Source organism: Bradyrhizobium sp. AZCC 2262, from assembly GCF_036924535.1.
In the GTDB taxonomy this organism is placed as follows: Bacteria; Pseudomonadota; Alphaproteobacteria; order Rhizobiales; family Xanthobacteraceae; genus Bradyrhizobium.
The window spans coordinates 8,565,700-8,681,042 of the sequence record NZ_JAZHRT010000001.1 but is presented as its reverse complement, the minus strand read 5'-3'; the positions used below and the strand labels follow the sequence as shown (position 1 = coordinate 8,681,042).

The window sequence follows — 115,343 nt, the reverse complement described above, 5'->3', positions numbered from 1 at the left end:
GCTCGTCAATGGTGGCTTCGTGATCGCGGACTTCAGCCATTGGCCGCTGGTCTCGCTGGCGCTCGGGTTTGCGGGAGCGTGCGCCATCATCGTGATGGGCACGCTGCTGGCGCGGATGCAGTGGATGAACTTCCTGCGCTATTGCGGCGAGCATTCCATCGTCATCTACCTCGCCTTCTTCCTGCCGATGGCGGTGACCCGAACGGTGCTGCTGAAGACCGGCCTGATCACCGATATCGGGACGATTTCCCTGATCGTCACCGTCGCCGGCGTAGCTGGCGCAGTGGTGATCTGGCGGCTGGCGCTGGCGCTGCGCGCCGACTTCCTGTTCGAGCGCCCGGCCGCCTTCTGGATCGCGCCGAAAAAGGCCGCGCCGGCGTTGCAGCCGGCGGAGTAGATCGCTGAACACATCCCGGCTGTCATCGCCCGGCCTTGTGCGCAATTGCGCACTGGGACCGGGCGACCCAGTGCGCCGGGCTCCCTCAGTTGAACACGACCGCCTCGGCGTACTGGATCACCCGCTTTCGCGGGTGATGACGGGTGTGTGTGCAGGTGACGACGGGGGTGTGTATTGGGCTCAAAATCCACCTTCCAAGGCTGTCAATCCGCGCAAAAATCCTTAAATTTCGGCCATGCCGAAATCAGCCCCCAAAGCCACCGCGAAGCCCGTTCCCGCCAAAACCCCTGCCAAGGCGCCCGCCAAGCAATCAGGCAAGGGCGACCATGTGTTCCTGGTCGACGGTTCCTCCTACATTTTCCGCGCCTATCACGCGCTGCCGCCGCTGAACCGCAAATCCGACGGGCTGCAGGTCAACGCCGTACTCGGTTTCTGCAACATGCTGTGGAAGCTGCTGCGCGACATGCCGGAGGATGACCGGCCGACGCATCTGGCGATCATCTTCGACAAATCCGAGATCACCTTCCGCAACAAGCTGTACCCGGATTACAAGGCGCACCGGCCGCCGGCGCCTGATGACCTGATCCCGCAATTCGCGCTGATCCGCGAGGCGGTGCGCGCGTTCGACCTGCCCTGCCTGGAACAGATCGGCTTCGAGGCCGATGATCTGATCGCGACCTATGCGCGGCTGGCCGGCGAGCGCGGCGCGACCACCACCATCGTCTCCTCCGACAAGGATTTGATGCAGCTCGTGACCGACAAGGTAATGATGTACGACACCATGAAGGATCGCCGTATCGGCATTCCCGAAGTGATCGAGAAATTCGGCGTGCCGCCGGAGAAGGTGGTCGAGGTGCAGGCGCTGGCGGGCGACTCCACCGACAATGTGCCGGGCGTGCCCGGCATCGGCGTCAAGACCGCCGCGCAATTGATCATCGAATATGGCGATTTGGAACAGTTGCTGTTCCGCGCCGGCGAGATCAAGCAGCCGAAGCGGCGCGAGGCCCTGATCGAGAACGCCGAGAAAGCGCGGATATCGCGGCAGCTCGTCTTACTCGATGACAAGGTCGATCTCGAAGTGCCGCTCGACGACCTCGCGGTGCACGAGCCCGATGCGCGCAAGCTGATCGCCTTCCTCAAGGCGATGGAGTTCTCCACCCTCACCCGCCGCGTCGCCGAATATTCGCAACTAGACCCGGCCGACGTGGAGGCCGATGCCGGCAACAAGAGCGGCGCCAGTGTTTTCGCGGTGCCGCCGTCCGGCAAGAAGCCGGAAGGCTATGCCGAGGGGGCGACGTTGTTCGATGCCCCCGGCTCCTCTTCCACCGCGCCCTCGAGCAAGGGTGGAGCGGCGCAGGGCAAAGGCGCCGACAAGCAGGACAAGGCCGCGAGTCCCAAGGGAACGCCGATCTCGCTTGCTGCGGCACGCGAGGAAGCCACGCGAAAACTGCCGGTCGACCGCAGCAAGTATCAGACCATCCGCAACGTCGCCGAACTCAAGGCCTGGATCGCGCGCGCCTACGACGCCGGCACTTTCGCGATCGATGCCATGGCGAACTCCGACGATCCGATGCAGGCCGACATCTGCGGCATTGCGCTGGCGCTGGCGCCGAACGACGCCTGCTACGTTCCCCTCGCCCACCGGCAGTCCGGCGACGGCGCAGGCCTGTTCGACGCCGGGCTCGCGCCCGACCAGATCAAGGCCGGTGACGCGCTGGCGGCATTGAAGCCGCTCCTGGAATCGTCAGGCATTCTCAAGATCGGCTTCAACATCAAGTTCAACGCCGTGATGCTGGCGCAGCACGGCGTCACCGTGCGCAATCTCGACGACGCCCAGTTGATGTCGTATGCGCTCGACGCCGGGCGCAACTCGCATGCGCTGGAATCGCTCGCCGAACGCTGGTTCGCCCACGCTGTGGTCAACTATGGCGAGCTGATCGGCAGCGGCAAGAACAAGCTCACCTTCGATCAGGTCCCGATTGACAAGGCGACCGCCTATTCGGCCGAAAGCGCCGACGTGATCTTGAGGCTGCACCGCGTGCTGAAGCCGCGGCTCGCTAGCGAACACATGACAACGGTTTACGAGACCCTGGAGCGGCCGCTGGTCAGCGTGCTGGCGCGGATGGAACGGCGCGGCATCTCGATCGACCGGCAAGTGCTGTCGCGGCTGTCGGGCGATTTCGCTCAGACCGCGGCGCGCGTCGAGGCCGAGCTTCAGGAGATCGCGGGTGAGCCGATCAATGTCGGCAGCCCCAAGCAGATCGGCGACATCATCTTCGGCAAGATGGGCATATCCGGCGGCACCAAGACCAAGACGGGGGCATGGTCGACCTCGGCGCAGATCCTCGACGAACTCGCCGAACAGGGCCATGAATTCCCGAAGAAGATTCTGGAATGGCGGCAGGTGTCGAAACTGAAATCGACCTATACCGACGCGCTGCCGAATTACGTGCATCCGCAGACCCACCGCGTGCACACCACCTACGCGCTGGCGGCGACCACCACGGGACGGCTGTCGTCCAACGAGCCGAACCTGCAGAACATTCCGGTGCGCACCGAAGACGGCCGAAAAATCCGCCGCGCCTTTATCGCGACGCCCGGCCACAAGCTGGTGTCGGCGGACTATTCACAGATCGAGTTACGGCTGCTGGCCGAGATCGCCGACATCCCCGTGCTGAAGCAGGCGTTCCGCGACGGGCTCGACATTCACGCCATGACGGCATCCGAAATGTTCGGCGTGCCGATCAAGGACATGCCGGGCGAGGTGCGCCGCCGGGCGAAGGCGATCAACTTCGGCATCATCTACGGCATCTCGGCGTTCGGCCTCGCCAACCAGCTCGGCATCGCCCGCGAAGAAGCCTCCGCCTACATCAAGAAATACTTCGAACGCTTTCCGGGTATCCGCGCCTATATGGACGAGACGCGGGACTCATGCCGCAGGAACGGCTATGTCACCACGCTGTTCGGCCGCAAGATGTACTATCCCGACATCAAGGCCTCCAACGCCTCGGTTCGCGCTTTCAACGAGCGCGCATCGATCAACGCGCGCCTGCAAGGCACCGCCGCCGACATCATCCGCCGCGCCATGATCCGCATGGAAGACGCGCTGGCCGAAAAGAAGCTCTCGGCGCAGATGCTGTTGCAGGTGCACGACGAACTGATTTTCGAGGTGCCCGACAACGAAGTGGCGGCGACGCTGCCGGTGGTGCAGCACGTGATGCAGGACGCGCCGTTCCCGGCGGTCGTGCTGTCGCTGCCGTTGCAGGTCGACGCGCGGGCGGCGAATAATTGGGACGAGGCGCATTAAAGATACTGTCACCGCCAGCAGAAATGTCCTCGGAGCAATATACGAAATGACATCGCGGGCTGGTGCGCGTTAGAAAATGCGCATCTCTCCCCGCGAGTCTCCCATGCCTCACATTGCAACGCTGCTCGGTTTCGCCCTGGTCTCGCTCGGCGTGGTGCTAACGCCGGGGCCGAACATGATTTACTTGATTTCGCGCTCGCTGACGCAAGGGCCCACGGCCGGGATCGTGTCGCTCGGCGGTGTCGCGCTGGGCTTCGTGTTCTACATGCTGTGCGCGGCGTTCGGCATCACGGCGCTGCTGTTCGCCGTGCCCTATGCTTACGACGCGCTGCGGTTCGCGGGCGCGGCCTACCTGCTCTGGCTGGCGTGGCAGGCGCTCAAGCCGAACGGACGCTCGCCGTTTCAGGTAAAGAAGCTGCAAGTCGACGGCCCGCGCAAATTGTTCGCGATGGGGTTCGTCACCAATCTGCTCAATCCGAAGATCGCGATGCTGTATCTGGCGTTGCTGCCGCAGTTCATCGATCCCGCTGTCGGCAGTGTGCTGACGCAATCGCTGGTGCTGGGTGCGATCCAGACCGTGATCAGCGTCAGCGTCAACGCAGGAATCGCGCTCGCCGCCGGATCGATCGCGCGCTTTCTCGGCACACGGCCGAGCTGGCTATTGGTCCAGCGCTGGCTGATGGGCACCGTGCTGGCGGGGCTTGCGGTGAAGATGGCATTCGAGGCGAAGCGGGGGTGATGCCCTTCCCCTCTCCCCTTGTGGGAGAGGGTGGATCAATCGCGCGAAGTGCGATTGAGACGGGTGAGGGGTTTGTCTCCGCGGAGAGAACCCCTCATCCGGCGTGGACTGCGTCCACGCCACCTTCTCCCACAAGGGGAGAAGGAAGAGAGCAAGGCGCGTCCGTTAATCCAGCTTGGCTTCCATGCCGCGCTTTGTCGCCGGGCGGGCCATCAGCGCGTTGTACCAGCGCTCGACGTTCGGAAAATCCTTCAGCTCCACCTTGTGGCGCGGGTGGCGCCAGGCCCAGCCGAGCATGGCGAAGTCCGCAACCGATAACGCGTCGGCGACGAATTCGCGGTCCGCAAGCCGCCTGTCCAGCACGCCATACAGCCGGCGCGTCTCGGCCATGTAGCGCTTCAGGCCGTAGACGCGCTCGGTTTCGTTCTCCAGCGCGATGAAGTGGTGCACCTGGCCCGGCATCGGCCCAAAACCGCCCATCTGCCACATCAGCCATTCATAGACCGGAATACGCTCGGCAAGCGGTTTTGGCAGGAACTTGCCGGTCTTCTCCCCGAGATAGAGCAGGATCGCGCCGGATTCGAAGATGCCGACCGGCTTGCCGCCGGGGCCGTCGGGATCGACGATCGCGGGAATCTTGTTGTTCGGGCTGATCTTGAGGAAGGCGGGCGCCATCTGCTCGCCCTTGGTGATGTTTACCGGGATCGCCTTGTAGGGCAGCCCCATTTCCTCCAGCGCGACCGAGATCTTGCGGCCGTTCGGCGTGTTCCAGGTGTGCAGTTCGATCGTCATTCGGTTTCCCCCACAAAGGCTTGGGTCTCCGTACCCCGGAACCTCCGGGCCTTACAACCCGCGCTTTCCACGGGGCGCCCCCGCGAAAGCAGGGCGCATGCGCCACTGTTGACGGCACGAGATCGGCGCTGGAATGTCGGGGAAAGCGTCGATAGATTGCGCCCCGCCTGAAACCCCGGGGAAATCGCCTTGTCCAAATCCGCCTCCCGTGCCCGCCTCGCCGAGATCATCCGCAAGCGTTCGTTCGGCCGCGGCGAGATCACGCTGGCCTCGGGCCGCAAGAGCGACTTCTATTTCAACCTCAAGCCGACCATGCTCGACCCCGAAGGCGCAGCGCTGCTGGCCGAGTTGACCTACGAGGCGCTGAAGGACGACAACCTCGATTTCGTCGGCGGGCTGGAGATGGGCGCAGTCCCACTGGCGGGCGCAATCGCGCAGCTCTCCTGGATCAAGGGTCACCCGATCGCCGCCTTCTTCGTGCGCAAGAAGCCGAAGGAGCACGGCGCCCGCCTCGCCGTGGAGGGGCTCGCCAAGGGCGAGACCTTGCAGGGCAAGCGCATCGTCATCGTCGAGGACGTCACCACGACCGGCGGCTCGGCGCTGAAAGCCGTTGAAACCGTGCGCGACGCCGGCGGCGAGATCGTGCTCGTGCTCACCATGGTCGACCGCGAGGAAGGCGCGACCGAAACCTTCGCCGAGGCAGGACTGGAGTTTCGTTCGCTCTACAAGGCCGCTGAATTTTTGAAGGGGTGATTCTTGAGCTCTTTCGCATATGTCACGGTCAGGCCCGGCTATGACGGAGAGAGCATTTCTTTTCGGCCTTCTCGCCCCCGGTAAAAGCTCATTTACCATCCCCCGTTAGGGTTACCCGAACTGAAGCCTATCGGGCTTCAGCGCGTTGGTTGCGTGGGGTGGAGTTAGCGTTGCGTACAGAGTTGGCTTTTTCGCGCAGGCGGCGCCGCGCGGCATTTGTGACCGCCGCCACCCTTGCGGGCTCGCTTGTGCTGGTACCCGGCCGTGTTTCGGCCGAGGGCCTGTTCGATTTCCTGTTCGGCGGCCTTCAGAAGCAGGTGCGGGAAGCCCCCGCGCAGGGGAATTTCTTCACCGATCCGTTCGGCACCAATCAGCCGGCCCATCCCGCGCCGGCGCCGCGCGTCGCGGGCTCCGGACCTGCCTTCTGCGTGCGAAGCTGCGACGGTAAATATTTTCCGCTGACCATGCGTGGCAACGCCTCGCCGGTTCAGACCTGCCAGGCGTTCTGCCCGGCAAGCGTCACCAAGGTGTTCTACGGCAGCAATATCGATAGCGCTGCCGCGGGCAATGGCGAGCGCTATGCCGACAGCGAAAACGCCTACGCCTACCGCAAGGCGCTGCGCGCCGACTGCACCTGCAACGGCCGAAGCCCGTCCGGGCTGGCGCCGGTCGATCTCACGCTCGACACCTCGCTGCGCTCCGGCGACGTCGTCGCCACCACCGACGGCCTGGTGGCCTATACCGGCGTTCGCTTAGGCGCAGACCAGACCGCGGAGTTCACGCCCGTCGCCTCCTATCCCGGCCTCACGGCAGATGTCCGCGCCCGGCTCGGCGAGATGAAGGTGGCGCCGGTCAGCGCCGAGACGGTCGCGGCCAACGCGCCGCTTCCCGAGACCAGACGCGACGTCGAGTTGCCGACCGCCTCGATCCCGAAGGCGGCTACGCCAAAGCCGGCGAAACGCGCGGAAGTGAACTAGAGCGAACCGAACACAAAATTGCGAAAACAACCCCATGCAAAGTAGAAATGGGGCCAGGCTCGCAGCACTCACGCGGCTGACGCCAGCGCTTAACGCCCGACGATGACACCAATCACGTTTGGCGCCGACAGATATTTTTCCTCGATCGCCGCACGCGCCGCGGCGCGGTTTTCCGGCGTCAGCAAACCGCGCTTTTCGGCCAGGATCATCCAGCAATAACCCCACCAGTCGGTCAGCATGCCCTGATCGTCGACGAGGTCGTAGCCCGCCTGGGCTGCAAAGATTCGCGCCTGCGCTTCATCCAGCGCGTCGAGAAAGGCGTGGTCCTCGACCGAAAACAGCTCGTCGCTGAAATCGTCGGTGGTGTAGCCCCACACCGACATGCAGACCGCGTTGAATTCGCGGTCGATCGCGTCGTCGTCGACGAGCCGGCGGCGCGAGGCCTGGTGCAGACGCGACAGCGAGCGCGCGAAATCGGCGACACGGGTGAGAGCAAACTGATCGAAGGCGATAGTGGACATGTAGTCCTCACAAACTCGGATAGACCATAGATGTTGTGTCGGCGGCGTGCCGAATCACAATGATATATCAAACACTTGCTAAAGTGTTCTTAATTTGTTCTGATGGTACGATGAAATACCTCCTATCACAGGTTGTCTTCCGGCAATTGGAGGCAAAGACTTGAAGACGATGGACGGAACACAGGCCACCCAGATCCGATCGCTGTTGCTGGAAGCGGCCGACGCGATCGATCGCGCCAATGCGATCGTGTCCACGCTCGACAGCGACGACCGCGCCTTTCTTTCCACGCCGCTCGACGAAGTATCCTCCGCCCTGCATTTCGAGCTGCTGCAAAAGCTCTATCTCCGCTACCCCGGGCTTGCTGAGGAAGGCGAAGGCTGGGACGGCACCGTGACATGAACCCGTCTGGAGCTCAGTCCCTCACATCGCCGACAACAGCTTGTCGCCGCAGTAATTGGCGTAGAATTTTCCGCCACACTGCCGCTTGATCGCCGCGCAGCGCGCCGCGGGCGAAGCGCCTTGCGGGACGCTGAAGGAACAGCTCACGCCATCGGCGCTCTTGCCGGCGGCAAAGGCTGCGCTGGTCGCACTGATGCAGACGACCAGCAACGCAGCGGCGACGATCTCGATCGTCAATCTCATGGCAAGCCTCCCGTTCTGGCGGCACGCGCTTCCATGGCGCGCAACTCGCACCCGGTTACTAATCCCACGGGCTTTCCTCTGATTATAGCACCAAAGCCGGACACCGGTGCCGCGAAATCGGCCCGGTCCTTGCATAAAAACACGCCAGCGCAGTGCACAAGATAGTCAGGCGTTTCGATTACAGGGCAACGCGCGTATCTTCGTGGTGAGTCTCAATCGCAGGGATCGACGTGTTGCAGGAACAAGTCCCAGGAAATGATCCGACAAACTATCCGGCGCTGGGCCAGCCGATCGACGAACTGGCGCTGGCCGAGATCAAGGGTGCAATCCTCGCCAAGCTCCGGCTTGCGATCGGCAAGGACGCCGGCATGGCGACAAGGCGCGACTGGTACAAGGCCGCCGCGCTGGCGCTGCGCGACCGCATCGTGCACCGCTGGCTGACGGCCGAAAAGCAGAGCTACGATGCCGGCAGCAAGCGGGTCTATTATCTCTCGCTCGAATTCCTGATCGGCCGCCTGTTCACCGACGCGCTGAACAATATGGGCCTGCTGCCGTTGTTCGAGGCCGCACTAGGCGATCTCGGCGTCGGGCTTGACGACCTGCGCAAATGCGAACCGGACGCGGCGCTCGGCAATGGCGGCCTCGGGCGGCTCGCGGCCTGCTTCATGGAGAGCATGGCGACGCTGGCCATTCCCGCGATCGGCTACGGCATTCGCTACGACTTCGGCCTGTTCCGCCAGATCATCGCGCAGGGCTGGCAGCACGAATACCCGGACGAATGGCTGAGTTTCGGCAATCCCTGGGAATTCCAGCGGGCCGAGGTGGTCTACCACATCCATTTCGGCGGCCACGTCGACCATGTCGATGACCGCGGCCGCGACCGCGCGACATGGCGTCCGGCGGAAACCGTGCAGGCTGTCGCCTACGACACGCCGATCGTGGGCTGGCGCGGCCAGCACGTCAACGCGCTGCGGCTGTGGTCGGCGCGCTCGCCCGACCCGCTGCGGCTCGACGTCTTCAACAGCGGCGATTACCTCGGCGCTGTCGCCGAGGAGGCGCGCGCGGAATCGATCTGCAAATTCCTATACCCGAACGACGAGAGCCCTGCGGGGCGCGAGCTGCGGCTGCGGCAGGAATATTTCTTCGTCTCCGCCTCGCTGCAGGACCTGGTCAAGCGGCACCTTGCTTCCGACGGGCAGTTGCGCAACCTCCCTTCCAAGGTCGCGGTGCAGCTCAACGACACCCATCCGAGCCTCGCCGTCACCGAACTGATGCGCATCCTGGTCGACCTCCACAATTTCCGCTGGGACGAAGCGTGGAAGCTCACGGTGGCGACGCTGTCCTACACCAATCACACGCTGCTGCCGGAAGCGCTGGAAACATGGCCGGTCGAACTGTTCGAGCGGCTGCTGCCGCGGCATCTCGAAATCATCTACCGCATCAATGCCGCGCATCTGGCGATGGCCGATCAGCGTTGTCCCGGCGACGTCGATTTCCGCGCCTCGGTGTCGCTGATCGACGAGAAGAGTGGCCGAAGGGTGCGGATGGGGCAACTCGCTTTCGTCGGCTCGCACCGCATCAACGGCGTCTCGGCGATGCACTCCGACCTGATGAAGGAGACCGTGTTCCACGATCTCAACCATCTCTATCCCGGCCGCATCACCAACAAGACAAACGGCATCACCTTCCGCCGCTGGCTGATGCTCGCCAACCGGAAGCTGACCGACCTGATGCGCGAGGTTTGCGGCGAGGCCGTGCTTGACGATTTCTCCCTGTTCGAGCGCCTCGAGGCTCGCGCCAGCGACAACGCGTTCCAGCAGCGTTTTCGCGAGGTCAAGCATCACAACAAGCTGGCGCTGGCGCGGCTGGTCGGCGAACGCACCGGCATCCAGGTCGATCCGTCGGCGCTGTTCGACATCCAGATCAAGCGGATCCACGAATACAAGCGGCAATTGCTCAACATCGTCGAGACCGCCGCGCTATACCAGGCAATCAAGGACGAGCCGCAGCGCGACTGGGTGCCGCGGGTGAAAATCTTCGCCGGCAAGGCGGCGGCGAGCTATCGCTACGCCAAGCTGATCATCAAGCTGATCAACGATGTCGCCGAAGTCGTCAACGACGACCCCGATATCGCAGGAAGGCTGAAGGTCGTCTTCCTCGCCGACTATAATGTCAGCCTCGCCGAGGTGATCATTCCGGCCGCCGATCTCTCCGAGCAGATCTCCACTGCCGGCATGGAGGCCTCCGGCACCGGCAACATGAAGCTGGCGCTCAACGGCGCGCTGACCATCGGCACGCTCGACGGCGCCAATATCGAGATCCGCGACCAGGTCGGCGCGGAGAATATCGCGATCTTCGGCCTGGAGGCCGGCGACGTCATGATCCGCCGCAAGCAGGGGCTGGATGCGACCGACGTGATCAGCCGCTCGCCCCGGCTGGCGCGCGCCATCACCGCGATCGAGAGCGGCGCGTTCTCGCCCGACGATCCCGCCCGCTTTGCCTCGATCGGCCACGCGCTGCGCTATCTCGACCACTACATGGTGTCGGCCGATTTCGATTCTTACTATGAGGCGCAGCGCGGCATCGACGCGCGCTGGCAGGTGGTACCGGCCTGGACCCGCGCCTCGATCCTCAACGTGGCGCGGATGCCGTGGTTCTCCTCCGACCGCACCATCCGGGAATATGCCGAGGATATCTGGCATGTGCCGGTGCGCGCGGCCGCGCCGGTACCGGAAGCCGGTGCCCAGCGCGGGGCGACGCGGTAAATCCCGGTCAGCGGGAATCCATTACCTCTGGCGTCATTGAATTCGGCGAAGTGGCCGTGATACTGCATCCGCGTTCACCACGTCATTGCGAGCGAAGCGAAGCAATCCATCTCGCCACGCAAAACAGGGATGGATTGCTTCGTCGCTACGCTCCTCGCAATGACGGGAAAATCTGCAGATGCTGACCAAAGCCCCGCACCTGTTCGACGACGCCACGCGGGTCACCGCCGGCGATAGCTGCTGGCAGGGCAGGACCAGCCCGGATTACTGGGCCTTTGTCGGGCCGTTCGGCGGCTGCACGGCCGCCACCATCCTGCGCGCGCTGATCGAGCATCCGCAGCGGGCGGGCGATCCGCTGTCGCTTACGGTGAATTTCTGCGCGCCGGTGGCCGAAGGCGCCTTCGATCTCGACGTCCGCCTGGTCAAGGCCAACCGCTCGAGCCAGCACTGGTCTGTGGAGATGACGCAGGGCGGCGGCGACGTCGCAACGCTGGCGACCGCCGTGTTCGCCGAGCGCCGCCCATCCTGGTCGCACCAGCAGGCCAAATTTCCCGGTGCTGCGCCGTTCGAGCAGGCGCGCAGATTTCCGAACACGCCGATGACGTGGACGCACCAGTATGATTTCCGCTTTGTCGAGGGTGAGCCGAGTTTCTACGGCTCGCCGGCGCCCTCGCCGCTCGACGCGTACTCAAAGCAGTGGATCGGCGATCACGTGCCGCGAAAGATCGACATGCTGTCGCTGATGTCGATGTCGGATGCGTTTTTCGGCCGGGTGTTTCTGGCGCGCCGCGAGCTGATCCCGTTCGGCACGGTTTCGATCACGACTTACTTCCACACCTCCTCGGACGAACTCGCCGCCGAGGACATCACGCGGGTGTTGGCGGTGGCGGATGCCAAAATCTTCCACAGGAGCTACGGCGACCAGAACGGCGAATTGTGGTCGCCGTCGGGACGCCTGCTCGCGACAACGACGCAGATCGCCTATTTCAAGGCGTAGCGGCGCAGGGTGGGCAAAGGCGCATTTGCGCCGTGCCCACCATCCATCCAAAGCGTTGCCTTGGATGGTGGGCACGCTTACGCTTTGCCCACCCTACGATTCTCGAAAAGGCCCGCATGTCCGACGCCAATGCACCTCGCATCGCCCTGCTCGGCGTCCCCATCGAGATCGGGGCTTCGCAACTCGGAACCTTGATGGGGCCGGACGCGCTGCGCACCGCGGGCATCGGCCGCATTCTCGATCAGCTCGGCTTTGCCGTCGAGGACCACGGCAACATGGCGAGACCCGGCGTTGCTGCCGCCGAAGGCCCGCCGCCGGCGAATGCGAAATATTACGACACGATCAAGGGTTGGATCCGCGAGCTCAGCGAGCGTTCCTATTCGCTGGCAAGCTCCGGCGCCGTTCCGATCTTCATGGGCGGCGATCATTCGCTCTCGATGGGATCGGTGAACGGCGTTGCGCGCTACTGGCAGGAGCAAGGCCGGCCGCTGTTCGTGCTGTGGCTCGACGCCCATGCCGACTACAACACGCCGCAGACGACGGAGACCGGCAATATGCACGGCATGTCGGCTGCCTTTCTATGCGGCGAAGGCGGCCTAGACGGGCTGCTCGGCAACCATCCCCGCGCCTCGATCGGTCCCGACCAGCTCGACCTGTTCGGCATTCGCTCGATCGATCCGCTGGAGAAGCAACTGGTGTTCGAGCGACGCGTCGCGATCGCCGACATGCGCGTCATCGACGAATTCGGCGTCGGCGTATTGATACGAAAGATCATCGAGCGTGTGCGGGCGCGGAACGGCGTGCTGCATGTCAGCTTCGATGTCGATTTTCTCGATCCCGCCGTCGCGCCCGGCGTCGGCACCACGGTGCCGGGCGGCGCGACCTATCGCGAGGCGCATCTGATCATGGAGCTGCTGCACGATTCGGATCTGGTGCGCTCGGTCGATATCGTCGAGCTCAACCCGTTCCTCGACGAACGCGGCCGCACCGCGCGCACCGCGGTCGAGCTGGTCGGCAGCCTGTTCGGCCTGCAGATCACCGACCGCCGCACGCCGAGCAACGCGGTGTTGCCGGGCAACCCCTGGAGCCGAGACTAGAGTGGGATGCTCTAATGCTGGTCGAGGCTCATGATGACGTGCACGAGGCAGCCGTTCACGGTGCGCCCCGGCGGATGCGAGGATGACGGCGTCGCGACGTGGAAGTCGCCGGCCTTCAGGTTGAGATCGCCGAACGAGAGATCGCCCTCGAGCACCAGCGACTGCTGCTGGAGCTGCGCGCAGAACGAAAAAGGGCGGCCTTGCGGCCGCCCTCGTCGTTTAGAATGGCGCGTAGCTTGACCGTGGCGATTATTCCGCCGCGAGCTTCAGGTCCGGTGCGGCGGCGCGGACTTCGGCATCGACCTGGGCTTCGAACTTGGCAAAGTTCTTCTGGAACATGCCGATCAGGCTACGCGCGGTCTTGTCGAACTCGGCCTTGTCCTTCCAGGTGTTGACGGGATTGAGGATCTCGCTCGGCACGCCCGGCAGCGCCGTCGGCACGGAGAAGCCGAAGTACCTGTCGGTGCGGAATTCGACGTTGCGCAGGCTGCCGTCGAGCGCCGCGGTGAGCAGTGCACGCGTCACCTTGATCGGCATCCGGCTGCCGGTGCCGAACTTGCCGCCGGTCCAGCCGGTGTTGACCAGCCAGCAATCGACATTGTGCTTGGCGATCAGCTCGCGCAGCATGTTGCCGTAGACGGAGGGGTCGAGCGGCAGGAACGGCGAACCGAAGCAGGTGGAGAATTCCGGCTGCGGCTCGTTGCCGAGACCGCGCTCGGTGCCGGCGACCTTGGCGGTGTAGCCGGACAGGAAATGATACATCGCCTGCGCCGGCGAGAGCTTTGCAATCGGCGGCAACACGCCGAAGGCGTCGGCCGCCAGCATCACGACATTCTTCGGCTGACCGGCGCGACCGGTGCGCGAGGCGTTCGGGATGAAGTCGAGCGGATAGGCCGAACGGGTGTTTTCGGTTTTCGAGCCGTCGTCAAAATCCGGCACGCGGGTGCGCTCGTCGAGCACCACGTTCTCGAGCACGGCGCCGAAGCGGCTGCTGGCGGCGAAGATCTGCGGCTCGGCTTCGGGCGAGAGCTTGATGCACTTGGCGTAGCAGCCGCCCTCGAAATTGAAGACGCCGTCGCTGCCCCAGCCATGCTCGTCGTCACCGATCAGCGTGCGGTTGGGATCGGCCGACAGCGTGGTCTTGCCGGTGCCGGACAGGCCGAAGAAGACCGCGGTGTCGCCCTTAGGTCCCACATTGGCCGAGCAGTGCATCGGCAGCACGCCCTTCGCGGGCAGATAATAGTTCAGCGTCGTGAACACCGACTTCTTCATCTCGCCGGCATAATAAGACCCGCCGATCAGGACAATCTTGCGGGCGAAATCGATCGCGACGACGTTCTCCGAGCGCACGCCGTGGCGTTTCGGATCGGCGCGGAAGCTCGGCAGGTCGATGATGGTGAGCTCAGGCACGAAATCGCGCAGCACCGAGGCCTCGGGGCGGATCAAGAGCGTGCGGATGAACAGCGAGTGCCAGGCGAGCTCGGTGAAGACGCGGGTCTTGATCTGGAAGCTCGGATCGGCGCCGCCATAGAGATCCTGCGCGAACAGCGTCATGCCTTCGGCATGCTTGAGGAAGTCGGCATAGAGCGCGGAAAACTGATCCGCTGTGATCGACTGGTTGCCGGCCCACCACATGTTCTTGTCGGTGGTCGCATCGCGCACCGTGAACTTGTCCTTGGGGCTGCGGCCGGTGAACTCACCGGTGTCCGCGCACAGCGCGCCGTCGGCCGACAGCACCGCCTCGCCCGCCGCGAGGGAGTATTGATAGAGCTGCGGCGCGCCGAGATTCCAGTGCACCGTCTTGAGATTCTTTAAGCCGAATTTGTCGGCGCCGAAGGCACCGTTGCGTAGACCCGTCTCTTGCACGAAGACTCCTCCTCGAACCCGCGTTACTCGAATCGCGCGCCTGTCGCTTGACGCGTTCTGTCGCGGTGACCCCTGAATATAGCCTTCCGGCCCCGGTCCGGCGACCTAATACTGATGAACGCCCTGCTTGCCAAGCCGATCCACGCGATTTGGTTTATTCAGCCAAGCACGGTTGATCTGCATCAATCGCTTGCTGCGGCGCTTTTCGCTGGTTTGCCGTCGTGGTTGCGCGACCATCCGTCGCTGCCTGGCTTGAGCCAAATTGCTGCGACGCACAATCAGAATAATTCAACGCGCGGCGCCCTCTCCGACCTTGAGCGCGGCGGCATCGCCCTTTTGCGCCAGCGACGCCATGGAGAGGCACGTGCCCGCCAACAGCGCGAGACACACTGAAAATAGCAATCGATGGCGGGATTTCATGCAGGCTTTCGCTGGTCACTTGCGCGGGCTTGCAATAGGTCGCGCAAACGTCCGCGCCCGTTCAAATCCGCGCTCGGTAACGGCAGCGTTAACCCTACCCTTGTCAGCCTTTGGCCCGCGCCTCGCCCGCCAGCCGCACCAGCATCTTGCGCAACGCCATGGCGCTGGTGACCCGTTCCGGGAAATCGAGCCGCAGCGTCGCGGTCCCGGCCTGCATGTCCATGCCGTCGGGGTCGCAGCCGGTGCAGCGCCAATCGGCGGATTCGGCATCCAGCAGTTTGGTCGCATAGAGGTTCATCGCCTCGCGGTGATCATCGTTCATATGCTCGACCGCGCCCTGTTCGGCTTCCAGCAAATCGGCAGCATCGCCGACATCGGTCAGAAACTGCTCGGGCTTGAGGTCGATGATACGGCCAAAACCGGCGACCAGATGCAGGCCTGACGGGACGATCCGAAAGAACGAAAAGTCCTTGAAGTCCACAAAGGCTTCCGCGGATGGATGGGCGTGGAGGTAGCGCCGGCGCAGGATTTTCGCAGCCTCCCCTGTGGCCTCCTCGGCCCGGCCCGCCAGCATGATTCGCGCACCCTCCAGGGGATCGCCGGCGGCGCGCTCGTCCAGCATCAGCGATACGCGGCTGTCGCCGAGAATATTTTTCGTATGCATCGCGAGCCGCGAAATCAGCAGAACCGGGGATGCGTCGACATGGCTGGCGACGTTAACCAGGGAGCAATACGGATCGCCGCTTTCGGGCCTGAGGGTGGCGAGCGCGCCCTGCCGGCTGCGCCGCAGCAGCGAACGGGCTAGTTTGGAAGCATCAAAATCTGCGGTGGGCTGCATGGTTCTTTTCCGGCCATCTTATTGCAAAAAAGGGCCTTTTCTCGGCCCGAGAGGGTGCTATATGGGGGGCAGCGCATCACCGCAGGAGCGTTTTGCGGAACTCGGTCACACTTCAGCCCAGCTTGCATTGCTCGTTGACCGTGTACGAAGCCCATTTATGCGGCGTCTGGCTGGATTGCCCGCCGTTTAAGCCACTCTCTTATTCGAAAGCAGGCTCATGCCCACAATCGCCCTGGTCGATGATGACCGCAACATTCTCACTTCCGTGTCGATCGCGCTCGAAGCCGAAGGCTATCGCATCATGACCTACACGGATGGTGCCTCGGCGCTGGACGGCTTCCGCACCTCGCCACCGGATCTAGCCATACTCGACATCAAGATGCCGCGCATGGACGGCATGGAAACGTTACGCCGGCTGCGGCAGAAGTCCGATCTGCCGGTGATCTTCCTGACCTCCAAGGATGAAGAGATCGACGAATTGTTCGGCCTCAAGATGGGCGCCGACGATTTCATCCGCAAGCCGTTCTCGCAGCGGCTTTTGGTCGAGCGCGTCAAGGCGGTGCTCCGCCGCGGCCAGCCCAAGGATCCGACCGCCGTGCCGAAGGAGCCGGATGCGCGCGCCCTCGACCGCGGCCTCCTGCGGATGGATCCGGAACGTCACACCTGCACCTGGAAGAACGAGCCGGTGACGCTGACGGTAACGGAATTCTTGATCCTGCAGGCGCTGGCGACGCGGCCCGGCGTGGTGAAAAGCCGCAACGCGCTGATGGACGCGGCCTATGACGACCAGGTCTATGTCGACGACCGTACCATCGACAGCCACATCAAGCGGCTGCGCAAGAAGTTCAAGGTGGTCGACGACGATTTCGAGATGATCGAGACGCTGTACGGCGTCGGCTATCGCTTCAAGGAAGCCTGATCTGCGTTGTGCGGGCGGAAGTGCCGACTGACACGTCCGCCCGTTCGGCGTAGAAAGCGTAGAACTACAAAAGCGACGCATCACAACCGGCAGCTCGGCCATTGCTAGATCGAACGCAGCTCGACTCCAGCCTGAACCACGAGGATGCTTCGGAGCTCCCCGAACGGGATCGCGTCGCCGACGATAATGCGGGCGAGACGGGCTGGCGGCGGCCGCTCGGCTGGTTGCGCCGGGCCGGGCAATTCTTCTTCGCGCTGTCCTTCTCCAGCCTCACGCGCCGGATCGTCTCGCTCAATCTGGCCGGCCTCGTAGCCCTGGTCGCGAGCATTCTCTATCTCTCGCAGTTCCGAGCCGGCCTGATCGACGCGCGCGCGCAGAGCCTTCTGGTGCAGGCGGAAATCATCGCCGGCGCGATTGCCGCCTCCGCCACCGTCGAAACCAACACCATCACCATCGATCCGGACCGCCTGCTCGATCTGAAGCCTGGCGAAAGCTACGGCGCGCCGGACGAATCCTCAGGCCTGGATTTTCCGATCAATCCGGAGCGCGTCGCGCCGGTGCTGCGGCGGCTGATCTCACCGACCAAGACCCGCGCGCGCATCTATGGCGGCGACGGCGGCATGATCCTCGACAGCCGCAGTCTTTACGGCCGCGGCGACGTGCTGCGTTTCGAACTGCCGCCGCCTTCGACGGAGAAGCCGGGCTTCGTCGAGCGCGCCACGATCTCGATCCGCACCTGGCTCAACCGCGGCGACCTGCCGCTGTATCGCGAGCTGGGTCCGGAAAACGGCAAGGGCTACCAGGAAATCGTGCAGGCGCTCGACGGCGTCAAGAGCAGCGTGGTGCGCGTCAACGACCGCGGCGAGGTGATCGTCTCGGTCGCAGTCCCCGTGCAGCGTTTCCGCGCCGTGCATGGCGCGCTGATGCTCTCGACGCAGGGCGACGACATCGACCAGATGGTGACCGCCGAACGGCTGGCGATTCTCAAGGTCGGCGGCGTCGCCTCCGCGGTCATGATCGTGCTGTCGCTCCTGCTGGCGAGCACGATCGCTGGTCCGGTGCGGCGGCTGGCCGACGGCGCCGAGCGCGTCCGCCGGCGCATCCAGACCCGTGTCGAGATTCCCGATTTCACCCGCCGCCGCGACGAGATCGGCCATCTGTCCGGCGCGCTGCGCGACATGACGAATGCGCTGTATAGCCGCATCGAGGCGATCGAGATGTTCGCCGCCGACGTCGCCCATGAATTGAAGAACCCGCTGACCTCGCTGCGGTCGGCGGTGGAAACGCTGCCGCTGGCGCGCAACGACACCAGCCGCGCGCGCCTGCTCGAGGTGATCGAGCACGACGTCAGGCGGCTCGACCGGCTGATCTCGGATATTTCCGACGCCAGCCGCCTCGATGCCGAATTGCAGCGCCAGGACATGGCGCCGGTCGATGTGCGGCGGCTGCTGACGACACTGACCTCGGTCGCCAACGAGACCCGGCTGGGTCATGACGTCGCAGTCGAGGCGCGCTTCGAAGGCCGCGGCGCGACCGACACGTTCTCGGTGCCGGGCCATGATTCCCGGCTCGGGCAGGTGGTCTCCAACCTGCTGTCCAACGCGCAATCCTTCTCCACCCCCGGCGGCAAGGTGCGCGTCACCTGCCGCCGCGCACGCTCGGAAATCGAAATCGTCGTCGATGACGACGGACCGGGCATTGGCGAGGATGCGCTGGAGCGCATCTTCGAGCGCTTCTACACCGACCGGCCGCATCAGGGCTTTGGCCAGAACTCGGGTCTCGGACTGTCGATCTCCAAGCAGATCATCGAAGCGCATAACGGGCGGATCTGGGCGGAAAATCGCCACGGCTCGGCCGATGCCGACGGCAGGCCGACGGTGCTCGGCGCGCGCTTCGTGGTCCGGCTGCCAGCGCCATGATGACGCAGGGCGCGAGCGTGCACGCCTCCGCCGTGCTGGTGGGCGATCGCGCCGTGCTGATCCGGGGGCCGTCAGGCGCCGGCAAGTCGCGGCTGGCCTTCGATCTGATTCTCGCCGGACGCGCCGGACAGCTTCCGCCGGCCATTCTGGTCGGCGATGACCGTGTCCATCTAGACACAGTCGCCGAACAATTGTGGGTCCGCCCGGCGCGGGAACTGGCCGGCCTGATCGAGGTCCGGGGCCTCGGCATTCGCAATTGCGACTTCGCCAGCGAGGCGATGGTCGGCCTGATCGTCGATCTCGCGGCCAGCGATGCGGAGCGGCTGCCACCGCCAGAAGCGCTCTCCATCCGCCTAAACGGTGTTTTGCTACCGCGAATCCCCATTGGAATCGGTTATGAGCCACTGCCGCTGATTGCAGCTGCCCTGATGACAACCGCCGGTTCAGTTTCTGTTCAACCTTCGCATGATTGCCTGAAGGGAATTGGTAACCATATAAGCCCCAATATCGCCACTGATTAAACCGGCACAGGCCTCACTGTTTACCGCCAAGTACTGGAACAATAGCCAAGATGCCCTCTTGCGCGGGGCCTCTGGATGGTCAAAGTGGCGCGTTCGTGCGGTGCACCAAAAAGCACCCGCGAGGAGTTTCCGATGATTGGTCTAGTGCTTGTGACCCATGGGCGCCTTGCCGACGAGTTCAAGGCGGCGCTCGAACATGTCATGGGTCCGCAAAAACAAATTGAAGCCATCACGATTGGAGCCGAGGACGACTCCGATCTGTGTCGAAGCGATATCATCGAAGCGGTGAATCGCGTCGACAGTGGCGATGGTGTCGCGATCCTCACCGACATGTTCGGCGGCACGCCTTCCAACCTCGCGATTTCGTGTATGAGCCGTCCCAAGGTGGAAGTCCTCGCAGGCATCAATCTTCCCATGCTGGTCAAGCTTGCCAAGGTGCGCGAAGAGCGCTCGCTTCCCGACGCCATCGCCATGGCCCAGGAAGCCGGTCGCAAATACGTGACCATCGCCAGCCGTGTACTCGCCGGCAAATGAGCGACGAGGCCGCGCCCGAAAAGGAACTCGGGCCGAGCGTGCCCCTCAGGCGCCATTTCGCGGGAACTTCAGATCATCAACAAGCGCGGCCTGCACGCGCGGGCCTCGGCGAAGTTCGTCCAGATGGTCGAGAAGTTCAACGCCGAGGTCTGGGTGACTCGCGGCAGTGAGACCGTCGGCGGCACCTCGATCATGGGATTGATGATGCTGGCGGCGGGACCGGGAACCTCGGTTACGGTCTCCGCGATCGGCCCCGAGGCACAGGCCGCAGTCGATGCGATCGCCGCGCTGGTCGCCGACAAGTTCAACGAAGAAGGCGTGTGAGGCGCTAGCCTTCACAGGCTCGTACCCTCAAACCCTCATGGTGAGGAGCCGCGTAGCGGCGTCTCGAACCATGTGGCCCCCGCCGGTGCCATTCATCCTTCGAGACGGCGCTTCGCGCCTCCTCAGGATGAAGTCTGACATCTCAAAACGGGTTCGTGACAATCCCGCCGTCGACGCGGAGCGCGGCGCCGTTGGTGGCGCTGGAGGCTTTGGAGCAGACGTAGCAGATCAGATTGGCGATCTCTTCCGGCTTGGCGTAACGCTGCAGCAGCGACGCCGGGCGGCGTTCGGTGAAGGTACGCTGGACGAGATCGTCGACGGTGGTTCCGGCCGCCTCGGCGCGCGCGGCCAGACGGACCGGCGCCATCTCGACCCAGGTAGGACCAGGCATCACCGAATTGACGGTCACGTTGGTGCCCTTGGTCGTCTCCGCCGCGCCGCGCGCGATGACGAGTTGCGCCGACTTCGAGAAGCCGTAGTGCACCATCTCCTTCGGGATGAAGACGCCGGATTCGCTGGAGACGAACACGACGCGGCCCCAGTTCTTGTTATCAAGCATCCGCTTCAGATAATGCCGGGTCAGCCGCACCCCGCTCATCACATTGACTTCGAACATTTTGGTCCAATCGGCATCCTCGATCTCGAAGAAGCCCTTGGGCTCGTAGATGCCGAGATTGTTGACGAGGATGTCGACATCGGGAAATTGCTTCACCAGCGCGGTACAGCCCGCCGCATGGCCGAGATCGAACACCGCGGCATGCACCTTGGCCGATGGCGCAGCCCGTCGGACTTTTGCCACGGCCTCGTCAACTGCAGCCTTGTCGCGCCCGTTGACGATCACTTCCGCACCCATTTGCGCAAGCCCGATGGCGGTAGCGAGCCCGATGCCGCGCGTCGAACCGGTGACGAGCGCCGTCTTGTCCGTCAGGTCGAGATCCATGCGTTACCCCCTTTTGATTTTCTTGGTTGGCTGCTTCTATTTGGCCGGCGGCACGATGAAGATATCCCAGGCCGTCGCCGGGCCGGGCATCCCCAGAAAAAATCGCCTCGTGGTCATCACCATGCGCTCGGCATTGGCGGCATGGGCCTTCATCCACGCCTCGCATTTTTCCAGCTTCCAGTCGCCTGTCTCGCAGATGCCGATGAAGCCCGATCGCTTCGCTTCGTCGAGCGAGGTCAGGCCCGACGACCACGGCTCGTCCGGGGTCAGCGGCGCCGGATGATCGGGGCTGTAGAAGGTGACGGGCTGGCCGGTATCGGTATAGGCCGCGACCACCGGCCAGCGGGAATAAAACCGCGTGTGCCAGGCTTCCGTCAGTCCGCGGGCGAGTTCGGAACGCGCCCGGTAGGTCGCGCCCGCAGTGCGCTTTTCGCCCAGTTCATAGGCGACGATCCTTGGCGAGACCGCCAGCACGACGAGCGAAATCACCAGCCAGGTCGCCGTCAGGTTCAACAGCGCGACTTTCCGGACCCGCACCGCGGATATCGCGATCAGCGCGAGCGGCACCAGGAAGAACAGCGGGATGCCCCAGTCGGTCTTGATGTAGACGTGGAACAGCAAGGCGCCGAGCGGCGGCCCGATGGCGACGATCGCCTGGACGATCCAGACATTGAGCGCCTGGGACATGTTCACGCCGGAATTGGTGCCGCGCGCCAAGGCTGGAAACGGCGTCAGGCGGAACGGCCGCCAGAGAAGTGCGATCGCGCCGAGCACCAGCGGCGCCGCCAGCAGCGCGAGATTGTGCAAGACATAGCCGAGCGCGAGATCGTCGATCTGCGCGCGGTCGGTGAGCGAGTAGGTGTCGCCGGCATAGGTGAGCGGGACGAAGTTCACCTGCTTCAGCCACATCAAGTGCGGCAGCATCGCCACCACGAGCGTGGCAATCCCGACCCACGGCGCCGGCGAGCGCAGGAATTGCAATCGGTCGGGATGGATCAGCGCGGCGAGGCCGACGGCGCCGATCATGGTCAGCACCCAGTATTTGGTCATCAGCGCCAGCGCACCGGCGAGCCCGAGCCACACGCCGGACTTGATGCTGCGCTTCTCGAACGCGTCGAGATAGGCCAGCACGACAAGCGGCAGCGTGACGAGCTGCAACAGGTCCGGATTGTACTTGAAGCCCTTGAAGTTGAAGATCGGATAGAGCGCCAGCATCACTACGACAAAGAACGCGCGGCGGCGATCGACCACGCGCAACGCCAACAGCCAGCAGATCACGAGCCCGCAAGCCAGCGTCGCCATCGCCAGCGCATAGGTCGCCCAATCGGTGACCGGAAAGAGCATGAACCAGACGCCGGCGACCCATCCCGACAGCGGCGGGTGCTTGCCATAGCCGAGCAGGAACTTCTGCCCCCAGGCGTAGGCTTCGGCGACGTCCATATGGACGTCCTGCCCGGTCTTCAGATTGACCAGAATCAGCGTCCACAGCACCGCGTGAACCGCCGCAAAGCCGGTGACCAGCCACAGCCCGGTCTTGGGATCGCTGGCAAGCGACGCCAGCCGCGCCGCCAGCCGGCGGACGGAGGGAATGCGTTTTATGCGCGCAGCTGCGGGCGAAATGGAGGTACTCGACATGGCCCCGTGCGTAGCGCGTTTTCGGTTCAAGTGAAATCAGCTTGGCGTGAAGAAACCCCCTTAGAATACAGCAATATGGTTGCCGCACAGGGATGTGAATGCTATCCCGCGCCCCATGACAACTGCCCCCATTTCCAACATCCGCAACTTCTCCATCGTCGCCCATATCGACCATGGCAAATCGACGCTGGCCGACCGCCTGATCCAGATGACCGGGGGCCTGACCGATCGCGAAATGGCGGGCAAGGAACAGGTGCTCGATTCCATGGATATCGAGCGCGAGCGCGGCATCACCATCAAGGCGCAGACGGTGCGGCTGAACTACCGCGCCAAGGACGGCAAGGATTACATCTTCAACCTGATGGACACGCCCGGCCATGTCGACTTCGCCTACGAAGTCTCGCGGTCACTGGCGGCCTGCGAAGGGTCGCTGCTGGTGGTCGACGCCAGCCAGGGCGTGGAAGCGCAGACGCTCGCCAATGTCTACCACGCGCTCGACGCCGGGCACGAGATCGTGCCTGTTCTCAACAAGGTCGACCTGCCCGCCGCCGAGCCCGAAAAGATCAGGCAGCAAATCGAGGACGTGATCGGCATCGACGCCTCGGATGCCGTGATGATCTCGGCCAAGACGGGCCTGGGCGTTCCCGACGTGCTGGAAGCCATCGTCACCCGGCTGCCGCCGCCGAAGGGCGACCGCACCGCGACGCTGAAGGCGCTGCTGGTGGATAGCTGGTACGACGTCTATCTCGGCGTCGTCGTGCTCATTCGCGTGGTCGACGGCGTGATGAAGAAGGGTGGCCGTATCCGCATGATCGGCACCAGTGCGGCCTATGATGTCGAGCGCGTCGGCTTCTTCACGCCGAAGATGACGCAGGTCGACGAACTCGGCCCCGGCGAGATCGGCTTCATCACCGCGGCGATCAAGGAAGTCGCCGACACCCGTGTCGGCGACACCATCACCGACGACCGCAAGCCGGTCACGGAGATGCTGCCGGGCTTCAAGCCGGCCATTCCCGTCGTGTTCTGCGGCCTGTTCCCGGTGGATGCCGACGATTTTGAAACGCTGCGCGCGGCGATGGGCAAATTGCGCCTCAACGACGCCAGCTTCTCGTTCGAGATGGAAACCTCCGCCGCCTTGGGCTTTGGCTTCCGCTGCGGCTTCCTCGGGCTGTTGCATCTGGAAATCATCCAGGAGCGGCTGTCGCGCGAGTTCGACCTCAATCTGATCGCGACCGCACCGAGCGTGATCTACAAGATGCATCTGACCGATGGGCAGGAGATCGAGATCCACAATCCGGTCGACATGCCCGACGTGGTCAAGATCGCCGACATCGAGGAGCCGTGGATCGAGGCGACGATCCTCACGCCGGATGAATATCTCGGCAGCGTGCTGAAACTATGCCAGGACCGCCGCGGCTCACAGAAGGAGCTGACCTATATCGGCTCCCGCGCGATGGTAAAATACGATCTGCCGCTCAACGAAGTGGTGTTCGATTTCTACGATCGCCTCAAGTCAGTCTCGAAAGGCTACGCCTCGTTCGATTATCATTTGACCGACTACAAGCCGGCGGATCTGGTGAAAATGCAGATCCTCGTCAACAACGAGCCGGTCGATGCGCTTTCGATGCTGGTGCACCGGACCCGCGCCGAGGGCCGCGGCCGCGCCATGGTCGAGAAGATGAAGGAACTGATCCCGCCGCACATGTTCCAGATCCCGATTCAGGCCGCGATCGGCGGCAAGATCATCGCCCGAGAAACCGTCCGCGCGCTGCGCAAGGACGTCACCGCAAAATGCTACGGCGGCGACATCACGCGCAAACGAAAACTTCTGGAGAAGCAGAAGGAAGGCAAGAAGAAGATGCGGCAGTTCGGCAAGGTCGACATCCCGCAGGAAGCGTTTATCGCGGCGCTGAAGGTGGATAGCTGAGTCGGATTGAACGGGCGGGCGCTAGCTAGGTGAACGCCGCGGTCTCCTCAACTACCAACCGCTCCAGCGCGACCTTCGAGGCACGTTGATCGCTGACCAGCTTCTTGGCCATGGCGAGCCGGGTGATCGTTCGCACCAGCACCGTCGCCACGGGATTGGGGCCTTCAGGCTTCGCGCAGCGCAACGACAGATGCGTGCCTCCGTTTTCCAGCGGCGTGAGTTCCGCCATTTGCCTCACGATGGCGCCCATCGGGAGCCGGATATGCCAGGTGACGTAGTCGAACGGCCGCCAGTCGACGATATCGTGTACCGTCGAATCCTTGCCATGGGCGCAATGCTGCGTCGCTCCCAGCCCGATTCGCCCCTGGGCAAGTCCGGTCATTCTCATGCCGTCGATGCCGTGCTGCCAGCGGATCTTCTTCTCGATGTCGGTGACATAGGCCCAGGCAATCGCCGGCGGCACCGGCAGATCACACTCCATCGATTCGAAAGCCAGGGGCTCGTCGTGCTGCACCACAACGCGGCGCGTCGCGCGCCATAGCGCAAAGATTGGGGCCAGATCGTAAACGTAACAAACCGTCTCGCCGAACTCGCCAAGGTTCTCGACGTGACGGATCGAGCCTGCGAAGAAATCCGGCAGGCCGATTGCGTCTGCCGCCTGCTCCGTCACCAGCGCGTAGGCCTTGATACCGGTCGCCGCCGTCACTGAATTCTTCATCAGCCGGTGCAGGCGGATCACCTCCGCTCCCTGCAATTCGGTGCGTCCCGCCATCTCCTGCGTGGCATAAGTGCCATGATGCAGGAAGAACTTCAGGTCGAGCAGGTTCATGTTGCGGCACGCGTTGCAGGTGCACGTCGTATTCAGACGCATGGCGCCGAGCGTATTGGCAAAACCGCAGTAGATGCGCTCGATCGCGTCGAGCGGAAATTGGCGCTGCGGCAGATTGGCGTCGGGCAGATAGGTCAGTGCTGCGTCGCCCTGCAGGTTGGACAGCATGATCGGCGGCTTGATCTCGGCGAAAATGCTCTTGAACAGCGCATCGAGAATTCCCTGCGCGTGCTCGAGCTCCGAGCGCGTGAGAAACATGGTGTAACCGGTAATATCGGCGATGAGCAGAAAGCCCTGTTGCGCCATAGCGTGTACTCGCGGAGGATTACGACGCGAAATACGGCCAGCTTAGCAGAAAGTTGCGGTCCCCGCGCCGGAGAATGAGAGGTATTACCGTCCCCACCTTGCTCCGCGAGGGTGGATAAGCCACCATCTGCCTCGCTCAGATCATAACTACAAAAAGAGCAGGAAACGCATGGGCAAGTCCTCCGAATTTTCCTACGGCTGGGTCGTGGTCGGCGTCGGCGCGCTGATGACCTGTGTCGCCTTCGGATCGATGCTTTCGCTGGCGGTGTTCCTGCAGCCGATTTCGCAAGACATGGGCTGGTCGCGCAGCGGCGTGTCGGCGGCGGCCACGATCGACTTTCTCGCGATGGGGCTGGCGGCGTTCTTCTGGGGCGCGCTGTCCGACCGGTTTGGTACCCGGATCGTCGTATTGTCGGGCACGCTGCTGCTCGGCGCCGGGCTGATCGGGGCGAGCCAGGCCACCAGCCTGTGGCAGTTCCAGTTGACGTTCGGCATCCTGATCGGCGTTGCGGCCGGCAGTTTCTATGCGCCGATGGTCGCCGCGGCGAGCGCCTGGATCGAACACCACCGCAGCCTGGCGGTCGCGCTGGTATCGGCCGGCATGGGCGTTTCGCCGCTGACGGTCGCCCCGTTCGCAAGCTGGCTGATCACGACCTACGACTGGCGCACCGCGATGCTGGTGATCGGCATCGTTGCATTGGCGCTTTTGGTACCGGCCTCGTTTCTGGTGCGGCAGCCACCACAGCCCTCAACACCTGCCGCCGCAAATGGAATCGGTGCGCCTGACGGGCATTGGACCGTCGCGCAGGCGCTCAAAACCCCGCAATTCATCACGCTGGCGCTGGCCCATTTCGCCTGTTGCGCGGCGCATTCCGGGCCAATCTTCCACATGGTGAGCTACGCCATGATCTGCGGCATCGCGCCCTTGACCGCCGTCACCGTCTATAGCCTCGCCGGTTTCTCCGGCCTTGGCGGCCGGCTGCTGCTCGGCGTATTGGCCGATCGCTTCGGCGCCAAGCACGTTCTGGTCGGCGGCCTGTTCGTGCAGGCGATGTCGGTCGCGACCTATCTCGCGGTCGGCCACCTCGGCGAATTCTACGCCCTGTCGGTGGTCTTCGGCCTCGCCTATGGCGGCGTGATGCCGCTCTACGCCGTGCTGGTGCGCGAATATTTCGGCGTGCGCATCATGGGCAGCATGTTCGGCGCCGTCTCCGCCTTCGCCAGCCTCGGCATGGCGCTCGGGCCATTGGCCGGCGGGTGGGTGTTCGACACCTTCCACGCCTACAACTGGCTCTATGTCGGCTCCTTCGCCATCGGCATCGCCGCCGTCGCCGTGGCGCTGAGCTTCCCGTCGGCCAGGCGGCCATCGCAACCGTCGCTCGATCTGAAGCGGGCGACGGCATAAGAGCAATCCCGCCGCCTTGATCGGCAGCGGCGGATGGGTCACCATCTCGCTCGCGCCCAAGAACAAGAGAATGCGAGGAAACGCATGAACAGACATCCCGGCCTCGACCTCGTCGAGCGTGCACGCGCGCTGGCCCCCCTGATCGTTCGCGAAGCCGACGAAATCGAGCGGACGCGGCGGCTGACATCAGCGGTGACACAGGCGCTGATCGAGAACGGGCTTTATCGCGCGCTGCTGCCGAAGAGTTTTGGCGGCATCGAGGCTTCGCTGGAAGCGTTCATGCTGATGCAGGAGGAGATCGCCAAGGCAGACGCCTCGACCGCGTGGTGCCTTGGCCAGTGCAGCGTCTGCGCCATGACCGCGGCCTATCTCGATCCGGACGCCGCCAACGAGATCTTCAACGTTGCGCCCGGCATTCTGGCGTGGGGCGCGATCAACCATGAAGTGCAGGCGGTTCCGGGCGGCTACAAGGCCAGCGCGCGCTGGGATTTCGCCTCCGGTTCGCGGCAGGCGAGCTGGTTGGGCGCCCATGTCCGCGTCGTCGAGGCCGACGGCACGCCGCGGCGCAAGCCGGATGGCTCGCCGGAGATCCGCACCATCCTGTTTCCAGTGACCAGCGCCACGATGTACGACGTCTGGGACGTGATCGGCTTGAGGGGCACCGGCACCGATTCCTATTCGGTCGACAACCTCTTCATATCAGAGAAATTCGCAGCGCTTCGCGACGAACCGCAGGCCCGGCGCGAGAACGGGCCGCTGTACAAGCTCTCGACCAACATGGTGTTCGGCATGGGCTTTGCGGCCACCTCGCTCGGCGTCGCCCGCGCGACGCTTGATGCAGCGAGCGACCTTGCCCGCGCCAAGACCCCCCAGGCGCAAAAGGCGATGCGCGACAACAATGCCGTGCAGGGCGTGATCGGCCGCACCGAAGCGAGCCTGCGTGCCGCGCGCGCCTATCTCTACGCGACCGCGGCCGAAGTCTGGCACGATCTGGCCCGCGGCGAGGCCATCACGGAGGCCCATCGCATCGCGCTTCGTATCGCCACCACCTGGACCATCCATCAATCGGCCGCCGTGGTCGACACCGCCTACCACATGGCCGGCGCCACCGCCGTGTTCAATGCCAACAAGTTCGAGCGACGGTTTCGCGACATGCACGCCATCGCCCAACAGATCCAGGGCCGCGACGCCCATTATGAGGATGCCGGCAAGGCGATCCTGTCAGGCCATCTCGATACGCCGCCGACGATGCGGTAATGAATTCGTAACCAGTAGTTCTACGGACCGGCCGGCGACCTCCCTTTGTTAAACAATTCATGAAATCCCTTACGGAGCCTCGTCCCCTGGAGTTCCGTACGTCCCATGTTCAAAATTCGCTCGATCGCCGTTCGGCTGATCCTCGCCATTTCGCTGACGGTGGCCGTCGCCTGCGGCATTCTCGGGACCTTCTCGATCATCCAGCAGCGCTCGCTCACGCAGCTCGCGCTCGATCAGCAGCTCAAGCTGCAATATGACAGCGTGATCGCCGCCATCGACTATGAAGGCCGCGCGGCGCTTGCGGTCTCATCCGTGATCGCGGCCCTGCCGCCGGTCGCCGATGCCCTCGCAAAGAGCGACCGCGATGGATTGGGCAAGCTGCTCGGCGAGGTCCTGGAGCCGATGAAGGCGCAGGGCATCCCGTTGATCTCATTCTGGCGGGCGCCTGCGATTTCCGTTTACCGCGTCCATGCGCCAAAAGTGTTCGACGACGACGCTTCCGCGCGGCGTTCCACGGTGGTCGAAGCGATCAAGACCGGCAAACCCATCGTCGGCGTCGAGCCCGGTCGCGAGGCGCTCGCGATCTTCGGCATGACGCCGATCGTGCGCGACGGCAAGACGCTGGCCAACGTCGACGTCGGCGCCGCCTTCGGCAAGGAATTCGTCGATCGCGCCAAGAAGCGCTTCGGCATCGACCTTGCGGTCTATTCGTACGACGGCAAGGACTTCAAGAAGCTGTCCTCGACCTTCGGCGACGAGGTGGTCGCGACATCAGGCGAGTTGAAGGGCGTGTTCGACGGCCAGCCGTTGCGCCGCGATGCCACGATCGGCGGTCGGCCGTCCGCGCTCTATCTCGGGCAGATCAAGAATTACGCCGGCCAGCCGGTCGGCATCCTCGAAGTCATCAAGGATACGACCGAGTACGAGGCAGCCGCGGCGAGCTCGCAGCGCAACCTGATCCTCGGCACAATCGCCATCCTGGCCGGTGCGATCGTGCTGGCGTTCCTGCTCGGTCGCGGCCTGTCGCGCCCATTGGCCGCGATCACCGCGGTCATGAACCGCCTTTCCGGCGGCGAAATCGACGTCACGATCCCCGGCAGCGAGCGCCGCGATGAACTCGGCACCATGGCCGGCGCCGTCGACGTGTTCCGCCGGAGCATGATCGAGGCGCGCGGCATGCGCGAGGCGCAGGAAGCCACCAAGCAGCAGACCGAACTCGAGAAGAAGGCCTTGCAACGCCAGATGGCTGACCGCTTCGAGGCCGACGTCAAGAGTGTCGTCGCCGCGGTCGCGCAGGCAACGACCGACATGCAGCGTGCGGCCGCCGAAATCACGACCAGCGTGGGCGGTACCTCGCAGCGCGCTTCCGCCGCGGCAGCCGCCTCCGACGAGGCATCCGCCAGCGTCAACGCGGTTGCCGCCGCGACCGAAGAGCTGGCGTCCTCGGTGGCCGAGATCGGCCGTCAGGTTACCCATTCCAGCCAGGTCGCCGACAACGCCGTGGTCAAGGCCGGACAGACCACCGAAATGGTGAGCAGCCTGGCCACGGCGGCCGAAAAGATCGGCGACGTGCTTCGCCTGATCGGAGCGATTGCAAGCCAGACCAACCTGCTGGCGCTGAACGCGACCATCGAGGCCGCGCGCGCCGGCGAGGCGGGCCGCGGATTTGCCGTCGTCGCCTCCGAGGTCAAGGAGCTCGCCAATCAGACCGCGAAGGCAACGGAGGAAATCGCCGGACAGGTGGCGGCGATCCAGTCCGCGACCGGCGACTGCGTGACGGCGATCGGCGGCATCAGCAACACCATCCGCGAAATCAGCGGTATCGCCACCACGATTGCCGCGGCCGTGGAAGAACAGGATTCGGCGACGCGGGAAATCGCCCGCAGCGTCCAGCAGGCGGCCACCGGCACCAGCGAAGTCTCGCTCAACGTGACCGGCGCCAGCCAGTCCGCCGACCAGTCGCGCACGTTGGCCAACAACGTGGCGGCGGTATCCAGCCAGCTCAGCCAACAGGCCGATGCACTGTACCAGAGCGTCGACACGTTCCTGGCGGGCCTGCGCGACGCCGCGTAGGCATGGATTGACGGTGCAAGGCCCGGCTTCCGCCGGGCGGGCGCCTGCTCTACTCTATCCGCCGCAACGGGTATCGATGGGAATGCGGACAGCGATGGGGAAGCCAGTCAAGAAAAGCGCCGCGAAGAAACGCACGGGCAACTCAGACTCCGCAGTGAATGCGGTTTTTGGCGCCTATCCAAATCCCGTGAAGGCAAAATTGCTGGCACTGCGCCGGCTGATCTTCGACACCGCAAAGGCGACCAAGGGCGTCGGCACTCTGCAGGAAGCCCTGAAATGGGGACAGCCGAGCTATCTCACGACCGAAAGCAAGAGCGGCAGCACGATCCGGATCGACCAGGTGAAGACGGAAGCCGGCCGCTATGCGGTCTATTTCCACTGCCAGACCGATCTGGTCGAAACGTTTCGCGAGCTCTATCCGGAACTAAGCTATGGCGGCAACCGCGCGATCCTGCTCGACGCCGGCGACAAGCTGCCCGAGGCGGCGCTACGCCACTGCGTCGCGCTGGCGCTGACGTATCATTTGAGGAAGCGGAAGGCGGCGAAATAGCTATCCGTCATTGCTTCGCTGCGCTCGCAATGACGACCTGGTGCGTGCCACGCCCTCACGCCACCAGCGCCGCGCCTGCCGGCGAGCTCCAGTTGCCCTGCGTCTTCAACAGGCCGACGATCTCCGCATTGGGCCGCGCCCGACTGAACAGAAAGCCCTGCCCCTCGTGGCAGCCCTCATTGCGCAGGCAGTTGACTTCGGCTTCGGTCTCGACGCCTTCCGCCGTGATGGTGACCCCGAGGCCCTTGCCGAGGCTGATGATCGAACGCACGATCGCCTGCGCGTCAGGGTAGGCGCCAAGGTCGCGCACAAAGGACTGGTCGATCTTGATCTTGTCGAACGGAAAGCTGCGCAGATAGCTCAGGCTGGAATAGCCGGTGCCGAAATCGTCCATCGAGATGCGCACGCCGAGTGCGCGCAGCGCATGCAGCGTCGCCAGCACCTCGCTGCTCTTTTCCAGAAGCAGCGTCTCGGTGATCTCGAGTTCCAGCCGCCTCGCCGGCAGGCCGGACTGCTTCAGCGTATCCACGACCAGCGACAGCAGATTGCCGACGCGGAACTGCAGCGGCGACAGATTGACCGCGACATGGACGTCGTCGGGCCATTGCGCCGCATCCATGCAGGCGCGGCGCAGCATCAAACCGCCGACGGCGTTGATCAGTCCGGTTTCCTCCGCAACGGGGATGAATTCGGCCGGCGAGATCATGCCGCGCTCGGGATGCGGCCAACGCACCAGGGCTTCGAAGCCGGTGATGCGCCCGCTCGAAAGATCGACCAGCGGCTGGTAATAGGGCCGCAGCGTATCGCCCTGCACGGCCTCGCGCAGCTCGGTTTCGATCTTGCGGCGGCTCTGGGCGCGCGCGTCCATGCCGGCCTCGAAGAACGAGAAGGTGCCGCGCGAATCGTTCTTGGCGCGCGACAATGCAAGGTCGGCGTTCTTCAATAGCTTCTCGGATTCATCGCCGTCGCCGGGCGACATCGCAATACCGATGCTGGCGCCGATCACGACGGAATGCCCGTCCAGAAGATAGGGATCGCCGATGGCGTCCAGGAGGCGCCGCGCCAGGAACGCCACATCCTCCGGCCGCGTCACCCCGCTCTGGACGACTGCGAATTCGTCGGAATTGAGCCGGGCCAGCGCATCGTCGTCGCGCAGCATCGATCGCAATCGCTTGCCGACACCGCGCAGCAGCTTGTCGCCGATGCCATGGCCAAGCGTATCGTTGACCGCCTTGAAATGGTCGAGGCCGAGCACCAGCACCGCGACCTGCTCGGCGTTGCGGCGGGTGCGCAGCAGGATCTCGTCCATCTGCTGACGAAGCAAATTGCGGTTCGGCAGCCCGGTCAGGCCGTCATGCTGGGCCATGAAAGTCAGCCGTGCCTCGGCGCGCCTGCGTTCGGTGGTGTCCATCAGCGCCAGCAGGATCGCAGGCCGATCGCCGTAGATGAGCTGCCGCGAATAGATCGCCAGATCGATCAGCGTGCCGTCGGCGCGGACATGTTTCCAGGCGGTCGCAACGCGTTCGTCGCCGGTCCATGGCAGTCCGGCGTCGAAGGCCTGCAGGCTGCGGATCGTCAGCTTCTCGAATTCGCTGCGGCTGTAACCGTAGTGCTGAATCGCAGCGTCGTTGACGGCGAGAATACGTTCGTCACCCAGCGCGCAGACGATCATCGGAACCGGATTGCTGTCGAACAGCAGCCGGAACGAGGCCTCCCGCTGTTTCAACTCGGTGATATCGACGCGCAGGCCGATGATGCCGCCATCCTCGGTCAGGCGTTCATCGATCAGGATGACGCGGCCGTCGGCCAGCGTCTGCTCATGGCGCTCGCCGGGCTGGTACAGCTTCTTGAGCCGCGCGGCGATCCATTCTTCCTCGCGCCCGATGGCCTCCGGATAATCGCCGCGCGCAACGCCGACGCGGATGGTATCCTCCAGCCGCGCGCCCGGCCTGAACAGGTCCGAACTGCGGCCGTACATCTCCGCATACTTCTTGTTCCAGAGAATATAGCGGCCGTCGGCATCGAGAAACACGACGCCCTGCGGCAGGATATCGATCGCCTCCCGCAGGCGCTCGTGCGATTTGCGCGCCTCGGCAAGCACGGCGTCGACCTCGGCGCGCTTGCGCGCGATCTCGCCGGTCGCGGCGGGCGGGCGGCGCTCGCGTTTGGCGAGAGGCTTGGCTACGGGTTTTACCGGCCGGCCGCGAAAGCGGACGATCGCCGCCTGCTTGGACTTTCCCAATGTTCTTCGCTTCTTCGTCGACATCGCTAGGCCTACCCCGCGCATTACCGCGGGCGATGTTTGCAGACAAGTGTCTGAAAAAAAGGTATCTCTTGCCGCAGAAAGGGCCCATGCGCGGCCACATTCATTGCCTGTCGAAAAGACGGACGCACGCTCTGCGTGTATCGCTTTTGACGTAAATCGCAAATTAACGCGACAAAATCGTCGCGCTCGCCCGGCAGGCGTGCGGCGCGCGTCCCGGATGCACAAGGAATGCGCGAAACGTCGCGCGTGCGCTTGAAGATCCGTCAACGATCGACAGGGTTATCGCGCGGTTAAGAGCGGTGGCAACACAACGCCCATTCAACTCAAGGCAGCCGCCGCGGCCTGCGCTTCCGGCACGACGTCGTGATCGTAAAGCCGTCTGCGGAACGCCGCATGCGCTGATATCTCGGCATCGCGAACGCCAAGGTCGGCATAGGAGGAGTCGTAGCGCATGCCATTCTCGCGCGCGCCGCGCTGGACCGTCGCCACCCGCTCGCGTCGTAGCCGCTCATACGCAAGCAGCGCGGCCGGGACGCTGGCACGTGACGCCTGTGCCAGAATGGTCGCCAGCGCCATGCCGTCCTCGATCGACTGGTTGGCGCCCTGGCCGAGATGCGGCAGCATCGGGTGCGCGGCATCGCCAAGCAGCGTCAAGCGGCCGTGCGTCCAGGTCGGCAGCGGCTCGCGGTCGTAAAGCGCCCATCGGAATGTCTTTTCAACCTGGTTCAACAAGGTCCCGATGCGCGGGTCCCAGCCTTCGAACTCGCGACGCAGCACGTCGGGATCTCCCGGCGCCGACCAGGATTCCTTCATTTCCGCATCGGCCGGCACGAAGCCGACATAGTTGATGAGTTCGCCCGATCGCACCGGAAAGCTGAGGAAATGTTTTCCCTTGCCGAGCCACATCTGCCAGCAATCGGTCGGCCAGTGCGGAATGCGATGATGTGGCAGCACGCCACGATAGGCGACGGAGCCGTGGAAGATTGGCCGGGACGGCGGCGCGGCATAATGCCGGAGTTCGGAGTGGATGCCATCGGCCGCAATGACGACGTCGCCTTCAGCCACCGCGCCGTTGGCGAATGATACGCGCGCGACCTCGCCCGTCTGCTCAAAGACTGTGCCGCGATGTCCGGTGTGCACCACGCCTGACGGCAATGCGCTCGCCAGCATCTCGACGAGGTCGGCGCGATGCATGCCGAAGGTGGCGTTCCAGCCTGCGGAGTCCGTTACCTGGACCGGGGCGATCGGCGCACCATCGTGGCGAAAATAGTGCGAACCATGGCCGACCCTGGCGCCCCATCGTTCCACTTGATGTCCAAGGCCGACGCGCTGCAATTGCCGCACGCTGTTCGGCGTCAGGAATACCCCTGCCCCGACCTCGCCGAGCGCAGGCGCCTGCTCATGGACGGATACATCGAAGCCACGGGTGATCAGCGCATTCGCGGCAAACAGCCCGCCAATTCCGCCTCCAATGATCACGACAGTGAGTTGCGGCTGCGTCATCGTCCCACGCAAAAAATGCTTCGGAAGCTTGCCCCTTCAAGCTATCCTCCCTTGCCGCAAACACCAAGCGCCGACGGCTCAGGCTGGACGGAGTAAAACGGCAGCGGGAGGAGTTTGAATGCACGGCTCTGCGCCAGCTCTGCTTCCCGTCCGCCATACATTAGCGGTGCTGACGCTGCTTCTGGTTTTCTCCACGCACGGTCACACGCCGGCGCTGGCCGGTGATTACCCCGACCGTCCCGTCAAAATCGTCGTTCCATTTCCTGCCGGAGGAACGGCCGACGCGGTTCCGCGGATCGTCGCCGACTGGCTGTCACGCAAATGGAGCCAGCCGGTGGTCATCGAGAACCGCACCGGCGCCGCCGGAAACATCGGCGCCGAGCAGGTCTACCATTCGGCGCCCGATGGCTACACGCTGCTCTCGTCAGCGCCACCGCCGCTTGTGATCAATCACAATCTGTATCCCAGATTGGGCTTCGATCCGACGAGGTTCGAGCCTATCATCGTCATGGCTCATGTGCCGAACGCGCTGATCGTCAATCCGAACAACATCAAGGCATCGAGCGTGCCCGAGTTGATCGAATACCTGAAGGGCAATTCCGACAAAACCATCTGCGCCACGCAAGGCAACGGCACGACCTCGCACCTGACCTCGGAACTGTTTCAACTGATGGCAAAGGTGAAGCTGCGCCACATTCCGTATCGCGGCTCGGCGCCGGCGCTGCAGGGTCTCGTCGCCGGCGACGTCGACGTCATGTTCGACAATCTCGGCGTTTCGCTGGCGCTGGTCCAGGCCGGCAAGCTGAAACTGCTCGCGGTGGCCTCATCGGACCGTCTGCCGACGCTGCCGAACGTGCCGACGATGGCCGAAACGCTTCCGGGTTTTGAAGCGGCCGCCTGGTACGGCATCGTGGCGCCGCCGAAAACTCCGAAAAACATCGTCGACAAGATCAATGCCGACGTGAACGAGGCACTACGTCAGCCCCAGGTGCAGGATCAGCTCAAGAAATTATCCGCCGGAATTTTCGGCGGTTCGGTCGACAAGGCATCCGCCTACATGCGCCAGGAAGTCGACCGGTGGGCCGCAGTGATCAGGTCGGCCAAGATCGAACTGCAGTAGGCCTCAATGCAGTAAGCCTCAATTGATTTTGCTCTGCGTGTTGCGTGGACCGGTGCAGGCGAGAGCATCGGCTGCGGCGAGATCAAGCAATTGCGAGGGCTTCGCCTGTCGCCGCTTTCCCGGTTTCATGCTACACTCGTTGGATTAGAGTAATCCGATGAACCCTCGCCTGATTCTGATTCCACTCATAACCTTAATGGCCGTCGTCAATGCCGCAAGCGCATGGGCGCAGGACAAGGGCGCGGTCAATCCAAAACCGCTGCCGCCGCTGGCCAATCCCAACGACCCCAAGATCGGCGCCAAGGAGCTGTTCGGCCGCAAGGTGCTGCCGGCGGCGATGCCGACGCGGGTGTATGGGTTCTACGCGCATGGCTGCATCGCGGGCGCGGAAGGGCTGCCAATCAACGGCGACAATTGGCAGGTGATGCGGCTGTCGCGCAATCGTTACTGGGGCCATCCCGATCTGGTCGCGCTGGTCAAGCGGCTCGCTGCCAAAGCGCGCAAGGATGCGGGCTGGCACGGCATACTGGTCGGCGACATGTCGCAGCCGCGCGGCGGGCCGATGTTTACCGGGCACGCCAGCCATCAGGTGGGGCTCGACGCCGACATCTGGCTGACGCCGATGCCGGGTCGTCAATTGTCGCGCAACGAGCGCGAAGAAATGTCGGCCGTCATGATGGTGCGCACCGACCGGCTCGACATCGATCCGCACGCCTGGACGCCAACTCATCTTGCGGTGATCCGCGCCGCTGCGCTCGAGCCCAGCGTGCAGCGCATCTTCGTCAATGCCGCGATCAAGAAGGCGCTGTGTCGTGAGGCCAAAGGTGATCGCTACTGGCTCCACAAGGTGCGGCCGATGTACGGCCACGACTATCACTTCCACATCCGCATCAAATGCCCGCCCGGCGCCGGCGAATGCGACAGCCAGCCCGATCCGAACGAGGGCGAAGGCTGCAGCACCGGCGATCTCGCCTACTGGTTCAGCGATGCGGTGCTGCATCCGAAACCGCCGAAAGTGCCGCCAAAACCGAAGCCGCCGATGACGATGGCGTCGCTCCCTGCCGCCTGCAAGGCGGTGCTGGCGGCGCCGGATACGAAGCAATAGCGTCCTACCGGTGGGGCTTTCCTCGCTGCGACGAAATGCGCTAACATGCGGTACCCCAGCGCCGTAAGCGCGCGGCACGACACGGACGATGGTTCAAAATTCCTATTGAATACAGAAGCCAGCAGCGCACGGCAGGCCCGTGTGCGCCTGACATTGTGAGGATCGCCATGCGCATCAGTGCACGCAACCAGATCAAGGGTACTGTCGTCGAAGTGAAGAAGGGCGCAACCACGTCTCATGTCCGCGTCGATATCGGAGGCGGCCAAATCATCACCTCCTCCATCACCAACGAGGCGGTCGACGACCTCGGCATCAAGGCCGGCGGCAAGGCGACTGTCGTGGTGAAAGCTTCCGACGTCATGATTGCGGTCGACTGACATGCGCATTTCACTTCTCGTTGCGCTGGCGCTGCTCGGCGCCGCGCCCGCCTGGGCGGCAGAAGAACTGAGCGGCTGCGACAAGTTCAAATGGGGAATCGAGCGCGAGCGCGCGGCGCTGACGGCACCGGATCGCCTCAAGCTGGTGTCAGGCGCAGAGCTCGCCGCCCTGCCCGCGCAGGCCGTGACCCTCGCCCTGCGCAGCCCGGCGGAAGCTAAACTGCCGACGCCGCCCGAACGCGCACCCAAGGACGGCACTTTTGCCGGCTTCGCCAGCATCAAGACTGCGCCCAAGACCGGTCTCTACTCGATCAGCCTATCGTCGGGCGGCTGGGTCGATGTCGTGCAGGACGGGCATTTCCTCAAACCGAAGGCCCACAGCGGCGCCACCGACTGCGACGGAATCCGCAAGACCATGAAGTACGAGCTCTCGGCGGGCCCGCTCGTGCTGCAGGTCAGCGGAACGAAAGAGGATTCAGTCTCGATTGCCATCCTGCCGACGGAATAGCTGTCAGCATCTGGGACGAACGGCCACTTTGACCCCGGCCGCCAGCCTGCTATTGTCAGCCATTGGCGATATTCTGATCGGCCGTAAGCCATCGGAATTGCCGGAACAGCGCTTCCGCCGATCGCTTCCATTAATTCAAACCACGCCTGATTGCGGCGCGCGAATAGCGCGCCCGCAAACACGCACGGAGCGCTATCATGTCTCGCCTTACCGGAATTTTCGCCGCCTTCGTCGTTCTGCTGGGAGCCATCCATTCGCCTGCTGCCGCTCAAGACAAGTCCCTGACGGTCTTCGCCGCGGCCTCGATGAAGAACGCACTCGACGAGATCGACGCAGCCTATACCGCCAAGACCGGCGTCAAGGTCACCGCGAGCTATGCCGCCAGTTCGGCATTGGCAAAACAGATCGAACAGGGCGCGCCGGCTGACGTGTTCATCTCCGCCGACACCGACTGGATGGATTACGCGATCGGAAAAAAGAACATCAATGAGCCGACCCGGGTCAACCTGCTCGGCAACAGCATCGTGCTGATCGCGCCAAAGGATTCCAAGATCGACAACGTCAACATCGGCGCCGGGTTCGACCTGGCCAAGCTCGCCGGCGACGGCAAGATCGCGACCGGCGACGTCAAGGCGGTGCCGGTCGGCAAGTATGCGAAGGCCGCGCTGGAGAAGCTCGGTTCATGGCAGGCCGCCGAACCGAAATTCGCGATGGCCGAGAGCGTGCGCGCCGCGCTGACGCTGGTAGCGCGTGGTGAAGCGGCACTCGGTATCGTTTACTCCACCGACGCCAGGGTTGAACCGGGCGTCAAGGTGGTCGGCACCTTCCCGGCCGATTCCCACCCGGCGATCATCTATCCCGTCGCGGCGACCACTACCGCAAAACCGGAGACGACGGACTATCTCGCCTTCCTGCGCTCGACGGCGGCGAAGAACATCCTCGAGAAATACGGCTTCAAGTTTCTCGTCAGCCCATCGACCTGATGTTCGATATATCACCGGCCGAATGGACGGCCATCCTGCTGTCGCTGCGGGTGGCCGTCATTGCAACGCTGGTGGCAACGCCCTTCGGTATCGCGCTGGCATGGCTGCTGGCGCGGTATGAATTCTGGGGCAAATCCATCCTCGATGCCCTGGTCCATCTGCCGTTGGTGCTGCCGCCAGTCGTCACCGGCTATCTGCTGCTGCTGACCTTCGGCCGCCGCGGCCTGGTCGGTGCATGGCTCGCCGATAACCTCGGCATCGTGTTCGCGTTTCGCTGGACCGGAGCGGCGCTTGCCTGCGGCGTGATGTCGTTTCCATTGCTGGTGAGGCCGATCCGGCTCTCGATTGAAGCGATCGACCGCCGGCTGGAACAGGCCTCGAGCACGCTTGGTGCCGCGCCGTGGCAAGTGTTCGCGACCGTAACCTTGCCACTGGCGCTGCCGGGCATACTGGCCGGCATGGTGCTCGGCTTTGCCAAGGCGATCGGCGAGTTCGGCGCCACCATCACCTTCGTCTCCAACATTCCCGGCGAAACCCAGACCATTTCGTCCGCGATCTATTCGCTGATCCAGACCCCCGATGGCGACACCGCGGCGGCGCGGCTGGTGCTGATCTCCATCGTGATCGCGATGGGCGCCCTGATCGCCTCCGAATGGTTCGCGCGGCGCGCCACCAAACGCCTGCACGGGAACTGACCATGTTGCGGGTCGACGTCACCAAGCAGCTCGGCGAATTCTCACTCGAAGCGTCCTTCGAAAGCCAGGGCCGCGTTACCGGCCTGTTCGGCGCATCCGGCGCCGGCAAGAGCTCGCTGATCAACATGATCGCAGGACTGCTGCGGCCCGACCGCGGCGTCATCGCGCTCGATGGCGAAACGCTGGACGACACCGCCGCAGGCGTCCACGTGCCACCGCACCGACGCCGGATCGGCTATGTGTTTCAGGACGCACGGCTGTTTCCGCATCTCGACGTGCGGCAAAACCTCGATTACGGCCGGCGCATGAACCGCCTCGCTGTAGATTCTTCCCAGCACAAGCGCATCACCGACCTGCTCGACATCGGCCAACTGCTCGACCGCCGTCCCGGCCAACTCTCCGGCGGCGAACGCCAGCGCGTCGCGCTCGGCCGTGCACTGCTGTCAAAGCCACGCCTGCTGCTGATGGACGAGCCGCTGGGCTCGCTCGACGAGGGCCGCAAGGTCGAGATCCTGCCCTACCTGGTGCGGCTGCGCGACGAAGGTATTCCGATGGTCTATGTGAGCCACGACGCGGCCGAACTGCGCCAGCTCGCGACGCAGATCGTGATGCTCAAGAACGGACGCGTAACCGCGCTCGGCGGCGTCAAGGTGCTGACGTAGCCGCTGCCTTCAACCGCAACGCACCATACAGCTTTTGGCAGCGGCATCGGGAACAGCCACCCAGGCTTTGCGTTTAGACAGGCCACAGTTGCGCTGTAAACCCGTGCAAACTTTCCGGGAAAATACCAAACGGCACAAGACGAGCGGAGGCCGCCATGGAAGACGTCGAACGGCGTGCAATCGGCAAGGTGATGCGGCGGCTGATACCGTTTCTGATCTTGTGCTATTTCGTTGCGTATCTGGATCGCGTCAATGTCAGCTTTGCCAAGCTGCATATGAACCAGGCGCTTGGCTTCAGCGAGGCCGCCTTCGGACTGGGCGCCGGACTTTTCTTCATTGCCTATTTTTTGTTTGAGGTGCCTTCGAACCTCTTTCTGGAGCGGGTTGGCGCGCGGGTTTGGATTGCCCGCATCATGATCTCCTGGGGGATCGTCTCGGCCGCGTTCGCCTTTATCCCGTCGATTTCGGGGGCAATCGGAGTTTCGAACGAAACGGTTTTCTATACCCTTCGGCTGTTGCTCGGCGCATGCGAGGCGGGCTTCTTTCCCGGCATCATCTTTTATCTGACCCTGTGGTTTCCGGCGCTATATCGCGCGCGGGTCGTCAGCTACTTCATGCTGGCAATCCCGATTTCGTCCATTGTCGGGTCGCCGATCTCCGGAATGTTGCTGAACCTGACTGGCTGGGGGTTGGAAGGCTGGCAATGGCTGTTCGTTCTTGAAGCACTGCCATCGATTTTGGTGGGACTCGTCGTGTTTTTCTATCTCACCGATTTTCCGCGCCAGGCCAACTGGCTGCAAAAAGATGAGATTGCGTGGCTGGAGAACGTGCAGGCAACCGAGAAGAGCAACAAGGAGAGAGTCGAACATCTTTCATTGTTTCAGGCGCTCACCGATATCCGCATCCTGCTGTGCGCCCTGGTCTACTTCTGTTTGAATGCGGCGAGCTACGGAGTTGCCTTCTTCCTGCCGACCATCATCAAGGGCTTTGGGGTGAGCGATACCCAGACCGGATTGCTGGCTGCGCTGCCCTTTATTTTCGGCGGCATTGGCATGGTATTGCTCGGTCAGCATTCAGACCGCACGATGGAACGAAAAGGTCACGTCGCCGTGGCGCTGTTGATGGCGGCGATCGGGATCGGGATATCCGGGCTGGTTTCGAATCCCATCCTCATCATGGCGCTGCTCTGCTTCGCGCAGATCGGGGTTTCTGCAGTGCCAGCGATGTTCTGGCCGTTGCCGGCAAGCTTCCTGACCGGAGCGTCGGCTGCTGCGGGGATCGCGGCCATCAACTCGCTCGGCAACCTCTCGGGCTTCGCCGGTCCCTTTGCGATGGGCTATCTAAAGGATCTGACAGGCAACTTCACGGTCGGCCTGCTCCTGCTCGCCGGATGCGCCGTCGTTGGCGCCGCCGTCGTGATGAGCCTGCGCATTGACGTGCGGCGCGAGCAGTCATCCGGGGAAGTCGCATTGGCGCATTAGCGCTATTCCGGCACGACCCGCACCGCGCCGCGGGCCGCGCTTGTCGTCAGCGCCGCATAGGCCTTGAGCGCCATCGTCACCTTGCGGCTGCGCTTCTTGGCGGGCTTCCATGCGTCCACGCCACGGGCCAGCATGGCTTCACGCCGCTTCGCCAGCGTGGCGTCATCGACCGCGAGGCTGATCGAACGCGAGGGGATGTCGATCTTGATAAGGTCGCCCTCTTCCACCAGCCCGATCAACCCGCCTTCGGCGGCTTCCGGCGAAAGATGTCCGATCGACAGGCCTGACGAGCCGCCGGAGAAGCGGCCATCGGTGACCAGTGCACAAACTTTTCCGAGGCCCTTCGATTTGAGGTAGCTGGTCGGATAGAGCATCTCCTGCATGCCGGGACCACCGCGCGGACCTTCATAGCGGACCACGACGACATCGCCGGGCTTGATCTTGTTGCCCAAAATGCCTTCGACGGCGGCGTCCTGGCTTTCGAACACCCGGGCCGGCCCCTCGAACTTCAAAATGCTCTCATCGACGCCGGCGGTCTTCACGATGCAGCCATCGAGCGCGATGTTGCCTGACAGCACGGCAAGGCCGCCGTCCTTCGAATAGGCATGCTCGGCGTCGCGAACGCAGCCTGTCGCGCGATCGGTGTCCAGTTCCTCGAACCGGCGCTCCTGGCTGAACGCCACCTGCGTCGGCACGTTGCCGGGGGCGGCCATGAAGAATTTGCGGACGCTCTCGCTCTTGGTCTGCTTGATGTCCCAGCGACTGAGCGCATCTTCCAACGACTTGCTGTGAACCATCGGCAGGCCGCGGTTGAGAAGGCCGGCGCGGTCGAGTTCGCCGAGAATGGCCATCACGCCGCCGGCGCGATGAACGTCTTCCAGATGCACGTCCGCCACCGACGGCGCCACCTTGCAGAGCACCGGCACCCGGCGCGACAGGCGGTCGATATCCTGCATCGTGAACGGCACCTGGCCTTCATAGGCCGCTGCCAAGAGATGCAGCACGGTGTTGGTCGAGCCACCCATGGCGATATCGAGCGTCATCGCATTCTCGAACGCCTTGAAGTTTGCGATGTTGCGCGGCAACGCGGTCTCGTCGTCCTGCTCGTAATAACGCCGCGCCAGATCGACGATCAGATGCCCGGCCTCGACGAACAACCCCTTGCGGTCGGCATGCGTCGCCAGCACCGAGCCGTTACCGGGCAGCGCGAGGCCCAGCGCTTCGGTGAGGCAATTCATCGAATTGGCCGTGAACATGCCGGAGCATGAGCCGCAGGTCGGACAAGCCGAGCGCTCGATCACTTCCACCTCGGCGTCGCTGACATTGCTGTCGGCGGCGGCCACCATGGCGTCGATCAGGTCGACCGCGCGAACCTTGCCCTTGATGCTGACCTTGCCGGATTCCATCGGCCCGCCCGAGACGAACACAGTCGGGATGTTGATCCGCAATGCGGCCATCAGCATGCCGGGGGTGATCTTGTCGCAATTGGAAATGCACACCATGGCGTCGGCACAATGCGCATTGACCATGTACTCGACGCTGTCGGCGATGATCTCGCGCGACGGCAGGCTGTAGAGCATGCCGTCATGGCCCATGGCGATGCCGTCATCGACCGCGATGGTGTTGAACTCCTTGGCGACGCCGCCGGCCTTCTCGATTTCGCGCGCGACGAGCTGGCCGAGATCCTTCAGGTGCACGTGGCCGGGTACGAACTGGGTGAACGAATTGACCACGGCAATGATCGGCTTGCCAAAGTCCTCGTTCTTCATGCCGGTGGCGCGCCAGAGGCCGCGGGCGCCCGCCATGTTGCGGCCGTGGGTCGTGGTTCGGGAGCGATAGGCGGGCATGATCAGTCCTTTTGGGAAGCGGGAAAGGCGTCTTTTAGACGGTGAGCTCTGTCGATTAAAGCGCGTTGGCGCAGGGTCGCCATGCGCGGGCCCACCCAAAACGGGAAAGGATGCACCCGCCCCGGCTACCGCTAGACGACCTCGCGCGCGCGCAGTTCCGCGATCGCTTTTGCGTCATAGCCGAGCGAGGCCAGCACCTCCTCGGTGTGGGCACTGAGCGCGGGCGCCATGCGGTCAAGCCGGCCGCCGCCGTGGGCGAGTTGGAACCCGCTGCCGGCGAAACGCAGGCGTCCATAGGGCGTATCGATCTCCTGAATGGCGCCGCGCGCCGCGATCTGCGGGTGATCGATCACCTCTTCGACCTTCCAGATGCTCGCACAGGGCGCGCCGGCGGCGTCCAGGACCTTTTCCCACTCACGCGGGTCCTTTTTCGACAGTGCTTCCTCGATGATGGCCCGCAGCGCCGGTTCGTTCTCCTGCCGGGCGAACCAGTCGGCGAAGCGGGGGTCCTCCAGCGCGTCTGACCGGCCCAGCGCGGTCATCAGCGCGATGTATTGCTTCTCGCTGTTCACCGCGAGCAGCAGATAGCCGTCACCGGCCTTGAAGAGGTTGGCGGTGGGCCGGCGGCTCACGGCCTGATTGCCGGAGAGCTGCTGGCGATGGCCGGCGACCGAATAGTCCGCGACCTGCCCGGACAGGAACGCCAGCGTCGCTTCCAGCATGGAGACATCGACCAACTGGCCTTTTCCGGTATGGGTGCGCTGGAACAGCGCGCTCGACACGCCGAAGGCGGCCGTCGCGCCCGACAGGACGTCGCAGACCGCAAAGCCGGCGCGCGTCGGCCCGGTCTCGGCATGGCCGGTGATCGACATGATGCCTGAAAGGGCCTGGATCTTGCCGTCATAGCCGGCGCCCGATCGTTCCGGGCCAGTCTGGCCAAAGCCTGAAATGGCGCAATAGATCAGCCGTGGGTTGATTGCCGACAGCGCCGTATAGCCGATGCCGAGCTTGTCCATCACGCCGGGCCGAAAATTCTCCATCACCACGTCGGCCTGGGCGGCGAGCTGCTTGACGATCTTGATCGCCTCCGGCTTCGAGAGGTCGAGGGTGAGGCTGCGCTTGTTGCCGTTGATGGCCTGCCAGCCGGGCGCGAGGCCGCGCTCGGCCCATTCGCGGCTCAGCGGCGTGCGGCGCATGTCCTCGCCTTCGCGACGCTCCACCTTGATCACATCTGCGCCGAGCAGCGCGAGCTGGTAGCTCGCATAGGGGCCAGCCAGCACCTGCGTGAAGTCGAGAATCTTCACGCCTTCGAACGGTCGGGTCAATTCAGTTTCCTCCGGACAGCACTATTGAAGGGCGGTCTTCCGACAGGAAGCCGTCATTGCGAGGAGCGAAGCGACGAAGCAATCCAATCCGTTATGCCGCGCTATGGATTGCTTCGCTTCGCTCGCAATGACGGTTCTGACGGCCGCGCCCCATTCACGCCGCGCGGTTACCGCGCGCGATCTCTTTCTGCTTGTCGAACTCGGCGCGCCGGCGGGCCAGTTCTTCCGGGCTCATCTGCGCGACGTTGTTGTAGTCGAGCTTCCAGGAAGCATCCTCGCTCCAGCGCAGCGGCGACTGCATCGTGGTGCGCGCCCCCGGCGCGGACTCCAGCAGCCGCAGCGCCAGTTCGAGCGTCTGCGCCTGCGAGTTAACATCCTGCGGCTTGCCGGCGGAGTTGCCGAGCGGGAAATCCGAGAACAGAAACCGCGGCACCGCGGCGTGCTCGACGATATCCTTGGCGCATCCCATCACCACGGTGGGAATCCCGTTGGCTTCGAGATGACGCGCCACCAGCGCCGACGTCTGGTGACAGACCGGGCAGTTCGGGACGATCACGGCGACGTCGACCTTGTCGGCCTGGCAGCGGGCAAGGATATCCGGCGCGTCGACATCGATGGTGACGCGGTGGCTGCGATTGGTCGGCGCGCCAAAGAAGCGCGGCGCGACCTCGCCGATCCGCCCCGCGGCGGCGGCCTTCAGCAGCTGCGGCAGCGGAAACCAGGTGCCGCTGTCGGTAGCTGTCGTGTGCTTGCGGTCGTAGCCGATATGCGAGATCCGCAAATCGTGCTGCTTGGCGGTGTCGCTGTCATAGACCTGATAGAACTTGGCGCTGCCGTTATAGGCGGCTCCGGGACCCTGATCGCCCTTGGTCGGATCATACTGCGCGGCGGTGGTGACGATAGTTACGCGCGACTGCGCGAGCGGCTTTTTCAACGGCTGGAACGGCGCGTCGACATAATGCGCCCAGCGATAGGGCGTGGTGTAGCCGATCGCGGCGTAATAGTCGCGGGTCCGCTGCATATAGGGGACCGGGGAATCGTAGTCGGGCGCAAAGCCGAGCTGATCGTCGAGGGGGCCGGACATTGTTGTGTCTCCTGCGTTTCCACCGCCAGGCCGTTGCTCGGCCTGCGGCCAGACTAGAGATAGTCTGCTGATTGCTCAACCATCGAAATAGCCGATCAAACCCGCGATTGGCGACCAACGGTCGACCTCAAATAGCCCCAACAAGCCCGGACGCAACGCTGCGCTCGCAGGCGACGGGCGCCCCGATCCGATGCGACGGCTCGCCCTCGAATTAACGAGGGCGCAGGGAAGACCGGGTGCGCGCTGCACCCGCGGTCTCGTGTGCAATGTGCACAAAGAAGTGCGCACACGAGCATGCAGGTCCAGCGGAGAGCATCCGGCCTTCCCTGCGCAATGGTTTGACGGCTTATGGCGCGCTCTTCCCGGAGACGAGTTCCTTTTGCCTCCGTCGCTGCCGGATTGGCGGCCGATCAACCCCGGTTGGGTTCGATCAACCTCCGCCAGCTTGACACCAGCCACGGGTGCCAGAACCACACGCTTTTGCCGTACGCAATAACGCCGCTCGTCCTGCGCGGATCAATCGCTCACAATCTCAAGCACGAAGCCTGAGACCGCCCTGCAATGCCTCGCGCGCGCAACGCCATCGCGTCCACCGCAACCCGCACTCCACGTATCGTGACGACGCGTACGCCCCTCTTCGATGAGGCGGGATGGCGCGAAGATGGAGCTGATTTGGGGGAAATGAGAAGCGATATGTTTTTGCTGCACAATCTGGACGACCCAAATCACGTTGAATCGGCTGCTAAAATTCGCTCTTTGACGCAGCGGGTTTTGCGGTGTTTCCGACGCATCCCGCGCTCGCCCACGGGGCGATCGGGTGAGAGGGCTACTTCCGTTGTTGGCGGCACTTATCGGACGTGCTGCGCCAAGGTCCACGATCGTGCTATATAGCGATTGAATTTCCCCGAGCATGGGGGCCACCTTGAGCAGCGAGCACGTAGAGCGGCGACTGGCGGCTATTCTGGCGGCGGATGTCGCGGGCTCTTGCCGCTTAATAGGGATCGACGAAGAAGGCACGCTGGCGCAACTGAAAGCTCTCAGAAAGACGCTTTTCGATCCCAAAATCGCTCAGCATCACGGACGTGTTGTCAAGAATACCGGGGACGGCGCTATTGCCGAGTTCGCCAGCGTGGTCGACGCCGTCCGATGTGCCGACGAAATTCAACGCGGCATGGCCGAACAAAATATCGACGTGCCGCAGGACAGGCGTATCGAACTCCGCATCGGCATTCACGTTGGTGATATTATTATCGAAGAAAACGATATCTTTGGTGACGGGGTCAATATTGCAGTGCGTCTCGAAGGGATTGCAGAGCCGGGCGGCATCAGTATCTCGGACGACGCTCGTCGGCAAATTCGTGGCAAGGTAGATGTAACGTTTGAGGATTTGGGTTCGCAATCCTTGAAGAATATCGCCGAACCGATGCGGGTCTGGCGCGTCCCATACGGTCGCGCCGTGCCAGCCGTGCCGAACCGCTGGCCTGTTGATGAGACCCTTGCTCTGCCCGATAAACCCTCGATCGCCGTTCTCCCCTTCACCAACCTGAGCTCCGATCCGGAACAGGAATATTTCGCGGACGGAATGGTCGATGACATCATCACGGCGCTGTCTCATTTCAGGGCGCTGTTCGTCATCGCCCGCAACTCGAGCTTCGCCTACAAGGGGCGCGCCGTCGACGTGAAGCAGGTCGGGCGCGAGCTCGGGGTGCGTTACGTGTTGGAAGGGAGCGTTCGCAAGGCGGCAAATCGAGTGCGCATCACGGGACAGCTCGTCGATACCGCCACTGGGGCACATCTTTGGGCGGAAAGGTTTGATGGCGGGCTCAGCGACGTCTTCGATCTGCAGGACCAGGTGACCGAGAGCGTTGTCGGGGCGATCGCGCCGGCGCTGGAAAAAGCCGAGATCGAGCGTGCCAGGCGCAAGCCGACCGAGAGTCTCGACGCCTATACCCTCTATTTACGCGGGTTGGCCAGGTTTTATCAGGTTGCAAGCAGGCAAGCGAACGAAGAGGCATTACGCCTGTTCAACAGCGCGATCGAGCTCGACCCAGATTTTGCATCTGCCTACGGTCGTGCCGCCCATTGCTACGCCATAGGCAGGGCCAATGGCTGGATTTCAGTCACATCGAACGAGATTGCTGAGGTGACAAGGCTCGCCCAGCGGGCGGTTGAGTTGGGCAAGGATGACCCGATCGCGCTCGCCGCCGGCGGGTGGGCGCTAGCGGTTGTCGTTCGCGATCTCGAGGCGGGCGCTGGCTTGATCGATCGCGCGCTTGTGCTCAATTCCAATTTCGCCGAGGCATGGAGTTTCGACGGCTGGGTAAAAAACTGGCTCGGCGAGCCGGAAGCGGCGATCGAGCGCTTCGCGCGTGCCATGCGCCTGAGCCCACTTGATCCGTCGCTGTTAAGAATGCCAAGCGGGACGGCGCATGCCCATTTCTTCCTGGGCCACTATGACGAGGCGGCATCGTGGGCGGCAATGGCATTGCAGCACAATGCGGACTATCAACCTGGATTACGGATCGCCGCCGCAAGCAATGCAATGGCCGGGCGGCCGGAGAAAGCACATAAGGCCCTGGCTCGGCTGCGGCTGCTGAACCCCACGCTACGTGTTTCCACTCTCAAAGACGTGTTGGGCCCTTTCAGGCGGGCCGAAGACCTTTTGCGATACGAAGAAGGAATGCGGCAAGCCGGGCTGCCCGAATGACCATCGCAGCTAGGCTCGACCGTTTGCGACGAAGTGATCGAATAAGCGCGACTTCCGTTGTTGGGCACAAAGCCGACATTAGAAAGCAACGGCGAAATGTCCGCTTTCAGCGGCGAAGCTGACCGAACTTCGCCCGTGAGAACTCAAACCCCCGCCACCGACGACCAGATATCGGCCAGCTTGCGCCTGAACGCCTGCCACCGCGTCAGTGGCGCGGCCTGCTCCTCATCCTCGGGCAGCCGCAGGCCGACCACGTTGACCCGCCCGCCACTGATGCTGCGCGCGACCAGAACGATGGGATCCAGCACAAGCTCGGCGCCTTCCTTGGGCGCATGGTCGAGATGTATGTCGAAATAATCCGCCAGCGTCAGCTTTGCCTGTTCTTCCTCGACGGAAACGCCGTAGATCTCGGCCAGTTCACCGAGCGTGTGTTCGCCCGATACCATGAAATCGCCGAGCAGATGCGGGTCGGGCGCCGAGCTCGGCGCCATGTCGACGAAGAAGCGATCCAGCGCTTCGGCCTTTTCCGGCGGCGCCAGCAGATAAAGGTAGTCGCCGGCCGCGACCGGATCGGCCTCGACGGGCGAGAGGATCCGCTCATCGCGGATCACCAGCGTCGGCTTCGACCAGGATGGAAGCAGGCCGCGCCGGAAGTAGAGGCTCTTCGACCGCACCGGATAGCCGACCAGCTGCTGCTCGAGCTGGCCCGGCAGATCGAGCTCGACGCGCCGCGGGCCGCGGTCGGCGCGCGGCAGCGCCACGTGCAGCCACCGCGCCGCCGGGCCCAGCGTCCAGCCCTGCAGCAGCAGCGAGATGACGACCACGACAAAGGCGACGTCGAAATAGAGATAGGCTTTCGACAGCCCGACCAGCATCGGGATCGAGGCGAGAAAGATCGCGACCGCCCCGCGCAGGCCGGTCCAGGCGATGAAAACCTTTTCCCGCCAGTTGAACCGGAATGGCACGAGGCACAGGAACACCGCGATCGGCCGTGCCAGGAGCATCAGCACCAGCGCCACGATCACGGAGGGACCCACGCTGTCCAGCAGGCGCTGCGGCGACGCCAGCAGGCCGAGCAAAACGAACATCACGATTTGCGCCAGCCAGGTCGCGGCGTCGAGAAACGTCACCACTGAATTATGCGCGCGCGTCGGCCGGTTGCCGATGATGATGCCGGCGAGATAGACCGCGAGAAATCCCGAGGCGTGCGAGATCTGCGTCACGCCGAAGATCACGAGCGCAGCGGTTGCGACAAAGGGCGCGTGCAGGCCTTGCGGCAGCGCCATGCGATTGAGCGCCACCACCACCAGACGGCCACCGATCACGCCGATGACGGCGCCGAGCACGCCTTCGCGTGCGAGCTCCAATACAACATGCGCGGGCGAGCTTTCACCGCGCGAAATGAATTCGACCAGCATCAGGGTGAGAAAGATCGCGAACGGGTCGTTGGTGCCGGATTCGGCTTCCAGGGTTGCGCCGACACGGGGGCGCAGGCGCAGGCCCTGCGTGTGAACGAGCAGGAACACCGCCGCGGCATCGGTCGACGCCACCACGGCGCCGACCAGCAGCGATTCGGTCCAGTTCAGATCGAGCGCATATTTGGCGGCCGGTGCAGCAATCAGGGCGGTGAGCAGCACACCGATGGTCGCCAGCACCATCGACGGCGCCAGCACGGTACGGATGCTTTGAAACTTGGTTCGCAGGCCGCCGTCGAACAGGATCAGCGCCAGCGCCACCGATCCCACCAGATAGGTGGTGCGGACGTCATCGAAGCTGAGCTGGCCCGGCCCGGCATCGCCCGCCAGCATGCCGATCAGGAGGAACACCAGCAGCAGCGGCGCCCCGAAGCGCAGCGCAAGCAGGCTCGACAGGATGCCCGCCATCACCAGAACGGCGCCCAGAAAGATGGCGATGCTGACCGAGTCGAGAGAAGCCATGAACCTCCGCAATAACCTCTACAATTCTGGCAAATACTTGCAATTGCATCCTTATCGTTGCCACAGTTGAACGCCAACCCATTTCTGCGTTAGCGGCAATGTACCCGATTTTACGGGCCTAACCTGCCCCCGCGCCTGCTGTGCCGATGGCATCCGCCCGGCGCTTGTGAGAATCTGCCTGCTACGCGCGAATCAACTTTGTCCGGCGGGGCCGGATCGCCCCAAAACGAGATTTGGCCGATGGATTTGAAAGAGATCATCGAGTTCTTGCACGGCACCGCGCGCGCGCTCGGCGCGGAGGTGACCTCGCCCTGGTTCTATCTGCAATTCGGCCTGATCCTCACCGCCGCTGGCATTGCCTGGGCCAGCGAGGCATCCATTCGCGCGCGCGTCGACATGACCTCGCTTGCGATGCGGTGGCCGGTGGCCTTGCGGCGCTTCGCCCACGTCCTGGTCGGCAGCGCCTCCACCGTTGTGTTCGCGATCCTGGTGATGGTGGAGCGCTTCGTGATGGTCCACTCGACCTGGCCGAGCCGCAGCTACCTGCTCGCGGTTTCCGCCAAGCTTGCGGTGGCCTGGCTCGTCATCCGGCTGGTGACGTCGGTCATTCGCAACGAGTTCATTGTCAGGCTGGTGTCGCTGTCGGCCTGGCTGGTCGCGGCTCTCAGTGTCATCGGCCAGCTCGAGCCGACACTGCAATTGCTGGATTCGGATTCCGTCTCGATCGTTCTCGGCGGCTTGCGGCTGACGCCGCTGGTCCTGATCAAGCTCGGCGCGCTCCTGATCCTGGCCTTGTGGCTGACCAATATTGCCAGCAATTTCGTTGAAAGCCGGATCAACCGTTCCACCGACCTCACCCCGTCCATCCAGGTGCTGCTGGTCAAGATGATCCGCATGGGGCTGCTGACGATCGCCGTCATCGTCGCGCTCAGCGCGGTCGGCATCAACCTTTCGGCACTGGCGGTGTTCTCCGGCGCGGTTGGCGTCGGTATCGGTATCGGCCTGCAGAAGATCGTCGCCAATTTCATCTCAGGCATCATCCTGCTGGCGGACAAGTCGGTAAAACCCGGCGACCTCGTTACCATCGGCGACAGCTCGGGCCGGATCAGCGCGATGAAGACGCGCTACATCTCGGTCGCCGCCGGCGACGGCCGTGAGTTCCTGATCCCGAACGAGGATCTGGTGACGCAGAAGGTCGTGAACTGGACCTATACCGACAAGAACACGCTGGTGAAGGTGCTGTTCAGCACCAATTACGACGCCGATCCCCGCCTCGTCTGCAAGCTGGCGATCGAGATCGCGGCGGCCGCCCCGCGCGCCATCAAGAACAAGCCGCCGAACTGCATCCTGACCGAATTCGCCGAGGCCGGCATGAAGTTTTCGCTGACCTTCTGGATCGCCGATCCCGATGGCATGGACAATGTGAAGAGCGATGTGATGCTGGCGCTGTGGGACGCCTTCAAGCGCGAGGGGATCCGTGTTCCCTATCCGGTCCGCGAAATCCGTGTCCGCGGCGGTGCGCTGCCGGTCGAGCCCGTGGTGGAAGTTTCCGGCTAGATGCAAGTCTTTTTTGATGCAAGTCTTTTTAGAGTCTCCAGCACCCCAACCTCGGCTTGCCGCAGACCGCTCCGATCACTAAATTAGATCATTAAATCAACCATTCCCGTTCCTCCGAAGCATGACCGCCCCATGAGCTATATTGAAGCGTCTGACACCTCGTTGCGAAAGACCGGCCAGATCAAACTGCATGGCGCGAGCGGATTCGCCGGCATGCGCAAGGCGGGCGCGCTGGTCGCAAAATGCCTCGACGAACTCACCGACATCGTCAAGGCGGGCGTCCCGACCTCACGGATCGACGAATTCGTCCGCGACTTCGCCTTCGGCCATGGCGTCTATCCGGCGACGCTGATGTATCGCGGTTACCGCTACTCGACCTGCACGTCGATCAATCACGTGGTCTGCCACGGCATGCCCGGCGACCGCGCGCTGAAGGAAGGCGACATCGTCAATATCGACGTCACCTTCATCGTCGATGGCTGGTACGGCGATTCCAGCCGCATGTACGTGATCGGCCCGATCGCCCGCAAGGCCGAGCGGCTGATCGAGGTCACCTATGAGGCGATGATGCGCGGCATCGCCGCGGTGAAGCCGGGCGCCACCACCGGCGACATCGGCCACGCCATCCAGAGTTTTGTCGAGCCGCAGGGCATGAGCGTGGTGCGCGATTTCTGCGGCCATGGCCTCGGGCGCATGTTCCACGACGAGCCCAACATCATCCATATCGGCCGGCCCGGCGAGGGCGTGATGCTGAAGCCCGGCATGTTCTTCACCATCGAGCCGATGATCAATCTCGGCAAGCCGCATGTGAAAATCCTGTCCGACGGCTGGACCGCGGTGACCCGCGATCGCTCGTTGTCGGCGCAGTTCGAGCATTCGGTCGGCGTGACCGCGACCGGCGTCGAAATCTTCACGCTGTCAGAGCGCAACGGCGAGAAGCCTTTGGTTACGACCTAGTTGGGCCGGCGCCTAACCCTCCCGCGCAGGGAGTTGACGATGGCGATGGCAGAACGTGGCCGTCTGGCGAAATGCGTTGCGGCCTGTCTCGTCGCATGTGCCGTTTTCCTGGCAGGCCGGAGCAACGCGGCCGAGGACTCCCTTTTCACAAGCAAGAGGATCACGCCGCAGGGCGAGTACACGCCCGGCATCGAAGGTCCCGCGGTCGACGCATCGGGCAACCTTTACGTTGTCAATTTTCAACAGAGCGGCACGATCGGCAAACTGGCGGCCGGCGCCTCGCAGTCCCAGCTCTTCGCATCGCTCCCTGCAGGCAGCATCGGTAACGGCATTCGTTTCGATCGGCAGGGGCGGATGTTCATCGCTGATTTCAAGAAGCACAATGTCTGGGTCATCGAACGCGGCGAAACCACGCCGCGCGTCTACTTTCATTCCGATCGGTTCAATCAGCCGAACGACCTGGCAATCGCGGCGGACGGCACGCTCTATGCCAGCGATCCGCGATTTGCATCGCCCGCGGGCGGCCAGATCTGGCGTATTACGCGCGGCGCGGACGGCAAGGGCCGGGGTGAGGTGATGTCCACGACAAGGCGTCTCGGCGTGACCAACGGGATCGACCTGAGCCCGGACGGCACGACGCTTTACGTCAGCGAGTCGAATTCGAAGCAGGTCTGGGCCTATCGCCTCGACGGCAGCAAATTGCTCGACCCGCGACTGGTGAAGGGTTTTTCGGATTTCGAGGTCGACGGCCTGCGCACCGACCTCGACGGCCGGATTTATCTCGCGCGGCTTTCGGCCGGCAAGATCGCCATTATCGCGGCCAATGGATCGCTCGAACGTGAGGTACCCCTGAGCGGAAAGCAGCCGACCAACCTCACCTTTGGCGGTCCCGACGGCAGAACCGTGTTCGTGACCCAGAAGGAGGGCCGCTTCATCGAGGCCTTCCGTGTTGATCGTCCCGGCCGCGAGCCTTGCCTGCAGGTGCCCCGCATGTGCTGAAACGCCGATAACCGCCGCAAGCGTAGCCCGGGTGGAGCGCAGCGTAACCCGGGGATCTAACAGGTGGACGGAGCGCCCCCGGATTTCGCTTCGCTCCATCCGGGCTACGAAACTTGCGCGAAGTTCGGCGCGCCCGCCGCTTGGGCCCGTCATGCATCGCACCGGAATATCCCGGGTTGTGCGGGGTAGCATGTAGCGTGAGCCCCTCGAAACAGAAGGGCCTGGCGGGCTAGGGATCAACCAAGGGAGAAGGGCATGTTCGAGATTTCACGTCGCGATCTGGTCCTCGGGAGCACCGGGGCAGCGCTCGTTTTCGGCCTCAAGGGACCGGTTTCGTTCATCGGCGCGGCGCATGCGCAGCGCGCCGCGGACAGCCTCAAATACAAGGTCGGCGACATCGAGGTGTTCAGCCTGCATGAGGGCAGTATCGAGCGCACGGTCGCCGAAGGCATGGTGAAGAACGCCTCGCTCGACGACGTCAAGAAGGCGCTGACAGCCAGCGGGATTGGCCCGGACAAATTCGACAATCCCTTCACCGTCACCGCGATCCGGACCGGCGGCAAGGTCGTGCTGTTCGATACCGGCTTCGGCGGCAACGGGCCGGCGACGGTCGGCAAGCTCGCCGAGAACATGAAGGCCGCCGGCCTCGATCCGGCAACGGTCTCCACTGTCGTGATCTCGCATTTCCATCCCGATCACATCTCCGGCCTCTGGGTGAAGGAGACCAATGCGCAGGTCTTCCCGAACGCGGAAATCCTGATGCCCGAGGTCGAGTACAAGTTCTGGACCGATCCGGCGCTGGTGGAGAAGATGCCGGAAGCTGTCCGCCCACATGTCAAGCGAATCCAGGCGACCTTCCCGACCTGGAAGAACATCAAGCAGTATAGCGACGGCGCCGACGTTGCGCCCGGCGTAAAGGCCATCGCCACCCCCGGCCACACCGTCGGCCACATGTCGTACCTCGTCGCCTCGGGCGGACAGCAATTGTTCATCCAGAGCGACGTCACCGGCATCCACCAGCTGTTCGTCAAGAATCCCGGCTGGTTCTCGATGTTCGATACGGACGGGCCGAAGGCGGAGGCCACACGGCGCGCGTTCTTCGATCGCGTCATTGCCGAAAAGGGCATGATCGCCGGCTATCATTTCGGTTTCCCGAATGTCGGCACATTGTCAAAGGACGGCAACGGCTATGCGTTTGCGGCCGTGAAGGCCTGATCGCAGGCAAGAGTTGAAACGGCTCGAAGGCGCCGCGCTGTGTGCGGCGCCTTTTCCGCAGAGGCTCCCGCACTTTAGAGTTGCAAAAGCTCACCGGCGCGGCATGGTTACGGCGATGCCAGCCAAGACCAGCCCTCCCCCGGATCAATCCACCGAGACGCCGCATTATCACGGCCACCGCAAGCGGCTGCGCGAGCGATTTTACGGCGCCGGGCCGGAGGCGCTGAGCGATTACGAATTGCTGGAGATGGCGCTGTTTCCCGCCCTGCCCCGGCGCGACACAAAACCGCTGGCGAAAGCGCTGTTGAAAAAATTCGGCTCGTTCGCCGAAGTCATCCATGCGCCGGTCTCGCGCCTGCGCGAGGTCGATGGCATCGGCGAGGCCTCGATCAACCAGATCAAACTGCTCGCCGCAGCCGCGAGCCGGGTGGCGAAGGGCGAGATCGAGCGCAAGATTGCACTGTCGTCCTGGAACGACGTGATCGAGTATTGCCGGAGCGGGATGGCGTTCGCCGACAAGGAACAGTTTCGCCTGCTCTTTCTGGACAAGCGCAACCAGTTGATCGCGGATGAAATCCAGCAGACCGGCACCATCGACCACACCCCGGTCTATCCGCGCGAGGTGATCAAGCGCGCGCTCGAACTATCGGCGACCGCACTGATCCTGGTGCACAACCATCCTACTCGCATGTTTATGTGCACGTTCGCTCACGCTTAATCACTTACAATCACTGCGCTTTTTCTTGATTATGGATTCCCGGCCGAGGTACATTCGGTGTAGGCAACGGGAACGTAACCGTCCCCACTTGCAGTCCCTCAAAGCGTCCCCAGTCGGACTCGGGATATCACGATGGCGAACCTCACCGACCGTGCGATCCAAAACGCGATCAAGCAGGTTGCGAAATCACGCAAGCAACGTTTGCTTGCCGATGGCGAAGGCCGCGGCACCGGAAGACTTGTTCTCATACTGAAGCCGATGCCGAGCCGGGTCGCTGCCGAGTGGATGGCTCAGCAATGGCGCGACGGCCGTCGCGTAAAGTCGAAGATTGGCTCGTATCCCGCAATGCCACTCTCGGATGCCCGAGATATTTTCAAACGCGATTTTGCGGGTGTCATTTTGCAAGGCCGCAGCATCAAGACCGCCACCGACGCGCGGCCAGGCACCCTTGGTGATTTGTTTGATGCGTACGTGAAGCATCTCAAAAACAACGAGCAGAACTCGTGGCTCGCGGTAAAGAAGAGCCTGAAGAGCGTCGAGAAAATCCTCGGCGGAAACCGGCTTGCACGCGATATCATGGCCGATGATGTTTTGGGTGTGCTGCGGCCAATTTATGCGCGCGGTACGCGAGCGATGGCCGATCATGTCCGCAGCTACATTCGATCGGCGTATTCGTGGGCGATCAAATCAGAGCACGACTATCGCACCTCCTCCCCTCGCCGCTTCAAAGTCGTTTCTAATCCCGCCGCAGGCATTCCGACTGAGCCCAAAGTTGTCGGCACGCGCTGGTTAGACGAGGAAGATTTCCTACGCCTGTATCGATGGCTCGAATGCCCGGATGCACCGGTACATCCACCGTACACGCGCGCTGTTCGCATTCTTATGCTCACCGGCCAGCGCGTCGAAGAGATCGCGCGCTTGCATGTGGATCAGTGGGACGCGAAGGAGTGCATCATCGACTGGTCGAAGACGAAGAACGGAAAGCCGCATGCGATCCCGGTGCCGGCGCTAGCGGCCGAACTCATCGAGAGCATCAAGCCGAACGAATACGGCTGGTTCTTCCCTTCTGCGATGGACCCGACGAAGCCAGTCAGCCATGGAACGCTTTACGCCTTTATGTGGCGTCAACGGCAGCGCGACGTGATCCCGTTCGTCACCAACCGTGACTTGCGCCGCACGTGGAAGACGCTCGCCGGCAAGGCCGGCGTGTCGAAAGAAATTCGGGATCGCATCCAAAATCACGCATTCCAGGATGTCAGTTCAAAGAGCTACGACCGCTGGACCTACATGCCCGAAAAGCGCGCCGGCATGGATAAGTGGAATATGTTTGTTGAGACACTACTATCGAAAGTAGAATCGATCGCAGCGTAATTCCGTGCCAATGCGACGCGCCCCGTCCAGCCGCGACAGGTCTCGAACAACCTAGACCGATCACGACTGGGGGCGACCGGGCGCGACCGGTCGTTGACACGTCGAAACGCTGCTCACGCCTGCGCGCAATGCGCAGGGTAGGCCTTTTGCGAGGCTATAAATTTCGCTCGACATTCCTGGCACGCTCCCACTGCGAGTATTCAACGCAGCCACATACGCCCTCACCGGCCGTATCGTTGATCGTCCCGAAGCAACACCAATGCTTCACCGGATCATCGACGAGACTTGTGAGCAGATGCAGTGATGCGGCGCGTCGACGACTTGCCTGATCGAGAACTCATCATCGCACAGGCCAAACGAAATAAGGAAATTGTGTGTGGGGTCGGGGCTTTTGTGCGGCACGGCCACACGTACTACCACTTCTATCGTGATGGCGTTCTCGTTATTATCTCCCCGTACTAAACGGGGAGTTCTTTTATGCAGCACAAAGACAGCGGCGTGGTTTTCAAGCTCCCCATAAATTGCTGGGAGTTCAGGCAGTACGTCTTCTGCGAGACGGACGCGAATAAGCATTTCTTTAACACCGAACGACCCACTAATCAGAAGATGTACTACGAGTCCTTCGATCTCATCCTCATCATCTTCATTGGTGTGCTTGCTATAATACGCCTCGGTATCAACAGGAGGCATCAATGGAGACAGAGTGGAAGGAAGTGGTTGAGGAGAGATACGACGACCAGCTTGGCGTAGTCCCGCCTGCCATCTACCTGAATCACGGGTTTCTCGTGGGAGAGCCTACATCGTCTCGACTATGCACCAGGTCAAAGAAGTATTGCCCTACCTTTCGTGCTTTTATGAATATCAATGGCCGCTTCTACGAAGGGCCAGCACTCACCGTGCCGGAGTTCAGAGCGCTGGTATGTGCCGACGTTGAACGTGAGGCCACGCCGCTCGATTAAGCGGCGTTTTCTTTTTCCCAAAACCGACGTATGCCGCGACCATCAGCGACCCGTCCAACAAACCGCATAACGCCGAACTCATCAGGTACAGCCAGGCACTGGGGATGCAATGTCCACGGATTTCCTCCCCGTTGCGCTTCACAAAAGTAGCTATTTTGTCCATTGTGTGCGCAGTCAACGGACTGGGGCACTCCGATGAAAATCATGTCCGCGAAGGATGCGAAAAACGGCTTTGGCCGTTTAATCGATACAGCGCTGGCCGAACCAGTCACGATCGAGAAGCATGGCAGGGGTGTCGTCGTGGTCATGTCGATCGAGGAATACGAGCGATTGAAAGCGCCCGATCCGCCCGCAGCGGCTCCGGTGCATAAAGCAGAAAAACGAATCTGAGGGGTTAGGGGCATTGGAATGAAAAGTCTGCTGGAACAGCTGCCCGCCATCGTCGCGGACGGCAAGAAGGAAGCCGAGCGTGTCATGGAGAGGGCCGAGAGCAATTACCGCCTCGGACTCCAAACGCGGGAACTGGTCATCCCGTCCAAGGACACCAACTGGCAAGACCTCTTCAAAGCGAGCGCCAAGCCTGCTGCCAACGCCACCAATGTCGCGTCGAACAGGCTCATCTACGGCGACAATCTGCTAACGATGGCTGCGTTGTTGGCAGGTGACGGCCACACTCCGTCCATACGGGGCAAGATCGACCTCGTTTATATCGACCCTCCATTTGATAGTAAGGCCGATTATAGCTCCAAGATTCAACTTCCCTCTGCTGAGATACAGCAAGGGCCGGCTGCAATGGAACAATTCGCTTATTCCGACACATGGAGCGACGGGACGGCGTCTTATCTGCGCATGATGTCGCCCCGCCTTTTCCTGCTTAAAGAACTGCTAGCCGATACCGGAAGCATATTTGTTCACATTGATTGGCATGTCGGTCATTACGTCAAGATTCTTCTCGATGAGGTTTTTTCAAAGGATCAATTCCGAAACGAGATAATTTGGAAGCGCCGAGTGGGCATGAGCAGCGCCGTGCATGATTCAAATCAATTTGGTGTATGCACAGATACGATCCTCTTTTATGCAAAAACCGACGATGCGAAATTTAACGTGCAATACAACAAGGACTCGAATGAATACCAAGAATACATTAGATCGCGCTTCACAAACACTGACGAGAACGGGCGACGATATCAGCCGACCAGCTTGGTCAATCCTGCTTATCGCCCAAATCTAATTTACGATTATAAGGGGTATAAATCTCCGCCAAATGGTTGGATGATTACGAAAGAAAAAATGGAGCAATGGGACGCGGAAGGAAAGCTGCACTTTCCTGACAATCCCACTGGTCGGCTTCGTCGCAAGAGTTTCGCCGACGAATTGAAAGGAATGCCCGTCCAAAATCTCTGGACGGATATTTCTGAAATCAATTCGCAAGCAGAAGAACGCCTAAAGTTTCCGACCCAGAAACCAGGTGCCTTGCTGGAACGAATAATAAATTCAGTTACAGACGAGGGAGATATAGTAGCTGATTTTTTCTGCGGCTCCGGAACGACGGCCGCTGTCGCCGAGCGATTGAATCGGCGTTGGCTCGTTGGAGACCTTGGTAAGCCCGCTTGCATGGTGACGCGCAAGCGGCTGATAGACCAAGACGCAAAACCTTTTCTGTATCAGCACATCGGCGACTATCAGGTTGAGCAATTGCGTTCGACCATGGGCAGCAAGTTTCGTATTGGCGACCTGGCCGAGATAGTTCTTGGACTCTACGGTGCGCTGCCGTTGCCCATCGAAGAAAACCCGAACAAGAACATGGGTCGCGTTCAGGGAAGCAAGACGCTTGTCCTGGCCGACAGCCCGAACAAGATGACCGGTCTTGCCACGCTACGCCGAGCCATCGAAATCCGTGACAATCTCATGGGCGGATGGGACAAGGTGGTGGTACTTGGCTGGAATTTCTCGCCAACCATCGGCCACGACATCGAGGCGCTTGGTCAAGGCGAGCGGCTTGAGGTTCTGGTGATCCCGCCCGACCTTCTCGACCGCCTGAAAAAGAAAGGCCACAAACTCAAGGCCGAGGAGGTGCGGTTTTCATCGCTGCAATATCTCCAACTTGGTGCAGTCAAGCGCGAAAAGCAGGAAGTCGGCGAGTCCCTTTCGATTTCCATCGCCAACTATGTGCTGCTGACGCCCGAGGCGCTGAACCTCGACGAATCCAGCCGCGAAAAATTGCAGAGGGTCATCAACAAAGATCCCTTGGCCCTGATCGAGTATTGGAGCGTCGATCCAGATTACGATGGAGAGGTGTTCCGGTCCGCTTGGCAGGACTATCGCGGCAATGTCGAAAGTGACGGCGACCCACACCGCATCGTCACTACGGCGCGGCTTGTCGGGCTGCCCCAGAAGGAAGGGGCGCGCCGCGTGTGCGTGCGTGTCGTTGACGTGTTCGGCTTTGAGGCCGAAGCAACCATCGAGGTGGCGTAATGGCGAGCATCAATGATCTTTCGCTCGCCAAGGGCCTTACCGTCAAGGTGGAGGAAGCTTGCGTCGGTCTTGAATTGGGGCGAGCGCCGATTCTTGAGCAGGTTTCGGAAACGACCGCCGAGCTTCTGAAATGGTGGTTCCAGTCCGAGTTTCAGGACACGCGCAGCTTCAATTTCCATCCCGGCCAGCGTCAGGCGATCCTGAATGTCATCTATGCCCACGAGGTACTGGGCATATCGACGCTGCAAGACCTCTATCAGATCGCTGCGCCCGACGTGATGCTCACCAGCACACGGGATTCCGAGATCATCCGCGCACCGAAAAACGCCTATCCAAAATACTGCCTCAAGATGGCGACCGGCACGGGTAAGACATGGGTGCTGCAAGCACTCATGGTCTGGCAGATTCTCAATGCTGCCCGTGCGCTGAACAATCCACGCTATACGAAGAATTTTCTGGTCGTCGCTCCTGGCCTCATCGTCTATGACCGCTTGCTCGATGCCTTTATGGGCAAGGAGCGCGAAGGTAAGCGCGACTTCGCCAATTCCGACCTTGCGATTTTCCAGGAACTTTTCATCCCGGAGGCATACCGGGATGAAGTCTTTCGTTTTGTGCAGGGGGCAGTGTGCGCGAAGGAAGATATTGGCCGCAAGGTCACGGCGGGCGGGATCATCGCCATTTCCAACTGGCATGTTCTATCCGAAGAAGGCGAGCCGGAAGATGAAGAAGAAGTGCTCGCCCCCGGCGAGGCCGCCAACCCTGCCGCCGTGGTGCAGGCCATTCTGCCCCTCACTCCTGGCACGAGTCAGGGTAACGATCTTAACCTCCTCAATCGTCGCTACGAGCGCGGCGGCATTCTTGAATATCTCAAGGACTTACCGGGACTGATGGTGTTCAACGACGAGGCCCATCACATTCACGAGTTCAAGCGAGAAGGCGAAGTCACGGAAGTTGAGTGGCAAAAGAGCTTGAACCTAATCGCCGAACCCAAGGGCAGCCGCTTTGTGCAAGTGGATTTTTCGGCAACGCCGTACAATGAGGTCGGCACGGGCAAGAACAGCCGCAAATCGTACTTCTCGCACATCGTGGTCGATTTCGACCTCAAGACCGCTATGAAAACCGGTCTGGTCAAATCCCTTGTCCTGGATAAGCGATCCGAAATCGGCGCGCTCAGTCACGAAGAATTGGACTTCAAGGCGGATCGCGACGAGAACGGCAATCCCATCCTTTCCGAGGGCCAGCGCATCATGCTGCGCGCGGGCCTGACCAAGCTTCGCAAGCTGGAAACCGATTTTGCCGGACTCGACCCCGACAAGTATCCGAAGATGCTCGTGGTATGCGAGGACACGACAGTCACCCCTTTGGTCGCCGAATTTATGAAGGGCGAGGGATTGGCCGATGATGAAGTGCTGCGCGTCGATTCAAACCGCAAGGGTGAATTGAAAGCCGAAGATTGGAAGAAATTGCGCGAGCGCCTGTTCGACGTTGATCGGCACAGGTCGCCGCGTGTCATCGTGAGTGTGTTGATGCTGCGCGAAGGCTTTGACGTAAACAATATCTGCGTCATCGTCCCACTGCGCGCATCCAGCGCCGGCATCCTGCTGGAGCAGACCATCGGGCGCGGCCTGCGCCTTATGTGGCGCGGCAACGAATACGATGACATCAAGCGCGAGAACCGGCAGTTGATCCGGGCGGGCAAGACCCCGGCAAACATGATCGACATTCTTTCCATTGTCGAGCATCCGGCCTTCCAGCACTTCTATGCTGAATTGATTCAAGAGGGTGTTGCGGCCGAAGCCGACGACGAGGACGATCAGAACAACACATCAACAGGCGACTTGATTTCCGTAGGGTTGCGTCCTGGATTCGAGCAATACGACTTCGCCATCCCCTTCATCCTGCGTGAGCAGGTCGAAGAGTTGGAAGACACGCACCTCGACCCGACCAGTCTTCCTCCGTTTGGATCGTTCACGCTCGACCAGCTCAAAAAGCAGATCGGACAGGGTGAGAAATTCCATTCCGAAGACGTGCAGGCGCGGACACGCTTCGGCGATTACCGCGTCCATGGCGGGGTCATGACCGCCACCGGGTACAACGACTATCTTGCCCGCGTGACCCGGCGCATCTCGGAAGCCGTGACGCTCACCGACACGACCAGCAGCTCCAAGGCGTTCGCCAACGCCAGCAAGTTTCCCTACATTCAAATCAATCGCGCGGAGTTGGCGGAAGGCATCGACACCTATATCTGCCAGCACCTTTTCGCCCAGCCCATGAATCCGCTTGAGGATGAGAATTGGCGCGTTCTTCTGATCGACCCCGTAACCGAACACATCATCAAGGTATGGGCGCGCGCCATCCTTGAGGCCGAAGACAGCACCATCGTTGCCGATGCCGAGGTCGCGCACCGCCGCCTGTCAGAAGTGCAAAAGCTTGCCATGCGCGAAAGTTCGTCGCTGGCCGTGGACAAGGCAATTTATTTGCGCCTGTCATATCCGTCCCGGAACGGCGGGCTGGAACAGGCTTTCATGGAAACCTGCGAACGCGATGCCAGTGTCGATGCTTTCTGCAAGATCAACGAGCAAAAGCACACGTTCGCGCGGCTCCGCTACATTAAGGAGGACGGCCTACCGGCCTTCTACTCGCCAGATTTCTTCGTGCTGACTGCCGAACACATATACCTTGTCGAGACCAAGGCCCAAAGCCAACTCACCAGCCCGAACGTCGTCCGCAAGCGCAAAGCCGCGGTCGCTTGGTGCGACCGCATCAACGGCCTGACGCCCGAACAGCGCAGAGGCAAGACTTGGCACTACGTCTTGCTCGGCGAGGATACATTCTATGGTTGGCGCGACAAGGGCGGCTCCGTCGCCGACTTGCTTGCCTTCTCCAAACTGCGCCCCGTTAATGATCGAGGACAGACGAAATTCGCGTTCTGATCTCCGCACCGGTCATGCTGGCTGCGATTGCGGACTTTTGCGCCTGGTACATCGCGCGTAGCGCGGGCGCATCGTCATCTGACGCCCACCCCTGGGGATAACCGCCGAGAGCTGGGTAGGAGGCGGTATCATCAACCCATGACCGATGACCTGTCGCGACCTGTCGCGACCACCGACGACAGCGAATTCACCCTTTCAGTCGAGGAGGCTGCAGAGCGCTACGCACACGCCGGCTTCCCCCGTACCATCCGCGCGATTCAGCGCTACTGCGCCAAGGGTGACCTGGATTGCCGCCGCATGGAGACGCAGTTCGGCGAACGATACATGATCACACCGACATCAGTGGCGCGACACATCGCGTACATCGAAGAGGTGCGACCGGTCGCGACTAGTCGCGACTTGTCGCGACCGGTCGCGACAACAGCGACGACAGAAGATGTTGCTACGAAGACAGCGACCACCGACGACCGGTCGCGACAAGGGACGACAGGCGGCGACGAAGCGCAGCGACTGGCTACGACAGCGGCCGAAACGAAGTACGTCGAACAACTAGAGAAGCGACTAGAAGAGAAGGACAACGAAATCACGTTTCTTCGCAGCGAGGTTGGAGTGAAAAACGACCAGATCAAAGACCTGACCGAACGCGCGCGCGAGACCAATCATCTGATCGCAGGCTTGCAGAAAATGCTCGGACCATTGCTCGGCTCCGGACCCAGCTCAGATCAAGCGCGCGTCGATCGAGCGACCGAAGGAATGCAGTAGGGGATAAGCAGCGATCTCACATTTCTGGCGCGTATAATGTGCGCATGGAGTCCGGCTCAAACCGCCACATAGGCGATCTCCTCAAAGAGCGAAACATCGAGCTCGTTGGAGCCGATCCTGTTACGCGTCAGGGCTTTACGCAGGTTCCGAATTTCATTTTGACCAAGGCCGACATTTCTGTCGGCGCAAAGCTCGCCTATGCGATGCTGCTCAAATACGCGTGGGGTGATGATGCGTGCTTTCCCGGTCAGGCGACACTCGCAACCGACATGGGATCGGGAGAGCGCAGTGTTCGCCGGTACCTCGACGAACTTGAAAAGGTCAAATTGCTCGAAGTGGTTCAGCGCGGCCTTGGAAAGACGAACCTATATCGACTATTCCTGACTGTGCAGAAGCCCGGCTCACGTGGCCGACGCTGACCGGCCAAATTGGCCGGTCTAGATCGGCCATAGTTGCCGGACTGGAGCGGCCAAAGCGGCCAGTCTCTCTATATAAGAATACTCATATACAAATACGCATAACAAAAATACGCAGTACGAAATGCGAAATACATTTTTCAAATTGGGGACGGGAATGCAGACACATCGATCGCGTATCAACAGCAAGCACAAAATGGCTCAACAAAGCCCTAGAATGGGCGACACCGATTTAATGGCTTAACAGAGCCATATTTTCAACGTCGGACAATATCTATTGTACTAAACCGCGCGAGCGGTAGGGTGCGTGTGGCGCGCGCCGTACCCATCGTTCAGTACACACCTATCAGCTTTAGCCCCGCGATGATTAGGACGGCGCCTAGAGCTTTGAGTATCATCGGGACGGCGAAGCGAATGCCGAACGTGGTGCCGACGATTGCTCCCAGCACAACCGCGATCGCGTAGATCGGCAATTCTGCCGGCAGCGCCTTCACGATCGCAACGTTACCGAGCAAGCCTGCGACTGAGTTGCACAGGATGAACAGTGCGGCGACTCCTGAGGCCTTGCGTGTTTCCGACCAACCAAGGAACAGCACGAGAGGGGACAAGAATATGCCCCCACCTGTACCTGTTAGACCGGATAGAAGTCCGATACCCGCGCCGCAGAGAACGCCGATCCAAACAGGTGGATCATGTAGCTCGCGGTTTGTCTTTAGTTCCTTCGGCCACAAGAACCGCGCCCCGCCGAGGAGGAGAACAACACCGACGATTGGTTTGTAGTAGGCGCCCGGTAGCTGGATTGCGCCGCCGACGAACGCCAACGGCACGGCGCCCAGCAAGAACGGCCACAGTGTGCGCCAGCGGAACAAGTCCGCCCGCAGGTAGCGGAACGACGTGAAGCCTGCGACCAGAATATTCAGCGCGAGGGCTGTCGGTCGCATGACGGCGGGCGCAACACCGAACAAGGCCATAAGAGCGATATAGGCGGATGCTCCTGCATGTCCCACGGACGTGTAAAGTGCCGCGCCCATGAACATGCACGCGGAAAGAAGCAACTCGGAACCAAGGGATTCAAACATCTGATCGCACGATGAAGACGCGCGGAGCGCGTTCAGTTTGGGGTGCCCGTGATCCGTCGTGCCGGTGAGCTGCACGATCTGCTTACGGCAAACCGTGGGGCGACAACACCGTACCACAAAGTTTTGGTACGTCTAGGCCATCAGCAGGGAATGGCTCAACCAAGCCATTTCGGATACGTCGGACAATATCTGATTTACGACGTGAACACACAGTCGATCGGCATTTACAGATTCGGAATCCGTGATTCAATTCCGCCAGACCAGACCAACCCTCCGTTGCTTCATGCGCTGGCCGAATGATCGGCCCTCGCTAGAGCAACAGGAGCGGTTCGATGAACCCTGACACCAACACCGTCACCGACCTCGTCACTACCATCGACTTCGGGCAAACGCTCGAAACGATGATCGCGGCCGGCAAGTACGACTGGAAGAACGACCGCATCACCGCGGCATACTTCCCCATCGAAGGCACCGGCATCAAGAAGGTCCGGAATAGGCTCTTCCACTTCGGCCGCGACATTTCGTCGAAAGACGCAGTGGCGGCGATCAAAGCCGACGACCCGCACACCCCCTGGGAGCCGGCGAGGATCGAACACCTGCTTGCGTTCGGAGCCGCTTACCCCGACGAGCAGCGTCAGTACCCGATCATCGGCCTTGGTTCGGTCGCGAAGGTCTTCGGCATTCGCCACGTGCCGGACCTCAACTGGCTCGACGCCAAGCGCTTTCTCGTCCTCAGTTGGTGGGGCGTCGATTGGATCGGTTACTGCCGCTTCTTGGCGGTTCGCGAACTGTCCTCGGCCGCTTGAGGCTCAGCACTTTGCCCTTGGACCCTATGTCCCTTGCCCGTCACGGTCTTCGTGACGGGCCTTATCTTTGCGTGCCGAATCTTATTTGAGCCATTCGGCAGGGAATGGCTCTGTTGAGCCAAATTGTTAGCGCCGCACAATGATTTACGACATTCGCATCTGCGCGATCCGCTGTTGTATCTCAGAGGACAACTTTCAACTCACACACAATGGCATCGGTTCACGGCATGTATACTGAAGCCCATGGATATTGAAGTTCAAGAAACGACAATCGGCGTGATCGTTTTTAAGATTGAGGATGGCATCCTTTTCTTTTCTTTCACGCCCAACGCCATCTACGAGGAAGACAACTCAAAACGTGTCATTGCAAACTTGCGTGAATTGATTGGCGATGTCAAAATTCCAGTTTTTGTCGATGGTACAAACCTCCTTTCAATGTCGGCTGGAGCTCGTACCTACCACACCTCCTCAGAAGGCACCCATAATATCAAGGCGACCGCAATTCTTGCGAATAGTTTGATGGCGAAGGTTACTGCCACTCTCTACATGGGGCTGAACAAGCCGCCACAGCCCACTCGCGTTTTCACAGACAAGCAAGAGGCGTTTGCCTGGCTGCAGCAATATAAATAATCCTCTGGATTCCTGGGTCGCGAACTTAGGCGCTTCTCAGGCCGCCCTGATACAATTGAATTCGGCTGAAACCTTCCTCCGCATCCTCCGGCACCTGATGGTCGGGTGTCGTTTGTGCGGAGGAGGCGGCAATGGACAAGACGACGCGTATTCGAGAGTTGAACGATGCCTTTCGCAAATCGTTTGTTGGCGGCAAGGTTGTGGTGACGGAAGGTGTCGATGGGCTGAGCGACAGCGACAAGATGGCGTTGCTCACCAAGGTGCGGACGTTCGACGACTTTCATCGCGACAACGATCCGCACCACGAGCATGACTTCGTCAGAACCGAGCATGACGGCATCACATATTATGGCAAGATCGATTACTACGCGAAGGATATGGAGGGCGGCTCGGAAGATCCCGCCGATCCCCTTCAGACAGTCCGCGTTCTCACCATCATGCGCGCTGATGAATACTGACCCTCCTTGCGAGGGTCTTTCCTTTTCCAATCTTGGCGGCTCCCGCCAAGCGGCTGACCACGCTCTATCGCGCCAGGCGCGACCGAGCCCTTACTCCCCTGTGGGTCGGTCTCGTCCATTCGGTGACGATCGTTGCCGCATGGCACGTGTCGAACTGGTGACGATTCTATTGTGCCCCTCGCCGGGGGCACTCGATTCCGCGTCCCGCCGGTGGCGGCGCTATGCTGACGCTCCTGCGGGTGCCCTTTTAACCGGCTCGGCGCTGCAGTCTCGTCGCGTCCCGGCTTCGCCGTCGCTATCACTGCCGCTTCCTAGGCTGCCTCTCTTGCTTTCCAGGAGCCGACGAATTTGAAGGCAGCGAATATAGCATGCACGTCTGCGCATCCCTCAAGGCCAGGCCCTCCGGGTGCGTTCCGCAGCCTTGACCGATGCCCACAGTGCACGCGGCGCGGATCGCGTCGGCTCCGGGGGGAATGTCGCTCTTGTCTCACCAAGGGGAAATGAGCTGTCCCGTCCCCACGTGTCCTATTCGTGGTACCGCACCCGTGCGGTACCATTCCTACATATATGGTCCTGCGTACGATCGTTTCGATTGCACTGGTTGTTGCCATCGCCGCGCCACTATCGGCTTCGGCGGCTAGTTCATCTCCCACAACTCCGCAACAGTCCGTCGCCCTGCAGGTGCAGATTATGGATAGGTTCGCAGATCTCTTGCGAGCCTTCCAGAATTTCCTTTCTCATCAAAGCGCCACGACAACTCCGCAGCAGGTTGCTGCTGGCGGTTCTTCCAGCTTCGCCGGTGCTGGTCGGATCGACACTCTGTCGAATACGACAATTCAAAATCCGACCATCACTGGTGGCTCGATTTCCGGGACTTCGATCGTTGGAGTTATTTCCAACACAATCAATTCGGCAATCGCGACAATCGACAACCTGACATCAAATACGATTACAGCCACCAATGCGTCTTTTACAACAGCAAGTACAACCAACCTCTTTGTTACTGGTTCGGCGACTTCGACTTTTGCGGGTGGTGCGTCTCTGCTTCGGATCGACACCGTCGCTACATCGACCCTAGCTGGGCTTGTGGTCGGTTCGGGGGGCCTTCGCCTCACGACAACCGTGTGCAGCTCTTTCGGAAACGGCGGAAAGATCACGACAGACGCAAGCGGCAACCTTTTATGCGCCGCGGATCAAGGTGGTGCGGGATCCACCGTTGGGGGTTCTGATACTCAGGTTCAATTTAATGACAACGGCTCTTTCGCTGGCAACGGATCGTTTGCTTTTTCGAGTTCGAGTGCGCGGCTAACAGTCTCAAACGCATCAACCACAAACATCAGCGTCTCCAATTCATTTACCATTGGTGCGCTATCCGGTTTGCTCAGAGCAACAAACGGCTCGGTTGCGACATCTCTCGTCAACCTATCCGCCGATGTGTCGGGGATTCTATCCCCTTCCAGCGGTGGAATCGGCTGGGCCAATGTCGCGGCAAATACCGTACTGCTGGGTAACGGTGCTGGCGCGCTCGCGACATCCACACGCGGCAACCTTACCGAGACCGGCTCATCCGTCCTCACGATTACCGGCGGATCGAACGCCCTGGTTGGTTCGGGGGCAAGCATTCAGGTGGCACAAGCATCGGCATCACAGGCTGGCTTTCTATCACAAGCCGATTGGGTCGGATTCAATAGTCGCCTCTCGACCTCGACCCTTGGGCTCTTGGATCGAGGCGTATTTTTCTCCACCACATCAGTCGCGTACTGGGACTCAACACAATTCCGCTGGGCGACGACCAGCAGCGACGCGTGGTTGGCTACAAAGTCCACGAGCAATCTCGCGGAAGGAGCCAATTTGTATTACACGCCAACTCGTGTCGCCGGGGCTATTGCAGCAACGACCACCGACGCGCTCGCTGAGGGAACGAGCAACAAGTATTACACCGACCCTCGTGTCCAAACATATCTCAACGGCATCGGTAAGGGCTTCTTCTTTGCAACATCATCATCCGATTACTGGAAAACTCAGGGTAACTTCTTCTCAACAACCTCCGCGGCCTTCAATCTCAGTACCTACGACAAGGGATACTTCTTTTCAACAACCTCGGTGGCATACTGGGACTCCTTCCAATTTCGCTGGGCGACAACTTCGACCGATGCGTGGCTTGCAACAAAGACGACGGACAATCTTGCCGAGGGGTCGAATCAATACTTCACGCCAGCGCGTGTCGCGGGCGTGATTGCCGGCACCACCACCGACGCGCTCGCTGAGGGAAGCAATAACAAGTACTACACAGACACACGCGCCAACAATTTCATCGCAGGCTCGACGACCGTTCCGAAGACGTACACCAACAACACCTACACCGCCACGAACGGATTCCAAAACATCACCGCAACCGGCGCGACCACGACCTCACTCTCAACTGGTATTGCCTCAACTTCAAATCTTACGATTTCCAGTATTCAGAACTCGATGCTCTACACGGGCCCCGGCGGCATTGTGACCGCAGCGACAATCAACGGGCCTCTCTCGTTCGGCGCAGGTGCACTCTCGATCACATCAGCAAACAGCACAACGAACGGCTACCTTGCCTCTACCGATTGGACAAGCTTCAACTCCCGTCTCTCAACTTCATCGCTCGGCCTAATCGACAAGGGTTACTTCTACAGCACGACATCTGCCGACTACTACAAATCCGTCAACAACTTCTTCTCCACCAGCTCTGCCGCGTTCTTCAGCTCCGTCGGCCTCTCGTTCTCCACCACCTCCACCGACTTCTACAAATCGCAGAACAACTTCCACTCGACCAGCTCCTTTGCCTACGATCTCTCAACCTACGACAAGGGTTTCTTTTTCAGCACCACGTCCGTCGCGTATTGGGATTCAACCCAGTTCCGTTGGGCGACCACGAGCACGGACGCGTGGTTCGCGACAAAGACAACAAGCAATCTTGCTGAAGGATCGAATCTCTACTACCAAGATATGCGCGTGAACTCATACATCGCCGCATCAACGTCAGTTCCAAAGACCTTTGCAAGCAACACGTTCAGCGGTTTAAATGCGTTTGCAAACGTCACCGCAACGGCGGGCACCTCGACGGCGTTTTTTGCAACGACAGCATCGAGCACAAATTTCTTTTCAAATAGCGCGATAGTTGGCACAGCCACGCTCGGATCTCTGTCACTTGGAAACGCTCTTACGGTTGCCAACGGCGGCACGGGAGCAACTTCGCTCACCGGTCTCTTGCAGGGCAATGGCTCATCGGCACTGACAGCCGTTGGCGGCAGCGCGGGGCAATTCCCCTACTTCAACGGCGCAAACACTCTCGGCGCAACGTCGTCCATCTTCCTTGCAACAAGCGGCAACGTCGGCATTGGCACGGGCGGCCCGAGTGCGAAGCTGGAAGTAAACGCAACCGCGGCAGGTTCCACCGCCGGAAACTCATCGGAGATTGCTCGCTTCAGCACAGTGGACGCCAACGGGGAATACCTCCGTATATTGGACTACAGGACGGCGAATGGCTCCTCGCACAACAGCCTAGAAAACCGTCTCCAACGCCGCGTCGATGCGTCCGACATGGGTTATGTCGGTTTTGGATCAAACTACCTTTCGTTTGCGGGAAACGGAACAGAGAATATGCGCATTGACTCCTCGGGCAACGTCGGCATCGGCACCACGACGCCCCAACAGCCGCTTTCCGTCATTGGTGACGCAAGCTTTGGAACAAACGGTTCAGACAGAATATCACTTGGTCTTGGTTTGGGAATCGGCATCAATCGTAATGTCTCGACCGGCCAGATATTCAATTCGGGCGCCTACGCATATCAACTCACTCACACTGACAGCGCGACTGCTGCCAACGATAGCCTTGCATGGCAGGTGTACGCACCGGGTGGCGGAGGAGTTAGTTCCAATGCGCTAGTAATAAATGGCAGCGGCAACGTGGGCATTGGCACGACGACGCCAGACAATCTTTTCAGTATCGAAGGATCAACAAATGGCGCCGTCTTTTCGTCACTGACGAATTCAAATTCAGGAGTGTCAGCCGCTGCGGAATTTGATATCCGCAACGGCTACACTGCGGGGACTGGTCTTAAGTTGCGAGTACTGGGTACAGGGTTTACGACAAGCGGCACAAATATACAAAACTCGGCAGTGGTATTAGCGGGCACGAGTCTGACCGGCGGCCTCTCCGTGGGGACCATCGCGAGTTCGCCTCTTATGTTCTGGACCACAAACAGCGAACGCATGCGCATCGACTCCGCCGGCAACGTCGGCATCGGGAACACGAGTCCGGATGGAAAGCTGACAGTTGGCGACGGCACCGCGGCCACAAAATTCGACCTGTACGGCAACGCAAGCGGCTCAAAGCAGAGCTGGGTAAGGTTGTGGGATTCGAGCGGTCAGCAAATTGGAATGTTCGTCGGTCTAGGAAATACAAACGTCGTATCAATTAATGGCGGCGGCTCCAGTTACTTCAATGGCGGCAATGTGGGCATCGGCACCACGACGCCGGGTACCCTTCTCCATATCAACGGCAGCGACGCAACTTCGTATACGGCTGCGCAAAACATAAACACAACGCTGTCCATCCAAAACGAAAGTACTACAAACAACTCTTTTGCACAGCTGATCTTTAAGACGACTGATACAGTAGGAGCAAGCAAGACCGGCGCTGCCATTGACGGCATATTTACTAGCCATACAAGCGGAGCTGTCTCTGCAGAATTGGCATTTATTACTTCGAACAGCAATACCCGCAGCGAAGCGCTGCGCATTACCGCGGCAGGCAACGTCGGCATCGGGACCACCACACCTGACGCGAAGCTGACAGTAAGCACTAACACTACGGGTGGCAGCACAGTTCCTTCAGGAACGAACTTGCATGTGCTCGGCACGGACGCGACTGCAAACAGGATCACTCTGGATTCCTACGGGAACCTGAACAGCTTCGGCATGCAGCGCGCGAACGGTACCGCCGCATCTAAAACTGCCTCTGCCGCCGATGACCTACTCGGTATTTTGTATGGCACCGGATACGACGGCACCTCTGCCTATGGTGCAGGCGGCGCGCAGATACGCTTTAGTGCAAGTCAAGCATTTACGACTTCCAATCAGGGAACGTATATGACCTTCCATACTGTTGCAAACAACACAACCACCAATGTGGAGAGACTAAGGATTGATAATGCGGGCAATGTCGGCATCGGCACCACGACGCCAAATTCGCTCTTGACGCTTAGCGGTAGTGAATCATCCGCAGGAGTTAACCGCGCTGCCATTAGGTTTGGCGACACAACTGCGTCCCAACAGTGGACAGTCAATATTTTCGGCTCAGGTTCAAACGAAGGAACAGGCAAGTTTGGCATTAACCAAGTCGGTAGTGGCAGTCGCTTTTTGATCGATACCTCTGGCAACGTCGGCATCGGGACCACGACGCCGCAGAACAATCTTGTCGTCGATAGTTCGGGCGCGACCACCCAGCAGATCAACGGTACGGGAGCAAACGCAACACTCAAACTCACCAAAAGCGGAGCGCTCACGTGGGAGATGCTTTCTAATAGCGCAAGCTCTGACAGAATTCAGATAGACAACGGCACCAACGGCGTATTGATGAACTCCGGCGATACTCTCTGGTCGAGCCTCTCTGACGCGCGTCTCAAGAGCAACGTGCAGACCCTCTCGGTACTCGACAGGTTGAGCAACTTCCGCGCAGTGTCTTTCAACTGGAAGACAGCGGGGATGGCGACCTCAACTCAGCTTGGTGTCATCGCGCAGGAACTCTATCCGATCTTCCCGGAGGCCGTGAATAAGGGAAGCGACGATCCGAATGTAACGCCTTCGATAATGGGCAACGATGCATGGTCGGTGAAATACGATCTCCTCGGCGTGCTTGCACTCGAAGGGGTGAAGGAGATCGCGAATCTTTCGGATGCATTCAAGGCGACGCTCGTCGCGTGGCTCGGCAGTGCAACAAACGGCATCACCACCCTCTTTGCAGGCTCAGGCCACTTCTCGAACGAGCTGTGCGTCGGCTCGACCTGCGTTAATGAGGATCAGCTTCGAACATTGCTAGAAAACGCAAATGTTTCGGGGTCATCTGCTCCGCAGCAAAACAACCCGCCTCAATCCGACGCCAGCTCATCGAACGGTGGTGGAACCAGCACACCGCCCGTTTCCGATTCCCCTCCATTAGTGCCAGAGGAAACGCCGGCACCGTCAGACCAATCATCGATAACGACGGACACGGATACTCCTTAAAGAACGCTCAAATCATCCGGCGCGTCGCCGAATTTCTTGAGCACCTGGGCGTCCTCAAACGTCCCGGAGGATAGGTCGCCGCTGCGACTAAATGCGATCGATCCGACGATACCCTCCCGGCGCGACAGATACTCCGCGTGCAAGATCGCAGCGCTCGCGCTCAGGCATTCGACCGGTTCACCGGGCGCAACACCGTCATCGGCCGCCACGAATGGCAGCGCGACGAAATAGGTGATGTCGGCCATGACTGCCACTCACCATCTTGACCAGGCCGCGATATTGTTCTCTTTCTGTTCTCATGTCAATCGAGACCCTCGGCGAGGCATATCGGCTCAGCTGGCGCGTCCGCGCCCGCTGCCTCCGTGGCACCGTGGAGACGCCGACGCGGCTCCAGCGGTGCGACTTCCAGGCCGAACTCGACATGCAGACACTGGTTTGGGCCAAAGGCCTTCGCTTCCCTCTCGGCAGGCTGGGAAGCCGCCTCATGTGCCCACGCTGCGGCAGCACGGACGTAAACGTGATCTTCGAGCCGCCACCGACTGCGGTACGTGTCGCGGCTCGCTGAGTTAGAACGCGCGAAAACGACTGCGGGCTATTGAACACCTGGCGTCCAATAGTCCGCGACACCATCCCTATATTCAATCGTCAACGGTACGAGAGGGGTACGACTGACTTGTACCTGTGCGACGAGTGAAAATCGCGTGAATACAAGCTCATATGCCCCCGCGTTGTCGGGCTTGCCGCCCGACCCCGGGCCGCCACCTCGATAAGACATGCTAGAACGCATGTCCCATTAATCGAGGCTGGCGGCGGCCGGCATCGCGCTGTGGGGCGCGTAAGCCGGCGGGCTGGCGGCCCGGGGTCGGCCGGCTTCGCCGTACGACAAAACGCCCTCCGGGTCTCCCTTGGCCGTTTTCGAACATGTCACGATAGTCCTCGCTTCGCTCCGGGCTATCGAACACGTCCGATACGGCCTTCGGCGTTTTGCCTCCGACAACGCGGGGGCGGGCTACAAAAGCTCGGACCTGGTCCTCGCCCGTTCTGACGGGCGCGTGAGCGCCAATGCACACACGGCTGTCGCACGCCGACGAGGTACAATGGACCTATCCACGCGCATTCAGGGCGTGGCGACAGCCCCGGGTAGTTCACCGACTACACCCCACCACAGGTCGCTCGGCGAGCCGCACCAGTCCAACACCCAGACTGACCGGTGCACAGACGGCAAACGCGTGCTGCCACGCAGCACAGGTTTTCACCGGGGGCTGGCGCGGCGCTATGGAACACGAGACTTTTTCGGTTGGGACAACAGCCGCCGGTCACGGCGTCGGATTCTCGCCAGATGAGCGCGAGCGCCACCTCTACATCATCGGCAAGTCCGGCAGCGGCAAGTCGACCCTCATGTTCAATCTCGCCATGGGCGACATCCTCTCCGGACAGGGCGTCGCCGTGATCGATCCGCACGGCGACCTCGCGCTCGATATTCTTGATGCCATTCCCCCGTCGCGGATCAATGACGTGTGCTATCTCGACGCGACGGATATTGATCGGCCGGTGGGCTTCAATCCGGCGACTAGGATCGCGCCGGAGCGGCGCGCGCTCGCGACCGCCGGCATCGTATCGGCTTTCCGGCATCTGTGGGCCGACTCGTGGGGCCCGCGCCTGGAGCACTTCCTTTATCATGGCGTCGCGGCGCTCATCTCCCGGCCGCACGCGACCTTGATCGATCTTCCCCGCCTGTACACGGATGATCTCTTTCGCTCCCGCGTCATTGATCGCGTCCGCGATCCGGAGACGCGACGGTTCTGGTTCGAGGAATACCCGAACTATCCGGTTGCGTTCCGCAACGAGGCGGCTGCACCGATCCTCAACAAGGCCGGCCAGTTTGCGGCGTCGCCGCAACTGCGCGTGATCCTCGGCCAGCTCGATCCCCGGCTTGATCTGTCATTCGCAATGAACAGACGGCGCATCCTCATCGCGAACCTCGCGAAGGGTACGATCGGCGAGCAGGCATCGAACTTGCTCGGGTCGCTTCTGGTATCGCACCTGCAGCTGATCGCGATGGAGCGCGGATCGTTGCCGCCGGAGGATCGTGTTCCCTTTCACATCCACGTCGATGAATTTCAGACGTTCAGCTCAGATACCTTCGCGACGTTGCTCAGCGAAAGCAGAAAGTTCAAACTCCGCTTCACTCTCGTGAACCAGTTTCTTGACCAGGTCGCGGCGATCGTGCGAGCGGCCGTGCTCGGCAACGCGGGCTCGCTCGTCGTCTTCCGCGTCGGCAGCACCGACGCGAAAATACTCGCACCGGAACTGCATCCGATGGAGCCGGGCGGACTGACTGATCAGATGCCGTTCACGGCGTGGGTGCGCCGGTCAGATGGCGGCCGGAACCGAATCAGTGTCGAACCGAAACTGTTTCCTGCGCGCGGTAGTGCCGCGGCGATCCGGCGGCAAAGCCGAGAGCGATTCGGACGGCCCCGGCAAACGATTGAAGGCAGACTGTATGGCGGGACATGAGTGCTGCGCGCTATACTCCCGCCATGAGCGAATCGGCTGAGCCGCTTTCCGTAAATGGCCTCGTTATGCCACGCGACTTTCCCGTCGCGTCGTTTGAGGCTGTCCAGCGCAGGATCCAACCGTTCGCCCAAACCCAAAACGACCTCTACATTCATTTTGCTGGCGCGTGGAACGCGATTTCCTATCGTTATCTGAGCTTGGTGGACGACGGGGAGACGTTCACGGGCTCCCTCAAGAAACATGGTTCATCCCCGCCCGCGGTCGAACGCTACAATCAGGAGCGAGCGCTATTTGGCTTCTTTAGCAATGGATTTTCAGTTTTTGAGGCATTTTTCTATGGGATGTTTGCAATCGGCGCATTGGTAAAGCCGACGCTCTTTCCCCTTACGACCGCTGCCGATCAGCAACGCGTAACTCCAGCCCGAACCATAGATGCATACTCCAGGGCATTTCCAGGAGACGCAATCGTTGCATCCATGTCAGGCATTTATGGCGACAATGCCTTTAAGGAATACCGAGAGATACGGAATGTACTGACGCACAGGAGTGCGCCCGGCCGTACCTTCTTTTTGTCGATTGGTTCGGCAGAGGCCCCGGCGAGTCAGTGGAAGATACGCAACATCCCTTTAGACGAGAGCATGGCCAGCACGCGCAGAGCCCACGTGTCGATGCTCTTGCTACGTGCTCTGGACGCCACGCGTGATTTTACAGACAGAACATTTTCATAGGACGATATGAAGAAAAATATTCGCAAGGTACCGCAGGATACTCTTAACCGGATACATTCGTTTGAATTGGATGACATTGTGGTGGCTTGCGTTAAACGCCTAAAACACGATGAACTCCCTCGATATGCTTCCTTGGGAGTGAAGCTCGTGGATGGGTCGCTCACTTTACCGAAACCATTCGTGCCTAAACCTAGCGCCGGCAGCTACTCGAAAGCCAACATTGAAGGCAAAGATATTCTCCTGAAACATTTGCCAAAGGTAACGCGCACAGACACTTGGGAAACGCCGAACTGGGGTGACTGGTCAAAAGGTTCGCACACTCACTCGACTACTCGCTTGGTCTACCAGCGAGATTTTCTGCCGCCCAAAGAAGTCGAGCTTTCGATCGAACTGCTAGAGACGCTTCCCAATGACGAATACGTTTTGAAATTTGCCGTCGATCAGGTTTTGAGCAAGCGATCGAGCTCGTTTGATGCGGACCTTCTCTACAACTTGAATATTCTTCAAGAGAACGTCGGCGCGGCGGATGTCTTCCCGAGCGCCGCCACTCTTGCCGAATACATGGCGACTGTACGAGTCGATTGGGAAATTCTGCCGCCAGGCACCATCGATGAAGTTGTCAAACGCATATTGTTGGGCAAACGCCGCATAACCGAGGACCAGAAAAAGACCATGGAAGAACGGCTGAAAGTGATGGCACGGTACAAACCTGCAGCGTACATTGCTGGCACAAGCGGATTTCTTCGGTACTTCGGTGCAAAATTTGAAGACGATTTCGTCGCTTTCGAAAATCTTGCGTACGGAAATGCGCTCTACGTGATGTTCGAGGGTTGGGAGACGTTGAGTCGCCGAAGTCGCGTCGACCTTCTGAGAGGCCCTCGCGATGGTTTCGAGCGAATTGAGCATCGAGATGGTTGGGCGCAACAATTGAGTGCTCTTTTGAAGCGGCACCGAAAGAATAAATCGTCTCAGAAATAGGACGAAAATAACTACGACGAGACTTCGTACAGGTAGACGGAGTTTGTCCCACACCACGAATAGCCGTCGTTATCACTGCCGCTTCCTAGGCCGCGTCTTTGCTTTCCACGGCCGCCACCTCTTCCCCATCGATCTAACCTGCATTAGATCGACCAACTCCATTGCGAGCGACTGTTTGGCTATTTTTTGACATCAATAGCAGTTCAATCAACAGTGCATGCTACAATTTTTCCATCATCTATGGAGCCAATGCCAAACTTGTATCGAGACATCTTCGACGGCTTGCATGTAGGCATCACCGTATGGCGACTTGAAAATCCCGAAGACCCAACCAGCTTCACCACGCTCGCTATGAATCGCGCGGCCCTGGAAGCAACGAGAATGACGCTCACCATAGAGCAAATGATAGGTAAGCGTTTAGTCGACATGATACCCGGATTGCGCGCGACGGGTTTCCTTGAGCAATACGCGGATATCTTGAAGCGAGGTGAAAACAAGGATTTGGGCGAAGTGCACTATCCCGGAGATGCCGTACTTCCCGAAGCGACTTTCTATTCGCAAATACACGTGCTGTCGAAGGACTCTATTTTTCTAGAGTTTACGAACATTGCCGAGAAGAAAACAATGGAAGAAAAATTGAAGACCTCGGTCGATGAGCTGACCCGTATGAATGTCCTCATGATGGATCGAGAATTGAAGATGGTGGAGCTCAAAAAGGAAAACCAACTGCTCAAGGGAGAGAATGACATACCGGCATTGCAGGGCTGACCATTTTCTTGAGCACTTGGGCATCCGCGAACGTCCCGGAAGCTAGATCGCCGCTGCGGCGATCCGTAGGCAAAGCCGGGAGCGATTTGGCCGTCCGCGAGGAATCGTCGAAAGTCGTTTGTATGGGAGCGGCGGTTGACGTAGGTTGCCTTCGCACCGATTTGCTATTTGCGTTTGGTAATCTACTGTTGGGGGCTATGTCTGTGGTCGAACGTATTCAGCTGCTGCGTAATGTCGGCAAATTCGATTCGGTAAATGCGGGAGGACAGCTTCCCTTCTCAAAACTGACGCTCGTATTTGCCGAAAACGGTCGTGGAAAAACAACCATTGCCGCAATCCTCCGATCACTGAGTGACGGAAATGCGCAGCATATCCTTGAGCGCAAACGCCTTACCGCGACCAGCGCTCCGCACGTTGTCGTAAACGTCGCCGGGGTTAATCCGTGCATCTTCCAGAACGGTGCATGGTCGGCGACGCTTCCGGACGTTGTCATCTTCGATGACGCGTTCGTGGCACAGAACGTCTGCTCCGGAATCGATATCGAGGCCGGACATCGGCAGAACTTGCACGAGCTCATCCTGGGTGCGCAGGGCGTGACGCTGAATGCAGCCGTCCAGGCCCATGCCGCCAAAGTCGAGGACCACAACAAGGAGCTCCGCGCGCGAGAAAATGCGATCCCGGCCGCCGCGCGCGGGTCGCTTACCGTTGACGCGTTCTGCGCTTTGAAAGTGGTTCCGAATATAGCCGAAGCAATCACCGCAGCCGCCCGCAGTCTCTCCGCTGCGCAAGCATCGGATAAGGTGCACCGGGAACAGGATTTTGCGGCTATCGCGTTGCCGGCGTTTGATACCACCGCATTGAACCAACTGCTAAAGCGTGATCTTCCAGGCCTTGAGGCAAAAGCGGCCGAACTTGTGAAAAAGCACTTCGCTGCCATCGGCGAAGGAGGAGAGCGTTGGGTCGGCGACGGTATGCACCGCATCCCGGCCGCCAGCGATCATGCGGCGTGTCCGTTCTGCGCACAGGATTTGGGCGGCTCCCCACTCATCAAGCACTACCAAGCATATTTCAGCGAGAGCTACACGGCGCTCATTCAATCGATTGAACGCGTGATCCGGGAAGCCCGCATGGCCCACGACGGCGACGTACCCGCCGCATTCGAGCGAGACGTTCGCGTGTGGGAGCAACGCAAGCAGTTCTGGAAAGACTTTACGGTCGTTCCGGATTTCTCCGTCGATACTGCCGCTGTTGCGCGCGCGTGGAAAGTTGCCCGCGAAGCGGTTTACGGCGACCTGCAAAAGAAGAAATCGGCGCCGCTGGAGCCGTACGAACTCTCTGCCGATACGCTGAAGGTAATTGCTGACTACGACACCCTTCGCGCCACCGTTGCAGCGACGTCGTCGACGCTTACCGCGCTCAATGAGCAAATCAAGATCGTGAAAGAAAAGGCCGCGACGGCGAATGTTGCGACACTCACCGGCGATCTTGAAAAGCTCAAAGCTGCCGAGGCCCGGCACAGTCCGACGGTTGCTCCCCTGTGCGCGGACTACCTGGCTGAGAAGGCGGCAAAGAAGGCTACGGAAGGTCTGCGGGACAAAGCTCGTGAGGCGTTGGAAACGTACCGTGCGACTGTATTCCCTGCATATGAGGCAGCTATCAACGATTACCTGAGGAAGTTTGGGGCAGGGTTTCGGCTCGGTGCAGTCGAGTCTGTGAACAATCGCGGCGGCTCTTCCTGCACCTACAACGTCATTATCGACAACGTGGCGGTACCGCTCACGGGCGATCCGGGCGCTCCCGCATTCAAGAACACGCTCAGCGCGGGAGATCGCAATACGCTCGCCCTCGCGTTTTTCTTTGCCTCAATTGACCGCGATCCGCAGCTCGCCCAAAAGATTGTTGTTATCGACGATCCCATGACAAGTTTGGATGAGAACCGGTCGCTTACAACCATCCAGGAAATGTACCGGCTCATTGGCAAGGTGGCCCAAGTGGTTGTTCTCTCTCACTCCCGGCCATTTCTATGCGCCATGTGGGAGAAGTCAGACAGAATCGGCCGGGCAGCCATCAAAGTCATCCGCGACCGCGACGGGTCGAACTTGGTTGTGTGGGATGTAAAACAGGATTCCATCACTGAGCATGACAAGCGGCATGCGAAGGTCGTTGATTATATTGGCTCTAACAATGCCGCAGATGAACGCGAGGTTGCGGAGTCGCTGCGGCCTATCCTGGAATCATTCATGCGCGTCGCTTATCCCGAGGACTTCCCTCCAGACTCACTGTTGGGGCCGTTCCTCAATAAATGCATGCAGCGCATCGGGCAACAAAATCAAATTCTCACCCAGGCTGACGCGAACGAACTCCAAGACCTCCTCGAATATACGAACAAGTTTCATCACGACTCCAATCCCGCGTGGCAGACCGAAATAATCAACGATCAGGAGCTTCATCGTTTTTGCGAACGCACGCTGGCATTCGCGAAGCGGTCATAAGGTGTATGATTCGGTTCCAACGTCGTACCAAACACCCTATCCCACATTGACGTCATTAACTCCCGCCCGATACCGCCGTTAGCCTGGCTTCTGAAGGCTCAACGGTGTGAAGCTTCAGAGGGGTTATGCTATACTTACGCTGTATGACCGCATTGCTTGATGAAGCAATCGAACAGCTCCGGGAGCTGCCGGAAGACGAACAGGATGCCGCTGCGGACGCGCTTTTTGCGTACATCGCAAGCGATGAGCGCCAGTATCGCCTAGAGCCGCGTCACGCAGATGAAGTGCGACAGATTCGGCGCAATCTCGCCTCTGGCTCAACACGCCTCGCAACCGAGAAAGAAGTCACGGCCGCCCGAGCACACCGCCGTTGACACCATGGAGGTCCGCTTCACTATCGACGCACTTGCGCACATCGCAAGTATTCACCGCTATATCGAAGCGCGCAGCGTCCATGCTGCGGACCGCATCACGTCACGCATTTTCTCGGAGACCGATCGTATCGGCCGCTTTTCGCATATCGGCCATCCTGGCACGGTCATGGGGACGTTCGAATGGACAGTGAGCGGACTTCCCTACGTCATCGTATTCGAGCGCGATCCCGACCAGGTCATCATCCTCGGCGTCTTTCACGGAAAACAGTCCCGGTAATTTAGTCAGTAATACCTCCAATACTAAACACTTCGAGTGGGTGTTTGGTACGACGTTGGAACCGTCTTGTAATGTTTTAAGCCTCTTTTTTGGTAGCTGCTATCTGGGCTCTCAATTCCACAATAGTTCGCTTAAGCTCAACCATTCTCAGCTCTCTTCTTTCCACCGACTGTAAGAGGGTTTCGAGACGCTTTTCGGAAACCCGTTTTTCTTCCGCAACCGCTGCGAGATTGCTTGCCGTGACCTCGAGCCGAATTCTGATACTTTCTTTATCTTCGGCAGTCACGGCAAGCCGCGCAGCTTCGACTTTCAACTCTTCGGCCGTGATCTCAAGCGTCCTCCGAATCTCTTCTTTTTCCGTATTCATCATACTGTTCGTATTAGATATATGGGCGCGCCAGCACACCTGGCCTTTCGCCGGCTATTAATTTCAGTCAGTACTATTCCGTCCGACTTGAAAAAATGGAGTTTTGCTCGTTGCTCTTAAACGAGTGTGGTTGGGCAATTCCTCACGTGTGAGTGTAGCACGGGTGACTGTTCCTTGTGTTCTGAACTTCATCACAAGGATGAGCACGAGCTACCGAGGGAGGGAAGTATTTCTAATCTGCTGGTGCTGGGAGATTCGAACTTTAAGAAGGCCTTGTATTGCCGGATGATGTAGTACGCCTCAATCTACAATCCTGATCCGTTCGCCTTTTCCGCTAGTCCAAGCAGCGTTCAGCGGGTCCGATTCAGCGAGTGTCGCTTCATCGATGAACAGGAAGATGTTCGACCCGCGGCCGCCGGTCAGTTCCTCCAATGCCTTGATCATCTGATCAACACGCTCGGGCGTGGTTGTTTCGACAAGCACCCGGAAGTTTGGAATACCGAGTTCATCGACGTGCTTCCGCTGCCGGCTCGCCTCGAGATATATGTGCAATTTCTTCGCGACGTATGTGCCGTATTGATTTCGGAACCGCGTCACCGGCATTTCGCCGCGATCCTTTTCATACATAAAATATGATTCCTCGCCTTCTGCTTCGAATCGCAGGCCGAAAATCCCATCCGGAATGACCGTGCATCTTCGGGGCGAACCGTTGATCGGAATTCGCGCGTCTAATCGGACGCGGCGCACCGGCTTTGGCGCGTCGGCGAATATCTCAGCTCGTTCGAGGATCCCCAGATCCTGTCGGCCGCGGATCGCGAGTTCGAGCTGAACGAAAAACGCGGAGATCCCAACCGAGTGCTCGATGAAGCGCCACCCGGCTGCCTTGTGCTTGTCGATACCGTCCAACAGCGGCCGTGTTACCTCGAAGCCGTGACGCCGAAGGTACGACGCACCCTTTCTGGATAATCCGTAGATCAAAGGCCGTGAACCTTTTTCCTTCCGTCTGCTTGTCACCTGCGATTCGGGCCGTTCGATGTAGCCGTTCTCCCACAAACCGAGGAGTGCACGTTCGACCTTCTGGCTACTTCCCCCGTCAAGCGCTGCGAGCTGCGCAGTCGAGCAGAGCCGCAACCGCGAAAGGTTTTTAAGGTGTGCCACATTGCGATCAGTGATGCTGATTTCGCGCGGCTTCTCCGGACGCGTGAACAATTTGCCCCGCGATCGCTTCGCTTCCATGTCATTGATTGTACCGTTCGTCATACGATCCCGTTATGCGCATGGTTAGCCCAGTACCGCCGGGCCGTTGCCTGTCAAGGGCGGCCTACGGCCGTCGCCTCCGGCGATCGGGACCCTTGACAGGCGGTGGCTCCGGCGGAGATTTCTCACCATGCGCATCGACGGACATTTCTGGTTCTTTGCGTTTCCGTTTCGTCCGGAACTGCTGGGGCGCTTCCGGTTCGGCATTACGGAGCTGACCGGCGCGCTGCAGGAGTTTCGATTGCCGCGCAGCGAGCGACGCGAGCGCAGTTTCGATCGGAACAGCAGACGGGCTGCGCTGCAGGAATTCGTGCCGTAGCATGTCGAATTGCTCAGGCGTCAATTTGCAGTCAGCGACGCGTGCCGCCTTCAGAACGGCTGTCTTGAGGCCGTCGCCGTCGACGAGGCTGATCGCTGCAAAACCTGCAGCGAAATTGCGCAGCACCGCGCCCGCCATGTAGCGCACGTTATCGAGACTGTGCACCGACGTCGGTCGATCGGCGAGGATCGGTTCGAATGCCTCGCTCCAGCCTTGCGACCCACCGCGGCCATGATTGTGCGAAAGGCCATGTGTGGTCGATTCCGACGTCGTGTATGCGACCCCCGTGGTCCAGGCGCTTCCCTTCGTGCGGGCGGTACCGCGCTGCGATGACGTGGTGACGCCATTCGAGCGATTCGTTCCTGATTGTGAGCCATGTGAGTCGCTGGAACTTCGCTGTCGGTTCTCGCCAATTCCGACGCCGGCAACGACTGCGGCTTCCATCCTCGCAGCACCGATCACATGCCGGCTGGGTGATGTCCATCCCATGTTTGAATACGTGCCGGCGCTCTCCCCGATCGTGTTGCCGGAGGCTGCGGCCGGCAACGAGCCGCCGTCACTTGGCACTAGGTTGATCGCGGTGGAGGTCCCATACGCATCGGTTTCCGATTGTGATGAGGATACCGAGTCCGACGTCCCCCAACTCTCACTCTCCGACGTTCCCCAGCTCTCGCTCACGGTGTCGCTCTCGCTTTCCGTGAACGATTCGCTTTCCGTTACGGAGTGGCCGATCGTTCGGCCTTCCGATTCCGTCATTCCCTCCTGCCACGAGTCGCTTCCCGACTGGCGACGCACGAGTTCATGGCCAATGAGCGTTGGCTTGGTGAGCACACTCACCGGCATTTCGAGGTTATGCCGCACCACCATGTCGGCGAGTTCAGCCGCTTCCGTGGGGTCCTTGATTCGCATGACAACCTTGATGTTGGTAGTGCTCTTTACGGCGTCGAGCACGTCTTCGCCGGCAGCACGCAGCTGCGAGAGCGTTTGATGCCCAAGGACGACGCCGGTTCCGTACTTTCTCGCCTCGGCGAGCATTCGCGAGACGTCGCCGGACAGGTAGAGCTGACATTCATCGAGGTACAGGAAGAACGGGCGATCTGGCCGCCGACGTCGTACGGTGTGAAAGAAAATTGAACGCGTGAGGAGTCGGCCGAGCATTTCCACTGTCTTGTCCCCGGCGAGCGGGCCAGGCGACAGGTTCGCAAGGATGATGTGTCCCTCATCCAATGCCGCCCGAAAATCGATGCCGTTCACATCCTGGCTGACGATTAATTTCACCGCTTGGCTTCGCGTGAGCTTGGAGAGTCGATTCCGGGGGCCGGTCACTTCCTGCCGGAAATCTTGATGCCCGCGTGCCTCTGAGCCGATCGCGTGCAGCCACTCAAGCTCGGCCCGCGCTTCCTCGTTGGCGAGCTCGTGGATCGCCCAGGCGCGCACGCCGGTTTGGTCGCTCGGATCGAACAGCAGACTTGCTTCTGCAAGGGTCAAATTCAGTTCGGTCAGTGTCGTGAGGATTGTCGAGAGTACGCGCTGCATCGTCGGCTTCGTGTTCATATCTTCTTCGCCCCACACGCGCTCCAACGCCTGCTGCATCGCCTCGGCGATCACGGTCGGGTCGTACTCTGCCGATGGCAGGGCCAATGGATTGAAGCCGGTGACGTGGGATCCAACGTTGGGATCAATCAGGTGGATCGTGCGGTTTTTACGGAACGGGCTCCGGGCGAGATGTTCTATCATGTACCTATACATGCTGCCCGGATGGTTTCCGTGCGGATCGATGAGACAAAACCCGTGACCAAGGGCGATATCCTGACAGGCGCAGTGCTGCATGAGCCGGGTCTTGCCGCCACCGGTGGTCCCCACACAGTGCATGTGCTCCTGTCTCGCCCGCACCGAGAGTGAGATGGGAACGCCGGCGAGGTCCCGGCCGAGGATAACCGCCGTATGATCAACTGCTGGAACGCACTTCGGGCGCAGTGCGGGATGCATTCGGAAAACGCGCTCGCGCAATTCAGTGCGAAGGGCGAGCGCTCCGGTTCTGATCGTTTTCATCGCTGCCTCTTTTGCTGCTGGACCATCGCGCGCTCAATGGCGCGATCAATCGGCGTCGTGTCCGCGCCGTCGGCATTCAATTGATCGCGCGCTGCATATAAATCGTCGAGACTCAGTTCGTCGCGACCATGGCGACGGCGGTGTTCCCCGAGGACAACGCGCTGCTCCTCAACCTGCAGTTCCCACTCGTTAATCCGGTGCTCCCACTGCAGAGCGTGGTATCGCGGCCCATAATGCCGTTGCGCTTCCAGCTTTTGATCTGCTTCGAGAAACGCCTCTTTGGTCGTATACATTTCCAGTTCGACCCGTGCACGTTCTTGCATCCGACGTGCTTCTGCTATCTCAATCGTGTGACAGAGCTCGCGAATTTCTTCGCCACGCTTTAGAACTCTTACCGCTCTGTCCGTCGCGAGTATCTGAGGCAGCTCGGAATATTCTTGACGCATTCGCCGATTATCCACGAGGGCGCGGCCAAGCTCCGTATCGGCTTCTACAAGCTTTCGCTCCGCCACCGCGCGGCGCGTATAGGCGTCGTACGTTTTGGCCTGGCTGTCCGCCTGCCAGCGCAGCGGAACACCCGAGATGATGCCGCCGGGATTTTCCCGGTACGGTGTAGGCGGAGCCGGCGCCATCGATGATGCGGTGACGTTCGCCACCGGCCGCGACGGCGGGATGATCTCTAACTCTTTACCGCTGTAGTGTTTGGTCATGGTCGTCTCCATTAACGAAGCTTGCTGCGCAGCTCGCGTAGGCGTTGCTCATGTTCAGCGATCTCCGGACGCTCGCGGTACTCGCCGTATGTCCGGGCGTGATCGATCTCGCTGCGCATCAGCGCGGAGTGAGCCTCCTGATGCTTTGTTATTTCACGCATCAGAGAAGCTTCGCGCTCCGCGACGCATTCTGCGCAGTCGCAGGGCGAGTCTGATGATCCTGAAGAAAGCCACCCTGCCAACCACGCAACCAGGAGCAGCGCAGCGAGGCAGAGCGCGAGGATGAACAGTAAGTCGAGAACGGCATCAGGATCCCGGGTGTAGTAGACCTGATATTGGTACGGGCCTTGGCAAAGGGCATCTGTGGTGAAGCTGATCATTCCCAATGCGCCGGCCAAAGTCATTGTGCGAAGTGACATCACGTCCTCCTATTTGTGACGGCGCGGCGCTTGAATGACTGTTATCTGGTCATGGTAAGGTTCCAGGAGTTTGTGTTGCGCGCGCGCCACCTCCTTCAGCTCTAGTGCCTGTCGTATCAGCTCCGCTTCGGGGCGCTCGATCGGCTTACAGGTCGTTGTTCTTACGAAGCAGCCGTCTTTCCATCCTTCCTCTTCTTCAATGAACCAGTGAGATTTCGCCATGTCGTGCTCCTCGTTCTGCAGGGTCGCGGACGAATCTTTTGATTGCCCGCAGTCGCGAGTCAGCAACCGTTGTCGGGATTCTGCAAACAAGGTTGCGGCCGTGCCGATTGGTGAGATTGATCGCGAAGAGCACAACCTTGCTGGGTCGCGGCAGAGAGGTATGATTCGAGCAGCTATCTGTCTCGTCGCCCAGCATCGCAATTCCGCGATGTTGAGCACGCGAGACGGAGTAGACGCATGAACGAAGCTGGTATGGGCGGGTCTATGGCCGCCACCCACATCGGTGCCGCTACAATTGAGTTCTTTGGCATCGAATTGTGCCCCACGGCCGATGGCCGTCTGTACGTCGGGATCGCTGCCACGGTGTGCGAGCAAGAGGGTGAACTGTCGCACGTCGATCTTGGTGATCACCGGGCGGTTTCGCTTGATGATGCGTTCGCTTTCATCCGCAACGCGATCAACTTGTCTCATTGAAAGGAAAAGACATGTCGAAGCAGAGTCACGAGCCGGCGTATCGGGCCTTTAGCGTCATCGAACGAGAAGGGCGGGACGCGTTCTGGCAGCCGCTGGGAGCTGCCTTTGAGAATTCAGACGGTAGCTACAACGTCATTTTGCAGGCGTTGCCGCTGCCTGGACCGGATGGCATTTGCAAGATTGTCCTTCGGAAGCCGAGAGACGATCAGCCAGAGGATCAGTCGCGTGATCGCGAGCGCACTGGAAACACCAGCCGGCGTCGGTAAATAAGTTCTAAGAAATAGGTTGCCGCCGTCACAAGCGACGGCGGCCTTCTTTTTTGCTCCTTACCCTATGGACGTCCCGCGGCATTTTGAATAAGTTTTGAGTACGCACGTATGTTTGCATAGCGATCGACGCGGTGGACGGGGCCGGGCAAGAGACCGGTTTAGCAGTCCCTACGAAAGAGGCTTAAGCCTCAACCACGTGACCAGAGGTGTCTGGTACGCTCGTTTTTCCAACGAGCTACGAGCCGGCAGCAACGGCGGGTTTTTGAGCGGCAACGCTCGGACCTGTCTTTTGTTGTTGGCTCGCCCTTCATCGAAAACGACAGGTCTCCACCGTAACAGGCCAATAGGCCGGGCGGCGGCTGCCAAAGAGTGAGCCCCCAGCAAAGCCGGGGGCTCGGAAGCGATTGCCGTCGCTTCCCTGGCGCCGCACGCTCCATGCTGATGGAGAATGTCATGGCGCGCCACGCACGCCTTCAAAATCCTATCATATCGACGCATGCTGATCGAAACTCGCCCAGCCCTTCAGTTCACGGTCAACGAGTTCGCGTGCGATTTTCGGACGCGGCTCAAGCCTACATCGCGAGCGGTGGAGAAGGCCGTTATTTGATAAGGTCTCCTCTCCTGGCGAGCCTTGCCGATGTCTTCGTGTGCGACATCGATCAACACATGATCGATGCCATCGCGCAGTCGCTCTGGCAGGACAGTTCGCCGGCGACGCGTTCGCGACAATGTTACGGGCCCATTAGCGCCGTTCTAAAATTTTCGGCTCGGCAGCACTGGTGTGCTCACTGGCGTCTCAAACGGCCGAAACTCCGGAAAGAAATGTCTCCTCTACCGAGCAAGGCAGATCTCTGGAAATTCGTGCACAGCTGTCAGCCACACCTCAAGCATGTGGTGATCTTCCTGCTTCGCACAGGAGCCGACGTATCCGAGACATTGCGCCTAGGCTGGGTCGATGTCGATCTGATCCGAAAAGCGGCGCGCTTGAGAAGTTCGACAGGTCGGATCCGCGTGGTCAACCTGGACGAGATGATCATCAAAAGGTTGGAGCAGACGCCGTGCGCGCTGAGGACCGGTAATGTTTTCCTAACCCACCGTGGAAAGCCGTACAGTCCTAAGCGAAGCGGTGGTGGCCAGCTCAAATCCGCGTTGGCTAAATCGTGGGAGAAGGCCGGTATCAAGATCACGCCTGCGACGCTCAAGCGTATTTGGCGAGCCCGTCAGCGCGGCGAGTGGCTAGAGGTTGAGGTTGTTACGGAGGAAGCGAAAAACATTGTTTCCGAGCTCCTAAATCCCGCTCTGACGAAATATCGGGAGTATTCCTGATGGCTGACAAATACCTCACGGCCGAAGAAGTCGCCGAGCGCTACCGCGGCGAAATCAGCGTCGGCACGCTGCGCAACTGGCGTATGGCGAGGATCGGCCCGCCTTTCATCAAAATAGGAAAAGCGGTGCTCTACCCGATCGACGAGCTGGACGCCTGGGATCGTAAGAACCTCGTGCTCTGCCGCGGAGGTAGCGCAGCGGAATGAGGTTTAGAGCGGCTGAAGGCATTCCCAGGATACCCGTCGGCCCAAAGCTCGATCGACGCACGCCATAGCGTAATGTCAATCAAGCGCACTCACTTACAACGCGCTACGCGGGTCGCACCACTTGCTGGACCAATAAAGCTTGCAGTCTTTCCACCACTGCTACGACATGCTTCACGGCAGATTGGTCCGGCCTTCGCGCATACGTCGGCCGGATAGTAATTTTTGCAGTCAACAGTAATTTGCGCGCAGGTGCACGTCCCCGGAGTCGCGCACGGTGATTGAGCATAGGCATCTGCGGTCATGCTCAAGCTGAGAAACGCGGTGGCAGCGACCACGATGATGAACATTCCAAGAATGATTGATTTCACATATCCCAGTCCCGAACGTGTCAAGGCGATTGCGACATGAAGCATCTGAGCATTTCCCCTATTGAATCGCGAGATGCTACAATATCGCCAATACTGTTTCAGTCGAGCGATATGTCGTGGTTTTCAGGCCCCTCTTTTGATCATCGGTTTCGGGTCAGCCGCACCCCTTCCAAAAATACAAGCAAAAACCTGGGCAAATCTCTTGCAACAAAATTGGCGATTCTGTTTCAGCGTGGGGCTAGAGACAGGATGCATTCTTCTACGACCGGCACTGAACTCAGCCTGTTCGACCGCAACGGCGGCCGGAAATACTTGACCGCGGCGGAGCGCAGGCGCTTTCTGTGCGCTGTCGAAGCTCTCGATCCGCTCAAGCGGCTCTTCTGCTTGGTACTGATGCGAAGCGGAGGACGCGTGTCTGAAGTATTAGCGATCACGCCCGTAGCAATCGATCTCGACAACGGCGATGTTGCTCTCCTGACGGTTGAAGCGGCGGCGGCGCGGGATCGTTCGGCAGATCCCGCTGCCTCGATCCGTGCTGCTCGATTTGGAACGGCGATTCCAACTTCGCGCGAGACAAAGTGATCCAGCGTTGAGACTTCGCCGCCTCTGGCCCTGGAGCCGCGTCACGGCGTGGCGGCTCGTTAAGCAGGTGATGACTGATGCCTCTGTCAGCACGCCCGCATCGTCGCCGAAGGGATTGCGGCATACCTTCGGCGTGTCCGCCTTTCAAGCCAGAGTTCCCCCGCATCTCGTACAGCGCTGGCTGGGACACGCCACGCTCCGGACCACGAGCATCTACGGTGACGTCTTGGGTGACGAGGAACGCCAATTCGCTCGGCAGATGTGGCGGCACAAGTGATTGCGAAGTCTTTCCCGCATGTCAGGAAAAAATCTTCGAATCCAAACCCAGTGAGAAGGCCAAAACTACGGCTCTGACTTTTGCGATGATCGAGTATGGTCAAGCGACATCGAACAGGACACAGCATGATCATGCGGCATCATCACGCACCATCACGAGATACCGTCCCCAGTGGGCGTCCCCTCCCCTGCTTTTTCCGCCGAAAACCGCAATTGATACAGCACGCTACGTCGATGAGCAGTCTGGTCCACAACCATCCCAGTGGCGATCCGACGCCGTCGCAGGCGGATATCCAGATGACCAAAGCGATTGTCGAGATCGCCACCCCGCTCGGTATTTCCGTGCACGACCACATCATCGTCGGCAAGAACGGGCATGCGAGCTTGAAGGGGATGAAGCTGATCTAGTTATCGCCTGCATTTACCATCTATTAACTATCCGCTTCGCGCTTTGGCGAACGCGTGAGAGAGTGGTTCATCGGATGAGAGGGGGTAGCTCATCCTCGAATGAGAGGGGATCGATGATTAATCAGCTAGCAGAGCGGATGAGGGTCACGGCTCTTTCGATGAGCCCGGAGCACCTGATCGACAAATTTCTGGACTGGCTCGAGGAACTGAGGGGTGCGATGGGGCTTGCTGAAATCGACGGATTGGCCCGCAACGAGGCGCGAACCAAGGTGCTGTTCGATTGATTCGACGACTAAAGCACGATGGCAGGGTCGAACCGACATCGTGCTTTAGCTTATTGTTGTTATTGGCCGGGTGCGATGTTGCAGGACAAACGCAAGACCAGCATTTCGTATCGCCCCCATTACCGCCCCCAATCCTGGTCGCTCCATTCCAAAATCAAACAGGATCAATGCGATACGTCGCGCAGGGATTGATGAACAACCATCCCTCCGGTGATCCGACGCCATCACAGCCCGATATCCATACGACCAAAACGATCGTCCAGATCGCCACCCCGCTCGGTATTTCCGTCCACGACCACATCACCGTCGGCAAGAACGGTCACGCGAGCTTGAAGGAGATGAAGCTGATCTAGCAATGTCGGCCGTCCATCGAAGATTGAGAACGGCGCGCGACTGCCTATTTGATCCAGTGCCTTGATCGGCAATTTCGAATCACGAAGCTGGCGGTGGCCCACCGCGATGATGGAGCACCGGATGCGGACGACACGCCGAACGTTCGTGCAGGCTGCCCTGGCGGCCACGGCCGCAGCAACACTCCTGCCAAGCTCTCTGCGCGCCCAGCCGGGCTCGCCCACCCGCCGCCCCATACCCTCGACCGGCGAGGCGATACCGATCGTCGGACTAGGGACCTGGATCACCTTCAACGTCGGCGACGATCCCGTGCTCAGGGACGAATGCACTGATGTCATGGCCGCCTTCTTCGAGGCGGGCGGCCGCATGATCGACTCCTCCCCCATGTATGGCTCGTCGCAGCCGGTGATCGGCTACGGCCTTCAAAAGCTCGGGCGACCTTCTGCGCTATTCTCGGCCGAAAAGATCTGGACGTCATCGGCAGCGGGAGGTCCGCCCCAGATCGAGCAATCGCGTCGCTTCTGGGGTGTGCCGAAGTTCGACCTCGTTCAGGTTCATAATCTCCTCACCTGGAAGGCGCATCTGCAGACGCTCTTTCAGATGAAGGCGGCCGGTACGGTGCGTTACGTTGGAATCACCACATCCGAAGGCCGCCGTCATGATCTCATCGAACAGATCATGCGGAACGAGCCGATCGATTTCGTGCAGTTCTCCTACAACGTCGTCGACCGCGAGGCGGAGGCGCGGCTGCTGCCACTGGCGGCGGAGCGCGGCATCGCCGTGATTGCGAACCGTCCATTCCGGCAGGGGGCGCTCACCAACCGGCTCAAGAATGCGCCGCTGCCCGAATGGGCGATTGAACTCGGGGTGTCGAGCTGGGCGCAGCTCATGCTGAAGTTCATCCTCTCTCACCCGGCCGTCACCGTCGCAATTCCGGCAACCACCCGCGTCGACCACGTGCGTGAAAACCTCGCGGCCGCCGCCGGCCCAATGCCTGATCCGGCCATGCGGGAGCGCATCTCGGCCCACGTGAAGGCGCTTTGATGTCGGAGTGGTGGACCTACCGGGCGGTGAACTTCCTGCTGTTTTCGCCGCGCGTCTACTGGCGCATGTTCGAATTGCACAATGCGGCGCTCTGGCCTCTGCACGTGCTGACGCTCGCCGCCGGCCTCATCATCATCCTGCTCATCGCGTGGCGGCCGGGAACCGGGGCACGCTGGATCGCGTTCATCCTCGCGATCTCCTGGATCTTCGTCGGGTGGTCGTTCCTGTGGAATCGCTACGCGACCATCAACTGGGCCGTCGCCTATGTCGCGCCGGCTTTCGTCGTTGAAGGCGTCTTGCTCCTCATCCTGTCCTTGCTCGATGGCCTCGCCTTCGACCGGCGCGGGCCTGCCGGTTGGATAGGATATCTCATCCTTGCCTTCGCACTCGCGGGACAGCCGTTGCTGGCGCCACTCCAGGGACGCGGCTGGGCCTCGTCCGAGGTCTTTGGCATCGCGCCGGATCCGACGGCGATCGCGACGCTCGGCCTTTTGCTTCTCGCCCGCGGCAGGCTTTTGCCAGTGCTGCTGCCGATCCCCGTTCTCTGGTGCCTCCTGAGCGGCATGACGCTCCGGACGATGGGAGAGCCGCAGGCCTGGGCCCCTCTTGCCGCCCTGGCGCTCGCCGCTGCCGCCTGGATCTGGACGATCATCCGTCAGCGCGGATCGTGGCCAGCCGCATCATGAAGGAGAACCGAACTTGAGCGTCGAAGTAACGATCCGACCGTTCCGGGAGGAAGATGCACCTCAAGTGCGCGAGCTATTCATCATCGTCAACCGACTGCTGTCGCCGCCGCATATGCGCGATGCCTTTGAGGCTTACATTGTTCGTTCATTGACCGACGAAATGGAACGCGTCGCAGCATACTATGGCGAGCGAGGCGGCGGCTTTTGGGTCGCGCTGAGGGAGAAGAAAGTCGTCGGCATGTTCGGCCTTGAACCCGCAGCGACTGACGCCATGGAGCTGCGTCGCATGTATGTCGACCCATCCGCCCGACGTAGCGGGATCGCCCGGCTGATGCTGCAATTTGCGGAAGCTGAATGCCGTCGGCTTGACATGCAAAGACTTGAATTAAGCACATCTGAATTGCAGCCGGCTGCGCTCGAACTGTATGGGCACGCGGGATACCGGTTGCTGAACGAAGCCGTCGCCGAGCAGGCGAGCAACAAGACGCTGGGCGGTGGCATTCGTCGGTATTACTTCGAAAAGATCCTATAGGAATCCGTGCCGCGCGCCTTGGCTGCCATGCCGCGCGGTAGCGATAGCAGGATCGCGCCATCCGCAAGACGCACCTTCAGACGATCTGGCAGACGTTATACGCGATGCCGCCCTCGACCAGATATCCCGACCCGACGCAGACGATATCGTTCATCCAGGCGTATGGCTCCGCGCCGGTTTCGAACAGCGGGTTGGTTCGAAAATAGTAATGCGACGGATCGACCTGATATCGCTTCGCAGGATCAGCCATCTCGGCCCGCAATTCGGGCGGCGTGATCCAGCGGCCGCCATAGGTCATGTGCACCAGCGCGCCGTCATGCGTGCGAAGCGTCAGGCGGACGTCGAGCGACATGGCGCCATCGGCGCGAAACAGTGCCCAGTCGCCGCCGCCCGGCACCACCTCGCCGCGCAGCCTTGGGCCTTCGAAGGTGCCGCCGGCCGCACCGAACAGGATGCGGCGGCCGAGCGGGCCGTCACCGATGTTCAGTTTTGGATTGAGATCGACGACGATGTCGAACAGTGGCGCCGTCGCGATCGCGGCTACCGGTTTGATGCGTGGATCTGCTGACATGCTTGAAGCCCTGATTTACTGGAAAGGTGTCATTCCGCGGCCTGCTGCCGGGCGGCAGCGTCACCAAATATCTTGCGCCGGACCGCATCGGCCGAGACGCCGGATTGGGCACAGAGCTCCGACAGGTCGAAGAAAAACCGCTCATGCGCGATCCGGTCGTCCTTGAAGGCGAACTGGATGAACACGGGCAGATCGGCACGCCTGCCGTTCGGCGTCACGCCAAAGCGGTCGCCGGTCATGGTCATCTGCACGCGACCCCAGCAGACGAGCGTATCGCCGTTGGCGGCATGGCCTTCGAGCACGACGTTATAGTCCGGGAACGCGGTGAAGAACCGGGTCAGCACCTTCTCGTTCTCGGCCAGGCCGCGGGCGCTGGTGCCGAAAGCCGGGGTTTCCAGCAGCATGTCGTCATGAAGAACGGTTAGCGCCGCTGGCACATCCTGCCGGCTCTTCGCGACCGCGAGCGCCTGGGCCAGTTCGAACATGCGATTGCTGTTCATGTGATCCCTCCTTCCAGCCCCTCCGCCGGATGGGGGCGGCTTTTTTTAAATGCATACGTTCTGTTTTTAACATACTGAATGTATGTTATATGTTGATAGGCTCTCAGGCGTCAAGTGGTATGTCGAGGGCATGCAGGAAGCCGGACGCGAACGAACCCGCCGCGAGGAGTACACCGAGGCCACGAGGCAGGCGTTGCTGGCGGCCGGCCGGGACGCTTTTGCGGGTGAGGGCTATCAGGCGGCGGGAATCGAGGCGATCTCGCGCGCCGCGCGGGTGACGCGGGGCGCCTTCTATCACCACTTCGAGGACAAGAAGGCGCTGTTCGACGCCGTGGTCGTCGCCTTGCAGATCGAAGCCGCCGCAAAAATCGAAGCGAGAGCGAAGACGCAGCGCAAGGTATGGGATCGCCTGACCGAGGGTATCGACGCCTATCTCGACGTCTGCCTCGAACCGGCCTACGCGCGCATCGTGATCCAGGAAGCCCCGGCCGTGCTCGGCAATGCGCGCTACCGGGAGATCGAGGAAGCCCATCCGATGGCGCTGCTCACCGCGACGCTGGCGGCGCTGAAGCGCCAGGGCGAGCTCGATTTCGAGGACATAGAGCTGCTGAGCCGAATGGTCGATGCGATGATATGCGAGTTGGCGCTGCTGCTGCCGGGAGCGGAGAATCCGAAAAGGCTCCGGGCGCGCGGGCAAAAGATCATCGGCAGCCTGCTCGGCTCGTTTCGTACGGCCTGAGCGCTCGCCTCATCAAGGCTCGACCCATCGCTGCACGGCTTCCGCCGTATCCGCCGGCGTGGTGTTGAAGCAGATCCTGGCTTCAGGCGCGAACACGTGAACGAGATTGATGATCTTTTCGAACAGGTGCAAACGCTCCGGCGGCTCGCGCAGCCCGGCCCCGATCACCACGCAGTCGAACTTTCTTGAGCGGAGCGCCGTCGCAGCCACCGCTTCGGCGGTATCGCCGAGGTCGATCAGGCAGCTTTGCGCCTCGAAACCCAGCGCACGAAGCCGCTCGATCTGCGTTTCGATATAGCTGCCGACAAGCTCCGCCGTGAGCCCGGGAAAGGCGCCGTAGTCGACAAACGAAGGATCGATGCCGATCGCAAGCACGGTCTTCTTCGCCATTCAGCTGTTCCTTGTAAGGGTGAAAAGCCAGCGTCGGCCAACGCTTCGGCCGTCGACGAGTTCCGGACATCACGAATATGATAATTCGTCACCCATCGAAGCATTCATGTCATCGAAGCGGGCATGATGCGCTCCAGTCGCCGACCGGAATCGAACCGGCGCTGGCTTCACAGGAGAGCAGCATGGCAACCACCGACAATGCAAACCAGCACCTGATCGTCACCGCATTCTGGGAGGTCAATTCCGGAGAGGAAGGCGCCGTCGCGGCGCTTCTGAAAGACTTTCTTCCTCAGGCGCAGCGGGAGCCGGGCGTGAAGGAGTTCCAGATCCACCAGAACGTCACCAAGCCGCGGGAATTCTTCTTCTACGAGGTGTTCGCAGGTGAAGCGGCGTTTGCCGATCATCAGCAGACCGACCACTTCAGGCGATCCCAAAACTCGCCAAACGCGAGCGCCAGCAATTCCGCTTCATCTGATAACGGGCGGACGCCGGAACGACGATGCAAGGGAGCCTGGCTCAACTCGTGTCCCGGACGCGGGCGCAGCGCCTTTTGGCGGTGCACCGCAGAGCCGGGACCCATGCAACTTCCTGGGTCCCGGCTCTGCGTCGCGTCATTTCATGCCGCGCCGCGTCCGGGACACGAGTGGCGTCACGCCGCCACGTTCGAGAGGAAACGATCGACGGACGCGCGCAGATCGGCGGCCTGATCCGACAGGTCGCGCGCGGTCGTCAGCACGAGGTCGGCGGAACGGTTAGTGTTCTCGGTCGCGGTGGCCGTTCCCGCAATGCTCCGGGCAACGATTTCCGTTCCGGCGGCGGCGTGTCCGATACTCCGCGATATTTCATTTGCCGCGGCGTTCTGCTGGCTGACGGCGTCGGCAATCGCTGCGGTGAAGCGGTCGATCTCGTCCATGATCGACGCAATGGCGCCGACATTGTCAACCGCCTGCTTCGTCGCCGATTGCACCTCGGCGATCTGGGAGGAAATGTCCTCGGTCGCCTTGGCGGTCTGGGTGGCGAGCGCCTTGACTTCCGACGCGACCACGGCAAATCCGCGGCCAGCCTCGCCGGCGCGCGCGGCTTCGATGGTGGCGTTGAGCGCCAGCAGATTGGTCTGGCCGGCAATGTTGCGGATAAAGCCCACGACCTCGTCGATCTGCTGCGTGGAGCTGGCGAGGGCCCGAATCGTCTCATTGGCCGTCCCGGCCATGCCGGAGGCGCGCTGCACGATCGTCGTGGCGTCATTGACCTGCGTCTTGATCGCCTGCACGGAATCGCCGAGCTGGCTTGCGGCGGTTGCCACGGTTTGAACGTTGGCCGAGGTTTGGCCAGCGGTCGAAGCCGTCTCGACGGATTGCTTGCCGGCGGCGTGCGCGATTGAGGAAAGGGTTTGCGCGGTATTGGTCAATTCGCCCGTCATCCGGTCGGTGTTGGCGAGCGCTGTGGTGAAGGTGGAACGGAAGGCTTCGATCTCGGCCTCGATGCGCTGCCGCCGGGTGACCTGTTGCGCATGGGTCTGGTCCTTGGAGGACATCAGCGCGAGATCCTGATCGGCGCGGGCCTTCAGGCTCGTCTGCATGACGGCAAGCGACTTCAGCAGCCGGCCGAGTTCGTCACGCCGCCGGACCGCGATGTCATCGGCGAAATTACCCGCCGCCACGCGCTCTGCAACATGCATCGCGGCAGAGATCGGCTTGCTGAGCGAATAGGCAAAGGCCATGGCGATGATGAATCCGACGAGCGCGGTACCGATGGCAATCCCGAGCATGGCAGTGCGCGCCGCCGCCACCGACGCCTCCGCCTCGGTCCGGTAGTCGAAGCCATAGGCCGCCACCAGTTCCACGAGATCGTCGAGCGCTGCGACAGTCTCGTCGCCCTGCTGCGTCAGCGAGAAGATCGTGGGAATCTCGGTCAGGCCGCCCGGCACCGGCTTGAGGATTTTCAGTCCGGCGCCCGACCAGCCGCGGAGGCTGGCTTCGGCCTTCTCCCGGGCAGCCTTGACGCTTGCGCTCTGGACCCGGTCCCGGACCACGCTGAGATCTTCGGAAATGCTGCGAACCAGTTTTTCAAACCGGGTGACACTTTCACTCGTCGCCCCCTCTGTCAGGCTGCGCTGCATGACGACGCGCGCCTCGTTCAACCCCGCATGCGCCGAACGCGCGTGGTTGATTCCCATCAGGGGACCGTCATAAAGGCGCACCACCTGATCGCCCGCAGTGGAGATACCTTGAATGCCGTAGAATGCGAGCCCGCAGGCGAGCAGGATGACAACGCTGAAGGCGCCGAAAATCTTGTAGCGGATCGACATCACAAATCTCCGGCGCGGTCGTTGGCGCGATTAGTCCGTAACCTTCACCATCATCTTCATCCGCGGATGGATGGCGCAGATCACCTGCACGTCGCCCGCTTCCTTGAAGGTCACATCCGTGGACATGCCCGGCGCCTGCGAGCCGAGGTTGAATTCGCTGCCCTGGGTGGTCGACATGATGTTGTGAGGAATGCTGTCGTCGTTCACAAAGGTCAGCGCGTCACCCTTCTTGACGGTGACGCTCTCGGAGGAGAACACCCGGCCCTGCTGATGGATCACCTGGTTGGCGGCGAGCGCGCCGGCCGACAGGCCGGAGAGAATGACGAGAGCGAACAGGACGGTCTTGTGCATGGGATATCCTTGGATAGGGCTGGGATCAGCGAGGGAGGACCGGCACGGCGGTCGGACTGAGGTTGCTGGTCAGGGTTTTCATGAAGGCGACCAGATCGGATTTTTCCTGGGCCGTGAGGCCAAGCGGCTTCATCAGGTCGGAACGGCTCGGCCGGTCGACGCCGCCGCGATCGTAATGTTCAACCACCGCTTCCAGCGTGGCGAGCGAACCATCGTGCATAAAGGGGCTTCGGCGCGCAATTTCGCGCAAGCCAGGCGTCTTGAAGGCGTGCTGCATCTTGATCACGCCCGGCATGAACTCGCCGCGGCCGACATCCTTGCTCGGCAGCCCGATGTCCTGAAAGCCGTCATTGGTGAAATTCCAGCCCTCATGACAGGCGGAACAAAGCGCCTTGCCGTTGAAGACTGCAAAACCGCGCTTGGCTTCCTCTGAGATAGCTTTCTCGTTACCTTCGATCCAGGCATCGAACGGCGCGCGCTCGGAGACCACGGTACGTTCATAGGTCGCGATCGCCTTGGCGAGCGTCGCGGAAGTCATCCCTTCATTGGGAAATGCCACGGCGAACAGCGGCTTGTATTCGCCGATGGAGGTAAGCCGTTCCATCAACTTCTCGAGCGGCATGTTCATCTCGCCCGCGGCCTGGATCGGACCGAGCGCCTGCTCTTCAAGGGTCGCGAGCCGGCCGTCCCACATGAAGATCGCGCCCCACGCGGCATTGACGATGGTCGGCGAATGCCGGCCGAGCTTCGCCATGCCGTGGCCGACGCCGACCGCCAGACCGTCGCCCCAGCCGAAGCCCGGGCTGTGACAACTTGCGCAGGATTGCGCTGACGTGACCGAGAGCCGCGTGTCGAAATAGAGCTTCTTTCCGAGCGCAGCCTTTTCGGGCGTATAGGGATTTTCCTTCGGGAACGGGATCGTTGCCGGCCGCTTGTACTGCGCCTTCATCGCATCGATCCCGGGCGCCGCCTTCTGACCGAGATCGATGCGGCGGGTTTCGCCGACGATGACCGCGCCGAGGCCGATGCTGGCAAAGCCGATCGCGCCAAAGCCGGCCGCAGCAACGACTGTCGCGAGCAGGGTTGATCGACGAGGGAAGAATCCCGACATGCCGCGTCCTCGAATGATGGTGCCAATGGCCGCTTGAAAAGCGCGGCACGAGGGCGAACAGGAAAATTCCGCAAGTGTTGGCGTTACGATAATTGCCAATGGTTAATCACTGTGTTCGGAATGAACACTCGAGATTCCGTAGTTCTACGAATCGCAAAAACACGGGCTTCCTGCACCGGATTCAGCAATCATGGCGTGCGCAAAATGCGCTGCTCATTCAGAAATCAACGCGCAATTTCGCTGCGTCGGGCCGCTTCAACGACGCGTCGTTGCAGCAGATCATACTCGCGCCGGTTGCCCGCTAATCCTGCCGCGATCTCGAATGCGGCGCGCGCTTCCGCAAAGCGGCCGAGCTTGCAAAGCAGATCGCCGCGGACGCTTTCCAGGAGATGATAGTTCTTCAGCGCAGGCTCGCACGCCAGTCCATCCACCATCGCGAGCGCGGCCGCCGGCCCCTCCGCCATGCCGACCGCTACCGCGCGGTTGAGCTCGATGATCGGCGAGCGCACCAGGCCTGAGAGTTCGCCATAGAGCTTTGCAATACGCGGCCACTCCGTTTCATCAGGCGTGGAGGCTCTGGCGTGACAGGCGACGATCGCCGCCTGCAGCACGTAGAATCCCTGCCCATCGCCAAGCTCCTGCGCGCGCGCCAGCGCCGACAATCCGCGGCGGATCTGAAGCCGGTCCCACAGCATCCGGTTCTGGTCCATCAGCAGAATTGGATCGCCGGCTGCATCCGTGCGCGCCGCGGTGCGCGAAGCGTTCAGCTCCATCAGCGCGAGCAGGCCGTGGGCTTCCGCTTCCTGCGGCGCGACCAGTGTCAGCACGCGGCCCATGCGCAATGCATCGCTGCAAAGCTGCGGCCGCAGCCATTCGTCGCCGCGGGCGGCCGTGTAGCCTTCGTTGAAGATGAGGTACACGACCTCCAGCACCGAAGCGAGCCGCTCTGAAAGCTCCTCGCCGCGCGGGGTTTCGTAAGCGAGCCCGGAGTCCGACAGCGTTCGCTTCGCGCGCACGATGCGCTGGGCAATGGTCGCCTCCGGCTGCAGGAAGGCGCGCGCGATCTCTTCGGTGGTCAGGCCGCAGATCATCCTGAGTGCGAGAGCTGCGCGCGCCTCGCGCGACAGTTTTGGATGGCAGGCGGTGAAGATCAGCCGCAACAGTTCGTCGCCGATATCATCGTCCAGCCCGGCGTCCGGATCGGGCATCGCCTGCTGCTCCTGCTCCAGGTCGCGTATCAGCATCTCGTGCTTGCGCGCGAGCATGCTGCGGCGACGCAGATCATCTAGCGCGCGGCGTTTGGCGGTTGCCATCAGCCATGCGCCCGGCTTTTCCGGCACGCCGGTGATGGGCCAATGCTCGAGCGCCGCCACCAGGGCTTCCTGCGTCAGGTCTTCGGCCAGCGTCACATCCCGCAACATCCGGGACAGGCCGGTGATCAGGCGCGGTTGCTCGATGCGCCAGACCGCCAGGATGGTGCGATGGACGTCGGCGGCCGTCATCGCCGCCGACTGGATTTACCGAACGCTAGCATCAGGCGTGCGCGCGCACATTGACCTCGCACGCACCGTCCACGCCCGGCGTCGCAAAGGAACGAACCTCGCAGGTCCCTTCCCAGCCCGGCATGTGCTGGAGGTGCAGTTGCATGAATTCCCTCGCTGCAGCGACCGCCTCTTCCTTGTCGCGGAGCTCGAAGATTGCGTAGCCGCCGATCATTTCCTTGGTCTCGACGAACGGCCCGTCGACCACGCTGAGCTTGCCGTCGGTAATGCGCACCTGCGCGCCCGTGGCAACCGGCATCAGCCCGCCGCTGTCGATCATGCGGCCGGCCTTGATCTCCCGGTCGGCAAGCTTGGCCATCGCCTCCATCAAAGCCGGCGTCGGGCCGCGCATGGGCTGGGACGAGGTAACGATATACATGAAGCGCATTGCGGAACTCCCGTTAAGGCGAGTTGCGGCGGTAATCGCCCGCAAAACTGGCTCGCTATGGGAGACGACGAATGGGAGAACGCCGGATCGACAGGCCCCTGAATTAATTTTGTCCGAATCGGCCGGCCGGCATAGTTGCGCCAGGGGATGCTAGCCCCGTAGGCTTCCTCAACCGATGCGAAGGGGAGCAAATATGAAATTGCGGGCTTTTCGGCTTGGCACCCTCGGGGCTTTGGCGATCCTGATGGGCATATCCACTTTCGTATCCGCGTCGGCCCATGCGGCAACGATCGTGGCGCTTGGCGCCAGCAACACTTACGGCAAAGGGGTAGCCCGCAATCAGGCCTATCCCGCGCAACTGGAGGCGATCTTGCGGGCAAAGGGAGCCAATGTCCGTGTCGTCAACGCCGGCATCAACGGCGACACCACCGAAGGCATGTTGCAGCGCCTTGACCGAACGGTGCCGAACGGCACCAGCGCCGTCATCCTGCAGCCCGGCGGCAACGACCGCCGCAAAGGCTCGCCGGATCGAACGGCGGAAATTCAGAGCCGGCTGAAGGCGCGGGGCATCCCGGTGATCATGATCGCCAATGGCACTTTCAGGGGATTGCCGCATCAGCCCGACGGCCAGCATCTGACGCCGGAAGGCTACCACATGCTTGCCGAGCATGTGGCGTCTCAGGTCGCGGGCATACTTGGCCGCTAAAATGCGGCTCGCCGAACGCTACTGTCCCCGCATCATGATCAGGGGATCGGCCGCGTCGGGCACCCGCCGCCACTGCGCATTGTCGTCGGCCTCGAACTGCCAGGTTTCGCCTTTGGCAGACAGCAGCAGCATCCGGCCGTGATCGAGCCGCCACTGGTTCGGCGCGAAAGCCGCGACCGCAGGGTCGCATTTCGGCTTCAGGAATACCTGGAAATTGTCGCCCGTCGCCTCGGTGTTGGTCAGCGTCAGGCCGCAGATCGTCTGGCCGTTGCCCCGGACCATCGACCAGTCGCCGATCATCTGGTCCATCGACTTGGCGAGCGAGCGGGCGGCGGCGAGGTTTTGCAGGATGTAGACGCCCTCGCCGGTCCGCAAGCCCTCGAAGATGCCGCTCTCGACTTCGGTGAAGTCGATCACCGGCTGGCCGGCCGCATCCTGCAGCCGCACGATATCCAGCCCCTTGATATTCCAGGCCGTGATTTCCTTGGTGAACGGCAGCGCCGCGGCACAGCTCGGCTCAAGTTCGAGCTTGAGTCCTTGCGGCGTCGTATCGCCCTTCAGCGTGACGACGCAGGTCTTGCTGCGCTCGGTGGTGGCAAGCTCCCACTGCCCGATCATGTCTTTCTTCAGCGTCGAGGAATCCTGCGCCGCAGCCTGCGACGCAAACGCCAGCAGCGCCGTCAGCGCTGCCACCATGATGCCTGAACGCCCGGACGACATCAGCGTCCCTTCACCGGGGTTTCCGGCACGGGCGTCAACGGCGCCTTGCCGGCAAACCAGTTTTTCAGATTGTCGACGACAAGCTGATCCATGGCGTTCCGCGTTACCACCGAAGCTGAGCCGATATGTGGCAACAGCACGACATTTTGCATGGCCTTCAGCTCGTCCGGCACGTTCGGCTCGTTGGCGAACACGTCGAGCCCGGCCGCGAGGATGGTGCCGGATTTCAGCGCCGCCACCAGCGCCGGCTCGTCGACCACGGAGCCGCGCGCGACGTTGATCAAAACGCCGCGCGGACCGAGCGCCTTCAGCACGTCGGCATTGATCATCTTGGCGGTAGAAGCGCCGCCGGGCACGATCACGATCAGCGTATCCACGGCCTTCGCCATCTCCATCAGGTCGGGATAGTGCGTGTACGACACGGCTGACGACGGATTGCGCGAGTGATAGGACACCGGCACGCGCGAGGCCTCCAACCGGCGTCCGATCGCCTGTCCGATGCGGCCCATGCCGACGATCCCGATCTTGCGGTCGCGCAGCGAGCCGACGCTCAAGGGATAGTTCTGCGTCTGCCACAGGCCGGAGCGCAGATAGCGGTCGGCCTTGACGAATTCGCGCAGGGTCGAAATCAACAGGCCCATTGCGACATCGGCGACCTCCTCGGTCAGCACGTCGGGCGTGTTGGTGACGACGATATTGTGCTCACGCGCATAGGCGGAATCGACATGGTCGTAGCCGACGCCGAAGCTCGCGACGATCTCGAGCTTGGGGAAATGCGACAGCGATTTCTTGTCGGCCGGCACCGTGTGATAGGTGACCGCGATACCGCGGGTCTTCGCCAGCACATCGGGCGTCAATCGCTCGAGATCGGCACGGCTCTCCGCCATATGCAGGACGAACTGGTCCGGGAAGCCGTTTTCGAGGATCGGCCTGATCGGTCCGTAGACCAACAGATCGATCTTTTCGGACGAAATATTCGCGGCAGCCATCAGTTTTCCTTTCCAAGCGCGCTCTCATGCCAGCGCCGTAATACCAGATGCGAAACTAGCGCCAGCAGCCCATAAATGACAATCCCGGCGACGGACAGCAACAGCAACGCCGCGAACATTCGGGGAATGTTGAGGCGATAGCCGGATTCTGCGATCCGGAAGGCAAGCCCGGAGCCGGCGCCCGCGGTACCCGCCGCGATTTCGGCGACCACGGCGCCGATCAGCGACAGGCCGCCCGCGATCCGCAGACCGCCGAGAATATACGGCAGCGCCGCCGGCAATTTCAGGTACCGCAGCGTCTGCAGCCGTGACGCGCCATAGAGCTGAAACAGCCCGGCCAGATTACGGTCCACCGAATTCAGCCCGAGCGTGGTGTTGGACAGGACCGGAAAGAAACCGACGATCCAGGCGCAGACGATGACCGCGGTCTGCTGCGGCAGATAGATCAGCAGTAGCGGCGCAATTGCGATCACCGGTGTGACCTGCAGGATTACCGCATAGGGAAACAGCGAATATTCCAGCCATTTCGACTGATTGAACAGCAGCGCCAGCGCAATACCGCCGACGGCAGCGGCGATAAAGCCTTCCAGCGTGGTGAGAAGAGTGACGCCAAGCGATTCCGACAGCACCGGCCAGTCGCCGACCAGCGTCTGAAACACGACGTGAGGGCTCGGCAGCACGTAAGGCTGGATGTCGTTGACGCGGACCACAAGCTCCCACAGCGCCAGGCCCGCGGCGAGCACGGCGATGGGCAGCAGCAAACGGCCGATATTCTGGACGGAGCTCATGCGCTGCGCTGCCCGGAATAGGACGGCGCCAGCGCGCTGGAGACCTCGCGGCAATAGCCGGCATATTCGGCCGAGGTGCGAAACTCCTCCCCGCGCGGCTCCACGGTGTCGATGCGAAATTCGCTTGCCAAGCGGCCCGGTCGCGCCGTCATCACGGTCACCCGCTGCGACAGATAGACCGACTCGAATACCGAATGGGTGACGAAGATGACGGTCTTGTGCAGCTTGCGCCACAGATCAAGCAGATCGTTGTTGAGCCGAAATCGCGTGATCTCGTCGAGCGCCGCGAACGGCTCATCCAGCAGCAGAATATCCGGATCGGTGACGAGCGCGCGCGCCAGCGAGACCCGCATCTTCATACCGCCGGACAATTCACGGGGGAATGCATCGGCAAACTCGGCAAGGCCTACCTGCGTCAGCGCGTCCTCGATGCGGCCATCGGCCTCAGTCGCCGGCGCGTGCGAAAGCTTCAGCGGCAGGCGAACGTTTTCGCGCACGCTTGCCCACGGCATCAGCGTCGGCTCCTGAAACACAAAACCGATGGGATGCCGCCCATCCGCCCTCGTTGCGTGATGGGAAACGCTCACCGTGCCTGCGCTCGGCGCGCCGAGCCCCGCGATCAGCCGCAGCGCGGTCGACTTTCCGCAGCCGGACGGCCCGAGCAGTGATACGAATTCGCCTTTGGCGACATCGAGATCGAGCGGCCCCAGCGCAATCACGCCGTTCTCATAGACCTTGGTGACGGCGCGCAACCGCACGGCAAGGCCCGCCGTATCGATATCCGTCTCGGACACGGCGGGCGAGGCCATCTCGCGTCAGTTCTTCGGCCGCAGATCGACGCCGACGCCCTTGTTGACGAAGCGCAACGTGTAGGCCTGGCGGTAATCGATATCGCGGCGAACCACGCCAGCCCGCACCATCTTGTCAAAGAAGCTCGCCACGCGCGCGTCGGTCATGGCGCCGATGCCGTCGCGCAAGGTGTCGCCGGAGTCGACGATGCCGTATTCCTTCATCTTGGTGACGGAATAGCCGAGCAATTCGTCGGTCATTTCCGGGTTCATCTTCTTGATCATCGCGTTGCCGGCCGAATTGTCGCCGTAGATATAATTGTACCAGCCGATCGCGGAAGCATCGACGAAGCGCTGCACGAGGTCGGGCTTCTTGTCGATGATCTCGCGGCGGGTCTCGATCAGCGTCGAATAGGCGTTGAAGCCGTGATCGGCGAGCAGGATCACGCCCGGCTTGAAGCCCGCCGCCTTCTCGACGGCATAGGGCTCGGAGGTGACATAGCCCTGCATCGCGCTCTGCTTGTTCACGATAAAGGGCTGCGAATTGAAGGTGTAGGGTTTCACCTTGCTCTCGCTGAACCCGTATTCGGACTTCAGCCACTGGAAATAGCTCGCGACGCCTTCCTTGGACACGAATAGCGTGAGCGGCTTGAGATCTTCGAGCTTGGTGAATTTGGTTTCCGGATGGGTCAGGAAAACCTGCGGATCCTTCTGGAAGATGGCGGCGACCGCGACCACCGGCACGTTGTTGGCGACAGCGTCGAACGATTGCAGCGTGTTCGCGGTCATGAAGAAGTCGATTTTGCCGGCGGTCAGCAGGATGCGGTTGTTGGCGTTGGGGCCTCCCGGCACGATGGTGACGTCGAGACCGTATTTCTTGTAGGTGCCGTCGGCAACCGCCTGGAAGAAGCCGCCATGCTCGGCCTCCGCCACCCAGTTGGTTCCAAACGACACCTTGTCGAGGGTTTCCGCGCGCGCAGGCATCAGCGCCGCAGCCAGCACGACAAGACCTGCGGTTAACGCTCGCGTCAAAAAGGCCGGGTTCATGGTTGGACTCCGTCGATCGTTCTGGCCCATGATAGGAGGCCATGGACGTATAGACGTCCCCGAGGGTTTGATTCAGGGGTTGGATCACGCCCCGGAATATCTAACAAACTACCCTGCAAATTCGTCCAAAGAAACGCTTCGCTCGATGGCTTTAACCGTTCCGCCCCGTGACTGGACCGAGATCCACTGGCCCGACATCGCCAGAATGGACGCCGCGCGCTGGATCGCGGTGCTGCCGCTGGCGGCCACCGAGCAGCACGGCCCGCATCTGCCGCTGGAAACCGACGTCCTGATCGGCGAGGCCTATCTGGCGCGCGTGCGCGAGCTGCTGCCGGCCGCGCTCCCGGTCACCTTTCTGCCCGTACAGCCGATCGGCATCTCCACCGAGCATATCGATTATCCCGGCACAAAGACGCTGCCGACCGACGTCGCATTGAAGGAATGGATGGCGATCGGCGAAAGCGCCGCGCGATCCGGGATCCGGAAGCTGGTGATGGTGACGAGCCACGGCGGCAACAGCGCGGCGATGTCGCTGGTGGCGCAGGATCTGCGCGCGCATCGTCAGATGCTCGTCGTCACCACGAGCTGGTTTCGCTTCGGCATACCGGATGGATTGTTTTCCGAAGAAGAGACGCGGCATGGCATTCATGGCGGCGCGACCGAGACGTCGATCATGCTGGCGCGCTATCCACAAAGTGTGCGGAAGGAAGCAATCGCCGATTTTCGTCCCGCCAGCATCGCGATGGAGCAGAAATTTCGCTGGCTGTCGGCGCATCGGCCGGTGCCATTCGCATGGCAGACGCAGGACCTGCATGAAAGCGGCGCGGTGGGCGACGCCACCAAAGCCTCCGCGGAGAAGGGCGAGCAACTGCTCGACCACGGCGCGCGCGCGTTCTGCGAATTGCTCGACGACGTCGACAAATTCGATCCGGAATTGTTTCTTCGTAACCATGAAGTCCGGGACTTATCCCCGCAACTATCTGAAATACCAAAGAAATAAACGACGAAACCATATTTCCGACCCTCGCCTCGAACCGCTTTCGAGGTGCCTCCGTCCAACTGGCATGCGGACCCCAATGACCGCTCAACACAGGATGGAGACTTCCATGTCGATCAAGACCAAGTTCGCCGCCTTCGCTCTCGCTACCCTTGCCGTTACCGGCACGATTGCATCCACCACCCAGGCGCAAGCCAAGCCGCTGCACTAGGGCCTTGGAGCCGGCCTCGTCGGCGCCGCGATTGTCGGCACCGCGATCGCCGCCAGCAGTGACGGTTATTACTACGACGGCTATCGCCGCTGCGGCTGGGTTCGCCAGTTCGACGCTTTCGGCAATTACATCGGCCGGGTCCGTACCTGCGGTTACTGATTTCTTCGGCTGACTTGGTTGCTGTTTGAGAAGCGTCTTCTCAAACCACCTAAAGACCCAAAAAACGCTTCTTCTTTCTTGACGCGTTTTCTTCACGCGAACCGGAATACCACTTCGCTCGAAAACGCTCCTGTCGTGGATTTGCGTCCGGCACGGGCGCCTCATCCACCCCCGTGCCGAACCTGACCCGCCCGGTTGTCCCCCCGGGCGGGTCAACTTTTTTGAGGCAACGGCAGGCCCGCCAACCCCCAAAGCCCGGCGCATCCGTCGATGGCACGCCTGTTCGATGTTGCAGCCACGTCACTCAGCGATGCCATCTAGCTGTAGACGCAACCGCCTTTCTTGCTATTGCGAATTATTTGCAATAAGGATCGCGAGTAAATAGCGGGAACCCCGAGCTGATCGGGGACGGAACCGCAGGAATCCGATCGGGGCGACGGGGTTGATGACTTCATTTGTTGGGTGGCGGCAGGCATTCGAATCTGCCGTGATGGCAGGCAGCGACAGTATGCGTCGTACCGGGAATGTTCATGCTATGAACCGCAACCGCCGATCCCTGGCACTGGCCGGCGCCGCGTTCGGCGCGCTGGCGCTCGGCAGCCCGGCAATTGCGGGGGACATCCCCCTCAAGGCGCCCTACCTTCGTCCGGCGTTCGACTGGAGCGGCTTCTACATCGGCGGACATACCGGCTACGGCCGCGGTTCTTCGAGCGCGGTGCTGTCAGATCCGCTGCCAGTTTCGACCACCGGCAGCGTCTTCAGCGGCGTAATCGGTGGCGTACAGGGTGGCTACAATGTTCAGATGCCGTCAGGCCTGGTGCTCGGCGTCGAAGCCGACCTGACGTTTCCGAACTACATCATCTCGAACTCGATCATCTCCACGCTAACCGGCGCCCGCTCCGAGGTCGTCCACCAACTGGATTATGTAGGCACCGCGCGCGGCCGCATCGGCTACGCCAGCGGACACTGGCTCGTTTACGCCACCGGCGGTTTCGCCTTCGCCGGCGAGCGCTTCATCAATACCCCCGACGTCGGCCCCGACCAGAAGCACATCAACGTCCGCCCCGGCTGGGCGGCGGGCGCCGGCGTGGAATACGCCTTCGCGCCGCACTGGAGCGTCAGGGCCGAATATCTCTACACCCAGTTCGATCGCGCCAACGTTCGCTTTCCTTCGGGCGCGGAACACAGTTCGACGCTCGATTTCCAGCAGGTTCGCATCGGCCTCAACCGCAAGATCGACTGGCCGGGATCGAACAGCCGCACGCCGAAGACCGACCTGACCGATCCCGAATCCGACCGCTGGGAAATTCACGGCCAGACGACCTACCTGCCGCAAGGCTATCCGGGATTCCGTGCCCCCTATACCGGCACCAACAGTTTTACGCCGGCGCGGCAGGCGCAGGCGACCTGGAGCAACAGCCTCTATCTCAATGCAAGGCTCTGGGAAGGCGGCGAGGTCTATTACAATCCCGAACTGCTGCAGGGCTTTGGCCTGAACGACACGGTAGGCGCCGCCGGCTTTCCCAGCGGCGAGGCGCAGAAGTCCAACTTCCCCTACCCGCATTACAACACGTCGCGCTTGTTTCTGCGCCAGACCTTCGGCTTTGGCGGCGAGCAGGAAGAGCTGGCCAGCGGCCCGACCCAGCTGGGCGGCAAGGTCGACGTCAACCGGCTGACGATTCAGGCCGGCAAGTTCGCCGTGACCGACGTGTTCGACGGCAATTCTTACGCCAAGGACACCCGCAAGGACTTTATGAACTGGTCGATGTGGGCGCCCGGCGCGTTCGATTATTCAGCCGACAAGGTCGGGCTGTCCTATGGCGTCACCGCCGAGCTCAACCAGAAGCAATGGGCGGCGCGCGGCGGTTATTTCCTGATGCAGGCCGTTTCGAACTCCAACGCCTTCGACACCAATGTAGGCCAGCGCGGCAGCTACGTAGGCGAACTGGAGCTGCGGTATTCGCTGTTCTCGCTGCCGGGAAAACTGCGCACCATCGGCTGGGTCAACAGTGCCTATGCCGGAAGCTACCGCGAGACGCTGGACAATCCAGCGCTCAATCTGGACATCGCGCAGACCCGCACCGGCCGCATCAAATACGGCTACGTCGTCAGCGTCGAGCAGACCCTGACCGACGACATTGGATTGTTCGGCCGCTGGAGCTGGAACAACGGCAAGACCGAGATCATGGCCTTCACCGACATCGACGCTTCGCTCTCGATGGGCACCTCGATCAAGGGCACCCGATGGGGCAGGCCCGACGACGTGATCGGCATCGGCGGCGCGATCAACGCGCTGTCACGCGACCATCGCGACTTCATCGCGGCCGGCGGGCTCGGCGTTCTGATCGGCGACGGCCAGCTCAACTATCGCAAGGAGCGCATCCTGGAGACATACTATGCGTACGCGCTCACCAAACAACTGACGCTGACCGCGGACTACCAGTTGATCACCAACCCCGCCTATAACGCCGACCGCGGCCCGGTCCACGTCTTCTCCGGCCGCTTCCACGGCGAGTTTTAGAGGTTCTTCGTCGTCCCTGCGAAAGCAGGGACCCATAACCACCGGCCAAAATTGTATTGCAATGGCGTCTGCCACTCTGCCTTATAGATAAATCACGCGGTATGGGTCCCTGCGTTCGCAGGGACGACGTCGGGCGATGCGCGCTCGTCCGGGCTACACAACCGCTCAAGTGTTTGCCTGAACCGACGTCTCACTGATTCTCGTGGCCAGCAGCTTGTCGATGCGCCGGCCATCGAGATCGACGATCTCGAAGCACCAACCCTCTACCTCGATGCGATCGCCGACATCGGGTATCCGGCCGAACTGGCTGAGCAGAAAGCCTGCCACCGTCTGGTAGTGGCGGGACGCCGGCAATTCGAACCGGAGCAGCGAAGCAAACTCGACGGCGGACATCCACCCCGAGATCAAATACGACCCGTCGTCGCGCCGGACGGCCGCCGCTTCCGGCGGCCCCTCTTCCGTGTGAAAGCCACCGACGATCGATTCCAGGATATCCGCACTGGTCACCACGCCCTGGAACGCGCCATATTCATCATGGACCAGCCCCATATGGACGGTGGAATCGCGCAGGATGGCGACGACGTCCCGCGCATCGAGAAATTCCGGAATGACCGGCGCCGGCCGCACCAGCTTGGCGATGTCAGGCGTCTGCTCCGACAGATAGCAGTCCAACATGTCCTTGGCCTTGACGATCCCGACCGCGGCATCGGCAGCAAGGTCGAAAACCACAAAATGGGAATGGTTGCTGGCAGCCAGCGTGGATCGGATCGTTTGCAGGCTGTCGGCCAGATTGATCATGCTCACTTCGCGACGCGGTGTCATGACGGCACCGACCGGAAGATCGCCAAGGCGCATGACGCCCGCGATCATTTCCTTTTCACCCGGTTCGAGCACGCCGGCATTCTCGGCTTCGACGACAAGGGTGCGAATTTCATCCTCGCTGACTTTCTCGCTCGTCCCGCCGCGGTGACCGAGCAGCCACAACAATGCCTTGCCCGATCGATCGAGAAGCCAGACGGCTGGTGACGAGACCTTTGCAAGCATCATCATGTAGGGAGCCACCCGCACCGCCACCGATTCAGGATCGCGCAAGGCAATCTGCTTGGGGACGAGTTCGCCGATGATGAGCGACGCATAAGTGATCGCGGTCACGACGGCCCCGACGCCGATGGCGTCGGCCACGCCTTGCGACCATCCGACCGCGGTCAGCAGGTTGGTCAGCCGCAGGCCAAGCGTGGCACCCGAAAACGCACCCGACAGCACGCCGATGAGCGTGATGCCGATCTGTACCGTGGAGAGAAATTTTCCGGGATCGGATGCCAGCGACAGCGCGCGGCGGGAGCCTTTGATGTTTCTTTCGGCCATCGCCGCAAGCCGTGCCGGTCGCGACGACACAATGGCCAGTTCCGACATGGAAAGCAGGCCGTTGGTGACAATCAGGATCGTCACGATCCCGAGTTCGAAGTAGAGCATTATCGCTTTCTTGCGGGTTCCATTCCAGCGCGCCAGAGAAGCTGCGCCAGAAGAACCTTACCAGAAAGCGATGCCGCCGAATTCAAGAGAGCGTGGGGAAAACCGCTAGGATTTTACCCTACCGGCTGGAACGAATCCGCGCGTGCCATCGCCCAGGCGTCGCGGAAGCGCGGATCCTGGGTGCCTTCGATCAACTCGCCCGGCCGCAGCGACGGATAGAGTTTTGCAAATGACATCACCTCGGTGCTCGACGTTCGCTTCGAGAAGTGGATCGGCCGCAGTTGTTGCGGGTGTTCGAGGCCGGCGGCGGCGAGAAGCTCGGACAGCGCGTGCAGGGTGGCGTGATGGTACATGTAGACCCGCTCGGTCTTGAGTGGCACCACCAGCGCTCGCGCCCGGGAGGGATCCTGCGTGGTCACGCCGGTCGGACAGCGATCGGTGTGGCAGCTCAAGGACTGGATGCAGCCGAGAGCGAACATGAAGCCGCGCGCGGAATTGCACCAGTCGGCGCCGATCGCCATGGCGCGGGCCATGTCGAAGGCGGTCGCGATCTTGCCGGCGGCGCCGATCTTGATGCGGTCACGCGCATTGATGCCGATCAGCGCGTTGTGGACGAAACTGACGCCCTCGCGCATCGGCATGCCCAGATGATCCATGAACTCCAACGGCGCCGCGCCGGTGCCACCCTCATTGCCGTCGACGACGATGAAGTCAGGATAAATGCCGGTCTCCAGCATCGCCTTGCAGATCGCCAGGAATTCCCAGGGGTGGCCGATGCACATCTTGAACCCCGCCGGCTTGCCGCCCGACAGCCTGCGCATCTCGGCGATGAATGCCATCATCTGCAGCGGCGTTGAAAACGCGCGGTGGGTGGCCGGCGAAATGCAATCCTCGCCCATCGGCACGCCCCTGATCTTGGAAATCTCCTCGGACACCTTGGCCGCCGGCAGCACGCCGCCATGGCCGGGCTTGGCGCCCTGGCTGATCTTGAGTTCGACCATCTTGATCTGGTCGTCGGTCGCGATGCGCGCGAACTCCTCGGGGTTGAACGTGCCGTCCCGGTTGCGGCAGCCGAAATAGCCGGAGCCGATCTCCCAGATGATGTCGCCGCCGTTTTCGCGATGATAGGGGCTGACACCGCCCTCACCGGTGTCATGCGCGAAGCCGCCCTTCCTGGCGCCGGTGTTCAGCGCGCGCACGGCGTTGGGGCTGAGCGCGCCAAAACTCATCGCCGAGATGTTGAAGACCGACGCCGAATACGGCTTGGCGCAATCCGGGCCGCCGATGGTGACGCGGAATTCCGCGCCGCTAAGAGCCTTCGGCGCCACCGAATGATGCAGCCATTCGTAACCCTCACGATAGACGTCTTCCTGGGTACCGAACGGCCGCTTGTCGAGCTGCATCTTGGCGCGCTGATAGACCAGGGCGCGGGTATCGCGGGAGAACGGCATGCCGTCCTTCTCGCTCTCGAAGAAGTATTGCCGCATCTCCGGCCGGATCTCTTCGAGCAGGAAACGGATATGCGCCGAGATCGGATAGTTGCGCAGAACGGCATGATTCTTCTGCACGAGATCGCGAATGCCTAACAATGTAAGGGCGCCGAAGATCACAACCGGGATCAGCAACACCTCCCACACCTTGTGGTTATGGTCGAAAATCCCGATACCGATCAGCAGGGCGGTTACGACGGCGCAAATCGTCAGCACGATGTAGCGTGGCGAGAACGGCAGCAGCAGCGTTTCCATAGAACCCTCAGCCAAATTATTCTTCAAATTATTCTTGCCGGCCCGCAGCTTAGTCCAACCGATGCGGCAAGCCCATACGATATACGGGCCGGCGATCGCGGATGTGACAACGGGCGGCAAAATATTTGCGGGTTCGGTCGCGCGCTTTTGCAGTGCAGCGTAATGGCCGGCGCCCGCCATTCAGTGGCTGTGCAACCGCATCTCGTGGGGAATCTTGCCTTGCTGCAGGCCGTGCTGGGCCAGCCAGGCGTTGGTGGAGAGAATGGCGCGGTCGATATGATCGGCGGTTCGCGAGAAATCGTAGGGTGAGCCCACCAGTGGGCATAGCGGCGGCACCACGAAATACTCGATATCGGGCGCAAGCGTTTCGAGCTCGCTGACCAGTTGCCGCGCGATCAGGAGGGTGAGCGCGTGCAGCGCGTTGGCGAGCGCTCCAACCGGCGGCGTCTGGTTCGCGCAGGCGTGCCCGGTCGGCAGGATGATCAGGCGCCTAGCGCCCATCTTCACGGCGACGTGTATCGGCGTGTTGCTGGAGATCGCGCCGTCGGCGAGATAATGGTCCCGGTA

Annotated in this window: 106 protein-coding genes and 2 pseudogenes (2 of these 108 only partly in view); 68 read left to right on the top strand and 40 right to left on the bottom strand. The window is 61.2% G+C overall.

Features of this window, described 5'->3' with window-relative positions; translation table 11 throughout:
* The 3 genes from V1283_RS40715 to V1283_RS40705 all read left to right on the top strand — a co-directional run.
* Window positions 1-397, top strand: partial view of an acyltransferase family protein gene (locus V1283_RS40715; RefSeq protein WP_334392200.1) — the end only. It extends 653 nt beyond the left edge of the window; only the last 397 of its 1,050 coding nucleotides appear in the window; the start codon falls outside the window, past its left edge; its stop codon occupies window positions 395-397.
* A gap of 235 nt (window positions 398-632) precedes the next feature.
* Complete coding sequence (gene polA / locus V1283_RS40710) at window positions 633-3,704, top strand: DNA polymerase I (RefSeq protein ID WP_334392199.1); 3,072 nt, start codon at window positions 633-635, stop codon at window positions 3,702-3,704.
* Between the two features lie 103 nt (window positions 3,705-3,807).
* Window positions 3,808-4,443: a LysE family translocator gene (locus V1283_RS40705; protein WP_334392198.1), complete on the top strand. Its 636-nt coding sequence runs from the start codon at window positions 3,808-3,810 to the stop codon at window positions 4,441-4,443.
* A gap of 165 nt (window positions 4,444-4,608) precedes the next feature.
* Here V1283_RS40705 and V1283_RS40700 read toward each other — a convergent pair whose 3' ends face one another.
* Window positions 4,609-5,235 (bottom strand): glutathione S-transferase family protein, encoded by a 627-nt coding sequence (locus tag V1283_RS40700; protein ID WP_334392197.1) that lies wholly within the window; start codon window positions 5,233-5,235, stop codon window positions 4,609-4,611.
* 189 nt (window positions 5,236-5,424) lie between these two features.
* On the opposite strand from V1283_RS40700, the gene pyrE reads away from it, so the two are divergent.
* A complete protein-coding gene (gene pyrE / locus V1283_RS40695) occupies window positions 5,425-5,988 on the top strand; it encodes an orotate phosphoribosyltransferase (RefSeq protein WP_334392196.1) in 564 nt (187 codons plus the stop codon).
* 218 nt (window positions 5,989-6,206) lie between these two features.
* The gene (locus V1283_RS40690) at window positions 6,207-6,965 is read left to right on the top strand and encodes a DUF2865 domain-containing protein (RefSeq protein WP_334392195.1); all 759 of its coding nucleotides are present in this window, start codon (window positions 6,207-6,209) and stop codon (window positions 6,963-6,965) included.
* Between the two features lie 89 nt (window positions 6,966-7,054).
* Here V1283_RS40690 and V1283_RS40685 read toward each other — a convergent pair whose 3' ends face one another.
* Window positions 7,055-7,486, bottom strand: a complete 432-nt coding sequence (locus V1283_RS40685) for a hypothetical protein (RefSeq protein WP_334392194.1) — start codon at window positions 7,484-7,486, stop codon at window positions 7,055-7,057.
* Window positions 7,487-7,646: 160 nt separating this feature from the next.
* On the opposite strand from V1283_RS40685, the gene V1283_RS40680 reads away from it, so the two are divergent.
* Window positions 7,647-7,886, top strand: coding sequence for a hypothetical protein (locus V1283_RS40680; protein ID WP_334392192.1), 240 nt, complete (start codon window positions 7,647-7,649; stop codon window positions 7,884-7,886).
* Window positions 7,887-7,907: 21 nt separating this feature from the next.
* Here the strand turns inward: V1283_RS40680 and V1283_RS40675 are convergent, their stop codons facing one another.
* Window positions 7,908-8,129, bottom strand: a complete 222-nt coding sequence (locus V1283_RS40675) for a hypothetical protein (RefSeq protein ID WP_334392191.1) — start codon at window positions 8,127-8,129, stop codon at window positions 7,908-7,910.
* Between the two features lie 224 nt (window positions 8,130-8,353).
* On the opposite strand from V1283_RS40675, the gene V1283_RS40670 reads away from it, so the two are divergent.
* The 3 genes from V1283_RS40670 (at window position 8,354) to rocF (ending at window position 12,988) form a co-directional block, all read left to right on the top strand.
* A complete protein-coding gene (locus tag V1283_RS40670; protein ID WP_442895918.1) occupies window positions 8,354-10,894 on the top strand; it encodes a glycogen/starch/alpha-glucan phosphorylase in 2,541 nt (846 codons plus the stop codon).
* A gap of 178 nt (window positions 10,895-11,072) precedes the next feature.
* The gene (locus tag V1283_RS40665; RefSeq protein ID WP_334392189.1) at window positions 11,073-11,891 is read left to right on the top strand and encodes an acyl-CoA thioesterase; all 819 of its coding nucleotides are present in this window, start codon (window positions 11,073-11,075) and stop codon (window positions 11,889-11,891) included.
* A 116-nt stretch (window positions 11,892-12,007) separates the two neighbouring features.
* A complete protein-coding gene (gene rocF / locus V1283_RS40660; RefSeq protein WP_334392188.1) occupies window positions 12,008-12,988 on the top strand; it encodes an arginase in 981 nt (326 codons plus the stop codon).
* A gap of 11 nt (window positions 12,989-12,999) precedes the next feature.
* Here rocF and V1283_RS40655 read toward each other — a convergent pair whose 3' ends face one another.
* Together V1283_RS40655 and V1283_RS40650 are read right to left on the bottom strand one after the other, a co-directional pair.
* Window positions 13,000-13,143 (bottom strand): hypothetical protein, encoded by a 144-nt coding sequence (locus V1283_RS40655; RefSeq protein WP_334392187.1) that lies wholly within the window; start codon window positions 13,141-13,143, stop codon window positions 13,000-13,002.
* 94 nt (window positions 13,144-13,237) lie between these two features.
* Window positions 13,238-14,854 (bottom strand): phosphoenolpyruvate carboxykinase, encoded by a 1,617-nt coding sequence (locus tag V1283_RS40650; RefSeq protein ID WP_334392186.1) that lies wholly within the window; start codon window positions 14,852-14,854, stop codon window positions 13,238-13,240.
* A gap of 114 nt (window positions 14,855-14,968) precedes the next feature.
* On the opposite strand from V1283_RS40650, the gene V1283_RS40645 reads away from it, so the two are divergent.
* Window positions 14,969-15,247 carry a hypothetical protein gene (locus V1283_RS40645; RefSeq protein ID WP_334392185.1) on the top strand — a complete coding sequence of 93 codons (279 nt, stop codon included), beginning with the start codon at window positions 14,969-14,971 and terminating at the stop codon, window positions 15,245-15,247.
* A 130-nt stretch (window positions 15,248-15,377) separates the two neighbouring features.
* Here the strand turns inward: V1283_RS40645 and V1283_RS40640 are convergent, their stop codons facing one another.
* Window positions 15,378-16,112, bottom strand: coding sequence for a HugZ family pyridoxamine 5'-phosphate oxidase (locus V1283_RS40640; protein ID WP_334392184.1), 735 nt, complete (start codon window positions 16,110-16,112; stop codon window positions 15,378-15,380).
* 217 nt (window positions 16,113-16,329) lie between these two features.
* Here V1283_RS40640 and V1283_RS40635 point away from each other — a divergent pair, with 217 nt between their 5' ends.
* From V1283_RS40635 to V1283_RS40615, 5 genes are all read left to right on the top strand, one after another.
* On the top strand, window positions 16,330-17,031 hold the full coding sequence (locus V1283_RS40635; RefSeq protein ID WP_027541437.1) for a response regulator transcription factor: 702 nt from the start codon (window positions 16,330-16,332) through the stop codon (window positions 17,029-17,031).
* A gap of 101 nt (window positions 17,032-17,132) precedes the next feature.
* The gene (locus V1283_RS40630) at window positions 17,133-18,950 is read left to right on the top strand and encodes a sensor histidine kinase (protein ID WP_334392183.1); all 1,818 of its coding nucleotides are present in this window, start codon (window positions 17,133-17,135) and stop codon (window positions 18,948-18,950) included.
* On the top strand, window positions 18,947-19,471 hold the full coding sequence (locus V1283_RS40625; RefSeq protein ID WP_334392182.1) for an HPr kinase/phosphorylase: 525 nt from the start codon (window positions 18,947-18,949) through the stop codon (window positions 19,469-19,471). The genes V1283_RS40630 and V1283_RS40625 overlap by 4 nt, the downstream gene beginning before the upstream one ends.
* A gap of 132 nt (window positions 19,472-19,603) precedes the next feature.
* Window positions 19,604-20,005: a PTS sugar transporter subunit IIA gene (locus V1283_RS40620; protein WP_024339151.1), complete on the top strand. Its 402-nt coding sequence runs from the start codon at window positions 19,604-19,606 to the stop codon at window positions 20,003-20,005.
* 54 nt (window positions 20,006-20,059) lie between these two features.
* Window positions 20,060-20,329, top strand: coding sequence for an HPr family phosphocarrier protein (locus tag V1283_RS40615; protein WP_334393350.1), 270 nt, complete (start codon window positions 20,060-20,062; stop codon window positions 20,327-20,329).
* 142 nt (window positions 20,330-20,471) lie between these two features.
* Here the strand turns inward: V1283_RS40615 and V1283_RS40610 are convergent, their stop codons facing one another.
* Window positions 20,472-21,269 carry an SDR family NAD(P)-dependent oxidoreductase gene (locus tag V1283_RS40610; RefSeq protein WP_334392181.1) on the bottom strand — a complete coding sequence of 266 codons (798 nt, stop codon included), beginning with the start codon at window positions 21,267-21,269 and terminating at the stop codon, window positions 20,472-20,474.
* Between the two features lie 36 nt (window positions 21,270-21,305).
* The gene (locus V1283_RS40605) at window positions 21,306-22,904 is read right to left on the bottom strand and encodes a glycosyltransferase family 39 protein (RefSeq protein ID WP_334392180.1); all 1,599 of its coding nucleotides are present in this window, start codon (window positions 22,902-22,904) and stop codon (window positions 21,306-21,308) included.
* A gap of 115 nt (window positions 22,905-23,019) precedes the next feature.
* On the opposite strand from V1283_RS40605, the gene lepA reads away from it, so the two are divergent.
* The gene (gene lepA / locus V1283_RS40600; RefSeq protein WP_334392179.1) at window positions 23,020-24,831 is read left to right on the top strand and encodes a translation elongation factor 4; all 1,812 of its coding nucleotides are present in this window, start codon (window positions 23,020-23,022) and stop codon (window positions 24,829-24,831) included.
* A 25-nt stretch (window positions 24,832-24,856) separates the two neighbouring features.
* Here lepA and V1283_RS40595 read toward each other — a convergent pair whose 3' ends face one another.
* A complete protein-coding gene (locus tag V1283_RS40595) occupies window positions 24,857-25,966 on the bottom strand; it encodes a DUF2652 domain-containing protein (RefSeq protein WP_334392178.1) in 1,110 nt (369 codons plus the stop codon).
* A 169-nt stretch (window positions 25,967-26,135) separates the two neighbouring features.
* Between V1283_RS40595 and V1283_RS40590 the strand changes: the two genes are divergently transcribed.
* The 4 genes from V1283_RS40590 to V1283_RS40575 all read left to right on the top strand — a co-directional run bounded on the left by V1283_RS40590 (window position 26,136) and on the right by V1283_RS40575 (window position 31,251).
* A complete protein-coding gene (locus V1283_RS40590) occupies window positions 26,136-27,371 on the top strand; it encodes an MFS transporter (RefSeq protein WP_334392177.1) in 1,236 nt (411 codons plus the stop codon).
* An 84-nt stretch (window positions 27,372-27,455) separates the two neighbouring features.
* Window positions 27,456-28,628 carry an acyl-CoA dehydrogenase family protein gene (locus V1283_RS40585; protein WP_334392176.1) on the top strand — a complete coding sequence of 391 codons (1,173 nt, stop codon included), beginning with the start codon at window positions 27,456-27,458 and terminating at the stop codon, window positions 28,626-28,628.
* Window positions 28,629-28,733: 105 nt separating this feature from the next.
* Window positions 28,734-30,701 carry a methyl-accepting chemotaxis protein gene (locus V1283_RS40580; protein WP_334392175.1) on the top strand — a complete coding sequence of 656 codons (1,968 nt, stop codon included), beginning with the start codon at window positions 28,734-28,736 and terminating at the stop codon, window positions 30,699-30,701.
* A gap of 154 nt (window positions 30,702-30,855) precedes the next feature.
* On the top strand, window positions 30,856-31,251 hold the full coding sequence (locus V1283_RS40575; RefSeq protein ID WP_334392174.1) for a DUF1801 domain-containing protein: 396 nt from the start codon (window positions 30,856-30,858) through the stop codon (window positions 31,249-31,251).
* 55 nt (window positions 31,252-31,306) lie between these two features.
* Here V1283_RS40575 and V1283_RS40570 read toward each other — a convergent pair whose 3' ends face one another.
* Both V1283_RS40570 and V1283_RS40565 read right to left on the bottom strand, forming a co-directional pair.
* Window positions 31,307-33,517, bottom strand: coding sequence for a putative bifunctional diguanylate cyclase/phosphodiesterase (locus V1283_RS40570; protein WP_334392173.1), 2,211 nt, complete (start codon window positions 33,515-33,517; stop codon window positions 31,307-31,309).
* A 318-nt stretch (window positions 33,518-33,835) separates the two neighbouring features.
* Entirely contained in the window at window positions 33,836-35,020 is a 1,185-nt protein-coding gene (locus V1283_RS40565) for an FAD-dependent monooxygenase (protein WP_334392172.1), read from the bottom strand.
* Between the two features lie 118 nt (window positions 35,021-35,138).
* On the opposite strand from V1283_RS40565, the gene V1283_RS40560 reads away from it, so the two are divergent.
* The 8 genes from V1283_RS40560 (at window position 35,139) to V1283_RS40525 (ending at window position 41,951) form a co-directional block, all read left to right on the top strand.
* Complete coding sequence (locus tag V1283_RS40560; protein WP_334392171.1) at window positions 35,139-36,140, top strand: Bug family tripartite tricarboxylate transporter substrate binding protein; 1,002 nt, start codon at window positions 35,139-35,141, stop codon at window positions 36,138-36,140.
* Between the two features lie 157 nt (window positions 36,141-36,297).
* Window positions 36,298-37,245 (top strand): penicillin-insensitive murein endopeptidase, encoded by a 948-nt coding sequence (gene mepA, locus V1283_RS40555; RefSeq protein ID WP_334392170.1) that lies wholly within the window; start codon window positions 36,298-36,300, stop codon window positions 37,243-37,245.
* 167 nt (window positions 37,246-37,412) lie between these two features.
* A complete protein-coding gene (locus tag V1283_RS40550; protein WP_334392169.1) occupies window positions 37,413-37,622 on the top strand; it encodes a TOBE domain-containing protein in 210 nt (69 codons plus the stop codon).
* 1 nt (window position 37,623) lies between these two features.
* Window positions 37,624-38,130, top strand: coding sequence for a hypothetical protein (locus V1283_RS40545; RefSeq protein ID WP_334392168.1), 507 nt, complete (start codon window positions 37,624-37,626; stop codon window positions 38,128-38,130).
* Window positions 38,131-38,327: 197 nt separating this feature from the next.
* Complete coding sequence (gene modA / locus V1283_RS40540; RefSeq protein ID WP_334392166.1) at window positions 38,328-39,113, top strand: molybdate ABC transporter substrate-binding protein; 786 nt, start codon at window positions 38,328-38,330, stop codon at window positions 39,111-39,113.
* A complete protein-coding gene (modB, locus tag V1283_RS40535; RefSeq protein WP_334392165.1) occupies window positions 39,113-39,808 on the top strand; it encodes a molybdate ABC transporter permease subunit in 696 nt (231 codons plus the stop codon). The genes modA and modB overlap by 1 nt, the downstream gene beginning before the upstream one ends.
* Before the next feature lie 2 nt (window positions 39,809-39,810).
* Window positions 39,811-40,470: a molybdenum ABC transporter ATP-binding protein gene (gene modC / locus V1283_RS40530; protein WP_334392164.1), complete on the top strand. Its 660-nt coding sequence runs from the start codon at window positions 39,811-39,813 to the stop codon at window positions 40,468-40,470.
* A gap of 155 nt (window positions 40,471-40,625) precedes the next feature.
* The gene (locus V1283_RS40525; RefSeq protein WP_334392163.1) at window positions 40,626-41,951 is read left to right on the top strand and encodes an MFS transporter; all 1,326 of its coding nucleotides are present in this window, start codon (window positions 40,626-40,628) and stop codon (window positions 41,949-41,951) included.
* 2 nt (window positions 41,952-41,953) lie between these two features.
* Here V1283_RS40525 and ilvD read toward each other — a convergent pair whose 3' ends face one another.
* From ilvD to V1283_RS40510, 3 genes are all read right to left on the bottom strand, one after another.
* Window positions 41,954-43,798 carry a dihydroxy-acid dehydratase gene (gene ilvD / locus V1283_RS40520; protein ID WP_334392162.1) on the bottom strand — a complete coding sequence of 615 codons (1,845 nt, stop codon included), beginning with the start codon at window positions 43,796-43,798 and terminating at the stop codon, window positions 41,954-41,956.
* 131 nt (window positions 43,799-43,929) lie between these two features.
* On the bottom strand, window positions 43,930-45,123 hold the full coding sequence (locus V1283_RS40515; RefSeq protein ID WP_334392161.1) for a CaiB/BaiF CoA transferase family protein: 1,194 nt from the start codon (window positions 45,121-45,123) through the stop codon (window positions 43,930-43,932).
* Window positions 45,124-45,277: 154 nt separating this feature from the next.
* The gene (locus V1283_RS40510) at window positions 45,278-46,207 is read right to left on the bottom strand and encodes a glycine reductase (protein ID WP_334392160.1); all 930 of its coding nucleotides are present in this window, start codon (window positions 46,205-46,207) and stop codon (window positions 45,278-45,280) included.
* A 922-nt stretch (window positions 46,208-47,129) separates the two neighbouring features.
* On the opposite strand from V1283_RS40510, the gene V1283_RS40505 reads away from it, so the two are divergent.
* Window positions 47,130-48,914 carry an adenylate/guanylate cyclase domain-containing protein gene (locus V1283_RS40505; protein ID WP_334392159.1) on the top strand — a complete coding sequence of 595 codons (1,785 nt, stop codon included), beginning with the start codon at window positions 47,130-47,132 and terminating at the stop codon, window positions 48,912-48,914.
* 143 nt (window positions 48,915-49,057) lie between these two features.
* Here the strand turns inward: V1283_RS40505 and V1283_RS40500 are convergent, their stop codons facing one another.
* Window positions 49,058-50,851: a potassium/proton antiporter gene (locus tag V1283_RS40500; RefSeq protein ID WP_334392158.1), complete on the bottom strand. Its 1,794-nt coding sequence runs from the start codon at window positions 50,849-50,851 to the stop codon at window positions 49,058-49,060.
* A 240-nt stretch (window positions 50,852-51,091) separates the two neighbouring features.
* Here V1283_RS40500 and V1283_RS40495 point away from each other — a divergent pair, with 240 nt between their 5' ends.
* From V1283_RS40495 to V1283_RS40470, 6 genes are all read left to right on the top strand, one after another.
* The gene (locus V1283_RS40495) at window positions 51,092-52,408 is read left to right on the top strand and encodes a mechanosensitive ion channel family protein (protein WP_334392157.1); all 1,317 of its coding nucleotides are present in this window, start codon (window positions 51,092-51,094) and stop codon (window positions 52,406-52,408) included.
* A 132-nt stretch (window positions 52,409-52,540) separates the two neighbouring features.
* Entirely contained in the window at window positions 52,541-53,365 is an 825-nt protein-coding gene (gene map, locus V1283_RS40490) for a type I methionyl aminopeptidase (RefSeq protein WP_334392156.1), read from the top strand.
* A gap of 45 nt (window positions 53,366-53,410) precedes the next feature.
* Complete coding sequence (locus tag V1283_RS40485; RefSeq protein ID WP_442895917.1) at window positions 53,411-54,364, top strand: SMP-30/gluconolactonase/LRE family protein; 954 nt, start codon at window positions 53,411-53,413, stop codon at window positions 54,362-54,364.
* Window positions 54,365-54,619: 255 nt separating this feature from the next.
* Entirely contained in the window at window positions 54,620-55,579 is a 960-nt protein-coding gene (locus tag V1283_RS40480) for an MBL fold metallo-hydrolase (protein ID WP_334392152.1), read from the top strand.
* A gap of 115 nt (window positions 55,580-55,694) precedes the next feature.
* Window positions 55,695-56,297 (top strand): JAB domain-containing protein, encoded by a 603-nt coding sequence (locus tag V1283_RS40475; RefSeq protein ID WP_334392151.1) that lies wholly within the window; start codon window positions 55,695-55,697, stop codon window positions 56,295-56,297.
* A 132-nt stretch (window positions 56,298-56,429) separates the two neighbouring features.
* Window positions 56,430-57,668 (top strand): tyrosine-type recombinase/integrase, encoded by a 1,239-nt coding sequence (locus V1283_RS40470; RefSeq protein WP_334392150.1) that lies wholly within the window; start codon window positions 56,430-56,432, stop codon window positions 57,666-57,668.
* Window positions 57,669-57,932: 264 nt separating this feature from the next.
* On the opposite strand, the gene V1283_RS40465 is transcribed toward V1283_RS40470, so the two are convergent.
* Window positions 57,933-58,358 carry a hypothetical protein gene (locus V1283_RS40465; RefSeq protein ID WP_334392149.1) on the bottom strand — a complete coding sequence of 142 codons (426 nt, stop codon included), beginning with the start codon at window positions 58,356-58,358 and terminating at the stop codon, window positions 57,933-57,935.
* Between the two features lie 464 nt (window positions 58,359-58,822).
* On the opposite strand from V1283_RS40465, the gene V1283_RS40460 reads away from it, so the two are divergent.
* The 5 genes from V1283_RS40460 (at window position 58,823) to V1283_RS40440 (ending at window position 65,216) form a co-directional block, all read left to right on the top strand.
* Window positions 58,823-59,017: a type II toxin-antitoxin system Phd/YefM family antitoxin gene (locus V1283_RS40460; protein ID WP_334392148.1), complete on the top strand. Its 195-nt coding sequence runs from the start codon at window positions 58,823-58,825 to the stop codon at window positions 59,015-59,017.
* A gap of 18 nt (window positions 59,018-59,035) precedes the next feature.
* Window positions 59,036-61,102, top strand: coding sequence for a site-specific DNA-methyltransferase (locus V1283_RS40455; RefSeq protein WP_334392147.1), 2,067 nt, complete (start codon window positions 59,036-59,038; stop codon window positions 61,100-61,102).
* Window positions 61,102-64,035 carry a DEAD/DEAH box helicase gene (locus V1283_RS40450; RefSeq protein WP_334392146.1) on the top strand — a complete coding sequence of 978 codons (2,934 nt, stop codon included), beginning with the start codon at window positions 61,102-61,104 and terminating at the stop codon, window positions 64,033-64,035. The genes V1283_RS40455 and V1283_RS40450 overlap by 1 nt, the downstream gene beginning before the upstream one ends.
* Before the next feature lie 138 nt (window positions 64,036-64,173).
* Window positions 64,174-64,797 (top strand): hypothetical protein, encoded by a 624-nt coding sequence (locus V1283_RS40445; protein WP_334392145.1) that lies wholly within the window; start codon window positions 64,174-64,176, stop codon window positions 64,795-64,797.
* Between the two features lie 44 nt (window positions 64,798-64,841).
* A complete protein-coding gene (locus V1283_RS40440; protein ID WP_334393349.1) occupies window positions 64,842-65,216 on the top strand; it encodes a helix-turn-helix domain-containing protein in 375 nt (124 codons plus the stop codon).
* Between the two features lie 329 nt (window positions 65,217-65,545).
* Here the strand turns inward: V1283_RS40440 and V1283_RS40435 are convergent, their stop codons facing one another.
* Window positions 65,546-66,292 (bottom strand): sulfite exporter TauE/SafE family protein, encoded by a 747-nt coding sequence (locus tag V1283_RS40435; protein WP_334392144.1) that lies wholly within the window; start codon window positions 66,290-66,292, stop codon window positions 65,546-65,548.
* Between the two features lie 332 nt (window positions 66,293-66,624).
* Between V1283_RS40435 and V1283_RS40430 the strand changes: the two genes are divergently transcribed.
* From V1283_RS40430 to V1283_RS40415, 4 genes are all read left to right on the top strand, one after another.
* Window positions 66,625-67,098: a hypothetical protein gene (locus tag V1283_RS40430; protein ID WP_334392143.1), complete on the top strand. Its 474-nt coding sequence runs from the start codon at window positions 66,625-66,627 to the stop codon at window positions 67,096-67,098.
* A 243-nt stretch (window positions 67,099-67,341) separates the two neighbouring features.
* On the top strand, window positions 67,342-67,728 hold the full coding sequence (locus V1283_RS40425) for a DUF7793 family protein (RefSeq protein WP_334392142.1): 387 nt from the start codon (window positions 67,342-67,344) through the stop codon (window positions 67,726-67,728).
* Window positions 67,729-67,859: 131 nt separating this feature from the next.
* Entirely contained in the window at window positions 67,860-68,186 is a 327-nt protein-coding gene (locus tag V1283_RS40420) for a DUF3768 domain-containing protein (RefSeq protein ID WP_334392141.1), read from the top strand.
* Window positions 68,187-68,753: 567 nt separating this feature from the next.
* On the top strand, window positions 68,754-74,447 hold the full coding sequence (locus V1283_RS40415; RefSeq protein ID WP_334392140.1) for a tail fiber domain-containing protein: 5,694 nt from the start codon (window positions 68,754-68,756) through the stop codon (window positions 74,445-74,447).
* Here the strand turns inward: V1283_RS40415 and V1283_RS40410 are convergent.
* Entirely contained in the window at window positions 74,444-74,692 is a 249-nt protein-coding gene (locus tag V1283_RS40410) for a hypothetical protein (RefSeq protein ID WP_334392139.1), read from the bottom strand. The genes V1283_RS40415 and V1283_RS40410 overlap by 4 nt on opposite strands.
* Before the next feature lie 817 nt (window positions 74,693-75,509).
* Between V1283_RS40410 and V1283_RS40405 the strand changes: the two genes are divergently transcribed.
* The 6 genes from V1283_RS40405 to V1283_RS40380 all read left to right on the top strand — a co-directional run bounded on the left by V1283_RS40405 (window position 75,510) and on the right by V1283_RS40380 (window position 82,581).
* Window positions 75,510-76,964, top strand: coding sequence for a type IV secretory system conjugative DNA transfer family protein (locus V1283_RS40405; protein ID WP_334392138.1), 1,455 nt, complete (start codon window positions 75,510-75,512; stop codon window positions 76,962-76,964).
* Window positions 76,961-77,692 carry a hypothetical protein gene (locus tag V1283_RS40400; protein ID WP_334392137.1) on the top strand — a complete coding sequence of 244 codons (732 nt, stop codon included), beginning with the start codon at window positions 76,961-76,963 and terminating at the stop codon, window positions 77,690-77,692. The genes V1283_RS40405 and V1283_RS40400 overlap by 4 nt, the downstream gene beginning before the upstream one ends.
* A 6-nt stretch (window positions 77,693-77,698) precedes the next feature.
* Window positions 77,699-78,670 (top strand): hypothetical protein, encoded by a 972-nt coding sequence (locus tag V1283_RS40395; protein ID WP_334392135.1) that lies wholly within the window; start codon window positions 77,699-77,701, stop codon window positions 78,668-78,670.
* Window positions 78,671-78,928: 258 nt separating this feature from the next.
* Window positions 78,929-79,438, top strand: coding sequence for a hypothetical protein (locus V1283_RS40390; RefSeq protein WP_334392134.1), 510 nt, complete (start codon window positions 78,929-78,931; stop codon window positions 79,436-79,438).
* Between the two features lie 197 nt (window positions 79,439-79,635).
* Window positions 79,636-81,930 (top strand): AAA family ATPase, encoded by a 2,295-nt coding sequence (locus V1283_RS40385; protein WP_334392132.1) that lies wholly within the window; start codon window positions 79,636-79,638, stop codon window positions 81,928-81,930.
* 279 nt (window positions 81,931-82,209) lie between these two features.
* On the top strand, window positions 82,210-82,581 hold the full coding sequence (locus V1283_RS40380) for a type II toxin-antitoxin system RelE/ParE family toxin (protein WP_334392130.1): 372 nt from the start codon (window positions 82,210-82,212) through the stop codon (window positions 82,579-82,581).
* A gap of 76 nt (window positions 82,582-82,657) precedes the next feature.
* On the opposite strand, the gene V1283_RS40375 is transcribed toward V1283_RS40380, so the two are convergent.
* The 6 genes from V1283_RS40375 to V1283_RS40350 form a co-directional block, all read right to left on the bottom strand.
* A complete protein-coding gene (locus V1283_RS40375) occupies window positions 82,658-82,948 on the bottom strand; it encodes a hypothetical protein (RefSeq protein ID WP_334392129.1) in 291 nt (96 codons plus the stop codon).
* Between the two features lie 300 nt (window positions 82,949-83,248).
* Window positions 83,249-84,184, bottom strand: coding sequence for a replication-relaxation family protein (locus V1283_RS40370; protein ID WP_334392128.1), 936 nt, complete (start codon window positions 84,182-84,184; stop codon window positions 83,249-83,251).
* An 85-nt stretch (window positions 84,185-84,269) separates the two neighbouring features.
* Window positions 84,270-86,576, bottom strand: coding sequence for a type IV secretory system conjugative DNA transfer family protein (locus V1283_RS40365; RefSeq protein WP_334392127.1), 2,307 nt, complete (start codon window positions 86,574-86,576; stop codon window positions 84,270-84,272).
* The gene (locus V1283_RS40360; protein WP_334392126.1) at window positions 86,573-87,286 is read right to left on the bottom strand and encodes a hypothetical protein; all 714 of its coding nucleotides are present in this window, start codon (window positions 87,284-87,286) and stop codon (window positions 86,573-86,575) included. Before V1283_RS40360 ends, V1283_RS40365 begins: the two co-directional genes overlap by 4 nt.
* A gap of 11 nt (window positions 87,287-87,297) precedes the next feature.
* Complete coding sequence (locus V1283_RS40355; RefSeq protein WP_334392125.1) at window positions 87,298-87,705, bottom strand: hypothetical protein; 408 nt, start codon at window positions 87,703-87,705, stop codon at window positions 87,298-87,300.
* Window positions 87,706-87,714: 9 nt separating this feature from the next.
* Window positions 87,715-87,927: a hypothetical protein gene (locus tag V1283_RS40350; RefSeq protein ID WP_334392124.1), complete on the bottom strand. Its 213-nt coding sequence runs from the start codon at window positions 87,925-87,927 to the stop codon at window positions 87,715-87,717.
* Between the two features lie 237 nt (window positions 87,928-88,164).
* Here V1283_RS40350 and V1283_RS40345 point away from each other — a divergent pair, with 237 nt between their 5' ends.
* The 12 genes and pseudogenes from V1283_RS40345 to V1283_RS40295 all read left to right on the top strand — a co-directional run bounded on the left by V1283_RS40345 (window position 88,165) and on the right by V1283_RS40295 (window position 94,733).
* Entirely contained in the window at window positions 88,165-88,401 is a 237-nt protein-coding gene (locus tag V1283_RS40345; RefSeq protein ID WP_334392123.1) for a hypothetical protein, read from the top strand.
* An 11-nt stretch (window positions 88,402-88,412) separates the two neighbouring features.
* Window positions 88,413-88,667, top strand: a complete 255-nt coding sequence (locus V1283_RS40340) for a hypothetical protein (RefSeq protein ID WP_334392122.1) — start codon at window positions 88,413-88,415, stop codon at window positions 88,665-88,667.
* Window positions 88,668-89,123: 456 nt separating this feature from the next.
* Entirely contained in the window at window positions 89,124-89,996 is an 873-nt protein-coding gene (locus V1283_RS40335) for a hypothetical protein (RefSeq protein ID WP_334392121.1), read from the top strand.
* Window positions 89,996-90,202: a helix-turn-helix domain-containing protein gene (locus V1283_RS40330; protein ID WP_442895821.1), complete on the top strand. Its 207-nt coding sequence runs from the start codon at window positions 89,996-89,998 to the stop codon at window positions 90,200-90,202. Before V1283_RS40335 ends, V1283_RS40330 begins: the two co-directional genes overlap by 1 nt.
* Before the next feature lie 404 nt (window positions 90,203-90,606).
* Entirely contained in the window at window positions 90,607-91,152 is a 546-nt protein-coding gene (locus tag V1283_RS40325) for a hypothetical protein (RefSeq protein ID WP_334392120.1), read from the top strand.
* Window positions 91,103-91,429, top strand: coding sequence for a tyrosine-type recombinase/integrase (locus tag V1283_RS44865; protein WP_442895820.1), 327 nt, complete (start codon window positions 91,103-91,105; stop codon window positions 91,427-91,429). Before V1283_RS40325 ends, V1283_RS44865 begins: the two co-directional genes overlap by 50 nt.
* Before the next feature lie 95 nt (window positions 91,430-91,524).
* Window positions 91,525-91,836 (top strand): JAB domain-containing protein, encoded by a 312-nt coding sequence (locus V1283_RS44860; protein WP_442895819.1) that lies wholly within the window; start codon window positions 91,525-91,527, stop codon window positions 91,834-91,836.
* A 113-nt stretch (window positions 91,837-91,949) separates the two neighbouring features.
* On the top strand, window positions 91,950-92,120 hold the full coding sequence (locus tag V1283_RS40315; protein ID WP_334392119.1) for a hypothetical protein: 171 nt from the start codon (window positions 91,950-91,952) through the stop codon (window positions 92,118-92,120).
* 188 nt (window positions 92,121-92,308) lie between these two features.
* Window positions 92,309-92,473, top strand: a pseudogene (locus V1283_RS40310) (JAB domain-containing protein); the annotation flags it as partial.
* A 121-nt stretch (window positions 92,474-92,594) separates the two neighbouring features.
* Entirely contained in the window at window positions 92,595-93,515 is a 921-nt protein-coding gene (locus V1283_RS40305) for an aldo/keto reductase (protein WP_334392118.1), read from the top strand.
* Window positions 93,515-94,201 carry a DUF6064 family protein gene (locus V1283_RS40300; protein WP_334392117.1) on the top strand — a complete coding sequence of 229 codons (687 nt, stop codon included), beginning with the start codon at window positions 93,515-93,517 and terminating at the stop codon, window positions 94,199-94,201. Before V1283_RS40305 ends, V1283_RS40300 begins: the two co-directional genes overlap by 1 nt.
* Window positions 94,202-94,214: 13 nt before the next feature.
* Entirely contained in the window at window positions 94,215-94,733 is a 519-nt protein-coding gene (locus V1283_RS40295; RefSeq protein ID WP_334392116.1) for a GNAT family N-acetyltransferase, read from the top strand.
* 76 nt (window positions 94,734-94,809) lie between these two features.
* On the opposite strand, the gene V1283_RS40290 is transcribed toward V1283_RS40295, so the two are convergent.
* The gene (locus tag V1283_RS40290) at window positions 94,810-95,304 is read right to left on the bottom strand and encodes a DUF3237 domain-containing protein (RefSeq protein ID WP_334392115.1); all 495 of its coding nucleotides are present in this window, start codon (window positions 95,302-95,304) and stop codon (window positions 94,810-94,812) included.
* 29 nt (window positions 95,305-95,333) lie between these two features.
* On the bottom strand, window positions 95,334-95,804 hold the full coding sequence (locus V1283_RS40285; protein ID WP_334392114.1) for an ester cyclase: 471 nt from the start codon (window positions 95,802-95,804) through the stop codon (window positions 95,334-95,336).
* 82 nt (window positions 95,805-95,886) lie between these two features.
* Between V1283_RS40285 and V1283_RS40280 the strand changes: the two genes are divergently transcribed.
* On the top strand, window positions 95,887-96,543 hold the full coding sequence (locus V1283_RS40280) for a TetR/AcrR family transcriptional regulator (RefSeq protein ID WP_334392113.1): 657 nt from the start codon (window positions 95,887-95,889) through the stop codon (window positions 96,541-96,543).
* Window positions 96,544-96,555: 12 nt separating this feature from the next.
* Here V1283_RS40280 and V1283_RS40275 read toward each other — a convergent pair whose 3' ends face one another.
* The gene (locus V1283_RS40275; protein ID WP_334392112.1) at window positions 96,556-96,933 is read right to left on the bottom strand and encodes a hypothetical protein; all 378 of its coding nucleotides are present in this window, start codon (window positions 96,931-96,933) and stop codon (window positions 96,556-96,558) included.
* A gap of 182 nt (window positions 96,934-97,115) precedes the next feature.
* Here V1283_RS40275 and V1283_RS40270 point away from each other — a divergent pair, with 182 nt between their 5' ends.
* The gene (locus V1283_RS40270; protein WP_334392111.1) at window positions 97,116-97,640 is read left to right on the top strand and encodes a putative quinol monooxygenase; all 525 of its coding nucleotides are present in this window, start codon (window positions 97,116-97,118) and stop codon (window positions 97,638-97,640) included.
* On the opposite strand, the gene V1283_RS40265 is transcribed toward V1283_RS40270, so the two are convergent.
* The 5 genes from V1283_RS40265 to V1283_RS40245 form a co-directional block, all read right to left on the bottom strand.
* Window positions 97,583-99,241, bottom strand: coding sequence for a methyl-accepting chemotaxis protein (locus V1283_RS40265; RefSeq protein ID WP_334392110.1), 1,659 nt, complete (start codon window positions 99,239-99,241; stop codon window positions 97,583-97,585). The genes V1283_RS40270 and V1283_RS40265 overlap by 58 nt on opposite strands.
* A gap of 30 nt (window positions 99,242-99,271) precedes the next feature.
* Window positions 99,272-99,592 carry a cupredoxin domain-containing protein gene (locus tag V1283_RS40260; RefSeq protein ID WP_334392108.1) on the bottom strand — a complete coding sequence of 107 codons (321 nt, stop codon included), beginning with the start codon at window positions 99,590-99,592 and terminating at the stop codon, window positions 99,272-99,274.
* Window positions 99,593-99,617: 25 nt separating this feature from the next.
* Complete coding sequence (locus tag V1283_RS40255) at window positions 99,618-100,703, bottom strand: cytochrome-c peroxidase (protein WP_334392107.1); 1,086 nt, start codon at window positions 100,701-100,703, stop codon at window positions 99,618-99,620.
* Window positions 100,704-100,927: 224 nt separating this feature from the next.
* Window positions 100,928-102,205, bottom strand: a complete 1,278-nt coding sequence (locus V1283_RS40250; protein WP_334392106.1) for an RNA polymerase sigma factor — start codon at window positions 102,203-102,205, stop codon at window positions 100,928-100,930.
* Between the two features lie 31 nt (window positions 102,206-102,236).
* Window positions 102,237-102,632 carry a YciI family protein gene (locus V1283_RS40245; RefSeq protein ID WP_334392105.1) on the bottom strand — a complete coding sequence of 132 codons (396 nt, stop codon included), beginning with the start codon at window positions 102,630-102,632 and terminating at the stop codon, window positions 102,237-102,239.
* A 193-nt stretch (window positions 102,633-102,825) separates the two neighbouring features.
* Between V1283_RS40245 and V1283_RS40240 the strand changes: the two genes are divergently transcribed.
* Window positions 102,826-103,338 (top strand): GDSL-type esterase/lipase family protein, encoded by a 513-nt coding sequence (locus V1283_RS40240; protein WP_442895818.1) that lies wholly within the window; start codon window positions 102,826-102,828, stop codon window positions 103,336-103,338.
* A gap of 18 nt (window positions 103,339-103,356) precedes the next feature.
* Here the strand turns inward: V1283_RS40240 and V1283_RS40235 are convergent, their stop codons facing one another.
* The 5 genes from V1283_RS40235 to V1283_RS40215 are packed head-to-tail and all read right to left on the bottom strand — an operon-like array spanning window position 103,357 to window position 107,670.
* Entirely contained in the window at window positions 103,357-104,034 is a 678-nt protein-coding gene (locus V1283_RS40235; RefSeq protein ID WP_334393345.1) for an AprI/Inh family metalloprotease inhibitor, read from the bottom strand.
* A gap of 23 nt (window positions 104,035-104,057) precedes the next feature.
* On the bottom strand, window positions 104,058-105,047 hold the full coding sequence (locus tag V1283_RS40230; RefSeq protein WP_334392104.1) for a 2-hydroxyacid dehydrogenase: 990 nt from the start codon (window positions 105,045-105,047) through the stop codon (window positions 104,058-104,060).
* Window positions 105,047-105,835: an ABC transporter permease gene (locus V1283_RS40225; RefSeq protein WP_334392103.1), complete on the bottom strand. Its 789-nt coding sequence runs from the start codon at window positions 105,833-105,835 to the stop codon at window positions 105,047-105,049. The genes V1283_RS40230 and V1283_RS40225 overlap by 1 nt, the downstream gene beginning before the upstream one ends.
* The gene (locus V1283_RS40220) at window positions 105,832-106,644 is read right to left on the bottom strand and encodes an ABC transporter ATP-binding protein (RefSeq protein WP_334392101.1); all 813 of its coding nucleotides are present in this window, start codon (window positions 106,642-106,644) and stop codon (window positions 105,832-105,834) included. The genes V1283_RS40225 and V1283_RS40220 overlap by 4 nt, the downstream gene beginning before the upstream one ends.
* A gap of 6 nt (window positions 106,645-106,650) precedes the next feature.
* Window positions 106,651-107,670, bottom strand: a complete 1,020-nt coding sequence (locus V1283_RS40215; RefSeq protein ID WP_334392100.1) for an ABC transporter substrate-binding protein — start codon at window positions 107,668-107,670, stop codon at window positions 106,651-106,653.
* A 145-nt stretch (window positions 107,671-107,815) separates the two neighbouring features.
* Here V1283_RS40215 and V1283_RS40210 point away from each other — a divergent pair, with 145 nt between their 5' ends.
* The 3 genes and pseudogenes from V1283_RS40210 (at window position 107,816) to V1283_RS40200 (ending at window position 111,558) form a co-directional block, all read left to right on the top strand.
* Window positions 107,816-108,670 carry a creatininase family protein gene (locus tag V1283_RS40210; RefSeq protein WP_334392099.1) on the top strand — a complete coding sequence of 285 codons (855 nt, stop codon included), beginning with the start codon at window positions 107,816-107,818 and terminating at the stop codon, window positions 108,668-108,670.
* Between the two features lie 106 nt (window positions 108,671-108,776).
* Window positions 108,777-109,037 (top strand): annotated as a pseudogene (locus V1283_RS40205) (hypothetical protein).
* A 535-nt stretch (window positions 109,038-109,572) separates the two neighbouring features.
* Window positions 109,573-111,558: a carbohydrate porin gene (locus V1283_RS40200; protein ID WP_334392098.1), complete on the top strand. Its 1,986-nt coding sequence runs from the start codon at window positions 109,573-109,575 to the stop codon at window positions 111,556-111,558.
* A gap of 165 nt (window positions 111,559-111,723) precedes the next feature.
* Here the strand turns inward: V1283_RS40200 and V1283_RS40195 are convergent, their stop codons facing one another.
* The 3 genes from V1283_RS40195 to V1283_RS40185 form a co-directional block, all read right to left on the bottom strand.
* On the bottom strand, window positions 111,724-113,031 hold the full coding sequence (locus tag V1283_RS40195) for a hemolysin family protein (protein WP_334392097.1): 1,308 nt from the start codon (window positions 113,029-113,031) through the stop codon (window positions 111,724-111,726).
* Between the two features lie 113 nt (window positions 113,032-113,144).
* On the bottom strand, window positions 113,145-114,776 hold the full coding sequence (locus V1283_RS40190; protein WP_334393344.1) for an FMN-binding glutamate synthase family protein: 1,632 nt from the start codon (window positions 114,774-114,776) through the stop codon (window positions 113,145-113,147).
* A gap of 180 nt (window positions 114,777-114,956) precedes the next feature.
* A protein-coding gene (locus tag V1283_RS40185) for a patatin-like phospholipase family protein (RefSeq protein ID WP_334392096.1) crosses the window boundary here: on the bottom strand, window positions 114,957-115,343 show its 3' end. The gene runs 486 nt beyond the window's last position; 387 of the gene's 873 nt are visible here — the last part of the coding sequence; the start codon falls outside the window, past its right edge; it ends in the stop codon at window positions 114,957-114,959.

Bases quoted from the DNA above. Each gene is read 5' to 3' on its own strand.
- polA (WP_334392199.1), top strand. From the start codon at position 633: ATGCCGAAATCAGCCCCCAAAGCCACCGCGAAGCCCGTTCCCGCCAAA.
- V1283_RS40705 (WP_334392198.1), top strand. From the start codon at position 3,808: ATGCCTCACATTGCAACGCTGCTCGGTTTCGCCCTGGTCTCGCTCGGC.
- V1283_RS40700 (WP_334392197.1), bottom strand. From the start codon at position 5,235: ATGACGATCGAACTGCACACCTGGAACACGCCGAACGGCCGCAAGATC.
- V1283_RS40685 (WP_334392194.1), bottom strand. From the start codon at position 7,486: ATGTCCACTATCGCCTTCGATCAGTTTGCTCTCACCCGTGTCGCCGAT.
- V1283_RS40675 (WP_334392191.1), bottom strand. From the start codon at position 8,129: ATGAGATTGACGATCGAGATCGTCGCCGCTGCGTTGCTGGTCGTCTGC.
- V1283_RS40665 (WP_334392189.1), top strand. From the start codon at position 11,073: ATGCTGACCAAAGCCCCGCACCTGTTCGACGACGCCACGCGGGTCACC.
- rocF (WP_334392188.1), top strand. From the start codon at position 12,008: ATGTCCGACGCCAATGCACCTCGCATCGCCCTGCTCGGCGTCCCCATC.
- V1283_RS40645 (WP_334392185.1), top strand. From the start codon at position 14,969: ATGAACGCCCTGCTTGCCAAGCCGATCCACGCGATTTGGTTTATTCAG.
- V1283_RS40640 (WP_334392184.1), bottom strand. From the start codon at position 16,112: ATGCAGCCCACCGCAGATTTTGATGCTTCCAAACTAGCCCGTTCGCTG.
- V1283_RS40635 (WP_027541437.1), top strand. From the start codon at position 16,330: ATGCCCACAATCGCCCTGGTCGATGATGACCGCAACATTCTCACTTCC.
- V1283_RS40625 (WP_334392182.1), top strand. From the start codon at position 18,947: ATGATGACGCAGGGCGCGAGCGTGCACGCCTCCGCCGTGCTGGTGGGC.
- V1283_RS40620 (WP_024339151.1), top strand. From the start codon at position 19,604: ATGATTGGTCTAGTGCTTGTGACCCATGGGCGCCTTGCCGACGAGTTC.
- V1283_RS40610 (WP_334392181.1), bottom strand. From the start codon at position 21,269: ATGGATCTCGACCTGACGGACAAGACGGCGCTCGTCACCGGTTCGACG.
- V1283_RS40605 (WP_334392180.1), bottom strand. From the start codon at position 22,904: ATGTCGAGTACCTCCATTTCGCCCGCAGCTGCGCGCATAAAACGCATT.
- lepA (WP_334392179.1), top strand. From the start codon at position 23,020: ATGACAACTGCCCCCATTTCCAACATCCGCAACTTCTCCATCGTCGCC.
- V1283_RS40595 (WP_334392178.1), bottom strand. From the start codon at position 25,966: ATGGCGCAACAGGGCTTTCTGCTCATCGCCGATATTACCGGTTACACC.
- V1283_RS40590 (WP_334392177.1), top strand. From the start codon at position 26,136: ATGGGCAAGTCCTCCGAATTTTCCTACGGCTGGGTCGTGGTCGGCGTC.
- V1283_RS40585 (WP_334392176.1), top strand. From the start codon at position 27,456: ATGAACAGACATCCCGGCCTCGACCTCGTCGAGCGTGCACGCGCGCTG.
- V1283_RS40580 (WP_334392175.1), top strand. From the start codon at position 28,734: ATGTTCAAAATTCGCTCGATCGCCGTTCGGCTGATCCTCGCCATTTCG.
- V1283_RS40570 (WP_334392173.1), bottom strand. From the start codon at position 33,517: ATGTCGACGAAGAAGCGAAGAACATTGGGAAAGTCCAAGCAGGCGGCG.
- V1283_RS40565 (WP_334392172.1), bottom strand. From the start codon at position 35,020: ATGACGCAGCCGCAACTCACTGTCGTGATCATTGGAGGCGGAATTGGC.
- V1283_RS40560 (WP_334392171.1), top strand. From the start codon at position 35,139: ATGCACGGCTCTGCGCCAGCTCTGCTTCCCGTCCGCCATACATTAGCG.
- mepA (WP_334392170.1), top strand. From the start codon at position 36,298: ATGAACCCTCGCCTGATTCTGATTCCACTCATAACCTTAATGGCCGTC.
- V1283_RS40550 (WP_334392169.1), top strand. From the start codon at position 37,413: ATGCGCATCAGTGCACGCAACCAGATCAAGGGTACTGTCGTCGAAGTG.
- V1283_RS40545 (WP_334392168.1), top strand. From the start codon at position 37,624: ATGCGCATTTCACTTCTCGTTGCGCTGGCGCTGCTCGGCGCCGCGCCC.
- modA (WP_334392166.1), top strand. From the start codon at position 38,328: ATGTCTCGCCTTACCGGAATTTTCGCCGCCTTCGTCGTTCTGCTGGGA.
- modB (WP_334392165.1), top strand. From the start codon at position 39,113: ATGTTCGATATATCACCGGCCGAATGGACGGCCATCCTGCTGTCGCTG.
- modC (WP_334392164.1), top strand. From the start codon at position 39,811: ATGTTGCGGGTCGACGTCACCAAGCAGCTCGGCGAATTCTCACTCGAA.
- V1283_RS40525 (WP_334392163.1), top strand. From the start codon at position 40,626: ATGGAAGACGTCGAACGGCGTGCAATCGGCAAGGTGATGCGGCGGCTG.
- ilvD (WP_334392162.1), bottom strand. From the start codon at position 43,798: ATGCCCGCCTATCGCTCCCGAACCACGACCCACGGCCGCAACATGGCG.
- V1283_RS40510 (WP_334392160.1), bottom strand. From the start codon at position 46,207: ATGTCCGGCCCCCTCGACGATCAGCTCGGCTTTGCGCCCGACTACGAT.
- V1283_RS40500 (WP_334392158.1), bottom strand. From the start codon at position 50,851: ATGGCTTCTCTCGACTCGGTCAGCATCGCCATCTTTCTGGGCGCCGTT.
- V1283_RS40495 (WP_334392157.1), top strand. From the start codon at position 51,092: ATGGATTTGAAAGAGATCATCGAGTTCTTGCACGGCACCGCGCGCGCG.
- map (WP_334392156.1), top strand. From the start codon at position 52,541: ATGAGCTATATTGAAGCGTCTGACACCTCGTTGCGAAAGACCGGCCAG.
- V1283_RS40485 (WP_442895917.1), top strand. From the start codon at position 53,411: ATGGCAGAACGTGGCCGTCTGGCGAAATGCGTTGCGGCCTGTCTCGTC.
- V1283_RS40480 (WP_334392152.1), top strand. From the start codon at position 54,620: ATGTTCGAGATTTCACGTCGCGATCTGGTCCTCGGGAGCACCGGGGCA.
- V1283_RS40475 (WP_334392151.1), top strand. From the start codon at position 55,695: ATGCCAGCCAAGACCAGCCCTCCCCCGGATCAATCCACCGAGACGCCG.
- V1283_RS40470 (WP_334392150.1), top strand. From the start codon at position 56,430: ATGGCGAACCTCACCGACCGTGCGATCCAAAACGCGATCAAGCAGGTT.
- V1283_RS40465 (WP_334392149.1), bottom strand. From the start codon at position 58,358: ATGCCTCCTGTTGATACCGAGGCGTATTATAGCAAGCACACCAATGAA.
- V1283_RS40460 (WP_334392148.1), top strand. From the start codon at position 58,823: ATGAAAATCATGTCCGCGAAGGATGCGAAAAACGGCTTTGGCCGTTTA.
- V1283_RS40455 (WP_334392147.1), top strand. From the start codon at position 59,036: ATGAAAAGTCTGCTGGAACAGCTGCCCGCCATCGTCGCGGACGGCAAG.
- V1283_RS40450 (WP_334392146.1), top strand. From the start codon at position 61,102: ATGGCGAGCATCAATGATCTTTCGCTCGCCAAGGGCCTTACCGTCAAG.
- V1283_RS40445 (WP_334392145.1), top strand. From the start codon at position 64,174: ATGACCGATGACCTGTCGCGACCTGTCGCGACCACCGACGACAGCGAA.
- V1283_RS40440 (WP_334393349.1), top strand. From the start codon at position 64,842: ATGGAGTCCGGCTCAAACCGCCACATAGGCGATCTCCTCAAAGAGCGA.
- V1283_RS40435 (WP_334392144.1), bottom strand. From the start codon at position 66,292: ATGTTTGAATCCCTTGGTTCCGAGTTGCTTCTTTCCGCGTGCATGTTC.
- V1283_RS40430 (WP_334392143.1), top strand. From the start codon at position 66,625: ATGAACCCTGACACCAACACCGTCACCGACCTCGTCACTACCATCGAC.
- V1283_RS40425 (WP_334392142.1), top strand. From the start codon at position 67,342: ATGGATATTGAAGTTCAAGAAACGACAATCGGCGTGATCGTTTTTAAG.
- V1283_RS40420 (WP_334392141.1), top strand. From the start codon at position 67,860: ATGGACAAGACGACGCGTATTCGAGAGTTGAACGATGCCTTTCGCAAA.
- V1283_RS40415 (WP_334392140.1), top strand. From the start codon at position 68,754: ATGGTCCTGCGTACGATCGTTTCGATTGCACTGGTTGTTGCCATCGCC.
- V1283_RS40410 (WP_334392139.1), bottom strand. From the start codon at position 74,692: ATGGCCGACATCACCTATTTCGTCGCGCTGCCATTCGTGGCGGCCGAT.
- V1283_RS40405 (WP_334392138.1), top strand. From the start codon at position 75,510: ATGCACACACGGCTGTCGCACGCCGACGAGGTACAATGGACCTATCCA.
- V1283_RS40400 (WP_334392137.1), top strand. From the start codon at position 76,961: ATGAGTGCTGCGCGCTATACTCCCGCCATGAGCGAATCGGCTGAGCCG.
- V1283_RS40395 (WP_334392135.1), top strand. From the start codon at position 77,699: ATGAAGAAAAATATTCGCAAGGTACCGCAGGATACTCTTAACCGGATA.
- V1283_RS40385 (WP_334392132.1), top strand. From the start codon at position 79,636: ATGTCTGTGGTCGAACGTATTCAGCTGCTGCGTAATGTCGGCAAATTC.
- V1283_RS40380 (WP_334392130.1), top strand. From the start codon at position 82,210: ATGAAGTGCGACAGATTCGGCGCAATCTCGCCTCTGGCTCAACACGCC.
- V1283_RS40375 (WP_334392129.1), bottom strand. From the start codon at position 82,948: ATGAATACGGAAAAAGAAGAGATTCGGAGGACGCTTGAGATCACGGCC.
- V1283_RS40370 (WP_334392128.1), bottom strand. From the start codon at position 84,184: ATGGAAGCGAAGCGATCGCGGGGCAAATTGTTCACGCGTCCGGAGAAG.
- V1283_RS40365 (WP_334392127.1), bottom strand. From the start codon at position 86,576: ATGAAAACGATCAGAACCGGAGCGCTCGCCCTTCGCACTGAATTGCGC.
- V1283_RS40360 (WP_334392126.1), bottom strand. From the start codon at position 87,286: ATGACCAAACACTACAGCGGTAAAGAGTTAGAGATCATCCCGCCGTCG.
- V1283_RS40355 (WP_334392125.1), bottom strand. From the start codon at position 87,705: ATGTCACTTCGCACAATGACTTTGGCCGGCGCATTGGGAATGATCAGC.
- V1283_RS40350 (WP_334392124.1), bottom strand. From the start codon at position 87,927: ATGGCGAAATCTCACTGGTTCATTGAAGAAGAGGAAGGATGGAAAGAC.
- V1283_RS40345 (WP_334392123.1), top strand. From the start codon at position 88,165: ATGAACGAAGCTGGTATGGGCGGGTCTATGGCCGCCACCCACATCGGT.
- V1283_RS40340 (WP_334392122.1), top strand. From the start codon at position 88,413: ATGTCGAAGCAGAGTCACGAGCCGGCGTATCGGGCCTTTAGCGTCATC.
- V1283_RS40335 (WP_334392121.1), top strand. From the start codon at position 89,124: ATGGCGCGCCACGCACGCCTTCAAAATCCTATCATATCGACGCATGCT.
- V1283_RS40330 (WP_442895821.1), top strand. From the start codon at position 89,996: ATGGCTGACAAATACCTCACGGCCGAAGAAGTCGCCGAGCGCTACCGC.
- V1283_RS40325 (WP_334392120.1), top strand. From the start codon at position 90,607: ATGAAGCATCTGAGCATTTCCCCTATTGAATCGCGAGATGCTACAATA.
- V1283_RS44860 (WP_442895819.1), top strand. From the start codon at position 91,525: ATGGTCAAGCGACATCGAACAGGACACAGCATGATCATGCGGCATCAT.
- V1283_RS40315 (WP_334392119.1), top strand. From the start codon at position 91,950: ATGATTAATCAGCTAGCAGAGCGGATGAGGGTCACGGCTCTTTCGATG.
- V1283_RS40305 (WP_334392118.1), top strand. From the start codon at position 92,595: ATGCGGACGACACGCCGAACGTTCGTGCAGGCTGCCCTGGCGGCCACG.
- V1283_RS40300 (WP_334392117.1), top strand. From the start codon at position 93,515: ATGTCGGAGTGGTGGACCTACCGGGCGGTGAACTTCCTGCTGTTTTCG.
- V1283_RS40290 (WP_334392115.1), bottom strand. From the start codon at position 95,304: ATGTCAGCAGATCCACGCATCAAACCGGTAGCCGCGATCGCGACGGCG.
- V1283_RS40285 (WP_334392114.1), bottom strand. From the start codon at position 95,804: ATGAACAGCAATCGCATGTTCGAACTGGCCCAGGCGCTCGCGGTCGCG.
- V1283_RS40280 (WP_334392113.1), top strand. From the start codon at position 95,887: ATGTTATATGTTGATAGGCTCTCAGGCGTCAAGTGGTATGTCGAGGGC.
- V1283_RS40275 (WP_334392112.1), bottom strand. From the start codon at position 96,933: ATGGCGAAGAAGACCGTGCTTGCGATCGGCATCGATCCTTCGTTTGTC.
- V1283_RS40270 (WP_334392111.1), top strand. From the start codon at position 97,116: ATGGCAACCACCGACAATGCAAACCAGCACCTGATCGTCACCGCATTC.
- V1283_RS40265 (WP_334392110.1), bottom strand. From the start codon at position 99,241: ATGTCGATCCGCTACAAGATTTTCGGCGCCTTCAGCGTTGTCATCCTG.
- V1283_RS40260 (WP_334392108.1), bottom strand. From the start codon at position 99,592: ATGCACAAGACCGTCCTGTTCGCTCTCGTCATTCTCTCCGGCCTGTCG.
- V1283_RS40255 (WP_334392107.1), bottom strand. From the start codon at position 100,703: ATGTCGGGATTCTTCCCTCGTCGATCAACCCTGCTCGCGACAGTCGTT.
- V1283_RS40250 (WP_334392106.1), bottom strand. From the start codon at position 102,205: ATGACGGCCGCCGACGTCCATCGCACCATCCTGGCGGTCTGGCGCATC.
- V1283_RS40245 (WP_334392105.1), bottom strand. From the start codon at position 102,632: ATGCGCTTCATGTATATCGTTACCTCGTCCCAGCCCATGCGCGGCCCG.
- V1283_RS40240 (WP_442895818.1), top strand. From the start codon at position 102,826: ATGAAATTGCGGGCTTTTCGGCTTGGCACCCTCGGGGCTTTGGCGATC.
- V1283_RS40235 (WP_334393345.1), bottom strand. From the start codon at position 104,034: ATGGTGGCAGCGCTGACGGCGCTGCTGGCGTTTGCGTCGCAGGCTGCG.
- V1283_RS40230 (WP_334392104.1), bottom strand. From the start codon at position 105,047: ATGGCTGCCGCGAATATTTCGTCCGAAAAGATCGATCTGTTGGTCTAC.
- V1283_RS40225 (WP_334392103.1), bottom strand. From the start codon at position 105,835: ATGAGCTCCGTCCAGAATATCGGCCGTTTGCTGCTGCCCATCGCCGTG.
- V1283_RS40220 (WP_334392101.1), bottom strand. From the start codon at position 106,644: ATGGCCTCGCCCGCCGTGTCCGAGACGGATATCGATACGGCGGGCCTT.
- V1283_RS40215 (WP_334392100.1), bottom strand. From the start codon at position 107,670: ATGAACCCGGCCTTTTTGACGCGAGCGTTAACCGCAGGTCTTGTCGTG.
- V1283_RS40210 (WP_334392099.1), top strand. From the start codon at position 107,816: ATGGCTTTAACCGTTCCGCCCCGTGACTGGACCGAGATCCACTGGCCC.
- V1283_RS40200 (WP_334392098.1), top strand. From the start codon at position 109,573: ATGAACCGCAACCGCCGATCCCTGGCACTGGCCGGCGCCGCGTTCGGC.
- V1283_RS40195 (WP_334392097.1), bottom strand. From the start codon at position 113,031: ATGCTCTACTTCGAACTCGGGATCGTGACGATCCTGATTGTCACCAAC.
- V1283_RS40190 (WP_334393344.1), bottom strand. From the start codon at position 114,776: ATGGAAACGCTGCTGCTGCCGTTCTCGCCACGCTACATCGTGCTGACG.